The 112,957-nt window shown below is 73.9% G+C and carries 98 protein-coding genes, 1 tRNA gene and 4 pseudogenes (1 of these 103 cut by a window edge); 43 read left to right on the forward strand and 60 right to left on the reverse strand.

Features of this window, described 5'->3' with window-relative positions:
• Positions 1–168: 168 nt before the first annotated feature.
• Positions 169–1,134, reverse strand: a pseudogene (locus tag ACFV9M_RS03980) (EamA family transporter); the annotation flags it as partial.
• Positions 1,135–1,225: 91 nt separating this feature from the next.
• Here ACFV9M_RS03980 and ACFV9M_RS03985 point away from each other — a divergent pair.
• Positions 1,226–1,735 carry a MarR family winged helix-turn-helix transcriptional regulator gene (locus tag ACFV9M_RS03985; RefSeq protein ID WP_385067980.1) on the forward strand — a complete coding sequence of 170 codons (510 nt, stop codon included), beginning with the start codon at positions 1,226–1,228 and terminating at the stop codon, positions 1,733–1,735.
• Positions 1,736–1,771: 36 nt separating this feature from the next.
• Here the strand turns inward: ACFV9M_RS03985 and ACFV9M_RS03990 are convergent, their stop codons facing one another.
• From ACFV9M_RS03990 to ACFV9M_RS04010, 5 genes are all read right to left on the reverse strand, one after another.
• Positions 1,772–3,253 (reverse strand): FAD-dependent monooxygenase, encoded by a 1,482-nt coding sequence (locus tag ACFV9M_RS03990; protein WP_385067983.1) that lies wholly within the window; start codon positions 3,251–3,253, stop codon positions 1,772–1,774.
• A gap of 345 nt (positions 3,254–3,598) precedes the next feature.
• Positions 3,599–3,883 (reverse strand): hypothetical protein, encoded by a 285-nt coding sequence (locus tag ACFV9M_RS03995; protein WP_385067986.1) that lies wholly within the window; start codon positions 3,881–3,883, stop codon positions 3,599–3,601.
• A 310-nt stretch (positions 3,884–4,193) separates the two neighbouring features.
• Positions 4,194–6,299 carry a 4-alpha-glucanotransferase gene (malQ, locus tag ACFV9M_RS04000; RefSeq protein WP_385067988.1) on the reverse strand — a complete coding sequence of 702 codons (2,106 nt, stop codon included), beginning with the start codon at positions 6,297–6,299 and terminating at the stop codon, positions 4,194–4,196.
• Positions 6,300–6,512, reverse strand: a complete 213-nt coding sequence (locus ACFV9M_RS04005) for a hypothetical protein (protein WP_385067991.1) — start codon at positions 6,510–6,512, stop codon at positions 6,300–6,302.
• Between the two features lie 499 nt (positions 6,513–7,011).
• On the reverse strand, positions 7,012–7,548 hold the full coding sequence (locus ACFV9M_RS04010) for an HNH endonuclease (RefSeq protein WP_018545075.1): 537 nt from the start codon (positions 7,546–7,548) through the stop codon (positions 7,012–7,014).
• 323 nt (positions 7,549–7,871) lie between these two features.
• On the opposite strand from ACFV9M_RS04010, the gene ACFV9M_RS04015 reads away from it, so the two are divergent.
• From ACFV9M_RS04015 to ACFV9M_RS04060, 10 genes are all read left to right on the forward strand, one after another.
• Positions 7,872–8,966, forward strand: a complete 1,095-nt coding sequence (locus ACFV9M_RS04015; RefSeq protein WP_385067994.1) for a mechanosensitive ion channel family protein — start codon at positions 7,872–7,874, stop codon at positions 8,964–8,966.
• A 42-nt stretch (positions 8,967–9,008) separates the two neighbouring features.
• Positions 9,009–10,274 (forward strand): 6-phospho-beta-glucosidase, encoded by a 1,266-nt coding sequence (locus ACFV9M_RS04020; protein WP_385067996.1) that lies wholly within the window; start codon positions 9,009–9,011, stop codon positions 10,272–10,274.
• On the forward strand, positions 10,265–11,236 hold the full coding sequence (locus tag ACFV9M_RS04025; RefSeq protein WP_385067999.1) for an N-acetylglucosamine kinase: 972 nt from the start codon (positions 10,265–10,267) through the stop codon (positions 11,234–11,236). Before ACFV9M_RS04020 ends, ACFV9M_RS04025 begins: the two co-directional genes overlap by 10 nt.
• Positions 11,237–11,537: 301 nt before the next feature.
• A complete protein-coding gene (locus ACFV9M_RS04030; RefSeq protein WP_385068000.1) occupies positions 11,538–12,893 on the forward strand; it encodes a hypothetical protein in 1,356 nt (451 codons plus the stop codon).
• Between the two features lie 104 nt (positions 12,894–12,997).
• Complete coding sequence (locus ACFV9M_RS04035; protein ID WP_385068165.1) at positions 12,998–13,969, forward strand: glutamate ABC transporter substrate-binding protein; 972 nt, start codon at positions 12,998–13,000, stop codon at positions 13,967–13,969.
• 74 nt (positions 13,970–14,043) lie between these two features.
• Entirely contained in the window at positions 14,044–15,369 is a 1,326-nt protein-coding gene (locus tag ACFV9M_RS04040; protein ID WP_385068001.1) for a hypothetical protein, read from the forward strand.
• Positions 15,366–17,930 carry a tetratricopeptide repeat protein gene (locus ACFV9M_RS04045; protein ID WP_385068003.1) on the forward strand — a complete coding sequence of 855 codons (2,565 nt, stop codon included), beginning with the start codon at positions 15,366–15,368 and terminating at the stop codon, positions 17,928–17,930. Before ACFV9M_RS04040 ends, ACFV9M_RS04045 begins: the two co-directional genes overlap by 4 nt.
• A 3-nt stretch (positions 17,931–17,933) precedes the next feature.
• Complete coding sequence (locus ACFV9M_RS04050; protein ID WP_385068006.1) at positions 17,934–19,304, forward strand: PP2C family serine/threonine-protein phosphatase; 1,371 nt, start codon at positions 17,934–17,936, stop codon at positions 19,302–19,304.
• A 118-nt stretch (positions 19,305–19,422) separates the two neighbouring features.
• Positions 19,423–20,769 (forward strand): VWA domain-containing protein, encoded by a 1,347-nt coding sequence (locus tag ACFV9M_RS04055; protein ID WP_385068008.1) that lies wholly within the window; start codon positions 19,423–19,425, stop codon positions 20,767–20,769.
• A gap of 60 nt (positions 20,770–20,829) precedes the next feature.
• The gene (locus ACFV9M_RS04060) at positions 20,830–22,545 is read left to right on the forward strand and encodes an FHA domain-containing protein (protein WP_385068011.1); all 1,716 of its coding nucleotides are present in this window, start codon (positions 20,830–20,832) and stop codon (positions 22,543–22,545) included.
• Between the two features lie 30 nt (positions 22,546–22,575).
• Here the strand turns inward: ACFV9M_RS04060 and ACFV9M_RS04065 are convergent, their stop codons facing one another.
• Complete coding sequence (locus ACFV9M_RS04065) at positions 22,576–23,565, reverse strand: methyltransferase domain-containing protein (RefSeq protein WP_385068014.1); 990 nt, start codon at positions 23,563–23,565, stop codon at positions 22,576–22,578.
• A gap of 143 nt (positions 23,566–23,708) precedes the next feature.
• Between ACFV9M_RS04065 and ACFV9M_RS04070 the strand changes: the two genes are divergently transcribed.
• Positions 23,709–24,113: a globin gene (locus tag ACFV9M_RS04070; protein ID WP_385068017.1), complete on the forward strand. Its 405-nt coding sequence runs from the start codon at positions 23,709–23,711 to the stop codon at positions 24,111–24,113.
• Positions 24,114–24,173: 60 nt separating this feature from the next.
• Here the strand turns inward: ACFV9M_RS04070 and ACFV9M_RS04075 are convergent, their stop codons facing one another.
• From ACFV9M_RS04075 to ettA, 3 genes are read right to left on the reverse strand one after another with little or no spacing between them, the layout of a single operon-like run.
• Positions 24,174–24,914, reverse strand: a complete 741-nt coding sequence (locus ACFV9M_RS04075) for a hypothetical protein (RefSeq protein ID WP_385068019.1) — start codon at positions 24,912–24,914, stop codon at positions 24,174–24,176.
• Positions 24,911–25,318, reverse strand: a complete 408-nt coding sequence (locus ACFV9M_RS04080; RefSeq protein ID WP_385068022.1) for an acyl-CoA thioesterase — start codon at positions 25,316–25,318, stop codon at positions 24,911–24,913. Before ACFV9M_RS04080 ends, ACFV9M_RS04075 begins: the two co-directional genes overlap by 4 nt.
• 6 nt (positions 25,319–25,324) lie before the next feature.
• Complete coding sequence (gene ettA, locus ACFV9M_RS04085; RefSeq protein ID WP_385068024.1) at positions 25,325–26,989, reverse strand: energy-dependent translational throttle protein EttA; 1,665 nt, start codon at positions 26,987–26,989, stop codon at positions 25,325–25,327.
• Positions 26,990–27,399: 410 nt separating this feature from the next.
• On the opposite strand from ettA, the gene ACFV9M_RS04090 reads away from it, so the two are divergent.
• Complete coding sequence (locus ACFV9M_RS04090; RefSeq protein WP_385068025.1) at positions 27,400–27,723, forward strand: ArsR/SmtB family transcription factor; 324 nt, start codon at positions 27,400–27,402, stop codon at positions 27,721–27,723.
• A gap of 300 nt (positions 27,724–28,023) precedes the next feature.
• Here ACFV9M_RS04090 and ACFV9M_RS04095 read toward each other — a convergent pair whose 3' ends face one another.
• The 5 genes from ACFV9M_RS04095 to ACFV9M_RS04115 form a co-directional block, all read right to left on the reverse strand.
• Complete coding sequence (locus ACFV9M_RS04095; RefSeq protein WP_385068028.1) at positions 28,024–29,436, reverse strand: TQXA domain-containing protein; 1,413 nt, start codon at positions 29,434–29,436, stop codon at positions 28,024–28,026.
• Positions 29,437–29,735: 299 nt separating this feature from the next.
• Positions 29,736–30,215: a single-stranded DNA-binding protein gene (locus tag ACFV9M_RS04100; RefSeq protein ID WP_385068031.1), complete on the reverse strand. Its 480-nt coding sequence runs from the start codon at positions 30,213–30,215 to the stop codon at positions 29,736–29,738.
• A gap of 183 nt (positions 30,216–30,398) precedes the next feature.
• A complete protein-coding gene (locus tag ACFV9M_RS04105) occupies positions 30,399–30,602 on the reverse strand; it encodes a hypothetical protein (protein ID WP_385068034.1) in 204 nt (67 codons plus the stop codon).
• Entirely contained in the window at positions 30,599–32,884 is a 2,286-nt protein-coding gene (locus ACFV9M_RS04110; RefSeq protein WP_385068167.1) for a GTPase, read from the reverse strand. Before ACFV9M_RS04110 ends, ACFV9M_RS04105 begins: the two co-directional genes overlap by 4 nt.
• 780 nt (positions 32,885–33,664) lie before the next feature.
• Positions 33,665–35,272 (reverse strand): dynamin family protein, encoded by a 1,608-nt coding sequence (locus ACFV9M_RS04115; RefSeq protein WP_385068035.1) that lies wholly within the window; start codon positions 35,270–35,272, stop codon positions 33,665–33,667.
• Positions 35,273–35,593: 321 nt separating this feature from the next.
• Here ACFV9M_RS04115 and ACFV9M_RS04120 point away from each other — a divergent pair.
• Positions 35,594–35,666, forward strand: a tRNA-Arg gene (locus ACFV9M_RS04120).
• A gap of 861 nt (positions 35,667–36,527) precedes the next feature.
• Here ACFV9M_RS04120 and ACFV9M_RS04125 read toward each other — a convergent pair.
• A complete protein-coding gene (locus ACFV9M_RS04125) occupies positions 36,528–37,874 on the reverse strand; it encodes an MFS transporter (RefSeq protein ID WP_385068038.1) in 1,347 nt (448 codons plus the stop codon).
• A gap of 401 nt (positions 37,875–38,275) precedes the next feature.
• Here ACFV9M_RS04125 and ACFV9M_RS04130 point away from each other — a divergent pair, with 401 nt between their 5' ends.
• Positions 38,276–38,578, forward strand: coding sequence for a phosphopantetheine-binding protein (locus ACFV9M_RS04130; RefSeq protein ID WP_385068041.1), 303 nt, complete (start codon positions 38,276–38,278; stop codon positions 38,576–38,578).
• A gap of 7 nt (positions 38,579–38,585) precedes the next feature.
• Here ACFV9M_RS04130 and ACFV9M_RS04135 read toward each other — a convergent pair whose 3' ends face one another.
• From ACFV9M_RS04135 to ACFV9M_RS04210, 16 genes are all read right to left on the reverse strand, one after another.
• Entirely contained in the window at positions 38,586–39,878 is a 1,293-nt protein-coding gene (locus ACFV9M_RS04135; protein WP_385068043.1) for a condensation domain-containing protein, read from the reverse strand.
• 380 nt (positions 39,879–40,258) lie between these two features.
• Positions 40,259–41,644, reverse strand: a complete 1,386-nt coding sequence (locus tag ACFV9M_RS04140) for a condensation domain-containing protein (protein WP_385068045.1) — start codon at positions 41,642–41,644, stop codon at positions 40,259–40,261.
• Complete coding sequence (locus ACFV9M_RS04145; RefSeq protein WP_385068047.1) at positions 41,641–42,522, reverse strand: glycosyltransferase family 2 protein; 882 nt, start codon at positions 42,520–42,522, stop codon at positions 41,641–41,643. Before ACFV9M_RS04145 ends, ACFV9M_RS04140 begins: the two co-directional genes overlap by 4 nt.
• Entirely contained in the window at positions 42,519–43,433 is a 915-nt protein-coding gene (locus tag ACFV9M_RS04150; protein ID WP_385068050.1) for an ROK family protein, read from the reverse strand. Before ACFV9M_RS04150 ends, ACFV9M_RS04145 begins: the two co-directional genes overlap by 4 nt.
• Positions 43,430–45,955 carry an AMP-binding protein gene (locus ACFV9M_RS04155; RefSeq protein WP_385068053.1) on the reverse strand — a complete coding sequence of 842 codons (2,526 nt, stop codon included), beginning with the start codon at positions 45,953–45,955 and terminating at the stop codon, positions 43,430–43,432. The genes ACFV9M_RS04150 and ACFV9M_RS04155 overlap by 4 nt, the downstream gene beginning before the upstream one ends.
• Positions 45,945–46,415, reverse strand: coding sequence for a type II 3-dehydroquinate dehydratase (locus ACFV9M_RS04160; protein ID WP_385068055.1), 471 nt, complete (start codon positions 46,413–46,415; stop codon positions 45,945–45,947). The genes ACFV9M_RS04155 and ACFV9M_RS04160 overlap by 11 nt, the downstream gene beginning before the upstream one ends.
• Positions 46,412–47,260, reverse strand: coding sequence for an HAD-IA family hydrolase (locus ACFV9M_RS04165; RefSeq protein ID WP_385102328.1), 849 nt, complete (start codon positions 47,258–47,260; stop codon positions 46,412–46,414). The genes ACFV9M_RS04160 and ACFV9M_RS04165 overlap by 4 nt, the downstream gene beginning before the upstream one ends.
• Positions 47,253–48,461, reverse strand: a complete 1,209-nt coding sequence (locus tag ACFV9M_RS04170) for a DegT/DnrJ/EryC1/StrS family aminotransferase (protein WP_385068061.1) — start codon at positions 48,459–48,461, stop codon at positions 47,253–47,255. Before ACFV9M_RS04170 ends, ACFV9M_RS04165 begins: the two co-directional genes overlap by 8 nt.
• Positions 48,462–48,482: 21 nt before the next feature.
• On the reverse strand, positions 48,483–49,529 hold the full coding sequence (locus ACFV9M_RS04175; RefSeq protein ID WP_385068064.1) for a Gfo/Idh/MocA family protein: 1,047 nt from the start codon (positions 49,527–49,529) through the stop codon (positions 48,483–48,485).
• Positions 49,529–50,737: a DegT/DnrJ/EryC1/StrS family aminotransferase gene (locus ACFV9M_RS04180; protein WP_385068067.1), complete on the reverse strand. Its 1,209-nt coding sequence runs from the start codon at positions 50,735–50,737 to the stop codon at positions 49,529–49,531. Before ACFV9M_RS04180 ends, ACFV9M_RS04175 begins: the two co-directional genes overlap by 1 nt.
• A gap of 12 nt (positions 50,738–50,749) precedes the next feature.
• Positions 50,750–52,462, reverse strand: coding sequence for a carbamoyltransferase (locus ACFV9M_RS04185; RefSeq protein WP_385068069.1), 1,713 nt, complete (start codon positions 52,460–52,462; stop codon positions 50,750–50,752).
• Positions 52,463–52,503: 41 nt separating this feature from the next.
• Positions 52,504–53,250, reverse strand: coding sequence for an FkbM family methyltransferase (locus ACFV9M_RS04190; RefSeq protein WP_385068072.1), 747 nt, complete (start codon positions 53,248–53,250; stop codon positions 52,504–52,506).
• A 20-nt stretch (positions 53,251–53,270) separates the two neighbouring features.
• Positions 53,271–53,522, reverse strand: a complete 252-nt coding sequence (locus ACFV9M_RS04195; RefSeq protein WP_020129798.1) for a phosphopantetheine-binding protein — start codon at positions 53,520–53,522, stop codon at positions 53,271–53,273.
• 95 nt (positions 53,523–53,617) lie between these two features.
• A complete protein-coding gene (locus ACFV9M_RS04200) occupies positions 53,618–54,769 on the reverse strand; it encodes an aromatic ring-hydroxylating dioxygenase subunit alpha (protein WP_385068075.1) in 1,152 nt (383 codons plus the stop codon).
• Positions 54,766–55,611: a shikimate dehydrogenase family protein gene (locus tag ACFV9M_RS04205; protein ID WP_385068078.1), complete on the reverse strand. Its 846-nt coding sequence runs from the start codon at positions 55,609–55,611 to the stop codon at positions 54,766–54,768. Before ACFV9M_RS04205 ends, ACFV9M_RS04200 begins: the two co-directional genes overlap by 4 nt.
• An 8-nt stretch (positions 55,612–55,619) precedes the next feature.
• Positions 55,620–56,708, reverse strand: a complete 1,089-nt coding sequence (locus ACFV9M_RS04210; protein WP_385068081.1) for a 3-dehydroquinate synthase family protein — start codon at positions 56,706–56,708, stop codon at positions 55,620–55,622.
• Between the two features lie 214 nt (positions 56,709–56,922).
• On the opposite strand from ACFV9M_RS04210, the gene ACFV9M_RS04215 reads away from it, so the two are divergent.
• Positions 56,923–58,092, forward strand: coding sequence for a radical SAM protein (locus ACFV9M_RS04215; RefSeq protein ID WP_385068084.1), 1,170 nt, complete (start codon positions 56,923–56,925; stop codon positions 58,090–58,092).
• Here ACFV9M_RS04215 and ACFV9M_RS04220 read toward each other — a convergent pair.
• The 4 genes from ACFV9M_RS04220 to ACFV9M_RS04235 form a co-directional block, all read right to left on the reverse strand.
• On the reverse strand, positions 58,074–59,024 hold the full coding sequence (locus tag ACFV9M_RS04220) for a Gfo/Idh/MocA family protein (protein WP_385068087.1): 951 nt from the start codon (positions 59,022–59,024) through the stop codon (positions 58,074–58,076). The genes ACFV9M_RS04215 and ACFV9M_RS04220 overlap by 19 nt on opposite strands.
• Positions 59,021–60,763, reverse strand: coding sequence for a B12-binding domain-containing radical SAM protein (locus tag ACFV9M_RS04225; protein WP_385068090.1), 1,743 nt, complete (start codon positions 60,761–60,763; stop codon positions 59,021–59,023). Before ACFV9M_RS04225 ends, ACFV9M_RS04220 begins: the two co-directional genes overlap by 4 nt.
• Positions 60,764–60,842: 79 nt before the next feature.
• The gene (locus ACFV9M_RS04230; RefSeq protein WP_385068093.1) at positions 60,843–61,643 is read right to left on the reverse strand and encodes a 4'-phosphopantetheinyl transferase family protein; all 801 of its coding nucleotides are present in this window, start codon (positions 61,641–61,643) and stop codon (positions 60,843–60,845) included.
• Positions 61,640–62,278, reverse strand: a complete 639-nt coding sequence (locus tag ACFV9M_RS04235) for a hypothetical protein (protein ID WP_385068096.1) — start codon at positions 62,276–62,278, stop codon at positions 61,640–61,642. The genes ACFV9M_RS04230 and ACFV9M_RS04235 overlap by 4 nt, the downstream gene beginning before the upstream one ends.
• Before the next feature lie 92 nt (positions 62,279–62,370).
• On the opposite strand from ACFV9M_RS04235, the gene ACFV9M_RS04240 reads away from it, so the two are divergent.
• Positions 62,371–63,414 carry a PIG-L deacetylase family protein gene (locus ACFV9M_RS04240; protein WP_385068099.1) on the forward strand — a complete coding sequence of 348 codons (1,044 nt, stop codon included), beginning with the start codon at positions 62,371–62,373 and terminating at the stop codon, positions 63,412–63,414.
• A 10-nt stretch (positions 63,415–63,424) separates the two neighbouring features.
• The gene (locus ACFV9M_RS04245) at positions 63,425–64,120 is read left to right on the forward strand and encodes an alpha/beta fold hydrolase (RefSeq protein ID WP_385068102.1); all 696 of its coding nucleotides are present in this window, start codon (positions 63,425–63,427) and stop codon (positions 64,118–64,120) included.
• A 19-nt stretch (positions 64,121–64,139) separates the two neighbouring features.
• Here the strand turns inward: ACFV9M_RS04245 and ACFV9M_RS04250 are convergent, their stop codons facing one another.
• The gene (locus tag ACFV9M_RS04250; protein ID WP_385068105.1) at positions 64,140–64,520 is read right to left on the reverse strand and encodes an S-adenosylmethionine decarboxylase family protein; all 381 of its coding nucleotides are present in this window, start codon (positions 64,518–64,520) and stop codon (positions 64,140–64,142) included.
• A 252-nt stretch (positions 64,521–64,772) separates the two neighbouring features.
• On the opposite strand from ACFV9M_RS04250, the gene ACFV9M_RS04255 reads away from it, so the two are divergent.
• From ACFV9M_RS04255 to ACFV9M_RS04280, 6 genes are all read left to right on the forward strand, one after another.
• Complete coding sequence (locus tag ACFV9M_RS04255) at positions 64,773–65,753, forward strand: BtrH N-terminal domain-containing protein (RefSeq protein WP_385068169.1); 981 nt, start codon at positions 64,773–64,775, stop codon at positions 65,751–65,753.
• A gap of 244 nt (positions 65,754–65,997) precedes the next feature.
• Positions 65,998–67,932 carry a GNAT family N-acetyltransferase gene (locus ACFV9M_RS04260; RefSeq protein ID WP_385068108.1) on the forward strand — a complete coding sequence of 645 codons (1,935 nt, stop codon included), beginning with the start codon at positions 65,998–66,000 and terminating at the stop codon, positions 67,930–67,932.
• Positions 67,929–69,065 carry an HAD-IIIC family phosphatase gene (locus ACFV9M_RS04265; protein ID WP_385068111.1) on the forward strand — a complete coding sequence of 379 codons (1,137 nt, stop codon included), beginning with the start codon at positions 67,929–67,931 and terminating at the stop codon, positions 69,063–69,065. The genes ACFV9M_RS04260 and ACFV9M_RS04265 overlap by 4 nt, the downstream gene beginning before the upstream one ends.
• Positions 69,062–69,358, forward strand: a complete 297-nt coding sequence (locus tag ACFV9M_RS04270) for an acyl carrier protein (protein ID WP_385068114.1) — start codon at positions 69,062–69,064, stop codon at positions 69,356–69,358. Before ACFV9M_RS04265 ends, ACFV9M_RS04270 begins: the two co-directional genes overlap by 4 nt.
• Before the next feature lie 80 nt (positions 69,359–69,438).
• Positions 69,439–69,690, forward strand: coding sequence for an acyl carrier protein (locus tag ACFV9M_RS04275; protein ID WP_385068117.1), 252 nt, complete (start codon positions 69,439–69,441; stop codon positions 69,688–69,690).
• Positions 69,691–69,792: 102 nt separating this feature from the next.
• Entirely contained in the window at positions 69,793–70,125 is a 333-nt protein-coding gene (locus ACFV9M_RS04280; RefSeq protein ID WP_385068119.1) for a chaplin, read from the forward strand.
• Positions 70,126–70,215: 90 nt separating this feature from the next.
• Here the strand turns inward: ACFV9M_RS04280 and ACFV9M_RS04285 are convergent, their stop codons facing one another.
• From ACFV9M_RS04285 to ACFV9M_RS04315, 7 genes are all read right to left on the reverse strand, one after another.
• On the reverse strand, positions 70,216–71,082 hold the full coding sequence (locus ACFV9M_RS04285; protein WP_385068122.1) for a tyrosinase family protein: 867 nt from the start codon (positions 71,080–71,082) through the stop codon (positions 70,216–70,218).
• On the reverse strand, positions 71,066–71,545 hold the full coding sequence (locus tag ACFV9M_RS04290; RefSeq protein WP_385068171.1) for a tyrosinase family oxidase copper chaperone: 480 nt from the start codon (positions 71,543–71,545) through the stop codon (positions 71,066–71,068). The genes ACFV9M_RS04285 and ACFV9M_RS04290 overlap by 17 nt, the downstream gene beginning before the upstream one ends.
• A gap of 147 nt (positions 71,546–71,692) precedes the next feature.
• Positions 71,693–72,208 carry a hypothetical protein gene (locus ACFV9M_RS04295; protein WP_385068124.1) on the reverse strand — a complete coding sequence of 172 codons (516 nt, stop codon included), beginning with the start codon at positions 72,206–72,208 and terminating at the stop codon, positions 71,693–71,695.
• Between the two features lie 213 nt (positions 72,209–72,421).
• Positions 72,422–72,922, reverse strand: a complete 501-nt coding sequence (locus ACFV9M_RS04300) for a DUF5949 family protein (protein ID WP_385068126.1) — start codon at positions 72,920–72,922, stop codon at positions 72,422–72,424.
• A 203-nt stretch (positions 72,923–73,125) separates the two neighbouring features.
• Entirely contained in the window at positions 73,126–73,413 is a 288-nt protein-coding gene (locus ACFV9M_RS04305) for a hypothetical protein (RefSeq protein ID WP_385068129.1), read from the reverse strand.
• 208 nt (positions 73,414–73,621) lie between these two features.
• Complete coding sequence (locus ACFV9M_RS04310; RefSeq protein ID WP_385068130.1) at positions 73,622–74,584, reverse strand: hypothetical protein; 963 nt, start codon at positions 74,582–74,584, stop codon at positions 73,622–73,624.
• 256 nt (positions 74,585–74,840) lie between these two features.
• The gene (locus ACFV9M_RS04315) at positions 74,841–75,080 is read right to left on the reverse strand and encodes a chaplin (RefSeq protein ID WP_385068133.1); all 240 of its coding nucleotides are present in this window, start codon (positions 75,078–75,080) and stop codon (positions 74,841–74,843) included.
• A 526-nt stretch (positions 75,081–75,606) separates the two neighbouring features.
• Here ACFV9M_RS04315 and ACFV9M_RS04320 point away from each other — a divergent pair.
• From ACFV9M_RS04320 to ACFV9M_RS04355, 8 genes are read left to right on the forward strand one after another with little or no spacing between them, the layout of a single operon-like run.
• Positions 75,607–76,797, forward strand: a complete 1,191-nt coding sequence (locus ACFV9M_RS04320) for a glycosyltransferase (RefSeq protein WP_385068136.1) — start codon at positions 75,607–75,609, stop codon at positions 76,795–76,797.
• The gene (locus ACFV9M_RS04325; protein WP_385068139.1) at positions 76,794–78,224 is read left to right on the forward strand and encodes an exopolysaccharide biosynthesis polyprenyl glycosylphosphotransferase; all 1,431 of its coding nucleotides are present in this window, start codon (positions 76,794–76,796) and stop codon (positions 78,222–78,224) included. The genes ACFV9M_RS04320 and ACFV9M_RS04325 overlap by 4 nt, the downstream gene beginning before the upstream one ends.
• Positions 78,225–78,232: 8 nt before the next feature.
• On the forward strand, positions 78,233–79,546 hold the full coding sequence (locus ACFV9M_RS04330; RefSeq protein WP_385068141.1) for an O-antigen ligase family protein: 1,314 nt from the start codon (positions 78,233–78,235) through the stop codon (positions 79,544–79,546).
• Entirely contained in the window at positions 79,543–81,450 is a 1,908-nt protein-coding gene (gene murJ / locus ACFV9M_RS04335; RefSeq protein WP_385068144.1) for a murein biosynthesis integral membrane protein MurJ, read from the forward strand. The genes ACFV9M_RS04330 and murJ overlap by 4 nt, the downstream gene beginning before the upstream one ends.
• Positions 81,434–82,174 (forward strand): polysaccharide deacetylase family protein, encoded by a 741-nt coding sequence (locus ACFV9M_RS04340; protein WP_385068146.1) that lies wholly within the window; start codon positions 81,434–81,436, stop codon positions 82,172–82,174. Before murJ ends, ACFV9M_RS04340 begins: the two co-directional genes overlap by 17 nt.
• Positions 82,171–83,337: a glycosyltransferase gene (locus tag ACFV9M_RS04345; protein ID WP_385068149.1), complete on the forward strand. Its 1,167-nt coding sequence runs from the start codon at positions 82,171–82,173 to the stop codon at positions 83,335–83,337. Before ACFV9M_RS04340 ends, ACFV9M_RS04345 begins: the two co-directional genes overlap by 4 nt.
• Positions 83,334–83,990 carry a lipopolysaccharide biosynthesis protein gene (locus ACFV9M_RS04350; RefSeq protein WP_385068152.1) on the forward strand — a complete coding sequence of 219 codons (657 nt, stop codon included), beginning with the start codon at positions 83,334–83,336 and terminating at the stop codon, positions 83,988–83,990. Before ACFV9M_RS04345 ends, ACFV9M_RS04350 begins: the two co-directional genes overlap by 4 nt.
• The gene (locus tag ACFV9M_RS04355; protein WP_385068155.1) at positions 83,987–85,147 is read left to right on the forward strand and encodes a GNAT family N-acetyltransferase; all 1,161 of its coding nucleotides are present in this window, start codon (positions 83,987–83,989) and stop codon (positions 85,145–85,147) included. The genes ACFV9M_RS04350 and ACFV9M_RS04355 overlap by 4 nt, the downstream gene beginning before the upstream one ends.
• 31 nt (positions 85,148–85,178) lie before the next feature.
• Here the strand turns inward: ACFV9M_RS04355 and ACFV9M_RS04360 are convergent, their stop codons facing one another.
• Complete coding sequence (locus ACFV9M_RS04360; protein WP_385068159.1) at positions 85,179–86,525, reverse strand: glycoside hydrolase family 26 protein; 1,347 nt, start codon at positions 86,523–86,525, stop codon at positions 85,179–85,181.
• Between the two features lie 134 nt (positions 86,526–86,659).
• Here ACFV9M_RS04360 and ACFV9M_RS04365 point away from each other — a divergent pair, with 134 nt between their 5' ends.
• Positions 86,660–88,003 carry an ATP-grasp domain-containing protein gene (locus ACFV9M_RS04365; protein ID WP_385068161.1) on the forward strand — a complete coding sequence of 448 codons (1,344 nt, stop codon included), beginning with the start codon at positions 86,660–86,662 and terminating at the stop codon, positions 88,001–88,003.
• 58 nt (positions 88,004–88,061) lie between these two features.
• On the opposite strand, the gene ACFV9M_RS04370 is transcribed toward ACFV9M_RS04365, so the two are convergent.
• Together ACFV9M_RS04370 and ACFV9M_RS04375 are read right to left on the reverse strand one after the other, a co-directional pair.
• Entirely contained in the window at positions 88,062–88,931 is an 870-nt protein-coding gene (locus ACFV9M_RS04370; RefSeq protein WP_385068163.1) for a chaplin family protein, read from the reverse strand.
• Positions 88,932–89,105: 174 nt separating this feature from the next.
• Positions 89,106–89,519, reverse strand: a complete 414-nt coding sequence (locus tag ACFV9M_RS04375; protein WP_385102331.1) for a rodlin — start codon at positions 89,517–89,519, stop codon at positions 89,106–89,108.
• Between the two features lie 226 nt (positions 89,520–89,745).
• On the opposite strand from ACFV9M_RS04375, the gene ACFV9M_RS04380 reads away from it, so the two are divergent.
• Complete coding sequence (locus tag ACFV9M_RS04380; RefSeq protein WP_385102334.1) at positions 89,746–90,156, forward strand: rodlin; 411 nt, start codon at positions 89,746–89,748, stop codon at positions 90,154–90,156.
• A 331-nt stretch (positions 90,157–90,487) separates the two neighbouring features.
• Positions 90,488–90,895 carry a rodlin gene (locus ACFV9M_RS04385; RefSeq protein WP_385062590.1) on the forward strand — a complete coding sequence of 136 codons (408 nt, stop codon included), beginning with the start codon at positions 90,488–90,490 and terminating at the stop codon, positions 90,893–90,895.
• 63 nt (positions 90,896–90,958) lie between these two features.
• Here the strand turns inward: ACFV9M_RS04385 and ACFV9M_RS04390 are convergent, their stop codons facing one another.
• The 4 genes from ACFV9M_RS04390 to ACFV9M_RS04405 form a co-directional block, all read right to left on the reverse strand.
• Positions 90,959–92,881 (reverse strand): AMP-dependent synthetase/ligase, encoded by a 1,923-nt coding sequence (locus ACFV9M_RS04390; RefSeq protein WP_385062588.1) that lies wholly within the window; start codon positions 92,879–92,881, stop codon positions 90,959–90,961.
• A 311-nt stretch (positions 92,882–93,192) separates the two neighbouring features.
• Positions 93,193–94,056 (reverse strand): ABC transporter permease, encoded by an 864-nt coding sequence (locus ACFV9M_RS04395; protein WP_385062586.1) that lies wholly within the window; start codon positions 94,054–94,056, stop codon positions 93,193–93,195.
• Complete coding sequence (locus ACFV9M_RS04400; protein ID WP_385102337.1) at positions 94,053–96,698, reverse strand: alpha/beta fold hydrolase; 2,646 nt, start codon at positions 96,696–96,698, stop codon at positions 94,053–94,055. The genes ACFV9M_RS04395 and ACFV9M_RS04400 overlap by 4 nt, the downstream gene beginning before the upstream one ends.
• A 111-nt stretch (positions 96,699–96,809) precedes the next feature.
• The gene (locus ACFV9M_RS04405) at positions 96,810–98,207 is read right to left on the reverse strand and encodes an APC family permease (protein ID WP_385062582.1); all 1,398 of its coding nucleotides are present in this window, start codon (positions 98,205–98,207) and stop codon (positions 96,810–96,812) included.
• Positions 98,208–98,536: 329 nt separating this feature from the next.
• Between ACFV9M_RS04405 and ACFV9M_RS04410 the strand changes: the two genes are divergently transcribed.
• Positions 98,537–99,376, forward strand: a complete 840-nt coding sequence (locus ACFV9M_RS04410; RefSeq protein ID WP_385062580.1) for a hypothetical protein — start codon at positions 98,537–98,539, stop codon at positions 99,374–99,376.
• Positions 99,377–99,431: 55 nt separating this feature from the next.
• On the opposite strand, the gene mmsA is transcribed toward ACFV9M_RS04410, so the two are convergent.
• The 5 genes from mmsA to iolC are packed head-to-tail and all read right to left on the reverse strand — an operon-like array spanning position 99,432 to position 105,645.
• A complete protein-coding gene (gene mmsA / locus ACFV9M_RS04415; protein WP_385062578.1) occupies positions 99,432–100,934 on the reverse strand; it encodes a CoA-acylating methylmalonate-semialdehyde dehydrogenase in 1,503 nt (500 codons plus the stop codon).
• A 14-nt stretch (positions 100,935–100,948) separates the two neighbouring features.
• Entirely contained in the window at positions 100,949–102,826 is a 1,878-nt protein-coding gene (iolD, locus tag ACFV9M_RS04420; protein ID WP_385062576.1) for a 3D-(3,5/4)-trihydroxycyclohexane-1,2-dione acylhydrolase (decyclizing), read from the reverse strand.
• On the reverse strand, positions 102,823–103,800 hold the full coding sequence (gene iolB, locus ACFV9M_RS04425) for a 5-deoxy-glucuronate isomerase (RefSeq protein WP_385062574.1): 978 nt from the start codon (positions 103,798–103,800) through the stop codon (positions 102,823–102,825). Before iolB ends, iolD begins: the two co-directional genes overlap by 4 nt.
• Before the next feature lie 7 nt (positions 103,801–103,807).
• Positions 103,808–104,698 (reverse strand): deoxyribose-phosphate aldolase, encoded by an 891-nt coding sequence (locus tag ACFV9M_RS04430; RefSeq protein WP_385062572.1) that lies wholly within the window; start codon positions 104,696–104,698, stop codon positions 103,808–103,810.
• Complete coding sequence (gene iolC, locus ACFV9M_RS04435) at positions 104,695–105,645, reverse strand: 5-dehydro-2-deoxygluconokinase (protein ID WP_385062570.1); 951 nt, start codon at positions 105,643–105,645, stop codon at positions 104,695–104,697. The genes ACFV9M_RS04430 and iolC overlap by 4 nt, the downstream gene beginning before the upstream one ends.
• A gap of 157 nt (positions 105,646–105,802) precedes the next feature.
• On the opposite strand from iolC, the gene ACFV9M_RS04440 reads away from it, so the two are divergent.
• Together ACFV9M_RS04440 and ACFV9M_RS04445 are read left to right on the forward strand one after the other, a co-directional pair.
• A complete protein-coding gene (locus ACFV9M_RS04440) occupies positions 105,803–106,720 on the forward strand; it encodes a sugar phosphate isomerase/epimerase family protein (RefSeq protein ID WP_385062568.1) in 918 nt (305 codons plus the stop codon).
• Between the two features lie 257 nt (positions 106,721–106,977).
• Positions 106,978–107,178, forward strand: a complete 201-nt coding sequence (locus ACFV9M_RS04445; RefSeq protein ID WP_385062567.1) for a MerR family DNA-binding transcriptional regulator — start codon at positions 106,978–106,980, stop codon at positions 107,176–107,178.
• A gap of 89 nt (positions 107,179–107,267) precedes the next feature.
• Here the strand turns inward: ACFV9M_RS04445 and ACFV9M_RS04450 are convergent, their stop codons facing one another.
• Positions 107,268–108,011: a hypothetical protein gene (locus ACFV9M_RS04450; RefSeq protein WP_385062565.1), complete on the reverse strand. Its 744-nt coding sequence runs from the start codon at positions 108,009–108,011 to the stop codon at positions 107,268–107,270.
• A gap of 83 nt (positions 108,012–108,094) precedes the next feature.
• Between ACFV9M_RS04450 and ACFV9M_RS04455 the strand changes: the two are divergent.
• A pseudogene (locus tag ACFV9M_RS04455) lies at positions 108,095–108,355 on the forward strand (hypothetical protein); the annotation flags it as partial.
• A gap of 237 nt (positions 108,356–108,592) precedes the next feature.
• On the opposite strand, the gene ACFV9M_RS04460 reads toward ACFV9M_RS04455, so the two are convergent.
• A complete protein-coding gene (locus tag ACFV9M_RS04460; RefSeq protein WP_385062564.1) occupies positions 108,593–108,949 on the reverse strand; it encodes a hypothetical protein in 357 nt (118 codons plus the stop codon).
• A gap of 339 nt (positions 108,950–109,288) precedes the next feature.
• Here ACFV9M_RS04460 and ACFV9M_RS04465 point away from each other — a divergent pair, with 339 nt between their 5' ends.
• Entirely contained in the window at positions 109,289–109,852 is a 564-nt protein-coding gene (locus ACFV9M_RS04465) for a GNAT family N-acetyltransferase (RefSeq protein ID WP_385062562.1), read from the forward strand.
• Here ACFV9M_RS04465 and ACFV9M_RS04470 read toward each other — a convergent pair.
• Both ACFV9M_RS04470 and ACFV9M_RS04475 read right to left on the reverse strand, forming a co-directional pair.
• Positions 109,833–110,876 (reverse strand): zinc-dependent alcohol dehydrogenase family protein, encoded by a 1,044-nt coding sequence (locus ACFV9M_RS04470; protein ID WP_385062560.1) that lies wholly within the window; start codon positions 110,874–110,876, stop codon positions 109,833–109,835. The two genes, ACFV9M_RS04465 and ACFV9M_RS04470, sit on opposite strands and share 20 nt — an antisense overlap.
• Positions 110,877–110,962: 86 nt before the next feature.
• Positions 110,963–111,343: pseudogene (locus ACFV9M_RS04475) on the reverse strand (MMPL family transporter); the annotation flags it as partial.
• On the opposite strand from ACFV9M_RS04475, the pseudogene ACFV9M_RS04480 reads away from it, so the two are divergent.
• From ACFV9M_RS04480 to ACFV9M_RS04490, 3 genes and pseudogenes are all read left to right on the forward strand, one after another.
• Positions 111,340–111,546: pseudogene (locus ACFV9M_RS04480) on the forward strand (TetR/AcrR family transcriptional regulator); the annotation flags it as partial. The pseudogenes ACFV9M_RS04475 and ACFV9M_RS04480 sit on opposite strands and share 4 nt — an antisense overlap.
• Positions 111,547–111,619: 73 nt before the next feature.
• Positions 111,620–111,859, forward strand: coding sequence for a heavy-metal-associated domain-containing protein (locus tag ACFV9M_RS04485; RefSeq protein ID WP_385062558.1), 240 nt, complete (start codon positions 111,620–111,622; stop codon positions 111,857–111,859).
• An 82-nt stretch (positions 111,860–111,941) separates the two neighbouring features.
• Positions 111,942–112,957: the 5' portion of a heavy metal translocating P-type ATPase gene (locus ACFV9M_RS04490; RefSeq protein ID WP_385062556.1), read on the forward strand. The gene runs 1,243 nt beyond the window's last position; only the first 1,016 of its 2,259 coding nucleotides appear in the window; the start codon lies at positions 111,942–111,944; its stop codon lies beyond the right edge, outside the window.

Genomic DNA, 112,957 nt, shown 5'->3' on the forward strand with positions numbered 1-112,957 from the left:
ACCGGTGGCGCGGGCGTCGCCGGGGCCGGGCCGGGCACCGGCCGTGCGACCGGGGCGCGGACCGGCCCCGTCGGCGGACACGCCGTCGGACACGCCGGCGGACACGCCGTCGGACACTCCGGCGGACACACCGACGGACGCACCGGCGAACACGCGTTCCGCGCGGGTCGCGTCGCCGAAGCCTCCTCCTCCGGCTCCTCCGGCGGGCTGTGCGCCGTGCGGCTCGGTGCCGGCGCCCGGCCGTGGGGCGCCCCCGAGCTGTCCCGCCACGGTGGCGCCGAACGCCAGTGCCATGCCCGCCATCTGCACCGCCGTCAGCGACTGTCCGAGCGCGGCCCAGCCGACGGCCGCGGCGGTGAGCGGGGAGAGCGGGCCTAGGAAGGTGACCTGCGGGGCGGTGAGCCGGCCGATCCCGCGGAACCAGAGCCAGTACGCGACGGCGGTGTTGGCCAGGGCCAGGTAGAGGTAGCCGCCGACGGCCCGGGCGTCCAGGGCGGGCGGGGCACCCTCGACGAGAAGGGCGACGGGCGCGACGAGCAGGCCGCCGGCGATGAGCTGCCAGGCGGTGAGCGCGAGGGGGCCGGCCCCCTCCGGGCGGCCCCACTTCTTCGTCAGGACGGTGCCGGCCGACATGGAGGCGGTGGAGGCGACCGCCGCCGACACGCCGATCGCGTCGAGCCCGCCGGCCGCCTTCAGCACGACCAGGCTCACGCCGCCCGCGGCCGCGACGCCGGTCAGCAGGGTGCGGATGGTCGGACGCTGCCCCAGCAGCGGGGCCGAGAGGCCGACGACGAAGAGCGGTGCGAGCGAGCCGACGGCGGCCGCCGTGCCGCCGGGCAGCCGGTAGGCGGAGAGGAAGAGCAGCGGGAAGAACGCGCCGATGTTGAGGGCGCCGAGCACCGCCGCCTTGGCCCACCAGATGCCGCGGGGCAGGACCCGGGCGATCGCGAGCAGCAGCAGACCGGCCGGCAGCGCGCGGACCAGCGCGGTGAACAGGGGGCGGTCGGCCGGGAGGAACTCGGTGGTGACGGCGAACGTGGTGCCCCACGAGAGGGGGGCGAGGGCGGTGAGCAGGACGGTGGCGGGCCGTCTCATGGCCGGCACCCCTCTCCGAGGCGAATCGAACGTCAGCATGGTCGCTTGACAGTCATTAGCTTAGCTCTAAGCAACTTGCCGTCAAGCCACTTTCTTGCGGGCGGCCGGAATCCCGGCGGATACTCCCCCCATGAGTGCACAGCGCAGGGACGCCGTCGACGCGATCGTCGCGCAGTGGGCGGTCGAGCGGCCCGACCTCGACACCACCGCCATGGAGGTCTTCGGCCGCGTCCAACGGCTCGCGCGCGCGATCGGCGACCGCGTGGAACGCGCCTACGCGGCGCTCGGGATCTCGCGCGGCGAGTTCGACGTCCTGGCCGCCCTGCGCCGCGCCGGCGCTCCGTATACCCTCTCGCCCCGTGAGCTGTCGGCCACGCTGATGCTCACCACCGGCGGGATGACCGGCCGTCTCGACAAGCTGGAACGGGCCGGGCTGCTGCGCCGCTCCCCCGACCCGCACGACCGCCGGGGTCTTCAGGTGACGCTCACCGGGCAGGGACTGGACCTCGTCGAGGAGGCGGTCGGCACGGGGCTCGCCGTCCAGACGGAGGCGCTGTCCGCCGCCCTGGACACCGAACAGGCCGGCCATCTGGCCGGCCTGCTGCGGGAGTTGCTGCTCACGACGGACGACCACCGGTAGCCCTGGCGGGGGCTTTCCAGCCGGAGTGAGGGGCCGTCAACCGAGGTGCGCCGTCAGCGCGGCCTCGATCTGCGGCCGGTCGGCGGTGTCGGCCGCCCAGGCCACGTACCCGTCGGGCCGCACCAGCAGCGCCGTCCGCCGGTCGCTCGCCCAGTGCTCCAGGTCCAGCCGGTCCGCGCGGCGGACGTCGGCCCGGACGTCGGCCCGGACGTCGTCGGCGTCCTTGGGGGCGACGAGGACGAAACGGCCGCCGCGCAGGGCCTCGTAGAGGCGGCCGCCACCGGCGAGGGCGACGTCCGGGACGCGGGTGCCGGTGAGGCGGTGGGCGCCGGACGGGGCGGGGTAGCGGTAGCCGATGCCGGAGATCTGGGCCAGCGCCTTGCGCCGGACCGGGCCGGACAGGCCGGCGAAGACGGTGACGAGGGTGCGCGCGGTGCGCGGCAGGGGACCCCGCGCCCGCGCCAGCCGCACCAGCGCGCCGCTGCTGCGCAGTACGGCCCTGCCGACGGGGCGGCGTTCGGCCTCGTAGGTGTCCAGCAGCCCCTCGGGTGCCCAGCCGTGGACGGCGGCGGCCAGCTTCCAGCCGAGACCGGCCGCGTCCTGCAGTCCGGTGTTCATGCCCTGGCCGCCGGCCGGCGAGTGGACGTGCGCGGCGTCGCCGGCGAGGAAGACCCGCCCGACCCGGTAGCGCGGCGCCTGGCGCTCGTCGCTGTGGAAGCGGGAGAGCCAACGGGCGTCGTGCATGCCGTAGTCGGTGCCCAGGGCGCGGCGGGTGACCTCCCTGACCTCGTCGAGGCCGATCGGAACGTCGTCGGACACCTCGTTGCGACGGTTCCAGCCCATCACCCGGTACCAGCCGTCGCCGAAGGAGGCGATCATGGCGAAGGAGTCGCCCGCGCCGTTGACGGTGAGCACTTCCTCGGGCTCGTGGGCGAGCCGGACGTCGGCGAGGAACAGCGACTTGATGACGGAGACGCCGGGGAAGGGCAGCCCGAGCGCCTGACGTACGGCGCTGTGGTGGCCGTCCGTGCCGACGACGTAGGCGGCGCGCCGGGTGACGACCGTGCCGTCCGGGCCGCGCACGTCGAGGTCCACGCCGTCGTCGTCCTGCCGCAGCCCCACGACCTCGCTCTCGTGGGCGAACCCGGCCCCGGCCTCACGCGCCCTGCGCTCCAGCAGCCGTTCCACCTCGTACTGCGGTGTGATCAGCAGGAACGGGAAGCGGGACGGCAGGGTCCCCAGGTCGAGGGAGAGGCGGCGGAAGAGGCGCAGGCCGGTGATGGTTCCGCCGGTGGCCAGCAGCGGGTCGGCGAGACCGCGGGCGTCGAGCTGCTCCAGGGTGCGGGCGTGCACACCGAAGGCGCGGGAGAGGTTGCTGATGCGGTGCGGGCGCTTCTCCAGCAGGGTCACCGCGACGCCGGCGGCGGCGAGGTCCCCGGCGAGGAGAAGGCCGGTGGGGCCGGCGCCGACGACGATCACGGAGCGGAGAGCGGGGTTCGGGTGCGCGGTGCCGGTCATCGTGGCCTCCCTGTGCCCACACTTGTCGCCCCGACACTCGTCGGTCAACACTCGTCCGTCAACACTCGTCGGCCGACGCTCCCCGATCCGACCGCGTCTTCCGCGACCAGATCCTGGCGGTGGCGGCCGCGGTGTGCCCGGCCCGAGCAGGTGCCGGCCCGGTCCGCACACCGGCACCGGGCGCCGAGCACCGGCGCCCGTCACCGGCGCAACGCACGAGGGCGCCGCCCCCGTCACCGTACGGCGGAACGCGTGTACGGCGAGGGGGCGGCGCCCTCGGTGGTGAAGCGTGCGGCGGGCCCCGCGGCAGGCCTTACGGCGAGCCGTGCGGCAGGCCCGGGCCGGTCAGGCCTCGGCCTTGGCCTTCCCGCCCTTGACGGTGATGTTGGAGCTGGTCGGGTCGTGCCGGTCCTTGGACCTGTCGAGGACCCACACCAGACCGGCGATGACCGCGAACAGCGCCAGCGGGGCCACCACGTAGAGACCCAGCGTCTCGACGACGCTCAGGCCCGTGCCGGGGTCGTCGCCGTCGTCGCGGGTCAGCGCGAGCGCGGGAGACGACATGAGCAGCATCATCAGCGTCGTACCGGCGGCCAGGGCGCCGGCGCGCAGGGCGTTCTTGTTGTCCACGGTGCCCAAGTTAGCGAACGGCCGAGAGGGCCGCGCGCTCGGGGTGCCGTACAGGGTGCTGTCCGCAGTGCGGGGCGGGGTGCCGGACGGAGTGCCGGACGGGTGCCGGACGGAGTGCCGGACGGAGTGCCGGACGGGGTGCCGGACGGAGTGCCGGACGGAGTGCCGGACGGGTGGCGGACGGGGTGCCGGACGGAGTGCCGGACGGAGTGCCGGACGGAGTGCCGGACGGAGTGCCGTGCGGGGTGCCGTGCGGGGTGCCGTGCGGGGTGCCGTGCGGGGTGCCGTGCGGGGTGCCGTGCGGGGTGCCTCACCCGCCGGGGGGCCCGGCCGCACCGTCCGTCTCCCTCAGCACGTCCAGCAGCGCCCGCACCCTCGGCGAGGCCGCCAGTTCCTCCAGCGTCACCGGGCGGCCCTCCGCGTCCGCCACGGGCAGCCGCCAGTTCGGGTACTGGTCCCAGGTGCCGGGGAGGTTCTGGGGGCGGCGGTCGCCGACGCCGTCGGGGAGCCAGACGCCGATCAGGCGGGCGGGGGTGCGCAGCAGGAAGCGGTGGACGGCCTGGATCCCGGCCTCCTCCGAGGAGGCGTCGCCGCCCGCGCCGGTGTTCCGCAGGAGCCCGAGCCGGGCGAGCAGTTCCAGCCACTCCCCCGTGTCGGCGGCGGCCTCGGCGCGTTCCTCCTCCAGGGGGCGGGTGAGCAGGCCCAGCCGGTCGCGGAGTCCGACGTGCTCGCCGGTGAGGCGGGCGGCGGTGGACGGCAGGTCGTGGGTGGTGGCGGTGGCGAGGCAGTCGGCGCGCCAGCGGCCGGGCGGCAGGGGGCGGCCGTCGCCGTCCCAGTCCCGCTCGAACCAGAGCACGGACGTGCCGAGCACCCCGCGTTCCCGCAGCGTCTCCCGCACCCCCGGCTCCACGGTGCCCAGGTCCTCGCCGATCACCACCGCACCCGCCCGGGACGCCTCCAGCACCAGGACGGCGAGCATGGCCTCGGCGTCGTAGCGGACGTAGGTGCCCTCGGTGGGCGGCTCGCCCTCGGGCACCCACCACAGCCGGAACAGGCCCATGACGTGGTCGATGCGCAGGGCGCCGGCGTACCGGAACAGCGCCCGCAGCAGCCGTCGGAAGGGGGCGTAGCCCGACTCGGCCAGCCGGTCCGGGCGCCACGGCGGCAGGCTCCAGTCCTGGCCGAGCGCGGTGAAGGCGTCCGGGGGCGCGCCGATCGACATGCCGGCGGCGAAGTGGTCCTGCTGGGCCCAGGCGTCGGCGCCCCCGGGGTGCACGCCGACCGCGAGGTCGTGCACGATCCCGACCGGCATGCCGGCCTCGCGCGCGGCGCGCTGGGCGGCGGTGAGCTGGGCGTCCGTGAGCCAGGCGAGGCGCGACCAGAACTCGACCCGGTCCCTCAGCTCGTCGCGGGCCCGCAGGGTCCGGGCGGAACGGGGGTCCCGCAGCCCCTCCGGCCACCGGTGCCAGTCGGCGCCGTGCACCTCGGCGAGCGCGCACCAGGTGGCGTGGTCCTGAAGCGCCTCGCCCTCCTCGGCGAGGAAGTCGCGGTAGGCGGCCTGCCGGCCGGGCCCGAGCGGCACGGCGGCGACCAGCTCCATGGCCTCCCGCTTCAGCTCCCACACCGCGTCCCGGTCGATCAGCGCGCCCTTGTCCAGCACGGTCTCCCGCAGCCGCCCGGCCCGTTCCAGCAGCGCCCGCACCCGGTCCGGCGCGTCGACGTGGGCGAACTCGGGCACGTCCGCCACCCGCAGGTGCACCGGGTCGGGGAAGCGGCGCGAGGAGGGCCGGTACGGGGAGGGATCGGTCGGGGTGCCGGGCACGGCCGCGTGCAACGGGTTGACCTGCACGAACCCGGCCCCCGCCGTCCGTCCGGCCCAGCCGGCCAGCTCGGCGAGGTCACCGAGGTCCCCCATGCCCCAGGAACGTGCCGACAGGAGGGAGTAGAGCTGGACGAGGAGCCCGTACGTGCGGCCCTCGGGCGCCGGCAGGCGGGGCGGGGCCACGATCAGATGGGCGTGGGCGGTGCGCCCGTCGGGCGCGGTGGCGGTCAGCCGGTGGACACCCGGCGGGAGCCCCTCGGCGGACGCGCGGGTGCCGCCCCGCTCGGTCTCGACCAGCAGGCGGGTGCCGTCGGGGAGGGCGGTCAGGGCGTCCGCCGGGCGGTCGGTCCACGACACCACGGTCGGCGGCAGCAGCCGCCCGGCCAGTTCACGCTCCCGGGCGGCCAGCGCGGCCCGGACGGCCCGCGGGGTGTCCGCGTCGACGTCCAGGGCGGCCAGGGCGCGGGCGATGGCCCCGGCCGAGGCCGTGACCGTACGGCCGGGGGAGGGCTCGTAGGAGACTGCGACGCCGTGCAGGGCGGCGAGGCGGGTCAGCTCCGCGTCGGGGGGTACGGCCGGCCGGGGTGCGGTCATCTAGGGCCTCGTGACGTCGGCGTCCAGGGCGGCGAGCGGCGGCTCGCTGGTGAGGGGTTCGGCGGCGGGCAGCGGCGGCTCGCTGGTCAGCGGGGCCTCGGCGCAGGTTCCCTCCGCGCTGAACACGAACAGGCGGGTCTCCTCGAGGTCGGCGGTCGGCACCGCCGGGCGTTTGGAATGGGCCGGGAGCAGCGGAGTGGTCGATGCGGCCACGGTGGCCTCCTTGTCGCGTACGGAGTCTGACGGGTCACCGCAGCCCTACCCCGTGGGCGCGCCCGCAGACGTCCGAGGAGCCGACCACGCGCATCTCGTCCCATTTCTCACACCGACACTCACGACAAAGTGGGGCAATCATGCCATGCCGCCGCTCGGGGAGGCGGGTGTGCACCATTGGCGGCGGGCCGGCCGGCGGACAGGGCGTGGGTCCGCCGCGGCCCCTTGGGGGCGCGGCGAGGACGGCACGGACGCGGCGCCGCCGCGGGCCGTCGCCGTGCGGGCGTGGCCCGTGCGGGCGCGGCCTATGCGGGCGTGGCCCGTGCGGGCGCGGCCTATGCGGGCGCGGCCCGTGCGGGCGGGATGGCGGGCGGGCCGAGATGACGGACGGCCGAGATGGCGGGCGGGCCGGGAGGCGTACGGCCGCGGGGTGCGGTGCCCCGGAGGGCCCAGGCCCCGTGGCCGGGTGCCGGCCACGGGGATGCGAAAGCCCGGGTCGTCAGGCGGAGATGCCGTCGATCCGGGCCAGGGCGTCGTCCGCGCCGTACGGCTGCAAGTACGGCAGCCAGCGCGGGTCCCTATGGCCGGTGCCGATGATGCGCCAGGCCAGACCGGTGGGCGGGGCGGGTTTGTGGCGCAGCCGCCAGCCGAGCTCGACGAGGTGCCGGTCGGCCTTGACGTGGTTGCAGCGGCGGCAGGACGCCACCACGTTGTCCCAGACGTGCTTGCCCCCGCGGCTGCGCGGGATGACGTGGTCGACGCTGGTTGCGACGCCACCGCAGTACATGCACCGGCCCCCGTCCCGGGCGAACAGCGCCCGGCGGGTCAGAGGAACGGGCCCCCGATAGGGAACCCGGACGAATCGCTTGAGCCGGACCACGCTGGGTGCGGGGACTGTGACGGTCGCGCTGTGCAGAAAGGCGCCGGATTCCTCGAGGGAGACAGCCTTGTTCTCCAGGACGAGGACGAGCGCGCGGCGGAGCGGTACGACGCCGAGCGGCTCGTACGACGCGTTCAGGACCAGGACATGCGGCACGGATGCCTCCTCGGGCGTCGGCGGCGCGTGGCTCGCGCCGGGACGATCTGTGGTCAGTCTCCCCTCTTGGCTGGTGAACGCGCCACCATGTCCCGGTAACGGGCTGAGAGTGTTTTGGACCACATCGGAACCATGCCCGGGTTGACAACCCGTTCAAGCGCGGGTGAGCACGGTCTCTCCTTCGCGCATCCCGCCGAAACACACACGATGCCCCGTTAGTGTGGTCATCCTGCCCGTCCGGTGACCTTTTCGTGACCTTGAACACCTTGAGCACCTTGACCGCCGCGCCGTACGGAGCAGTGCCGTACGTGGAGGTACCTGCTGTGTCCTTGTCCGCCGTCCTACTGGCCGCCGGTTCGTCGCCGTCACCGACCCCCTCGGAGTCGTCGGCGGTGACGGTCCCGACGCTCCAGGACGCCCAGGAGAGCGCGACGAACGCCGCCGGCTGGGTCGAGGAGAACTGGTCGACGTGGCTCGCGATCGGTCTTCGCGTCCTGCTGATCGTGGTGATCGCCGGGGTGCTGAGAGTGGTGGTGCGCCGGGCGATCACCAAGCTCATAGACCGGATGAACCGCACCGTGCAGGCCGTGGACGGCACGGCGCTGGGCGGGCTGCTGGTCAACGCCGAGCGGCGGCGGCAGCGCTCGCAGGCGATCGGCTCGGTGCTGCGTTCGGTGGCGAGCTTCCTCATCCTCGGCACCGGCGCGCTGATGGTCCTCGGCACGTTCGAGATCAACCTGGCCCCGCTGCTGGCGTCCGCCGGTGTCGCGGGCGTGGCGATCGGTTTCGGCGCCCGGAACCTGGTCACGGACTTCCTCTCCGGCGTCTTCATGATCCTGGAGGACCAGTACGGCGTGGGCGACCAGATCGACGCGGGCGTCGCCACCGGCGAGGTCATCGAGGTCGGGCTGCGGGTGACCAAGCTGCGCGGCGACAACGGCGAGATCTGGTACGTCCGCAACGGCGAGGTCAAGCGGATCGGCAACCTCTCCCAGGGCTGGGCCACGGCCGGCGTCGACGTGACCGTGAAGGCCTCCGAGGACCTGGACAAGGTGAAGGCCACCCTCGACGAGGTCGCCGACAAGATGGGCAAGGAGGAGCCCTGGAACGAGCTCCTGTGGAGCCCCATCGAGGTGCTCGGCCTGGACAGCGTGCTGCTGGACTCGATGGTCGTGCGGGTCACCGCGAAGACGATGCCCGGCAAGTCCCTCGCGGTCGAGCGCGAACTGCGCTGGCGCGTCAAGCGGGCCTTCGACGCGGCCGACATCCGCATCGTCGGCGGCGCCACCGTTCCGCCGGAGGACGACCCGGACGTGGACCCGACGGCCGCCGTCGCGGCCCCGTCGGTGTACGCGAACACGGCGTCCCCGCAGGCCCAGGCCGCGACGCCGATCACACCGGTGGCGCCCACCAAGTAGCGGAACGGTTCCGCGCCCGGCACCACGGGGAGTTGAATCCTCATGAAACTCACCGTGGTCGGCGGAGGCTCGACCTACACGCCCGAACTCGTGGACGGCTTCGCCAGGCTGAGGGACGCCCTACCGGTGGAGGAGCTCGTCCTCGTCGACCCCTCGGCCGAACGCCTGGAGCCGGTCGGCGGCCTGGCCCGCCGCATCCTCGCCCGGCAGGGCCACCCGGGCCGGGTCGTCACCACCTCCGACCTGGAGGCGGGCGTCGACGGCGCCGACGCGGTGCTGCTGCAACTGCGCGTCGGCGGCCAGGCGGCCCGCGCGCGGGACGAGACCTGGCCGCTGGAGTGCGGCTGCGTCGGCCAGGAGACGACCGGCGCGGGCGGCCTCGCCAAGGCGTTGCGCACCGTCCCGGTCGTCCTGGACATCGCCGAACGCGTCCGGCGCACCAACCCCCGCGCCTGGATCATCGACTTCACCAACCCGGTCGGCATCGTCACCCGCGCCCTGCTGCGGGCCGGCCACCGGGCGGTCGGGCTGTGCAACGTGGCGATCGGCCTCCAGCGCACCGCCGCCCGCCTGCTGGACGTCTCCCCCCGCGAGGTCCACCTCGACCACGTGGGCCTCAACCACCTGACCTGGGAGACCGGGGTGCGCCTGAACGGCCCCCGGGGCGAGGACGTGCTGCCGCGGCTGCTCGCCGAGCACGGCGACGCCCTCGCCGCCGACCTCCGTCTGCCCCGCGCCCTGCTGGACCGCCTCCGCGTGCTCCCGTCGTACTACCTGCGCTACTACTACGCGCACGACGAGGTGGTGCAGGACCTGCGGACGAAGCCCTCACGGGCCTCGGAAGTGGCCCGCATGGAGGGGGAACTGCTGCGGATGTACGACGACCCGGCCCTGGACGAGAAACCGGCGCTGCTGGCCCGGCGCGGCGGCGCCTACTACTCGGAGGCGGCCGTCGACCTGGCGGCCGCGCTGCTCACCGGGTCCGGCAGCCCGTACCAGGTGGTGAACGCCCCCAACCGCGGCACACTGCCCTTCCTCCCGGACGACGCGGTGATCGAGGTCCAGGCGGCGGTCGGCCCGAACGGTCCGGTCCCGCTGCCGGTCCCACCGCCCGACCCGCTGTTCGCGGGCCTGATCGCGCAGGTGACGGCCTACGAGGAGCTGGCCCTGGAGGCGGCGCTGCACGGTGGCCGCGACCGCGTCTTCCGGGCCCTGCTCGCCCACCCCCTGGTCGGCCAGTACACGTACGCCGACACGCTCACCGACCTGCTGATCGCGCACAACCGGGAGCATCTCGCGTGGGCCTGACCGCGAGCGTCCTCGCCGTCGACGCGGGCAACAGCAAGACGGACGTCGCGGTCGTCGGGGCCGGCGGGGAGGTCCTCGCCACCGCCCGCGGCGGCGGCTTCCGCCCGCCCACCGTGGGCGTGGGCCCGGCGGTCGACGCCCTCGCCGACACCGTCACGCGCGCGTACGCGGCCGCCGGCGTCTCCTCGGCGGCCCTTGTCTCGGCCTGTCTCGCCAACGCCGACCTGCCGGCCGAGGAGGAGGAGCTGGCGGCCGCGCTGCACGCGCGCGCGTGGGGGGCGGCCGTCGCGGTCCGCAACGACGCCTTCGCGATCCTGCGGGCGGGCGTGGCCGAGCCCCGGGGGGTGGCCGTCGTCTGCGGCGCCGGCATCAACTGCGTCGGCATGCGCCCCGACGGCCGCACCGCCCGTTTCCCCGCGCTCGGCCGCCTCTCCGGCGACTGGGGCGGCGGCTGGGGGCTGGCCGAGGAGGCGCTGTGGCACGCGGCGCGGGCGGAGGACGGCCGCGGCGCTCCGACGGCGCTCGCCCGGACGCTGCCGGGCCACTTCGGGCTGCCCACGATGTACGCCTTGATCGAGGCCCTGCACCTGGAACACCTCCCGCCCGCCCGCCGCCACGAACTGACGCCCGTCCTGTTCGCGACGGCGGCCGGCGGGGACGGCGTGGCGCGGGCGGTCGTCGACCGTCTCGCCGAGGAGGTGGTGACGATGGCGGCGGTGGCGCTGACCCGCCTCGATCTGCTGGAGGAGGAGACGCCGGTGCTGCTGGGCGGAGGTGTCCTGACGGCCGGTCACCGGCAACTGGACGACCGGGTGCGCGAGTCGCTCGCGGCGCGGGCGCCGAGGGCGGTGGTGAGCGTGGTGCGGGAGCGGCCGGTGCTGGGGGCGGCGCTGCTGGGGCTGGACCGGGTGGGCGCGGGGCCCGAGGCGCACCGGAGGGTACGGGACTTCTTCGAGACGTGAGCGCGCAGGCACGGCGTGAGCGCGCAGGCACGGCGTGAGCGCGCGGGCCCGGCGTGAGCGCGCGGGCCCGAGGGGCGCGGGCCGCGCGCCGGCCCCCGGCCCCCCGGCCTCGGCAGCCTCGGCAGCCGTGGCGGCCGTGGCGGCCGTGGCGGCCCCGTCAGGGAACCGAACACATTCCCACCGCGTACTCATGAGCAGGGGTGACTGTGATCCGATCGAGATCCCGTGAAGGCCGGTGCGCATTCCCCCTCCCGCCAGCGATACTTGCGACGGGCCATGACCATGGGGGAGGTCAGAGAACGTGGCAGACCCGGCAACGAGCAGCACCGCACCACCGCCGACGCGCCGCACGGCGTTCGCCGAGGGCGTCGACCAGGTGCGGGCCGCCGCGACGACCGAGCCCGGCCGCCTCCGCATCATCGGCGCCCTCCTCGCCCTCCTCGTCGTCGCGTTCGGCGCCGTCACGGCCTGGCAGACGTCCGACCGGGCGGCCGCGGCCGACGACGTCCTGCACAAGAGCCAGCCGCTGACCACGGCCGCCGCCGACATCTACCGCTCCCTCGCCGACGCCAACACCGCGGCCTCCAGCGGCTTCCTGGCCGGCGGGCAGGAGACGGCCGAGTCCCGCGAGCGGTACGAGAAGGACATCGACACGGCCGCCGAGGGGCTCGTCACCGCCGCCAACAACTCCGACCAGGGCTCCCCCTCCTCGGCGGCCGTCACGAAACTGAACAAGCTACTGCCGGAGTACAAGGGCCTGGTCGAACGGGCCCGCACCTACAACCGGCAGGGCTTCCCGGTCGGCGGCGCCTACCTGCGGTACGCCAACCAGAAGATGCAGAAGGAGATGCTCCCGGCCGCCGAGGACCTCTACAAGAAGGAGAACCAGCGCCTGCGGGACGACTACGCGGACGCCACGCCCTACCCCTGGGCGGCGATCGCGCTGGGCGTCCTCGCGCTGGCCGCCCTGGCCTGGGCCCAGCACCGCACCTACCGCCGGACCCACCGGGTGCTCAACCACGGCCTGGTCGCGGCGACCGCGGCCGCCACCGTCGTCCTGCTGTGGCTGGTCGTCGGCCACACCGTGGCCCGCGCGGGCCTCGACGACTCCTACGAGCACGGCGTCCGCTCACTGGACGTCCTCCAGGACGCCCGCATCGCCTCCCTCAAGGCCCGCGGCAACGAGAACCTCACCCTGGTGGCGCGCGGCGCCGAGACCGTGAAGGTCGGCGAGGAGACGGTCGACGCCTACGACCACGACTTCACCGAGGACATGGGTGCCCTCGGCGAGGGGCTCGCCCTGGCCCGGCGGCTCGCCGACGACCAGGACGGCACGACGCCGGTCACCCGGGCCGAGAGCAACATGGCGGAGTGGAAGAAGCGCCACACCGCCGCCCGCGCCCAGGACGACAACGGCAACTACGAGCAGGCGCTGGCCCTGGTGATCGGCGGCAAGGGCGCCACGGGCGAGTGCTTCGACAGCGTGGACGCCAACCTGGCGAGCGCGCTCCAGCACGAACAGAACGAGTTCAGGCGGGCGGCCGGCGACGGCCTGGCGGCGATGGGCGGCCTGCCGGCGGGCGCGGCCGTCCTCGCCGTCCTGGGCGCCGCGGGCGCGGTCCTCGGCATCGGCCGCAGGCTGTCGGAGTACCGGTGAGAGGGGGCGGACCGGTGAAGGGTGGCGTTCCGGTGGCAGAAGGCGTGACGACACGAGCGCGACGGATACGGGCCGGCCTGAAGGGCTGGGGCGGAGTCGGTGCGATGGCGGTCGTCTGCGCCCTCGCCCTGGCCTTCGTCCTGCTGCTGCCGTGGACCCAGTCGCACGGCGACGACGCCGGCACCGGCGGCCGGGGCGTCGCCGAGGGCACCCCGGCGGCCGACTCCACGTGCCAGGACCCGGAGAAGCAGACGCTGGCGCCGTCGGCCGCGGAGGGTCCGACGATCGCCGCGATCAAGGCCCGGCAGGGCGAGAAGCGCAAGCTGATCGTCGGTGTCGACCAGAACAGCTACCGCTGGGGCTACCGCGACCCGAACACCACCGGCGCGGCCCTGGAGGGCTTCGACATCGACCTGGTGCGGCGGATCGCGCAGGACATCCTGGGCGACCCCGACGCGGTGCAGTTCAAGGCCATCCCGACCAACCAGCGCATCCCCGCGATCCAGGAGGGCCGGGTCGACATGGTGGTGCGCACGATGACCATCACCTGCGACCGCATCGAGGACGTCGCGTTCTCCGCCCCCTACTTCAGGACCGGACAGACCGTCCTCGCCCCCAAGTCCTCCACGATCACCGGCTACGACGACACGCTGGCGAAGAAGAAGGTCTGCACGGCGACCGGTTCGACCGCCAACACCCGGCTGACCGAGGACCGGAAGGCCGGCCGGCTGCCCGCCACCACCGACATCTCCACCACCGTCCCCAACCAGCTCGACTGCCTGGTCCGGTTGCAGCTCGGCGAGGCCGACGCGGTCGTCACCGACGGCGCACTGGCGGCGAGCCAGGCCGCCCAGGACCCCACCGTGGCGCTCAAGGGCGCCCCCTTCACGACCGAGTACTACGGGGTGGCGATGAAGAAGGACGCCGACGATCTGGTACGCCGGGTCAACCAGATCCTGGTGCGGTACCGGGCGAACGGCTGGCAGGCGTCGTACGACAAGTGGCTGTCGGCGACACTGGGGGCGGACGCGGCGACGTCGAGGCCGCCCGCACCGCAGTACCTGCGCACGAGTTGACGGCCCCGCCGGCGGGCAGGAACCGACAGGCAGCGGGCCGAGCGGACAACCGACACAGCAGCGAGAGGTGATCGATGGGCGTCACGGGACCCCCCCGGCCGGTGATGGACCGGGACGAGGTGGACCGTGCGCTGGCGCGGCTCGGCCAGGAGCACGAGGCGATCGAGACCTCGCTCCTCGCCCTCCAGGACCACGCCGGCCGCAGACTCCTCGAGGGGGCCCGGCTCACCGGCGTCACCGAAGAACGCTGGGCGGACACGGAGGCGTCGATCACGCTGCTGTGGGCGTACTTCGACGCGTACTCCGACGCGTTGCGCGCCGCCCGGGAGATCCGCTCGCGCCGCCGCTGGTCCAGCCGTGAGGACCTGGTGGAACTGACCGAGCTGCTGCGCGGAGCGTCGGTCACCGTGGCCGGCGCGGCCCTCGCGAACGCGCCCACCCCGCACGGCACCGGCCGGCTCAGCCAGAGCTTCTCGCTGACCGGGCTCGTCGACCGGATGAACGAGCTGTACGCCTCGTCGCTGGACATGGTCGTCGCCGCCGACGCGGTGTGGTCGGCGCTGCCCGCCCGGATCGACCTGCTGGCCGCGGAGCTCCAGCGCACCCGGCAGCTCGCGCACTCCGTGGGCGTCCGCCCGGGCGAGCACCCGGCCGGTGACGACCTGGAGCGCATCACGCACACGCTGACCCGGCTGCGCGAGCAGGTCGTCTCCGACCCGCTGGCGTTCTGGGTGCGCGCGCGGGGCAGTTCGGCGCCGGGCGGCGGGCGGCCCGACACCACGGTCTACGACCGTGAGGCGCGCGCCCTGGAGGACGTGCGCCGGGAGATCGACGCGGTACTGACGGTCCGTCAGGACGCGGAGAAGCGGCTGGTGCGGCTGCGGGACGTGCTCAGCCGCGCCGACCGCACCCTGGCCGAGGCGCGGGCCGCGCGCGGCGAGGTGCTGGCGAAGATCGCCGCGACGGAGGTGCCGGTGGTCGGCGGACCGCCGACCGTCCTTCAGGAACAGCTGGCGACCGCCGCCGAGTACCGCAGGCAGGCCCAGTGGCACCGCCTGTCCCCGCTGCTGGAGTCGCTGGAGCAGCAGGCGGAGGACGAACTGCTGCGCGCCCGCGAGTCGTTGACCGAGGTCACCGCGCCGCTCGCGGTCCGCGCGGAGCTGCGCGGCCGTCTCGACGCGTACAAGGCGAAGGTCGCCCGGCACGGCCTGGCGGAGGACCCGTTCCTCGTCGAGCGGTACGACGCGGCCCGCCGCATGCTGTGGAGCGCGCCCTGCGACCTGCGCGTCGCCGAGCAGGCCGTCCTGCGCTACCAGCGGGTGGCCGCCGAACTGCTCGCCGCCCCGCGCGCGGCGGAACGGGGCGGACCCGAGGACCACAGGGGGGAGCAGGGGTCATGAGTCAGGCAGGGCAGACATGCCAGCGGCCGGGCTGCGACGGGTCGTACGAGGACGTGGGCGGCGGTGAGCTGTACTGCGACACCTGCGGTCTCGCCCCGGTCGTCGCCGCGAACGGACTGGTCGGCTCGCCGCCCACCGGGGTGACCCCCGGCGGCGCGGGCCCGTCGGGCAGCGGCGGCTCGCGCCCCAGCGCGCGCAGCGCCCACAGCGCCCGCAGTTCGCGTACGTCCTCGCAGTCGTCGAGGTCGCGCCGCTCGGTGTCCGGACGGCTCTCGCGGTCGCTGTCCGGCAGGCCGACGGGACGCTCGGTGTCGGTGCGCAGCTCCGGTTCGGCGGCCGGCTCCTCCGGGCGGGCCCGGCTGGGCGTGGGGCTGGTGTCGGTGCCGCAGGTGCCGAGGCCCGACCCGCGCGCGATGGTCCTGGAGAACCCCGAGGTGCCCGAGCGCAAGCGGTTCTGCTCGCGCTCGGACTGCGGCGCCCCGGTGGGCCGCGCGCGCGGGGACCGGCCCGGGCGCACGGAGGGTTTCTGCACCAAGTGCGGCCACCCGTACTCGTTCGTCCCGAAGCTGAAGTCCGGGGACGTGGTGCACGGCCAGTACGAGGTCGCGGGCTGTCTGGCCCATGGCGGCCTCGGCTGGGTCTACCTGGCCGTGGACCGGGCGGTGTCGGACCGCTGGGTGGTGCTGAAGGGCCTGCTGGACACCGGCGACCAGGACGCGATGGCCGCCGCGATCTCCGAACGGCGCTTCCTCGCCGAGATCGAGCACGCCAACATCGTGCGGATCTACAACTTCGTCGAACACCTCGACCAGCGCACCGGTTCGCTCGACGGCTACATCGTCATGGAGTACGTCGGCGGCAAGTCCCTCAAGGAGATCGCCAACGCCCGCCGCACCCCGGACGGCCGGCGGGACCCGCTGCCCGTGGAGCAGGCGTGCGCCTACGGCATCGAGGCCCTGGAGGCCCTCGGGCACCTGCACAGCCGCAACCTGCTGTACTGCGACTTCAAGGTCGACAACGCGATCCAGACCGAGGACCAGCTCAAGCTGATCGACATGGGCGCGGTGCGCCGGCTGGACGACGAGGAGTCGGCCATCTACGGCACGATCGGCTACCAGGCCCCGGAGGTCGCCGACGTCGGCCCGTCGGTCGCCAGCGACCTGTACACGGTCGGCCGCACCCTCGCCGTCCTGACCTTCGACTTCCAGGGCTACACGACCGTCTTCGTCGACTCGCTGCCCGACCCCGACACCATCGAGGTCTTCCGCCGGTACGAGTCCTTCTACCGGCTGCTGGTCCGGGCCACCGACCCCGACCCGGCCCGCCGGTTCGGCTCCGCGCAGGAGATGGCGGAGCAGCTGACGGGCGTGCTGCGCGAGGTCGTCTCCCTCCAGAGCGGGCGGGCGCGGCCCGCGCTGTCGACGCTGTTCGGGCCGGAGGTCAAGGTCACCGACCGGGAGCTGTTCCCCCGGCTGGACGGGGAGGTGTCCCGGCTGGGCGCCCGGAGGGCCCCCGCACGCCGGGCGGCCACCGGCCCTGCGGCCCTCCCGGCCGCCCCCGCGCCGGGCCGTCCCACGCCGACGCTCGCCACCCTTCCCGCACAGGTTCCCGCCGCCCCCGGTCTCGTCCGGCCCGTCGACGCCCCCGCCGCCTCCCTCGCGCTGCCCGCCCCGCTCGTCGACGCGGGCGACCCCAACGCGGGGTTCCTCGCCGGTCTGTCCGCCTCCGCCCCGGCCGAGCTGCTCACGGCCCTGGCCGCCGCGCCGGCGCCGTCCGTCGAGACCCGGCTGCGCCAGGTCCGCGCCCGGCTGGAGAACGGCGATGCCGGTGCCGCCCTCAGAACCCTGACCGAGCTGGAGGACGAACGGCCCGACGACTGGCGGGTGGTGTGGTACCGGGGCCTGGCCTCGCTGGTCACCGGCGACCACGAGATCGCCGCGCTCGCCTTCGACGCGATCTACGACGCCTTCCCGGGCGAGCCCGCGCCCAAGCTGGCGCTCGGCGTGTGCGCCGAGGTGCTGGGCCAGTTGGACAACGCCGCCGAGTACTACCGGCTGGTGTGGTCGACCGACCCGAGCTATGTGAGCGCCGCGTTCGGCCTGGCCCGCGTCCGGCTCGCGGCCGGCGACCGGGCGAGCGCCGTACGGACGCTGGAGTCGGTGCCGGAGTCCTCCATCCACTACACGGCCGCCCGGGTCGCGGCCGTCCGCGCCCGGCTCCGGCAGCGGACGGCGGCCGCCGCCGACGTACCCTTCCTGGAGGACCTCACCGCCGCGGCGGCGCAGGTCGAGGCGCTGGACGCGTACGGTCTGGACCCGACGCGGCGCGAGCAGTTGTCCGCGGAGGTGCTCGGCAGTGCCCTGGACTGGATACTCTCCGGTGGCCAGGGCGCCGGCCCCGGCCACCGGCGGGTGCTGCTCGGCAGTGACCTGGACGAGCGGGGGCTCCGCTTCGGCCTGGAGCGCTCGTACCGCACGCTGGCCCGGCTGGCGACCGGCGGTGAGGAGAGGATCGACCTGGTGGAACGTGCCAATCGTTACCGCCCCCGGACGTGGGTGTAGTTGATGTCCCAGATGCCCCGGCAGGCAGCCCTGCCGACCTGCCCGAGCTGCGCGGAGCCGCTCGACGCGGGTGACCGTTTCTGCGGAGCGTGCGGATACGACCTGTCCGCCGTGCCGCCCCGCCCGGACGACAGCCCGACCCTCATGATGAACGCGCCGGAACCCGGCGGGGCATCCGACGGGGGAGCCTCTGGTGCGCCCGGTGCTTCCGGTGCTTCCGGTACTTCCGGCGCTTCCGGCGTTGTCGGTGCTGTCGGTGCTGTCGGAGCTCACGGCTCGCCCGGCGCACCGCTCCCGCCTCCCGCCGCACCTGCGGCACCCGCCGCGCCCGGGGCACCCTCCGTGCCGGGCGTGCCCGCGGCCGGTGTCCGTTTCGACCGGCCCCCGGAGCCCGAGGAGTACCCGCTCCAGGCGCCCGACCCCCGGGTGGCCGCCGAGGCCGCGGCGGTGGCCGGGAGCGGCAAGGTGTGCGTGGCCTGCCGCGCGGGCCGGGTCGACGACGACGGCTACTGCGAGAACTGCGGGCACGCCCAGCCGCGTGAACGCGACCACATGGAGCAGGAGTCGGGCCCCGTCGCCGCCGTCAGCGACCGCGGTCTGCGCCACCACCGCAACGAGGACGCGTTCGGCGTCGGCCAGACCGCGCTGCCCGACGGCACCCCCGCGTCCGTGGCGATCGTCTGCGACGGCGTGTCCTCCGCGACCCGCCCGGACGACGCCTCCCTCGCCGCGTCCCGGGCGGCGAGCCGGTCGCTGCTGACGGCCCTGCCACAGGGCACGCACCCGCAGCAGGCCATGCACGACGCGATCGTCGCCGCCTCGCACGCGGTCAACGCCCTCGCCGAGGAACCCGCCACGGCCCGCGAGCACGCCCCGCACCAGAACGCCCCCGCCTGCACCCTCGTCGGCGCGGTCGTCACCGCCGGCCTGCTGGTCGTCGGCTGGGTCGGCGACAGCCGCGTCTACTGGGTCCCGGCGGACCGCGGCGCGCCTCCGGCCCGGCTCACCGAGGACGACTCCTGGGCCGCCCAGATGGTCGCCGCGGGCCTGATGAACGAGGCGGAGGCCTACGCCGACGACCGCGCCCACGCGATCACCGGCTGGCTCGGCGCCGACGCCTACGAACTGGAGCCGCACACCGCGTCCTTCAAGCCGGACCGCCCCGGCGTGGTCGTCGTGTGCACCGACGGACTGTGGAACTACGCCGAGGCGGCCCAGGAGATGGCCGAGGCACTCCCGCCGGACGCCGCCGTACGGCCGCTGCACGCCGCCCGGGTACTCGTCGGACACGCCCTCGACGGCGGCGGGCACGACAACGTAACGGTGGCCGTACTGCCGTTCCCCGCCCCCGCGCAGGGGGCAGGATCGGCCTGAGGCCACGCACAGCGCTTCGCACACGCCGCACACGGGGAAGCAGCGGCGGACCGGAGGGGACCGGTCCGTCCACCGTCATCGCCCCACGGCCGTGGGGACTAGGGGGATGTGAGTAGGCATGGCCAATTTCTCGAAGTCGAACGTGCCGCAGTTCTCGGTCGACGTCTACCAGAACGAGTACCTGCCCGAGGGCGGCCGCGAGGTCAACGCGATCGTCACGGTCACCGCGACCGGCGGCGGCACGGTCGGCAGCGCCGTCGCGGCACCGCACCTCTACGCGCCGGGCCGGGGCCCGTCCGCCGCCGTGGCCGTCATGGTCGACTGCTCCGGCTCGATGGACTACCCGCCCACCAAGATGCGCAACGCCCGTGACGCCACGGCCGCCGCCGTCGACACCCTCCGCGACGGCGTGCACTTCGCGGTGATCGGCGGCACGCACGTGGCCACGGAGGTCTACCCGGGCGGCGGGCGCCTCGCGGTCGCCGACGCCACCACCCGCGAACAGGCCAAGCAGGCCCTGCGCCGGCTCAGCGCGAGCGGCGGCACCGCGATCGGGACCTGGCTGCGCCTGGCCGACCGGCTGCTGTCCTCGGCCGACGTCGCCATCCGGCACGGCATCCTGCTCACCGACGGCCGCAACGAACACGAGGCACCGCAGGACCTCAAGGCCACCCTTGACTCCTGCGCCGGGCGTTTCACCTGTGACGCCCGGGGCGTGGGCACCGACTGGGAAGTGAAAGAAGTCACAGGGATCGCCTCGGCCCTGCTCGGTACCGCCGACATCGTCGCCGATCCGGCCGGCCTCGCCGCCGACTTCACGCGGATGATGGAGACGGCGATGGGCAAGGAGGTCGCGGACGTCGCCCTGCGGCTGTGGACCCCGGTCGGCACCACCGTGAGGTTCGTCAAGCAAGTCGCCCCCACGGTGGAGGAGTTGACCGACCGGCGCACCGAGTCCGGCCCGCGCTCCGGCGACTACCCCACCGGCTCGTGGGGCGACGAGTCGCGCGACTACCACGTGTGCGTCGAGGTCCCCGCCGCCCACCTCGGGCAGGAGATGCTGGCCGCCCGGGTGTCGCTGGTGGTGCCCCAGCCCGACGGCACGGTGCGGAACCTGGGCGCCCAGGGCCTCGTACGGGCCGTGTGGACGGACGACGTGGCCGCCTCCACCTCGATCAACCCGCAGGTCGCGCACTACACCGGGCAGGCCGAGCTGGCACGGGTCATCCAGCAGGGGCTGGACCTTCGCAAAGCGGGCGATATGGATGGAGCAACGGCCAAACTGGGCCGGGCCGTTCAGCTCGCCAGTGTCTCGGGCAACGCGGATACCGCGAAACTGCTTGCGAAGGTGGTGGACGTCGTCGACGCCACGACAGGTACTGTGCGACTGAAGGCGAAGGTCGCCGAGGCCGACGAGATGACCCTCGAGACCCGGTCCACAAAGACTGTTCGTGTAAAGAAGTGACCCAGCAGCACCCGCCGCAGCACCCTGGTGGGACACGGAAGGAAAGGGGGACGCGCCGACATGCCGACCTGCCCGAACGGACACCAGTCGGGTTCCGACGACTGGTGCGAGGTCTGCGGTCACCGCATGGCCGGTGCCGTACCGCCGCCCCCTCCCCCGCCGCCCCCGCCGCCCCCGGCCGGTGGCGGATACGGCTTCCCGCCGCCCCCGCCGGGCGGACCCGGCGGTCCCGGCGGCCGTCCCGACGGCCGTCACCTGTCCTCCGTACCGAACGCCGAGCCGGAGCTCTGCCCGCAGTGCCGTACGCCCCGTGAGGGCGGTGCGCCGTTCTGCGAGGAGTGCCGGTGGAACTTCCTGACCAACACGGCGACCTCGTACACCCCTGCCGCCCCGCGCACGCCGGCGCCCTCGGGGCCGGGCGGGGGCCCCGGTGGTCCCGGTGGTCCGGGCGCGGGTCCCGGTGGTCCGGGCATGGGTCCCGGTGGTCCGGGCATGGGTCCGGGTGCCGGTCCGGGCGGTCCCGGTGCCGGTCCGGGCGGGCCGGGTGGGCCGGGTGGGCCGGGTGGGCCGGGTGCGCGGTTCCAGCCGCCGCCGTCGTTCGGTGGCAGCGACTCCTTCGAGTACCAGAGTTCCCGTCCGTCCCAGGTGAACCGTCCCGCCGAGCCGATCCCGCCGGGCCCGCCCTTCGGCGGCGAGCCGTCGCGGCCCGTCGGCCCGGCCGGCGGCGGCCGACAGCCGTTCGGACACGAGCCGGGCGGTCCGGGCGGTCCGGGCGGTCCCGGTGCCCCGGGCGGTCAGCAGCCGTTCGGGCGGGAACCGGGTGGTCCCGAAGGTCCCGCCGGTGGTCCGCAGGGTGCGCCCGGCGACCCCTTCGGACGCGGTCCGGCCTCCGGGCCGTCCGCGGACCCGTTCGGACGGGAGCCCTCGGGCCCGTCCGGGGACCCCTTCCGGCGCGAGCCGTCCGGACGGCACCCCGCGTCGCCCTACGGACACGAGCCCACCGGACCCGGCGGCCCGGGCGGTCCCGGTGCGCCCGCCGGACCCTCGGGCTTCGGCGGCGACCCCGCACGGCCGGTCCCGCCGCCCGGCGGACCCGGTGGCACCGCGCCCGGCGCTCCGCAGGCCTTCCAGCCGTCCGGTCCGCAGGCCCCGCCCGGATTCCCGCAGGAGACCGGCCGCCCGCAGCCGGGCGGACCCTTCGGCGGTGACGACGACTGGGTGATCTCCCCTCCGTCCCACAACGCCCCCGGCGGCCCGGGCGGTCCCGGCCCCGGCGGTCCCGGTGGCGCCCAGGGCGGTGGCTACGGCTACCCGCAGCCCGGTGGCACCCAGGCGCCGCCCCCGCCCGGACTGGCGTTCCCGCAGCAGCCGGCCACCTGGACGGCGACGATAGGGCCGGACCGCGAGTACTTCATGGCGATGATGCAGCGCTCCGGCCCCGAGGCCGCGGGGCTGAACCTGCCCGCGTACTCGCCGGAGCAGCAGCGCGCGCTCGCCGGCAACCAGATCACCATCGGCCGCCGCCGCCACTCCACCGGTGAGACCCCCGACATCGACCTGTCGGTGCCGCCGGAGGACCCCGGCGTCTCCCATCAGCACGCGGTGCTGGTGCAGCAGCCGGACGGGAACTGGGCGGTCGTCGACCAGAACTCGACGAACGGCACCACGGTCAACGGCTCGGAGGAACCGATCCAGCCCTTCGTACCCGTACCGCTCCAGGACGGCGACCGGGTCCACGTCGGCGCCTGGACGACGATCACGATCCGCCGCGGCTGACAGGACTGAGGACGGGCCGGGTGCCCGTCCTCAGTCCTGACCCGGCAGGGGCCAGGCGTACGGCCCCTCCGGGTCGTCCAGCCACGCCCACGCGTGCTCGCCGCCGACGGTGATGCCGTACCGCTCCCGTCCGGGCCTGCCCTCGCGCTCCCACAGCGCGTACGCCTCCTGCGGATCGAGGGTGGCCCGGGTCAGGGCCAGCAGGAACTGGAACAGATCGCTCCCCCTGGCCGGCTGCGGTACCCCGCCGAGCGCCACCGGCTCCGGCCGGTGCCGCTCCGCGCCGCGCAACGGCACGAAGAAGGCCGGGGTGTGCAGGAAGTTCCCCTCCGCGTATGCCGCGTCCCGCACCGTCAGCGCGACCAGCCCGGTCGCCATCGGCGTCAGGATCAGGGCGCCCGGCCGGCACTGGGCGAGCCAGGCGCGCGGGACGGAGGGCAGCTGGCAGGTGGCGATGATCCGGTCGAAGGGCGCCCGCTCCGGGACGCCCCACGCCCCGTCCGCGGTGACGACGGCCGGGTGGTAGCCGGCGGCGGCGAGATGCCGCCGGGCCGACTCGGTGATCTCCGGATCGAGGTCCACCGTGGTGACCTGCTCGTCCCCCAGCCGGTACGACAGCAGCGCCGCGTTGTAGCCGGTGCCGGCGCCGATCTCCAGCACCCGGTGCCCTTCCTCCACCCGCAGCTCGGCCAGCATCAGGGCCATCAGCGAGGGCTGGCTGCTGGAGGTGAGCAGCTCGCCGTCGCGCAGCCGGGTCGCCAGCGGGGCGTCCTCGTAGGCGCCGGTCACCCAGCGTTCCCGCACGCGCGCATCGGGGCTCTCCCCCCAGCGCCGCTCGTAGCCGCCGGCTCCGCCCGCGTAGTAGTACGGCACGAAGAGGTGGCGCGGGACGGCGGCGAAGGCCTGTTTCCACGCCGGATCGGCGACGAAGGCCCCGCTCGCCTCGATCTCCCGCACCAGCGTCGCCCGCGCCGAGGCGGCGAGCTGCTCGAGGTCCTTGTCGACTGCGCGCGTACCCATGCCTCCACTGTGCGGCGCGACACGGCCGGAGGCGAGCGCCCCCCGAGCTCCCGGGAGGGCCCCAGGGGCGGGACCCGTCCACGGTCCGGACCGGAGGTCCTAAGCCTGCGGTCCTCGGTCCGCGGGTCTGAGAGCATGGGGATGTGAAAGAGATTCGGCGCGGCACGCTTCAGGAGCAGACCTTCTACGAGCAGGTCGGCGGGGAGGAGACCTTCCGTCGGCTCGTCCACCGTTTCTACCAGGGAGTCGCCGAGGACCCGGTCCTGCGGCCCATGTACCCCGAGGAGGACCTGGGCCCGGCCGAGGAGCGCATGCTGCTCTTCATGATCCAGTACTGGGGCGGTCCGACGACGTACAGCGACCGGCGCGGCCACCCCCGGCTGCGGATGCGGCACGCCCCCTTCGTCGTGGACCGGGCGGCGCACGACGCCTGGCTGCGGCACATGCGGGACGCGGTCGACGGGCTCGGCCTCTCCGAGGAGCACGAGGAGACGCTGTGGCGGTACCTGACGTACGCGGCGGCCTCGATGGTGAACACCCCCGACTGAACCTCCCAGCGCTCCCGGCGCTCCCAGCGCTCCCGGCGCTCCCAGCGCTCCCGGCCGCTCTCAGCGGACGCTGAGGTCCAGCCCGCCGAGGCCCGACCGCCGTACGGCGACCGATCCGTACGGGGTCCGCAGCCGCAGCCACGCCCCGGAGGAGAACAGCCCGGCGTACGGAGCGGCCTGCGGGTCGGTCCGCCGTTGGACGTGCCGTTCGGCCTGCCGGTCGCTCTCCTGGGGAGCGGTGGCGGTCGGGCGCAGGAAGCCCAGGGACTGGGCGGCGTGGACGGCCCGCACGGGCAGGCCGGTGCCGCCGACCGTCCGGGACCAGATCTCCCGCCCGATGCGGTCGAGTTCGGCGCGGTTGCGCCGCTCGGGCGCCAGCTCCTCGGTACGGCGCCGGAACTCGGCGACCGCGGCACCGACCATCGTGCGCAGCTCGTCCGGTGCGGGCAGCCCCGGCTCCGGCCGCCAGCCGCCGCGCGGCGGCAGCACTCCGGCCCAGGGCGGCCCGGTGACCGCGGCGGGCACGACGGCCGTCACCGCCGTCTCGTCCACGCTCTCCAGCAGCTCACCGGCGGACACGGTCACGTCCAGCGAGACGTCCAGCCCGCTCTCGTACGGCTTGGCCAGCCGCACCGCCCGGACCGCCAGGACCTCGAAGGACGGCGGCCGTCCGAAGACGGCCAGCGCGGTACCGGCCGCCTGCAGCCGGACCGCCGCTCCACGGTCGTAGCGGAGCAGCCGGGAGAGGAAGGCCGCGAGATCCGCCGCCTCCCCCTCGTCGGCCAGGTGGAGCACCGTCATGCGGCGACGGCCTCCTTGTCGTCCCGGTACTCCTCGAGGAAGGCGCGCTCCTCGCCGGTGATCCGACGGGGCCGCTGCGCCTCGAAGTCGAACGGCACTATCACCGTCGACGCGCGGACGTAGACCTGGTCGCCGTCCTTCACCTCGTAGGCGATGGTGAAGGACGCGGCCCGTACCTCCGTGACCCACAGCTCGATGTCCACGGGCGAGTGCCGGTGGACGAGCTGCCGCTTGTAGTCGATCTCGTGGCGCGCCACCACGGACCCCTGCTGGAAGTCCTTTTCCGGGCGGAACAGGAAGTCGATGCGCGCCTCCTCCAGGTAGCGGAGGAAGACCACGTTGTTGACGTGGCCGTACGCGTCCATGTCCGCCCAGCGCAGCGGGCAGCGGTAGATGTGCCGCAAGCTCGATCAGCCCCGGGTGAGCTTCTTGTAGGTGGCGCGGTGCGGACGCGCCGCGTCCGGCCCGAGCCGCTCGATCTTGTTCTTCTCGTACGACTCGAAGTTGCCCTCGAACCAGAACCACTTGGAGTCACCCTCGTAGGCGAGGATGTGGGTCGCGACCCGGTCGAGGAACCACCGGTCGTGGGAGACGACCACGGCGCAGCCCGGGAACTCCAGCAGCGCGTTCTCCAGGCTGCTGAGGGTCTCGACGTCCAGGTCGTTGGTCGGCTCGTCGAGGAGCAGCAGGTTGCCGCCCTGCTTGAGGGTGAGCGCGAGGTTCAGCCGGTTGCGCTCACCGCCGGAGAGGATGCCGGCCGGCTTCTGCTGGTCGGGGCCCTTGAACCCGAAGGCGGAGACGTACGCCCGGGACGGCATCTCGACCTGGCCCACGTTGATGTAGTCCAGCTCGTCGCTGACGACGGCCCACAGGGTCTTCTTCGGGTCGATGTTCTCGCGGCTCTGGTCGACGTACGAGATCTTGACGGTCTCGCCGACCTTGATGTCGCCGGAGTCGGGCGTCTCCAGCCCCTGGATCATCTTGAAGAGGGTGGTCTTGCCGGCGCCGTTCGGACCGATGACGCCGACGATGCCGTTGCGCGGCAGCGTGAAGCTGAGGTCGTCGATCAGGACCTTCTCGCCGAAGGCCTTGTTGAGGGCGCTGACCTCGACGACGACGCTGCCCAGGCGCGGACCCGGCGGGATCTGGATCTCCTCGAAGTCCAGCTTCCGCATCTTCTCCGCCTCGGCGGCCATCTCCTCGTACCGGGCCAGACGCGCCTTGGACTTGGCCTGCCGCCCCTTGGCGTTCGACCGCACCCACTCGAGCTCTTCCTTGAGCCGCTTCTGGCGCTTGGCGTCCTTCTGGCCCTCGACCTTGAGACGGGTGGCCTTGGTCTCCAGGTACGTGGAGTAGTTGCCCTCGTACGGGTAGGCGCGGCCGCGGTCGAGCTCCAGGATCCACTCGGCGACGTTGTCCAGGAAGTACCGGTCGTGGGTGATCGCCACGACGGTGCCCGGGTACTTGGCGAGGTGCTGCTCCAGCCAGTTCACCGACTCCGCGTCGAGGTGGTTGGTGGGCTCGTCGAGGAGCAGCAGGTCGGGCTGCTCCAGCAGCAGCTTGCAGAGCGCGACGCGGCGCTTCTCGCCACCGGAGAGGTTGATGACGGGCCAGTCGCCGGGCGGGCAGCCCAGGGCGTCCATGGCCTGCTCCAGCTGCGCGTCGAGGTCCCACGCGTTCGCGTGGTCGAGCTCCTCCTGGAGCTTGCCCATCTCGTCGAGCAGGGCGTCGGAGTAGTCGGTGGCCATCAGCTCGGCGATCTCGTTGAACCGGTCGAGCTTGCCCTTGATCTCGGCGACACCCTCCTGGACGTTCTCCAGGACGGTCTTCTCCTCGTTGAGCGGAGGCTCCTGGAGCAGGATCCCCACGCTGTAACCGGGCGAGAGGAACGCGTCGCCGTTCGACGGCTGCTCGATCCCGGCCATGATCTTCAGAACGGTCGACTTACCGGCACCGTTCGGGCCGACCACACCGATCTTCGCGCCGGGCAGGAAGTTCAGCGAGACGTCGTCAAGGATGACCTTGTCGCCGTGTGCCTTGCGCGTCTTGCGCATGGTGTAGATGTACTCAGCCAAGAGAAACCGTCCGGCAGCTTGAAATACGGCAGTGGGCAGATACACCCCATCTTGCCGGACGGCCACCCCTGGGGGGAAACCCGTCTGGCCGGGGGGCTGCGACCTGGGGGTTCGCCGTAGACGGCTGCGGCCCGTCCGTCACTGCCGGTCGCCGCCGAGTGGCCTCGGGCGGCCCAGGGACGGCCCAGGCACCTGTCCGCCGCTGCGGCCAGGTGCCGTGCCGATCACAAGATGATGAAGGGGGAGTGCTCGGCGAGCAGGAGCTTGCGCAGTGTCGAGCGGAGACGCGACAGGACTCGGCGCCGGGACGGCACAGGTGTGGGCATGACTCCTCCACGGGTAAGGTACGGCTTTCGGCGTACCTCAACGAAAGGTACGCCACCAGGCGTACCTTGTCGAGAGGGGGAGTGATGGCGCGCGACGAGCTGCCGCACCCCGGTGTGGACGATCTGGAAATCGGGCCGATCCTGCTGGCGCTCGCCGATGACAACCGACGAAAGGTCATCGCCGAACTCGCCGCACGGCCGGAAGAGGAGCGACTCTGCTCCTCCTTCGAGCTGCCGGTCGGCAAGTCGAGCCGCACCCACCACTGGCGGGTCCTTCGCGAGGCCGGTCTGGTCTACCAGCGCGACGCGGGGAACAGGCTGTACATGCGCCTCCGCAAGGAGGACCTGGACCGCCGGTTTCCCGGCCTCATCGAGGCTGTTGTCGGTGCGGGTCGGCAGCGCCCGTGACGCTGCCGCGGAGGACGCGGTCGGCGGAACGGCTTCGCGCCGCGGAAGCGCTTGACCGACTCACGGCTCACCCACATCGAGGCCGACCTGGCCCGCGGGCAGTACATCGACCCGCGCGCGGCCCGGGGACGGCCGGAGGACGGCCGGAGGACGGCCGGAGGACGGCCGGAGGACGGCCGGAGGACGGCCGGAGGACGGCCGGAGGACGGCCGGAGGACGGCCGGGGGATGGTTCAGGGACGGCCGGGGGACGGCGGCCCGGGGACTCCCCCGGGGCCGGTCGCCCGAGGCACCGGGGTCGTCACTCGCCCACCGGGGTGTCCTTGCGGCCCAGCAGCAGGAGTACCGCTCCGCCGATGACGACCAGGCCGATCGCCGTGCCGGCGATGAGGGGGGTGGCGTGGGAGCTGCCGGTTTCGGCGAGGTTGGTGTCCGTGGGGGTGGTGCCGCCGACCGTGGCGGGGCTGGGTTCGGCGACGGTCTGGGTGGTGAGGGCGGTCTCCTCGGCCTGGGTCCTGCAGTCGAGGACGCCGGTGAAGCGGGTGGCGATGCCCTGGGGGCCGTCGATCGTGAAGTCGTAGGCCTGGTCCTCCTGGAGGGGGATGGTCACCGTCTGGGACGTGCCGGCCGGGATGCTGTGCTGGGAGCCCAGGAGGTCGAAGGTGAACGCTTCGTCGCCCTGGTTGGCGGCGGTGATGTCCACACCGTTGCGGGTGCAGTCCTCCGCCGCGGACAGGGCCGGTACGGCGCCCTTCGCCGCCCAGGTCGCGGATGCGGTCGCCGAGACGGTGGACTCGCTGGAACCGGCGAGGATCTGGGTCTGGCTGCGGCTGTCGGAGGTGAAGGCCCGGCCGACGGGGACGGTGGTCGAGGCCTGGACGGTCAGCGCGGCCGATCCGGCGGCGGCGTCGGCGGGCACGTCGAAGAACAGCTGGGTGCCGTCCGCGGCGGACGTGACGTCCTCGCCGTCCTGGCCGACGATCCGCACCCCGCTGGTGGCGGCGTCCGGCGGGGGCGTGACGGTGACCGCGGTCGCGTCGGTGCGCACCGTCACGGGGCCGAGCAGTTCACCCGGGCGTCCGGAGACCGCCGAACCGTCGAGGGTGAGCGAGGCCTCGGGTTCCGCCACGTTCCGGGCGGCCTTCTGGAGGTAGTCCGCGAGCCGCTCGGCCTGCGGGTCGACGGCGTCGACGTCGGCGCCGTCGGAGTAGCGCCAGATGGCCACCTGGGTCCCGGCCGCCGCGTCCTGCTCGGTGAGGCCGCCGTCGACGCCGGCCTTCTCGGCGAGGGTGGCGAGGTCGTTGACCTGCGGGTATGAGTTCTGCAGGATCCAGCGGATCCGGCCCGCGTCCTCGTTGACGCCCAGCGAGGTCCCGCTCCAGGGCGTCTCGTGGTACTGGGCGTCCTTCTGCGTGGGGTTGTAGAGGTCGACGCAGTAGGTCTGCAGGGTGCCGCCGCCGTCGACGGACATCTCGAACAGGCCCGCGGAGACCTCCTGGTCCCCGCCGTCGTCGTGGATCACGGCCGCGCCGTACGTCTTGAGGCCCCCTATGGTCGCCGTTGCTCCGCTTCGGCTCTGCGCCGTCTCCTCGGCGACGGCCGTGCCCGCTGCGGCGACGACGGCGGTGACGACGAGTCCGGACACCAGCGTCCCGGCGGCGAGGCGGACCGCGCCCCGCCCGCGCGTGAACGGCGCGGAGAACGAAGAAATCACGTAATTCCCCTTCGAGCGGGACCCATTGACGTGGGGGGTACGGTCCCACCTGCAGAATCAGAAGCCCCGAGAGCCACGTGCGGCATCCTAGAGACGCGACGCAGCCCCCTTCCCGGTGAGGTCGGCGGAGGGGCGATCCGAATCGGAATCGTTATCCCCAAGATCGTTCACAGGCCGGGCTTATCGACAAATCCACTGGATCTTTCCGGTGGATCCGCCGATAAGCCGCCATCACCTCACCAGAGGACTTCGCCTGACATCACGTCACCGGAGGTCAGCGGCTTTGACGTCACCGGCCGTCAACCCACCGCCACCGGTTCCCGTCGCTGCGAGGTCTCCCGCTCCGGGGTGTCGCCGGCCGGTGCCGGTGTCTCCCAGGCGGGTTCGGGTTGCGGTGGCGAGCCGGCCGCCGCCGGCTCGGCGCGGCCCGTGCGGCGGAAGGCCGATGTGCCCCGCGCGAGATCGTGGCCGATCGCCACGGCGTCGATGTCGGCCGAGGTCCAGCTCTGCCCCTCGCGCGTCTCGGTGCGCACCTTCAGCCGGCCCTGCACCATCACCGGGTCGCCCACGTTCAGGGACGCCATCGCGTTCGCGGCGAGCTGGCGGTTGGCCCACACCGTGAAGAAGTTGGTGTGTCCGTCGGTCCAGGTGCTCTTCTCGCGGTCCCAGTAGCGCGCGGTCACCGCCAGCCGGAACCTCACCGACCCGCCCGCCGACAGCTCCCGGTAGACCGGCTGCGTCGCCACGTTCCCCACCGCGCACACCATCGTCTCGTTCATCGTCGCGAACCCCTCCCTCGCCCGGACGCTCACCCGGGCGGATACGCGTACGGGCCCGTCCCGTACGGCTGCGTCTGGCACGGCGGCCGCCGCGTCCGCCGCGATCGCCGTGCCATCAGACTGCCGCCGCCGGGCCGGGCCCGCCGAGCGCTGTGGACCACCCCGGGGTTGTGGAGAACCCCATCACCCGGACGAGGGATCACCTCTCCGGGATCCGGGGGTCTCCTCCGCTCCCCCGTCTTCCTCGCTTTCCTCGCTTTCCTCGCTTTCCTCGGCTTCCTCGCTTTCCTCGCTTTCCTCGGCTTCCTCGGCTTCCTCGCTTTCCTCGGCCTCCTCGGCCTGCTCGGCTTCCTCGGCCTGCTCGGCTCCGGCGGGGCGCCGCATCACCTCGCCACGGCCTCCACCCCCGTGACCCGCCCGTACTGCTCCCGCACCTCCCGGTACCGCAACAGCTCCGCGGCCACGGGATCCAGGACCCGTGCCCGGCCGCACCCGGCGGCCGTCTCCCGCAGGCGCCGTTCCGCGTCCTGTCCGTACCGGCGGGCCGGGCCGCGGGCCGCCATCCGGCAGCCCCACTCGACGAGCGGGCCGCCGACGATGCCGGCCACCATGAGCAGCACCGGCACGCCCAGGTTCGGTGACACGAGGCCGGCGATCTGGCAGACCAGCCACAGACCGCCGACCACCTGGAGGATCGTCATCGCGGCCTGCGTCAGAACGGCCATCGGCCACCAGCCCGGGCGCGGCGGCCGCCCCGGGGGCAGCCCGGCCCGCAGGGCCAGTTCGTCCAGCGCCTCGGGCAGCCCCTGGGCGCCCCGTACGGCCGCCTCCTTCACGGCCTGGGCCCAGGGTGCGGGCAGCCCCACCGAGGCCCGCTCGGACACCGTGCGCACCGCCTGCTCGACGCGCTGGCGGGCCGTGACCTCCTCGTCGGCCTGCGCACGGGCCGGCAGCGGGCCGGTGGCAGGGTCGCTCCGGCCCTGGCACCACCGCCACAGCCGCAGCCACGGCGTCCCGCACGCGCGGTTGGCGTTGCGCAGCCAGGCGCGTTCGGCGGCCTCCCCCGCGGCGGTGGCGCCCACCGCGTCCGCGAGCCGGGCGGCGAACTCCTCGCGCGCCTCCTCGCTCAGCCCCGTGCGCCGTCCCGTGGCGTAGACGGGCCGCAGCCGCCGCGCGGCGGCGTCCACGTCGGCCGAGATGCGCCGCGCCGGAGCGCCTCGTTCCGCGACGAACTGCCCGAGGAGCTCCCTGAGTTCCCCGACGCCGTCCCCGGTGAGCGCGGACAGCGCGAGCACGGTCGCGCCCGGTTCGCCGTACTCGCCGAGGGCGATGCCGTCCTCGTCGAGCAGCCGCCGCAGGTCGTCGAGGACCATCTCGGCGGCCTCACCGGGCAGCCGGTCGACCTGGTTGAGGACGATGAACATGATCTCGGCGTGGCCCGCCAGCGGACGCAGGTACCGCTCGTGCAGGACGGCGTCGGCGTACTTCTCCGGGTCGACGACCCAGATGACGGCGTCGACGAGGGCCAGGACGCGGTCGACCTGCTCGCGGTGCTGCACGGCCGCCGAGTCGTGGTCGGGCAGGTCGATCAGGACGAGCCCGCGCAGCTGGGCCTCCGCGTCCGCGCTCTGCACCGGGCGCCGGCGCAGCCGGCCGGGGATGCCCAGCCGGTCGATGAGACTGCCCGCGCCGTCGCTCCAGCTGCACGCGATCGGCGCGGCCGTCGTCGGCCGGCGGACGCCGGTGTCCGAGATGGTCACCCCGGCGAGGGCGTTGAACAGCTGGGACTTGCCGCTGCCGGTGGCGCCCGCGATGGCGACGACGGTGTGCTGCCCGGAGAGCCTGCGCCGCGCCTGCGCCTCGTCCAGGACGCGGCCGGCCTCGGCGAGCGTGCGGTTGTCGAGCCGGGCCCGGGAGAGCCCCACGAGTTCGCGCAGCGCGTCGAGGCGGGAGCGCAGGGGGCCGTCGTAGGCGAGCGGGGGGACGGTCTGGGAGCCGCCGGTGCGGATCTCCATGGCGGGGGGCTGTTCGGCGGTCTCGTTCACGCGGCGGGCGATGAGACCGTCGTCCCAGGGGCCGGTGTCGGCGGGGTCCGGGGCTGCGGCGGGAGCGTGGCCGTTGTTGTCGTCCCGTCCACGAGGACGGCGGTCGTCCTCACGCCCACGCGCGTGACCGTCCTTCCTCCCCCCACGCGCACGCCGCTCGCCCTCACGTGCGCGCACGGGGGCGTCGTCCGGTCGGGGACGGAGGGGGGCGCGGGCGGGGGCACGGTCGGCGGCCCTGTCGGCGGTGCGGTCGGGGGTGCGGTCGCCGGCACGGTCGGCGGTGCGGGCGGGGGCACGGTCGGCGGCCCGGTCGCCGGCACGGTCGGCGGCACAGTCGGGGGCGCGGTCCGGGGCCCGGTCGCCGGCACGGTCGGCGGCGCGGTCCGGGGCACGGCCGTCACCGTCCTGCCCGCGTGCCCGGTCGTCGTCCTGTCGTCCGCGTGCTCGGACCTCGTCCCGCTGTCCGCGGGTCCGGGCGTCGCCGAGCGGTCCGCGCGTGCGGTTGTCGCCGAGCGGTCCGTTCGCGCGGTTGTCGCCGAGCGGTCCGTTCGCGCGGTCCTCGTCCTTCCGTACGCGGCCCTCGTCCTTCCGCGCGTCCGTGTGCTCCTTCTCGCCCAGCGGCACGCGCGCGTGCGGCGCTTCCCCGCGGCCTGGGGCGCGCTCGGCCTTCCAGCGCGCGGGGGGATGCTCAGCCTCCCCGCTTCCCGGGGCGCGCTCAGCCTCTCCGCGCCCGCGGGCACGCTCGGCCTCCACTCGCCCGACGGCGCGTTCGACGTCCGCCGCGTCCCCGACGTCCTTGGCGCCTCCGGCGTCCCCGGCATCCCCGCCGTTCCCTCCGTTCCCGCCCTCCTCGGCTCGCTCGGCGCGCGGTACCCCGGCCTCCCCTGCCACCCCGGTCACCTCGACGCCCGCCTCGCCTGCGTCCGCCTCGCCCGCGTCCCCCTTAGCCGCATCCGCCCTGCCCGCGTCCCCCTTGTCCACGTCCCTCATGGCCCCGTTCACCCCGTCCGTGTCCGCCGCCTTCTCCGCGCCCGCGCGGCGCGCTTCCCCGGCGTCCGGCCCGGTCCCGGTGTGCTCCGCCGGGCGTCTGTCCGCGGCGTTCCCACCGGTGCTGCCGTCTCTTTCCTCCCGGGCGCCCGCCTGGGACGGCGCCTCGTCGGCGACGGCCGGACCACCGGTGTGGCTGGAGGGGAGGGAGGGACCGCAGAGCTGGCCCGCGAGACCGGCACGGCCGGCATGGCCCGCGTGAGGTGGACGCGGATCCGAGTGGTCGGAGGAATCGGAGTGATCGGGGTGATCGGCGTGGCCCGAGTGATCCGAGTGATCCGAGTGATGAGGGTATTCAGGGTGATCGGGGTGATCGGGGTGATCCGTGTGGTCGTGATCCGTGACGGCCGTCACCGGTCACCTCTCCTTCTGCAGTACGGACAGCGCGGCAATGAGCTCGGCCTGGGGTTCGGCATGGACGTCGAGCCCGTCGAGCGGGGCGAGCCGGCGCTCGCGTTCGGCGTGCACCACCCGGTCCAGGTGCTCGGCGAGCAGCCGCCCGCCCCGGTCGCGCAGCCGCAGCGCGCCGTGGGCTCCGAGGCGTTCGGCGAGCTGCTCGCCCGCCGAGCGCGCCCTGCGGCCGCCCAGCAGGGCGGTGGCGACGAGGGCGGCGACCAGTTCGGGGTCGGGCGCGGTCCCGCGCTCCAGCTCGCGCACCTCGTCCTCGGCGTACTCCTCCAACTCGCGCCGCCAGCGCCGTACGGCCATGCCGATGCGGTGTTCGGCGGTGTCCGGGGAGGGATCGCGGTCCAGGAGGTCGGGTGCGTCCGCGGCGGGTTCGAGGCGCCAGGCCTCGTCGATGCGTTCGTCGGCCGCGGTGACCGCGCACAGCAGGAGCGCGGCCAGGCTCCCCACCAAGGCGTCGAGGAGTTCCCGCGCGGTGCAGTCGAGCGGGAAGGCCCGCCAGCGCTTCAGGGCGTCCCCGGCGAGCACGGCGCCGCTCTGCAACCGTCCGCGCACGCGCGCGTACTCGCTGTCGTACGCCGCGTCGACGGCGGAGGTGAGCCGCAGTGCGGCCGCGTACTGCGCGGCGGCGGCGCCGGCCAGTTCGGGCATGCGGGACTTCAGGGAGTCCAGGACGCCGTGGACCGTGCGGGCCATCGCCTGCCTGCGGGCGGCGGGGTCCTCCGCGTGCTGGACCAGCCAGGCCCGCAGCGGGGCCACGGCGGTCGCCGGGAGCAGTCCTCCGCCCCAGGCGGACTCGGGCAGTTCGGGCACGGTGAAACGCGGTACGTCGCCCAGCCCCGCCTTGGTGAGCAGGGCGCCGTACTGCCGGGACACCTCGGAGACGACCTGGTGGGGCACGCGGTCCAGGACGGTGACGAGGGTCGCCCGGTACTCCTTGGCGGTGCGCAGGAGGTGCCAGGGGACGGCGTCGGCGTACCGCGCGGCCGTGGTGACCATCACCCAGATGTCGGCGGCGCAGATCAGTTCGGCGGCGAGGAAGCGGTTGTCGGCGACGAGGGAGTCGACGTCGGGGGCGTCGAGGAGGGCGAGGCCGGGCGGGAGGGTCTCGGCGGTCTCGATGCGCAGCACGCGTCTGCCGTCCCCGCCGGGCAGCAACAGTTCGTCCGTCGTCTCCCGGTGGGGGACCCACACGCGCGCGAGGTCGGGCAGCACCCGCATGCCGCTGAACCAGTGATGGTCCTCCGGGTGGCACACCAGCACCGGGGTGCGTGTCGTCGGCCGCAGCACGCCCGCCTCACTGACGCGCCGTCCCACGAGGGAGTTGACGAGCGTCGACTTCCCGGCGCCGGTGGAACCGCCCACCACGGCCAGCAGGGGCGCTTCGGGCTGCCTGAGCCGGGGCACCAGGTAGTCGTCGAGCTGGGCGAGCAGTTCGTCGCGGTTGGCACGCGCGCGTGGAGCCCCCGCCAGGGGCAGCGGGAAGCGTGCGGCGGCGACACGGTCGCGCAGGGCGGAGAGTGCGTCGAGCAGCTGAGGCCGTACGTCCAAGGTCACCACATGCGAAGAATGCCCAATTTCGGGGGATTTATGAAGCATATGAGCATGCCTGCGCGCCGATAGGACACAAGGGACGGAAGGGGCGACCGGGACACAGGCACAGCCCAGGCATAACGAGTGCACAACACCCGGGGCCCGAGACGCCAAAAGCGGTGCACGATTCGCACCTGCCTGCGATTATCAGGACCGCTTCACTGAACCTCCACATCGAGCCACGGAGGCGAAGCGCTCGGGACAAGGAACCGGGAGCCCTATCCTTGTCCCCGGCAACGTCGAGGGTCCGCCCGCACCCCGGGCACCAGGTACGAGGCCACCACACCGGCCCCCGTAGCTCAGTGGATAGAGCAGGCGCCTTCTAAGCGCTTGGCCGCAGGTTCGAGTCCTGCCGGGGGCGCAAGTCTCCGCCCTCCCTCTGGGAGGGCTTTTTGCTGGTCAGGGCCACGTTCCGCCGGGTACTGCGATGCCCCGGACACTCCCCCGGCGATCAAGGGAAGGCTCCGGGAGCGTCCGGCCGGCACCGGGTTCTCGCGGGTGGCCGTGCCGTGTCGCATACATGTCGGCTACATGTCGGCGTTCCGGCCGGGACGGTCAGCCGACGTGCGGCGGCGGGACCGCCTTGCGCGCACCGGGCACACCTCACCGTCCGAACCATCGCGCAAATCATCCGATAATCGGACTATCGGGCACGCTTTGAAGGTCACGCTTACGGGCCGTTACTCCGCTGCGCGCTGAGGGGAGACCCGCATCACAGTGTCCCAACGCGAACCCCACCGATCGCCGCGCAGGCTTACCGGCAAGAGCAGCGAGCAAGAGCAGCGAGGGTGGGCGAGCACCTAGGAGGTACTGCTATGAGTGTGACCCTGCCGAACCCGCCTTCAATCCCCCGACTGCGAAACTGGACAACCGTCCTCGTCGTCATCCTGGTCGTCTACGGCCCCGTCGCACAGCTCCAGGACGTTCTGACCAGCTTGATCGCACTGTCAGCGGTCCTGGTCTGCGGCTCTGCCGTGAACGCGGTGTCAGCCCGACGGCCACAGACGTCCGCGTGACCGCCGACTAGATCCGACGAGCCCCCTCCCCCGGCCTCGCCTCCCCAGGAAGCCGGGAGAGGGCAGCCCGTGTCTTCCCGATCAACCGTCAGCAGTAAGGCCGCTGACGCCCTGTCGAACGCCTGCCGAAGGCCGGTCGGCGGTACGCCGAGCAGAGGGAGAGAAGCGGTCGGCGGGGGTGTGGGGCTTGATCCGTCAGGCGCCTGCTAAGCGCTTGGCCGCAGGTCCGAGTCCTGCCGGGGGCGCACGTCTGCGCCCTCCCCCTGGGAGGGCTCTTCCGTGGCCGCCGCGTTCCGGCCGCCGCGCGGCTCCCGCCCCGCCCCGATCGCCGAGTGGCGGATCTGCGGGACGGCGAGCATGACGGCCGCGCTCGCCACGGTCCAGACCACGCCGAACCACAGCAGGGGCGCGGTGCCGACCCGGGCGGCGGCCGGGGCGGCCCACCAGTAGCCGACGGTCATGGACAGGACGGTCGCCACGCCGTCGTAGGCGCTGACGCGGGACAGGACCTCGGAGGGGACGTCCGCCTGGAGGCTGCTCGTCCACAGGATGTGCAGGAGGGCGAAGCCCGCGCCGGACAGCAGCGAGCCGGCGACGAGGACGTGGACGGGGGCCTCGAGGGCGAGGAGGGCGGCGAACAGACCCAGGCCGAAGGTGCAGAAGACGGAGGCGAGCAGGGGCCTGCGGAACGTCAGGCGCATGCCGAGGACGCCTCCGAGCAGGGCGCCGAAGCCCTCGGCGGCGAGGACGGTGCCCCACTGGGCGGCGCCGTGCTCCTTGCCGCCGACGGAGGTGATGCCGAGGACCATCACCGGGCAGAGGACGAAGGTGCAGGCCAGGGAGGTGTAGGCGAGGAGGGACCACAGCCAGGTCCGCGAACGGAACTCCCGCCAGCCCTCCTTGAGCTGCCGCAGGAAGCTCTCGTCCGCGCGGTCGGCACGTACTGCCGGCGTCGTCCGTACGCCGACCAGGAGCAGCGCGCTGGCCAGGAAGGTCGCCGCGTCGATGGCGATCACCCAGGCCGGCTCGGTCCAGGCGACGAGCACACCGCCGACAGCCGGGCCGACCAGGGAGCCGATCGAATGGAGTGTGGACCCCAGGGCGTTGGCCTCCTGGAGCCGCTTCTCCGGGACCACCTCGGGGACCAGCCCGTGGAAGGCGGGGTGGAAGAAGGCCGCGGCGACGGAGAGCACCGCCGCGAACACCACGAACCCGGCCGTCGACAGCCCCGTCGTCAGCAGGACGACGACCATGGCGATCTCGACGGCCGCTCGCACCAGGTCGCTGCCGATCATCGTGACCCGGCGTCCCCACCGGTCCGCCAGCACCCCGCCCGCCAGCAGGAACACCATCAGGGGCGCGGTCTGCGCGCCCAGCACCAGACCCACTCCGCTCGCCCCGCCGCCGTTGTCCAGCACGGCGAAGGACAGCGCGATGGGCATCATGCTGCTGCCCAGCACGGAGGCGGCGTGAGCGGCGAACAGCCGCCGCAGGGTGCGCTCGCGCAGGAGGTCCAGGGGGAATCGGGCGGCCAGTCGGCCGGCGGCCGTCATCGGGCGGCCCCTCCCGTCATCGTCCGCGCTCGTGTTCCCGTACGCGCTCGTGTTCCCGTACGCGCTCGTGCTTCCGTACGCGCTCGTGCTTCCGTACGCGCTCGTGTTCCCGTACGCGTCCTCGTCCCCGTACGCGTCCTCGTCCCCGTTCGTGCTCTCGTCCCCGTTCGTGCTCTCGTTCCCGTCGGCATCCGCATCCCCGTCTGCGCCCTTGGTCCCGTCTGCGTCCTCGGTCCCGTCTGCATCCGCGTCCCCGTCAGCATCCCCGTCCGCTCCGTCACCGCGCCACCCACGTGATCCATCCGGCATCCCCCGAAGCATCCGGCCGTTCCCGCCCCTGCGGGCATTGCCGCACAGGGTAGGGGAGTTCGGCGTGCCGGCGGCTGCGTTATGTTCCTGCCATGGCGCATGCGGCAACTCCGAGAACACCGAGGGATCCCGTCGGCCCGGACGTGCTCGCCACGGCCCTCGCGGCGGCTTGGCAGGGCGTCCTGGGCACGCCCGCCGAGGAGGACACGGACTTCTACGAGGCCGGCGGCACGTCGCTGCACGCGGCCCGGATCGCCGCCGAGGCGGCCGAGTGCGCCCCGGACGTCGAGGACCTGGACGTCTGCCTGATGACCGCGCTGCTCGACGAGGCCCGCTTCGGCGACGTACGGCGGCTGGGCCAGGAACTCATCGACTCGACACACGACGCCGCCTGAGCCGTGCTCAGGTCCGCAGGTCGGCCAGGAGGCCGGCCGCGAACCGCGCGCACCAGTCGGGGCCGAAGCACGCGCGGTCGTAGGTGACGACCAGCTCCGGCCGGGTGTCGGACAGGTTCAGCTCCACGTCCAGCTGGGACGGGCGCACCACCGGCGCGGCCGGGGCCGTGTCGTCGTCCTCCTCCAGGTCGAACGGGGTGAAGGTGAGACCGGCCACGGAGGTCCGCCAGGAGTCCTCGGTCACGGTGACGCTCAGCGGGGCCAGGTCGTCGCGGGCCACGCCCTTCTCGTCCGTGAGCAGTTCGACGATCTCCTCGAACTCCACCCCCTGGTGCGCCATCCCCTCCCGCATGCCCCGCCTGACCTGGGCCAGGACGCCTTCCTCGCCGGACGGTGCGCGGGACCCGACGCGGACGAGGACGGCCTGGGCGAGTGGGCCCACGGCGTCGGAATTCATGCGGTTGGCGGACATGGTGCCGAGGACGAGGTCGTCGGCTCCGGCGTGTTCCAGGACCCGGCGGGCGGCCGCGGCGACGACGAGGACGGTGGGAGTGCAGCGGGCCGCCCGGGCGCCGGCCCGGAGCGCGGCGGGCAGGTCCGCGGGGAGGGGGAGGCGCAGTTCGGCGCCGGCCGGGAGCCAGCCCGGCTCCGGTCGCCGCTCGCCGATCCACGGCGTGGGGAAGTCGGCCAGTTCGCCCCGCCAGAACTCCCAGTCGCGGGACCGGCGGTTCTCCCGGGCGGCCAGGAGGGCGGAGTAGCGGTCGGCACGGGCGGCGGGCGGCCCGTCGGCGGCGTAGGCCTCCTGGAGGTCCGCCACCACCTGGTGCAGGGAGAAGAGGTCCATCACGAGGCGGTGGAAGGTCAGGACGAGGACGGCACGGGCGTCACGGTCGCCTTGGCCGTCTCGACGGTCGTCGCCGTCACGATCATCGGGGCTGTAGCCGTGACCGTCGCCTTCGCCTTCGCCTTCGCCGAGGATCAGCAGGTCCGCTCGGGCCGGCGCCTCCCCGGTGAGGGGGAAGGTCTCCGTCTGGGCCCCGGCCGCCCACCGGCGGATCTCCGCGAGGTGCCCGGCGTCGTCGGGACGCAGGTCGGGGCGGTACCGGACACGGGTCTCGTGGGGGGCCGCGGGGCCGAGGGTCAGGGTCTCGCCGTCCGCGTGGAATCCGGTGGCGAGCAGTTCATGACGGCCGAAGACGGAGGCCACGGCCCGGGTGAGCCGTTTCTCGTCCAGTTCGCCGTCGAGTCTCAGCGCAATGCCCGTATGCAGCAGTGCACTTCCCCGGACCGCGCATTCCACTTGCCACAACCGCAGCTGGTGCCGACTCAATTCCGTCGCGTGAAAAACCGTTTCTGTCCCGCTCGCCTGTCGCATGCGCCCCGCTTCCCGGAAAGGTGCGGCGAGTGCCACCCGGTGCCCGAGGCCGCCGGGTGGCACCCGCCGAGGGTTCTACTTGGCCGCGGCCTGGCGACGCAGCTGCTTGACATCGATCAGGGCGAGGCTCACCGAGTTGACCTTGACCATTTCGACTCCTATCGTCGCTGTTCCGTCTGCCACCGAACGGTGGCAGGGAAATGCTTCCAGCCTGGATGATCCGCCGTCAACAAGGTCTTTGGAAAAGGGCGTCCGGTTTTCGGAGTCTCCGGGAGAGGCAATCGGCGTCCTCGGGGCCCGGAAATTCATACGCCGTCCGACAACCGGCCCATGAAGTCGTGATAATTCTCGGCCACACGTGCGATTCGCTCGCCGTCGTGATAGCCCCGCTCGAACCAGAGTTCGCCGATGAGGGATCCGTCCTTCAGCCGCACGTCGGTGAAGAGGGTGGCGGCACACGCCAACGCCCGCTCCAGGCCGTTGAAGACGGGCACCGGGTGGTCGGCGGTGATGATCTGCGGGATCACCTCCACCTCCGGTGCCAGCGCCGTCGACCGGTACTGGTCCACCGGCAGCGGGCCGGTCACCCCGGTCAGCCTCAGCTCCAGGTGGGCCAGCGCGCTGCGGCAGTACGCACCGCCGTCCGACGGACGGTCCAGGATGCGGGAGGCGACCTCCGTGAACGGCAGGTCGGCGGTGTCCGAGGCCCGTCGTACGCCCTCGTGGACGGACCGGACGTACTCGGGCAGCGGCCCGCCGGCCGTCTCCAGCGGCACCGACACGACGTTGCTGAACAGGCCGAGCGTCTCGTGGGCGGCCGGTGAGGTCCGCCCGTGCGTGTACACCGAGCACACCAGCCGGTCCCGGTCGTACTCCGTGGCCACGGCCCGGGCGAGGGCCGCCAGCAGGACCGTGTGCGGGGTGACCCGCTCGGCGCGCGACCGCCGCAGCAGCCGTCGCGTCCGGTCCGCCGTCAGATCGAGGGACACGGACGCGAACCGCGTGTCGGCGACGACCGCACCTGCGTCGCCGGGCAGCGGCTCCCTGGTGCCGTGCGCGCGCAGTTCCGCGGCGAGCGCGGCCGCCCGCTCCCGCACCCGGGACCGCGCCCCGGGTTCCCGCTCACGCCGGATCAGCCCGGTGTAGCTCTCCGGCTCGGTTCGGCGCTTGCCGGGCGTGGCGCTCCGGCCGGGTGCGACACGCCGGGTGTAGCCCTCGGCGAGCAGTTCGCGGAAGAGGTGGTGGCAGGAGCCGTCGAAGATCAGGTGGTGCAGTTGCACGACGAGGAGGTGCTCCCGCTCGCCCGCCCGCAGCAGCGTCGCGCGCACCATGCGGTCGGTCAGGTCGAGGGGTCGGCCGAGTATTCGTTTCGCCTCCGCCGTCAGTTCCTCCGGCCGCACCCGGACGGTGGTCAGCCGCCCCGGGTCGGGCCGGAGCGTCTGGCCGGGCCAGGCGGCCGACGGGTCGGGGCCGGGCAGGGCCGTCAGACGCAGGCGCAGCGCGTCGTGCCGGGTCTCGATCTCGGCGAGCGCGTCCCGCAGCGCGCCCACGTCGAGCGGGCCCCGCAGCAGCAGCGTCTCGGTCGACTCTATCGGCGCCGAGTCGACGGGGTAGCTGCGCATCCACTGCCAGCACCAGTCCTGGCGGGAGTACAGGGGCAGCGGGTCCGCACTCGCGGAGGTGGGCGTCATGAGCGGTCGCTCTCTTCCTGGGTCCCGTCCAGGGAGCGGACGGCCGTGACGTAGCGCCGGGCGTTGCCCGAGGGGCCGAGAAGCTCCGGCAGGGCCCGCACGGCGGGGATCGGGTGCTTGGCGGTGAAGCGGGTGAGGTTGACCGTGTGCTGCTCCCAGCGGTCCGCGCGTTCGTGGGTGAGGTGGATGCCCGGTGCGGCGGGCGCCAGCCGCATCCGCGCCCCCGACCGCCAGAGCCGGAGTCCGAGTTCGAGGTCCTCGCAGCCCCACGTGGTCCCGAACGCCTCGTCGTAGCCGCCGGCCGCCTCCCACAGTCCGTACGGCATGGAGGTGTTGGCCCCGACGCACGTCAGCCACGGCGACACGGGCGGCAGCCCGCCGTCGGCCATGCCGTGGACCAGGCGCTCCAGGGCGGTCGACACGGTACGTCCGAAGCGGCCGCCGGCCGCCGTCCCGTACGGGTCGTCGAGCGCCTCGTCCGCCGACGCCAGCAGCCGCCGGGCGCCGGGCAGCTCGCGGAGCGGTCCGTGGACGCAGGCGGGCCCGGGGCGGGCGTGCTCGGCGATGTGGGCCGCCAGCGCGGCGGGCGGGAGCAGGATGTCGTCGTCGAGGAAGAGCAGGAGCGTCCCGCGCGCGGCCCGCGCGCCGGCGTTGCGGGCCGCGGCGCGGCCCGCCTCCGGCCCGGGCACGGTCCGCAGCGGCAGCCGGCCCGCGGCGTCCGCCACGACCTGGGGGGTACCGTCGGTGCACCCGTCGTCGACCACCACGGTCTCCCACGGGCCGGTCCCCGTCTGCCGGGCCAGACAGGCCAGCACGAGCCGCAGCCCGGCCGCCTTGTCGCGGGTGGGGATCACCACGCTGAGCACCGGGCGGGTCATGCCACGCTCTCCTCACCGAGCAGGGCCGCCCCCCGGGCGGCGAGCAGGGCCGCTCCGGCGAGCGAGGCGTGGGCCCCGTGCACGGCGGGCCGGACCTCCGGCACCGGACGCCCCGCCCGTACCGTCGCGGCCAGCCGCGGCGCCACCCGCTCCGGCAGGGCCGGGAACGCGGAGCCGAGGCCGCCGCCGATGTGGACGCGGGCCGGCTGCACGAGCTCCGTGAGGACGGCCAGGGCACGGGCGGTCAGGTCGGCCGCGTGATCGAGGGTGTGCTCCGCCCAGTCCTCGGCGTCCGCCACGCCCGCCACCAGCTCCGCGGTCGTGGTGGTACGGCCGCGCAGCGCGGCGGCGTGGGCGGCCAGGGCGGGGCCCGACACGCCGGCCTGGAGGCAGCCGCGCCGACCGCACCGGCAGAGCGGACCGGCCGGGTCGACCACCAGGTGGCCGACCTCGCCCGCCGTCCCCCACGCCCCCGTCAGCAGCCGTCCACCGCAGACCAGGCCGCCGCCGACGCCCGTGCCGAGGCCCAGGTAGACCAGGTCGCGGCAGCCGGTGGCGTGGGCCTCGGCCAGTGCGGCGAGCGTCGCGTCGTCGCCGAACAGCACCTCGGCACCGGTGCGCGCGAACGGCACGCGCAGGGAACGTCCGGTCCAGCCCGGCCGGTTGGGCCAGCCGACGACACGCCCGTCCCCGTCGACGTTGGGCGCCGCCGCCACGCCGATCCGCACCGGCGCGGTCCCGAGCGCCCCGGCCGCCTCGGACACGGACTCCCCGAGCAGGTCCAGGTCGGCGTCCGGGTCGGCGTCGTCGCGCCAGCGGAGGGTGCGCTCGTGCACGGTGACGCCGTCGGCCAGGGCGCGGACGGCGAGTTTGGTGCCGCCGATGTCCACGGCGAGGACCGCGCCGGTCATGCCGGCTTCCGCGCGATCACGACCGACCAGGCGCCCGCTCCCACGGCCCGGCTCTCCTCCACCCGCAGCCCCACGGACTCCAGCCCGGCCTGGAGCTCCGGCACCGTCCACCAGTACGGGCGTCCCCCGGCCAGCCATCGGACGGCCGCCGCGCGGCTCGCCCCGTCGGGCAGGACCCGCGCGTCGGCCACGAAGGCGTCGGCCAGCACCAGCAGGCCCTTGGGCTTCAGCAGCGCCGCGAGGGCACCGAGCCGGGGCACGGGGTCGTGCACCCCGCCGACGACGACGCACACGCCGTACCCGCCGGACCCGCCGGACCCGCCGTACTCGCCGGACCCCCCGGACCCGCCGTACTCGCCGTACCCCGCACCGGCGGACGGCGGGAGGCCGCCCGCGCCCAGTTCCAGCAGCGGGCCGTCCACGGCGGCACGCGCGAGGAAGTCGTCGATGGTGGCGCGCGCGGAGGACTCGTCGCCGGGCCCGCCCACGGCGGTGGCGGGGAGCGGGGGGCCGTCGCCCGGCGGGTACGCGGCGCCGTGCCGCACCCGGTCCGCGAGCATCCGCCCGGCCGCCGCCACCGCCGTCGCCGTGGCCTCCGTGGCCGTGGCCGTCACCGCCGTCGCCGTGGCCTCCCTGGCCGTCACCGCCGTCGCCGTGGCTGTCACGGCCGTGGCTGTCACCGCCGTCCCCTCTGCCGCCGTCTCGTCCGTCGCCTTGGTCTCGTCGGTCACCACCGTCTCGTGCGTCACTGCCGTCTCGTCGGTCGCCGCCGTCTCGTCGGTCGCCGCCGTCTCGTCCGTCGCAACCGTCTCGGTCCGCGTCGGCCGTTCCCAGGCCTCGGCCGGCACCGCGGGGCCCGCGTCCGTCGCCAGCAGGCCCAGCGCCCACGCCGTGTCCAGCAGGAGGACGAGCACCTCCGCGCGCAGCCCGTCCGTCCGGGCCAGGTCGGCGGCCGTGGCACCCGTCGCCAGTCGCGGCGGCAGGCCGAGGTCGGTGAGGGCGGCCGCGAGGACCCGCTCGGCGGTGTCGCCGGCGGGCCGGGCGAGGCGGTACACGGGAGCCGCCTGCGCCTTGCCCACGGCGGAGCGGCGCAGCCGGTACCGCGGCAGGAAGGCGTCCGGGACCTTGTAGGCGGCCAGTTCGGCGCGGGCGTACGCCTGGAGGCGCTCCGGCGCGGCGAGGCCGGCGTCGGCGGGCACGTACTCGACGGTGAGGCCCTGGTCGTCGGAGTCGTCCGGACCGGTCGCCGTGACCGAGACGTCGGCGACCCCCGGGGCGGCGCGCAGCACCGACTCGACCTCCAGGGTGGACACCCAGCGCGCCCCCCGGCGCACCACTCCGCGGCGGGCCCGGCCCAGGATGCGGTGGACGCCGTGCGCATCGCGCTCGGCGAGGTCGTGCATACGGTGGGTCGAGCCGTCCTCCAGGACGACCGCCAGCTCTCCCTGGCCCGGGCCCGGCAGCGGCTCGCCGTCTGGTCCCAGCAGGTCGACGCGGACTCCGGGCATCGGGTGGCCCACGGCTCCCGAGGGCAGCCCGGGGTCGCCCCACAGCACGGCGCCCGTCTCGCTGGAGCCGAAGTTGCGGGAGACGCCGATGCCGAGGGCGCGGGTCCACAGGGCGTCCAGTTCGGCGTCCACATAGCCCGCGCCGGCCATCACGCGGCGCAGGGCCGGATAGGGCGCGTCCTCGGCGAGCGCCCGGCGCCGGGCCAGGACGCGGGCCAGGCCGGGCACGGTGACCAGGACGGTCGCCCCCTGCCGCAGCCGGGCGTGCACGGCGCCGACGGCGCGGGGCGGCACGGGGTCGGCGTGCGCCCCGGCGACCAGCACACCGGCCAGCCAGCCGAGCGCGTAGGCGTGGCTCAACGGCAGCGGCAGCAGCACGGAGTCGTCGGGCAGGGCCAGGCCGGCGCGGTGGTAGCGGACGCCCTCGTCGATCACCGAACCCGGGGTGCGGGGCACCGCTTTCGGCGCACCGGTCGAGCCGGAGGACGCCAGGAGGAGGGTGCCAGGCTCATGACAGGCGTGTCCGCCCAGGCCGTCTCCGCCCACCGGACCGCCCCCCGCGTCCCCGCCCTCCTCGATCCGTGTCCCCCCGTCCGTCAGCAGCCGCCGTGCCGCCCCGACGGCCCGGGACAGCCGTCGTACCTCCGCCGGAGGCGCGTCGGCCGGCAGCAGCAGCGGGCACGCTCCGGCCGCGGTCAGGGCGAGGAGTCCGACGACCCACTCCGGCTGGTTGGGGCCGTGCAGGCCGACGGGCTCGCCCGGGCGTACGCCCGCCGCGCGCAGCCGCTCCGCCAGCTCCTCCACCCGGGCGACGGCTTCCCGCCGGGTCAGCTCGCCCAGCGCGGGCGCGTCCGGATCGAGGCCCGGCCGGGAGAACGCCTCCCACAGACCACGTGTCCGCAGATCACGTGTCCGCGGATCACGTGTCCGCGGATCACGTGTCCGCGGATCACGTGTCCGCAGATCACATGTACGCGGATCACGTGTCCGCGGTTGTGACCGCTCAGCGCTCATCGCCGCCCGCCTCCGCCAGCCGCCGCAGCAGCGCGTCCGCCGCCAGCTCGTACCCGTGGGTGCCGAAGCCGGCGATGACGCCGACGGCGAGCGGGGAGATGACGGAGTTGTGCCGGAAGGACTCGCGGGCCCAGACGTTGGAGATGTGCACCTCCGCCCAGGGCGCCGGGTAGTCGGCGAGGGCGTCGCGCAGGCTCCAGCCGGCGATCATCAGCGCGCCGGGGTTGACGATCGCGGCGACGGTGTCGCGGTGCTTGTGCAGGGCGCGGATCACCTCGCCCTCGCCGTCGTGCTGTTCGCTGCGCAGCCCGTACCCGGCGGCGGCCAGCCTGGCGGCGACCGCCTCCTCCACCTCGGCGAGGGTGGTGGTGCCGTAGATCCCGGGTTCGCGGGTGCCCAGGGTGCCCAGGTTGGGTCCGTTGAGCAGCAGGACGTCACGGGAGGTCGGGGCGGTGGTCACGCGGGGGTCCCTTCACGGTGGTGCAGGAGGACGGCGAGTTCGGCGCAGGACGCGGCGACGAGGTCGGGCCGGTGGGCGAGGAGTTCCTCGCGGTCGCCCTGGCCCCACAGGCAGGCGGCGGTTCGGGTGCCGGCGGCGCGGCCGGCCCGCAGGTCGAGGGCGGAGTCGCCGACCATGACGGCGCTCTCGGCGGCGGCGCCGATCTTGTCGAGGGCGAGCAGGACGATGTCCGGGGCGGGTTTGCCGTGCGCGACCTCGTCGCTGCCGCAGACCGCGTCCACCAGGTCGAGCAGTCCGGTGGCGGAGAGCGCCTCGACGGCCCGCCCGTGGGTCTTGCCGGTGGCGACGGCGAGCGAGAGGCCGGCCTCGCGCAGGCCGGTGAGCAGCCCGGCGGCGCCGGGGCAGGGCTCGATCTCGTGCACGAGCTTGCGGCTCTCGATGACGAACGGCTCGTACATCGTGACGGGCAGGCCCATGATCCGAAGCGTGTCGGGCATGTGCCGGCCCAGGTGGGCGAGGTACTCCTCGAAGGGCGCCTCGCCGTCGCCGACGGTGAGGGCGTACGCGCGCTGGAAGGCCCGGCGCATCACGTGGATGCTGTCGATGAGGACGCCGTCGAGGTCCAGGACGACGGCCCGCAGCGGCGGTTCGCCCACCGGCCCCTGCGACGGCAGGCCACCCACCGGCCGCCGCGACGGCAGGCCACCCACCGGCCCCTGCGACGACGGTTCGCCCACCGGCCCCTGCGACGGCAGGCCACCCACCGGCCGCTCCACCGAAACGCCTTCCACCCCCCGCTCCACCGGACCGCCCCCCGCCCCCCGCTCCACCGGAACCTCACTCACCGGTCGCTCCCCCGGCGGCCGTCCGCAGGCTGCTCACCAGGTGGGCGACGTCGTCGTCGGTCATGGTCGCGCCGAGCCCGACGGTGACCGACCGGCCGAGGATCGCCTCGCTGGCGCGGAGCCGGCCGAGGGCGTCCCAGGCAGTGCCCCAGGCGGTGCGGCCGGCCCGGACGGCGGGGTTCTGGTGGACCAGGCGGCCCTGGTAGAGGGTGCCGGCGGGGATGCCCGCCGCGGTGAGCTTGGTGACGAAGCGGCGGGCGGCCATCCGGTCGGCCAGCAGCAGGGTGAGGTCGCCGCCGCTGCCCTCCTCGTCCGGCAGCCGCCGCCATTCCAGGTCCAGGTCGGCGAGTTCGGCGCGGACGGTGCGGGCGGTGTCGCGCAGCCGCCGCAGCATCGGCGTGAGCCGCTCCAGCTGGACGGAGAGGACGGCGCCCGCGATCTCGGTCATCCGCAGGTTGGCGCCGAGGAAGGCCTCGCCCGCCGTGCCGCCGCGGTCCCCGCCGCGGGAGGTGGTGAACTGCCCGCCCTGGTCCTGGTAGCGCACGACGCGGTCGTGGACGTCCGCGTCACGGGTGACGACGGCGCCGCCCTCGCCCGCGGTGATGTTCTTCTCCAGCTGGAAGCTGAACGCCCCCGCGTCCCCGATCGCCCCGACGGGCCGCCCCCGGTAGCTCACTCCGCAGGCCTGGGCGGCGTCCTCCAGCACCCGCAGGCCGTGCCGCGCGGCGACGTCGAGGATCGGGTCCAGGTCGGCGGCGGCGTTGTTGAGGTGGACCGGCATGACGGCGAAGGTCCGCTCGGTGACGAGTTCCTCCCAGGCCGTCGGGTCCAGGGTGAGCGACTCGTCGATGTCGGCGAAGACCGGGACGCCGCGCGCGGCGACGACGGCGTTGACGCAGCCGATGAAGGTGGCGGACGGCACGATCACCTCGCCGCCCTCGGGGATCCCCATACCGATGAGGGCGCAGGTCAGGGCGGCGGTGCCGGAGGACACGCCCACCGCGTGGGGCGCGTGGTGGAGGGCGGCGAAACGTTCCTCGAAGGTGTCGACGCGACGCTGGAGGGCGGGCCCGTAGTAGCGGAAGAGGGAGCGGCTCTCCAGCACCTCCAGCGCGGCCGCCTTCTCCTCCTCGCCCCACAGGGCCAGTCCGCGCAGCGGTTCGTAGCGCAGGGCGGTGGGCTCGGACAGGGATGTGGTCATGGCATTCGTCTCCGGTGCTGTCTAGAGGGCAGCCGTGGCGCGGTAGCAGGTGCCGACGACGGCCAGGGCGTCGCGGGCCTCCCGCAGGGCGCGCTCCGTGGCGTCGGCGCGCGCCGCCTCGTCCCGCAGCGCGTCCAGGTGCAGGTCGTACTCGTCCCCGATGCCGGCCGGGGGCAGCGGTACGCGCCGCTCCCCGTCCTTGTCCCGCAGGGTCAGGGCCGGTTCGGTCACCCGGCGGGTGCTGAAGCCGAAGGTGGTGGTCAGCTCGGCGGTGCCCTCGGTGCCGTGCAGCACCAGCCGGGTGACGTCGACGGTCTCGTACGACGCCCAGGCGCACCGCAGGTGCAGGCCGTAGCGTTCGGTGGCCACCAGGGCGGTCAGCTGGTCCTCGACGTCGGCCGTCGGGCGGGCGGCGGCGCCGGCGTGCCACTCGGCGCCCCAGCCCTCGCGGGTGAGGAAGTCGCTGGAGGCGAGGGCGGTGGCGCCGCGCACGGCGGAGGCGCCCCACAGGTGGTGCAGGACGTCGACGAGGTGCCAGCCCAGGTCGACCAGGACGCCGCCGCCGGCGCTCTCGCGGCGGGCGAACCAGTCGCTGCCGGGGATGCCCCGGGAACGCACCCAGCTCAGTTCGGCGAGCCGGGGTGTGCCGAGCGCCCCGGTGGCGACGACGCGGGCCAGTTCCCCGACGTCGGCGCGGTGGCGGGCGGCGGTGGACAGCAGCAGCCGGCCGCCGCCCTCGCGGGCCGCGTCCTCCAGCAGCCGCAGCTGGCCCGGTGTGGTGCCGGTGGGCTTTTCCAGGAAGACGTCGAGGCCCCGGCGCAGGAAGCCGCTCGCGAGGGCGCCGTGGGTGTGGTTCGGGGTGAGGACGAAGACCAGGTCGGCGTCGTCGCGCCCGATCTCCCCGGGTCCGCCGCACAGCCGGGCCCCGGCGATCAGCTCCCCGGCCCGCTCGACGGCCTCGGGCCGCGGTTCCACCGCGGCGACGACCTCGAACGCGGGGTGCTTGACCAGCCGGGGCAGCCACACCTCGCGGGCCACCCAGCCCAGTCCCACGACGGCGACCCTCATCAAGCGGGACGCTTCTTCCCCGCCGGCGCGGACAGCACCTTGGCCAGTGCCTCGGCGACGTCGGCGCAGTCGGCGTCGGTGCCGAGCAGCACCCGGTGGTGCAGCCAGAAGCCCCGGGCGCCGAGGTGCTCGCTGACCGGGTTGCGCTCGGCGAGCTCCGCGACGCCGGGCAGGCCGTTGCCGATCAGGGCGGCGTGGGCCTCGGTGCGGTAGACGGGCGGGTAGTCGACGAAGGCGGGGATGCCCTCGGCGACCAGGGCCCGCACCAGGTGGTCGCGGTCGACGTCGGCGTGGACCTCGGGGTCGAGGGCGGCCATGGCCATGTAGTGCGGGTTGAGGTCGCAGCGCGGGTCGCGGCCCTGCGGGAGCACGCCGGGTATCTCGCGCAGCGCGGCCGACAGGGTCTTCCAGCGGCTCTCCCGGCGCTCGTTCTGCTCCGCGAGCCGGCCGAGCTGGACGCGCAGCACCGCGCCGGCGAACTCGGTCATGCGGTAGTTGGAGGACGGGCTGCGGTGCTCGTAGCGCGTGTCGCCGATCGGCCGGCCGCAACTGTGCCGGGCGAACGCCTCGTCGAACCGGTCCGCCGACGGCAGCAGCAGCGCGCCGCCCTCGCCCGCCGTCATCAGCTTGCCGTTCTGGAAGCTGAACGCGGCGAGCGTGCCGAAGTCGCCGACGCGCCGCCCGGAGCGGACGGCGCCGTGGGCGTGCGCCGCGTCCTGGAAGACGACGACGCCGTGCCGGTCCGCCCAGGCGCCGATGGCGTCCATGTCGGCGATGTGCCCGGCCATGTGCACGGGGATGACCACCCGGGTCCGCTCGGTGCGCGCGGCCTCCAGCGCGGCCGGGTCGAGGCAGTACGTCTCGGGGTCGACGTCCACCGGGACCGGGACGCCGCCGGCGCGCTGCACGGCGATGGAGGTGGAGATGAAGGTGAACGCGGGGACGATCACCTCGTCGCCCGGTTCCAGGCCGAGCAGTTCCAGGCCGAGTTCCAGGGCGTGCGTGCCGTTGGTGACGGCGAGCGCGGTGCCGCCGTGGTACGCGCCGAACTCCGCCTCGAACGAGGTGACCTCGCTGCCGCCGACCCGCCACCACTGCCCCTGGTCGACGGCGCGGACGAGCGCCTCGCGTTCGGCGTCGTCGTGGTACGGCCAGGCCGGGAAGTCGTGGCGGCGGACCGGAGTCCCGCCGTCGAGTGCCAGAACCACTGTGCGTCCCTCTCAGTCGGTGGCGCGGTCGCCGGCCGGCGGCAACGCGTCCAGGTCGTCGGCGGAGTGCCCGACCACGTAGTCCTCGATGACCAGCAGGTCCAGCCGGCTGGAGGCGTAGAACTCCAGGGCCTGCCCGGGGGTCTCGACGATCGGCTGGCCGTTGTCGTTGAACGACGTGTTCAGCACCACCGGCACTCCGGTCAGCCGGTGGAAGTGCGCGATGAGCTCGTGGTAGGCGCCGTTGTCGGCGGCCGTCACGGTCTGCACCCGCGCCGTGCCGTCGACGTGCACGATCGCCGGCACGTGCGCCTGCTTCTCGGGCCGCACCGGCGCCACGATGAGCATGTACGGCGACTCGATGTCGAGGTCGAACCAGTCGGCGGCGTGCTCGCGCAGCACCGCCGGGGCGAACGGCCTGAACGCCTCGCGGTGCTTGACCCGGGCGTTGATGACGTCCTTCGTCTCGGCGTGCCGCGGGTCGGCGAGGATGCTGCGGTGGCCGAGCGCCCGCGGCCCGAACTCGGAGCCGCCGGTGAACCAGCCCAGCAGTTTGCCGTCGGCGAGCAGTGCGGCGGCGGTGCGGGCGGGCTCGGCGACCTTGCGGTAGGGCAGGCCGGAGGCGTCGAGGGCGGCCCGTACCTCGCTGTCGTCGTAGGTGCGGCCGAGGTAGGCGTGGCGCTGGGCGGTGCGGGCGGGCTCCTTGCGGGGCTGCCCGGCGATGACGTGGTAGCCCCAGTAGGCGGTGCCGACGGCGCAGCCGCCGTCGCCCGCGGCGGGCTGGACGAAGACGTTCTCGAACGGCGTCTCGCGCAGCAGCCGTCCGTTGGCCACGCAGTTCAGCGCGACGCCGCCGGCCAGGCACAGGTCGGTCAGGCCGGTGTCGGCGTGCAGCCGCCGGGCGACGTGCAGGAGGGTCTTCTCCAGGGTGTCCTGGGCCGCCCAGGCGAGGTCGGCGGCGCGGGCGAAGCGCTCGTCGCCCTCGTAGCCGTCGAGTGCGTGTTCGATGAAGTCGAGGAGGCCGCCGTTCTTCAGGTGCAGTTCGTAGCGGCCGTCGGGCAGGAGCGTGAGGTACTCGGCGAACTTCTTGCGATAGCGGGGGGTTCCGTAGGGGGCGAGGCCCATGGTCTTGCCGTCCTCGGACAGGTACCAGTGCCGGCCCTCGTACTCGTCCTCGTAGAGCACGAAGCCGATGGCCCGGCTGACCGCCTTGTACAGGTAGCCGAGGGAATGGTCGCTGTCGCCGGCCTGGTAGACGCGCAGGGCGCTGAGGCCGTCGGTGGACCAGTTGGTGCCGAGCACCTTGGTCAGCTCGGTGATGGTGGTGCCGTCGCCGACGGCGGTGGTGAGGGTCTCCACGCCCCGGTCGTCGATGAGGCTGCCCGCGCCGTCGACGACGAGGATGGCGGCCCGCTCGAAGGGCGAGGGGAAGAAGGTGCTGGCCGCGTGCGCCATGTGGTGCTTTATCAGGTGGATGCGCTTGCGGAACGGGAACCAGGCGGGGGCCAGCAGGGTGTCGTCGGCGACGACGACGTCGACGTCGGCGAGGCGCGCCCCGGCCATGTCGAGGCAGTACCGCCAGGACTGGTTGAACAGCGAGTTGACCCCGACCGAGTACTTGACCCGGCGGACCCGTTCCTCCTCGATGCCGGCGGCGATGGTGCCGTCGGAGACGAGACAGGCCGCGAAGTCGTGGTTGGAGCCGCCGAGGCCGAGCGTCAGCATCCCCTGATTTCCCCTCTTCGAGCTCTGCGCGTGTGCCGTGGTCACGGGCGCACGGCGTGGATCAGGCAGTTCAGTCCGTCGTCGCCGGCCGCCGCCGGAGGTGTGTGCACGGTCGGGTCCAGCCCCATCCGCGTCAGGTACGCGCAGAGTTCGGCGACCCGGCCGCGCACGTCCTGGGCGTCGATGACGACGGTGCGCACCAGGGGGAGCTGCCGCTCGTCGATCCCCCGCAGGATGTCCAGCTCGGAGCCCACCGCGTCGATCTTCAGCAGGTCGACGGGACGCTCGGTGCCGAGGTACCGGGAGAGGCGGTCGACGCGGACGGTCGTCTGCCGCCCCTGGAACATCCGCTCCACGACCCGCGGCGGGAAGCTCCGGCCGAGCAGCTCCTTCAGCTGTCCCTGGTCCTGCGGGTACCGCGTCGAACTGCTGGGCAGCAGCGGGTAGTAGCGGAAGGATACGCCGTCGGACGCCTCGGCGCCGAGGGCGACGTCGTGCGCCTCGACGCCGTCCAGGCCGAAGCGGGCCGCGTTGGCGCGCAGGGCGGCGACGAGTTCGGGCAGCGGCTCGAAGGCCAGTACGCGCGCCCGGGGGCGCCGCTGCTTCACGAAGAGCGTGAACAGCCCGATGTTCGCCCCGACGTCGACGACGAACGGATCGTCGGGCAGGGAAATGCCCGCATAGGTGCCGCCCTGGAATATCTCCCCGTACAGAAAGCGCGCGTCGAGCGCGCTGACGGCGTGCACGGAGATCCCGTCCGCCACTTCCGTCAGCTTCGGCGGCGTCATTTCCGGTGCTCTCCCGGGACTCAGCCGAGACGCTCGACGACGTAGTCGGCGAGGCGGTCCTCGGACGTCAGGGTGTCCTCGGTCAGATCCTCGTCCTCGAACGTGACGCCGAAGCGTTCTTCGAGAAGGAGCAGGAACTCCAGTGCGTCCAGTGAAGTGAAGCCGTATGCCTCGAGGAAGTTGCTGCTGTTCTCATTCACCGTACGACCACTGGAGGCGGCGAACTCCTTGGCGATTTGGTGTATCTCCTGAAGCACTTCGTCGCGGTTCACACGCAGCCTTTCATTCGATCGGTCGGGTGACAATCTAGTGGGCGGGAACCATGGCTGTCCATGCTGAATGTCCATCAGAAAGGCGACTTGACACGTTACTTGGCTTCCGCAAGCAGGCGTTCGAGCCATCTCCGCTGATGTTGCAGCGCGATCTCGTTGCGACCGAAGACGAAGTGCGTATTCGCCCCCGAGGACAAGGCCGCCTGTACGTCGAATCCGGTGCGGTAGTCCTCTTCGAGCACACCGCGTTCCACGAGTTCGCTGAACTCCGCCGTGTACTTCTTGTCCTCGTCGGTGACCGGCGGGACGCGGGTCACGATGGTCTGCACGGTGCGGCTGCGGTCGGGGGTGGGTCCGGGCATGATCCGGGAGACGACCCCGTGGCCCTCCCAGGTGCCGGCGACCGACACATTGGGGAAGACGGTGTAGACGGTGCCGCAGTGCGGGGCGGGGTCCCACTCCTCGACCGGCAGGTCACGCAGGGTCCGGATCGACTTGGCGGGGTACAGGATCCGCTGGTGCGGGCCGAAGGCGTCCACCACCATCAGGTTGGAGGTCGAGGTCGGGGCGAACGTCGTCCGGTGCAGCGCCTGGATGTGGTAGCTCTCCAGATAACCATCGTAGGCGACCTTCCAGCCGGGGCCGTCCAGTTCCCGTTGCTCGTACACGTGCCACTGGTCGAGTTCGAGCCGTTCCAGTTCCCGCGCGTAGTCGCCGAGCCAGGAGTCGAGGTCGATCGGCCGGTTGGGGGTGAGGGAGACCCACACGAACCCGTACGCCTCGGCGGCGGGCAGCGGCCGCAGCCCCAGGGCGTCGGTGTCGACGTCGCCGAAGGTGCCGGGCTTGTGGACGGCGACGAGGGAGCCGTGGTCGTCGTAGACCCAGGCGTGGTACGGGCAGCGGAAGCGGTGGCGGGTGCCGGTGCCGACGGGGCAGAGCTGGGCGCCGCGGTGGCGGCAGACGTTGAGGAAGGCCCGTACGATGCCGTCCCGGCCGCGGCTGAGGAGGACCGGGGTGCCCAGCGCGTCGAGGGCCTTGTAGGTGCCGGGGGCGGGCAGTTCGGCGGAGAGCGCGAGGGCGAGCGGGACGCGCCGGAACACGGTGTCGAGCTCGCGCCGCCAGCGCTCGGGGTCGAGGTACTCCTCGACGGGGACCCGCATCACGTCGTCGGCCTGATCGGTCGTGCCGGCCTCCAGGTGGACCAGGGCCCGCTGTGCGAGGGCCACGGCCCGGGCGTGGTCGATCACCGCTCCAACCTCCCGTTTCCTCGGTGCCCCTCTCCGCCCGGCAGTCCGAAGAACTCCTGGTAGAGCAGGACCTGGCTGTCCAGCATGGAGCGGCCCGGCACGATGGGCCGGCCGCTGTCCGCGGCGGCCCGGAGCAGGGCGGTCTCGGCGGGTTTCATCACGATGTCGGCGACCGTGCAGTCCGCGCGCAGGCGGGCGGGGTCGAACGGCAGGGGGTCGTCGGGGCGCATGCCGAGCGGGGTGGCGTTCACCGCGAGGCCGGCGGTCGCGAGGTCGCCGTCGGTGCCCGCCCGCGCCCAGCCCGGCCGGTGCGCCTCGAGCCGGTCGAGGAGGTCCGTACAGCGCCCCGGGTCGGGTTCGAACACCAGCAGCCGTGCCGCGCCGGAGGTGAGCAGGGCCGCGGCGAGGGCCCGCCCGGCTCCCCCGGCGCCGAACAGGGCGACCCGCTTCCCGGCGGGGTCGTGGCCGTGTCCGCGCAGCCCGTGGACGAAGCCCGCGCCGTCGAAGTTGTCGGCCCGCCAGGTGCCGTCCGCGTTGCGGCGCAGGGCGTTGGCGCTGCCCGCGAGCTCGGCGGCCGGTCCCAGCTCGTCGGCGTACCGGCACACGGCGATCTTGTGCGGGACGGTGACGAGGATGCCGTCGAGGTTGCGGGTGCGGCGCAGTCCGCGCATCACCTCGTCGAGGCCGTCGGGGCCGACGTGGACGGGGACGAGCACGGCGTCCGTCGCGGTGCGGGCGAACAGGTCGTTGAGCAGGCCGGGGGCGCGCACCTGGGCCACCGGGTCGCCCAGGACGACGTAGAGGCGGGTGGTGCCGGACACGGCGGGCCGGGGGTCGGTCATGGCGCTCCTCAGGCGGCGGCGGGGACGGGGCCCGTGGGCAGGTCCGCCAGGACGGAGGCGACCAGCCGCTCGTCGACACCGGTGACCAGTTCCGCGCCGTCCGGCCCGTCGAGGACGAAGGTGAGCCCGGTGTCGGTGTCCCGTCCCTTCTTGTCCCGCCGCATGAGTTCCACCAGGGCCGGCACGGGGACGTCCGCGGGCCGCCAGGTGGGCAGGCCGAAGCTCTCGACCATCTCCCGGTGCAGGGTCACCCGGTCGGTGCCGATCCGCCCGAGCCGGCCCGCGAGCAGTCCCGCGAACACGGTTCCGGCGGCCACCGCCTCGCCGTGCCGCCAGGTGTAGCCGGTGGCCCGCTCGACGGCGTGGGCGAGGGTGTGCCCGTAGTTGAGGAGGTGCCGGACGCCCTGGTCGCGTTCGTCCCGCGCGACGACGGACGCCTTGAGCCGGACGCTCGCCACGATCTGCTCCCGCAGGCCGAGGCCGCGCAGGTCTCCGGCGCCGATGAAGGCGCAGCGGGCGATCTCGCCGTAGCCGCTGAGGAGTTCGCGCCGGGGCAGGCCGTGCAGGAAGTCGGTGTCGCACAGCACCGCGCTCGGCTGCCAGTAGGCGCCGACGAGGTTCTTGCCCTCGGGGAGGTTGACGGCGGTCTTCCCGCCGACACTGGCGTCGACCTGCGCGAGCAGCGTGGTCGGCAGGTGCACGACCTTGATCCCGCGGTGGTAGAGGGCGGCGGCCAGTCCGACGGTGTCCGTGGTGGTCCCGCCGCCGCAGGCGACGACCGCGTCGGCCCGGGTGAGCCCGGCCGCGACGAACGCCCGGCAGTACGTCTCGACCGTGGCCAGCGTCTTGTGGTGCTCCCCGTCGGCGGCCGGGACGACCGTGAACGGCACGCCGGGGTCGGGGAGCCGTGGTTCCCGGACGGCGGTGACGACGGCGACGCGGCCGACACCGAGTTCCTCCAGCACGGCGGGCAGCAGCCGTCGGGCGCCGGGGCCGACATGGACGGCGTAGTCATGGTCCCTCGTGGTGACGTCGACGCGGCTGAGGCCGGTTTCCGCGCCCCCGCCGCCCTCCGCCCGTGAACGGATTGCGCTCATGCCTTCAGTGCCCCCGTGGCTGTCCGGCCTTCACCGACGGGCATGCTAGCGCACAGGTACTGATCATGGTCACCCCCCAAGAGAGTGGTTTCCTCAATTTTCGTTGCACGCAGGGAGTTTCACGATCGTGGGACAACAACATGCGCTCTGGCCGGGGACTTGACGAGCCGTTAGGGTGCCCGCAGGAAGCCGACGGCCGAATACGGGGACTTTCATGCGCCTTAAGGAAAAGTTTCGTGCCGCCCTCACCGCCTCGGCGGCCGAGGGCGGCCGGCTCCCGTTCCTGATGAACGACATGGTCATCGAGGAACAGCTTTGCCAAATGCGGTGCTCCTACTGCCTCACCGAGGAGTACAACCTCCTCATGAACGTGCCCGACGCCCGGCTGCGGCTGACCACCGACCGCCGGCAGGACTGGCACGAGATACTCGATCTGTATCACGCGCACGTCGACGCCCCCATTCTCCGGCTGTCCGGCGGGGAGTTCTTCTGGCTGAAAGGCTCCACCGAGTTCGTCGAGGAGGCGAGCCGCCGCTACGAGACCGTCCAGGTCATCACCAACGGCGTCTTCCTCAACGAACGGCGCATCGAGGCACTGGCCGCGCTGGGAAACGTGCAGCTGAACATTTCCCTCGACGGACACACACTCGAACTGAACCGGCACCGGCTCCCCCCGAAACAGGCCCGGCTGCACGACGTCATCATGCGCGCCCTGCACGCGGCGGCCGAGGCGGGCCTGCGCCTCGACATCCAGTCGGTGCTCACCGACGCCAACTACGCCGGGCAGCTGGAGTTCGCCGAGTACCTGCGCGACCGGGTCGACGGCAGCACGACCCTGTACTTCTTCCCGGTGCGGGGCGAGACCGCCGAGCGGATGGGCCCGCCGCCCGGCGACCACCTGATGCCGCTCGTGGAGCGCTACGACGAGTTCGCCGGCGTCCTGCCGCCGCGCGCCTACGTCGAGCACATGGCCGGGCAGCTGCAGACGAACGTCCGCACGCTCGGCTGCTTCGTCACCGCGACCATGGCGCAGCTCTTCGGCCAGGGCGACGTCTCGGCCTGCCCGCACGCCTGGGTCAAGCCGATGGGCAACCTGGCGGAGAACCGCACCCTGCTGCTCGACCAGTACGGCAGCCACCAGCACTACGACCTGTTCATGCACGACCGGCCGCGGTTCGGCTTCTGCAAGACGTGCGCCACGCCGTCCGACGTCATCAACCTGTACTTCCTCGACCGGATCTCCGAGGAGGAGATCGGCGCGACGCACCTGTACTCGGGCGAGCGGTCACGGGCCCGGCTGCGGGAGCTGAAGGAGAGGTTCCGGCCGGTCCTCTCCGCCGCTCCCGCGTCCCGCCCGGACACGGTTCAGAGCGTCAGCCCCTGATCGGTCTCGGCGCGGGCGTACAGGGCGGAGACGATCTCCTGCACCTGAAGCGCCTGCGCCGGGGCCACCGTCCGGCCGGTCACCCGGCCGGCGACCGTGTCGAGGAAGCCGCGGATCGCCGCCAGCTCGGGCCGGCGGTCCTCGGCGACGACCGTGCCGTCGCGGCCGCGGACCTCGCCGCGGCGCAGGTCGAGCACGGCGCTCTCGCCGTTCGCCGCCGTGGCCTCGAGGGTCAGGCCCATGACCCGGCTGCGGCGGTCGATGCGCAGCCGGCCCGGTCCGGCCGGGAACTCCAGGTCGGCGACGACCCGCTCCTCCACGCCCGCCGCGTCGACGCGGCAGCCGGCCGGGCGGGGCGTGCCGAAGACGGTGATCATCAGGTCCAGGGCGTGCGCCCCGAGGTCGACCAGCGCACCGCCGCCGGCCCGGGCCGCGTCGCCGTACCAGTTCGTCACCGGCCGCCACAGGCGCTGACCGGCGGTGGTGAAGGTCAGCGTGATCTCGCAGGGCCCGTCGGGCAGCGCCTTGCGGAACGCGGGGACCAGTTCGTGGAAGCGGTAGGGCAGGTTGACCGCGAGCCGGTCGGCGGCGCCCGGCGCCCGCGCCAGCAGGCGGGCCTCGGCGACGTCGGCGGCCAGCGGCTTCTCGCACAGGACGTGGGCGCCGGCCGCGAGCGCGGCCAGGACGGGCTCGGTGTGCGCGTCGTTCGGCGTGCACACCGCCACCACGTCCGGCCGCCCGACGGTGAGGAACTCCTCCAGGCTGGTGGTGACCAGCACGCCCTCCGCCGCCGCGCCGAGCACCGTGCGGGCGCTGTCGGCGTCGGTGTCGCAGGCGGCGACGAGCGTGTGGTCCGGGTGTTCCGTGACGACGGGCAGGTGGTAGCGCTGGAAGACGCGGCCGCACCCGACCACTCCGTACCGCAGGGTCATCGGCCCGCTCCCGCCGCCGCCAGGGCCTCGGCGCCGCACATGCGCTCCACCCGCTCGCCGAAGTCGTCGAAGGACTCGCCGAGGTGCTCGGCGTCGTAGTCGGCGACCAGGTCCCGCAGGTCGGCGGTGAGCCGGGCGGCGAGGTCGGGCGGGCCGCTCTCGGCGAGGACGAGGCCGTAGTTCATGAACGCGAGGAACAGCTCCGGCAGGCCGTTGCGCCAGGCGCGCAGTCTGCTGAGCAGGGCGCGCGGGTTGTGCTCGGTGCCGCGCAGCCGGCGGGCGCCCAGGGCGATCTTCTGCGCGACGAACGGCAGGACGTTCTCCTTGCGGTCGCTGATCTCCTCGCCGACCTCGCTCCAGGCGGCCCAGAGCGCCTCGACGCGCGGGTCCGGCACCCGGTAGTCGCGGCGGGCGGTGCGCAGGATCTCATAGGCGTCGCCCTCCAGGCCGTCGATGTCGGCCAGCGGCAGCGGTTCCTCGATCTTGTCGTACATCTCGGTGCCGCGCAGCGCGATGGCGCGGTTGATGAGGAAGAACGGGTTGTCGGCCTCGTGGATGCGGGCGGCGACGATGAACTCCAGGTTCTCCCAGAGCTCGGCCACCGAGGTCTTCGGCTCGATCATGATCCAGCCCGGGTCGAGGCCGAGGCCCTTGCGTTTGAACATGCGGGCCGCGTCCAGGTTGTACGCGACGGTGGTGCCCTTCTTGAACCGGCGCAGCATGCCGGGCGAGCCGGACTCGATGCCGAGCAGGGCGGAGGAGAGTCCGGCGCGGTGCAGCAGGTCGAGGGCCTCGTGGTCGATCAGCCCGGAGTCGACGCGGAACTCGCAGTGGAACTGGAACTTCAGGCCGCGCCGCAGGACGGTCTCGGCGAACTCGACGGCGTGCGCGAAGCCGTCGCCGAAGGCGCCGCCGAAGTTGTCGTCGTTGAACCAGATGAAGCGGGTGCCGAACTCCCGCTGGAGGTACTCGATCTCGTCGACGACGTCCGCGGGGGGCCGCATCCGCCAGAACCCGTCGACCACTCCGGGCTGGCGGGGCGCGTAGCAGAAGGTGCACTTGGCGTGGCAGCCGCGGCTGGTGAACGTGGACGCCACGGGTGTCGCGATACCGGCCGCGCGGTGGTACTCCAGCACGTCACGGGCGGGCCAGACGAGGTTGCCGAGGTCGGGCAGGACGGGCATGCCGCTGCCGCGCACCCGGTCGCCGTCCCGGTAGAACAGTCCGGGCGTCTGACGCCAGTCGGTCCCCGAGGTCAGCCGGTCCATGATCCCGACGACGGTCAGCTCGCCCTCGCCGAAGGTGACGCAGTCGGCCTCGGGCACCCGCTCCGCGATGAGCTTGGCGTTGTACGTGCAGAACGCGCCGCCGATCGCGATGAACACGTCCGGGTCGGCGGCGCGGGCGCACCGGATGAGCCGGATGGCGTCGATGATGTGCAGGTCGTACATGATGCTGATGCCCACGAAGCGGGGGCGCTCGCGGCGGATGAGGTCGATGATCGCCTCGTCGCCGGGGTTGCGGCCGTGCAGGTTGAGCGAGGTGACGGAGTATCCGGCGTCGCGGAGGTAGCCGGTGATGCAGGCGAGCCCCAGGTTCTCCCGGACCTTCTCGTAGAAGATCCGCAGCGCGGGGTCGAGTTGGACGTACTCCTCGTCGGTGACGGTCACGTTCTGGTTGTTGAGGCTGGTCGCCCCGGTGGTGATCTCCCGCGGAGTCAACAGCACGACGTCCGACATCTGGCTCTGCCTTTCCCCGTTGTGCGCAACACGTCGAATCAAGTCGGCGGCGGATGTGCGGGGTTGCGGTGTGGTCCGGTCACCGCCATGCCCCGAGGATCGCCGACGCCCGGTGCTGGACGAGGGTCACCTCCGTAGTGCCTGCCACCGAGACGGACGCGGGGTGCGTCATGTCGACCACCGTATCGGCCATGCGCAGTTCCCGGCAGGTGGTGATCTGTTCCGGCAGGCTCACTACGGCGGGCGGCAGCGCGGGATCGGTCACTTCGAGCCGTCGCAGCGGCACGCGCAGCCCGACGCCGAGTGCCTTGAGGACGGACTCCTTGCGCGTCCAGTAGCGCAGGAACGCGGCGGGCCGTTCGGCGGGCGGGCGGGCGCGCAGGGCGGCGAGTTCGGTGCCGGTGAGGGCGCGGGGTGCCACCTTGTCCACGTCGGCGGCGGTGGCCGCGTCCTCGACGTCGAGGCCGACGTCGGCGCCGCGGCAGACGGCGAGCCCGACGACGTCGCCGCTGTGCGAGACGTTGAAGCGGACGTCGGTGGCCGTGGTGGTGGCCGTGGCGGTGGCGGTGGCGGTGGCGGTGGCGGTGGCGGTGGCGGTGGCGAGCGTGACCTTGCCGTGCGGTCCGCCGCAGCGGGGGCACACCCGCCGCAGCGGCACCTCGGCGGGCGCCAGGCCGAGCAGTTCACCGAGGACGACGCGGCTCAGGGCGCACCCCACCAGGAAGTGCGCCGCGTTGACGGGGTCGGCGGTCGCGTCGTACCGGCCGCGCTCCACGGGGTCGAGCAGGGCGGCGAGGCGGGGGGACGCGTCGTCCGGGCGGGCCCACCAGACGTCGACCGTGCGTCCCGGCGCGGCCTCGGGGGCCGCCGCGTCCGTCACGCGGTCGCCTTCAGCCGCACTTCCCCGACGAGCCGGAAGCCCATGTGGGGCACCTTGAGGATCTGGGCACCCGAGCCGACCTCCCGGAACCGGGCGCGCAGGGATTCGACGACGTCCCGCGGGTCCTCGCCGGTCAGCCGCATCAGGTCGGGCCGTCCGACGATGGTGGCCCGGCGGTCGGCGAGCGCGCGCAGCGCACGCGCCTCGGCCTCGGACAGCCGCACGGAGCCGGAGGGCGTGGCCAGCACGTCGGCCTCGTCCAGGTCGAGGACCTGGGCCGCGGCGGGAGCGGCGACGTCGCGCAGGTAGGTCAGGAACGGCACCAGCCGGTCCACGTCGAGCGGCGCGGCCATGACGAAGCCGGCGCCGGAGCGCACCGCCGCCAGTGTCGTCCGCGCGGTCGGCGCCCGCTGCACGAGGACCGCGTAGGCGCCGCCGTGGGTGAGGTCGCGCAGGTCGAGGGGGGCGATGCCGTCGTCGGCGGCGGCCACGAAGGCCACGAGGAGGTCGGCGGCGACGTGCTCGGCGACATCGTCCCCGTCGGGGACGGGCCTGAGCGGGAGCGCGGTGCGTTCGCAGGCCTCCCTCAGGTTCTCGGTCTCCGTCGCGGCAAGTCCCCGGGCGAGTACGTACATGCTGTTCGAGCCTTCCATCGCGTGCCGATCACAGCTCTGTCACGTGCTCGTCCCATCGTTCCATGATTGCCCCTTGCCCTACACTCCTGCGCATGTCCGAGCGCCCCTCACCCGGCCCGCTCGTGCGGCGGACGCCGAGAGCACTCACGGCGGACGACCGGCCGGTACGGCTGCCGCACGCCGAGTTCGACGGTCCCGAGGCGCGCTTCCTCGGCGAGCCGGTCGCCCGCGACCTGCTGCCGCCGGAAGCGGCCGAGGTGTGGGAGGCCTGCGACGGCACCCGGCCGTACCGCTGCTGGCCGTCCCCGCAGCGGGAGTTGATCGGCCGCTGGCACGCGGCGGGCCTGGTGGTCGGGGCGCCGCCGCCGCGTACGGCGCCGTCCCGGGCGCCGGTCGTGCTCTCGCCGCACCCGGACGACGCCCAACTGGCCCTGGGCGGGCTGCTCGCCCGGTGCGGCGGCCGGGTGGTGGACGTCTTCTCGCACGAGACCTGGACCCGCCGCCCCTACTACCAGAGCCGTCCCGCGCTCTCCTCGCGGCTGCTGCTGGCGGAGGAGCGGGTGGCGTGCGGTGTGCTCGGCGTGGGCCTGACCGTGCTCGGCCACACCGACGCCGCCGACCGGGCGGCCTGGCGGGAGGGCTTCTTCCTGGAGCCGGACGCCGAGGACGCGGCCGCGGCCGGCGAGCCGGAGCTGTTCGGCCGGGTCACGGCGGATCTGGCGGCCGAGGTGTCCGGCGCGGACCTCGTCCTCGTGCCGCTCGGCGTGGGCGGTCATGTCGATCACGTCCTGACCCGGCGGGCGGCCATGGAACTGCTCGTCCGGGGCGAGCTGGAGCCGGGGCGGGTCGCGTTCTACGAGGACATGCCGTACTCGCTCTTCGCGGACGCCCGGGCCGCGGCCGGCCGGCTGCCCGCAGGTCTGCGCCCGGTGGTGGTGCCCGGCTCGGAGGAGGCGGCGCTGACGAAGCAGGAGGCGCTGTGGCCGTACCGGCTCCAGGTGCTGGAGGCGGTCACGCGGCGGATCGTCCGGTACGGGCGGGGGCTGGGCACGGCGGGGTTCGCGGAGCGGCTGTGGGCGCTGCCGGAATCGGCCGCGGCCGTGGCGGAACTGGCGTCCGCCGGTCCGGCCCGCTGAGGTGGGCCGCATGCGACTGCACACCCGGGAGTGGGGCTCGGGCGACCGCCTCGCCGTCCTCGTCCACGGCCTGATGTCCGATCACCGCACCTGGCGGGAGCTGGTGCCGGCCCTGACGTGCCGCGGCTACCGCGTCGTCGCCGTCGATCTGCGCGGCCACGGCGCCAGCGGCCGGGGCACGTACGCCCCGCACCTGTTCGCGGAGGATCTGCTGGAGACGCTGCCCCGCCGCCCCGAACTGGCGCTGGGCCACTCGCTGGGGGCGCTGGCCCTGGCGCTGGCGGTGGAGGAGCTCCAGCCGGTGCGTGCCGTCTACTCCGAGCCCGCGTGGCGGCTCGGCGGCCCGCACGGCACCCTCGACCCGGCGTCGTTCGCCCTGTTCAAACGGGCGCCCCGGCTGCTGATCAGGGGTCTGCGGCCGGACTGGGGGGAGAGGCGGGTCGCGGCGGAGGTGGCGGCGCTGCGCGCCTGGGACGAGCGCTCGGCGCTCGCCCTCTCCGCGTACCGGACGGTCGACCACACCCCCGAGAAGCCCCTGGTCCCCTCGCTCGTCCAGGCGGCGGAACCGAGTTCGCTGGTGAGCGGGGAGATGCGGACGGACCTGGTCCGGCGGGGCTTCGAGGTGCGGACGGTGCCGGGTGCGACGCACGCCATCCACCGGGACGGCTTCGACGCGTTCCTCACGTCGCTGGCGGGATGGCTGTGATCGCCGTCCGCGGCGCGGCTCAGTGCACCGCGCGCAGCATGCGGGTGACGTTGATCTTCGTCGGGGAGAGGCCCAGCTCGACGCTCTGCATCATCCGCTCGCCGTTCAGCCGGCCGTAGGCGAGCAGGTCGACGTTGGCGAGGCTGAATTCCGGCCAGGTGTGGATGCTCAGGTGCGAGGCGGAGAGCAGGAGAATTGCGGTGACGGCACCGTTGGGGAAGACGTGCGACGCTTCACCGAGGACCGTCGCGTTTCCCTTTTCCGCGGCCGTGCGAAGAACCTGGAGAAGGCGCTGTTCGTCGGTCAGGATGCTGTGGTCGCTCACCCATACGTCGACGGCGTACGAGCACAAATCGTCGACGTTTATGCCCTCGGTGGCGAGCTCGGAGGAGTTGGTCATGGGGAACCGGGGGACGCGAACCGCTGCCCCCGTCTCCTTTCATAGATCTGTGCTGGTCTGCGCGGCAGAAGCGGAAGGTCGACGAGGCCGGTCACTGGCGCTCGGTGGTGCCCAGCGTAGCATCCGGGGCGCCCTAGGGCTCGCGCGCGCCCTGCGTCAAGGGGGTTTTCGAAGGTCACATGGGATTGTCCGGAAAGCGGCAGCTCCGGCGGGGACAGCGAGGGAGCGGGGTTCTTGGAAAAGCGGGGCACGATGGACGCGGAATTCTCGGCACTGGACTGCATTTCGGCGACCTACGGCATCACGACGGCCTGGCTCGGCCACGACCCGAGCGTACTGGGCTGCGAGTGGGGCTATCACCCAAGGGCGGACACGGTCGAGACCGAATGGCCGGTGGAACACCTGGGAATTCACCGGAGCACACCGGAGGAAATCCTCCACGCATGGCATGGTACGACCGCCGAACTGCGTCGGCACGGAACTCCGGAGAAAGCCGGGGAATACATTCACGCGCAGGTGCGTGACGGAATTCCGGTGATCGCCTGGGTGGACACCTTCCATGTCCCGCACAGCGCCTTCCACGGCCAGCAGCACCACGCGCACCGGATCGTGATCCGCTCCCGCGCCGAGAGCGAGGGCGAGGACGCCGGCACCGTGTTCCGGGTCGTCGACCGCTACCAGGGCTCCCTCTACGACGGCCCCCTCGACGCCCGCGCGCTGTCGGCCGCGATGTCCTCGGACGCTCTGGGCGAGGCCCGCAGGGGCGATCCCGACTGGCGCAACCGCACCCTCGTCGTACGGGCCGGAAGCCGCCCCGGGAAGCCGGACGGGGAGCGCCACCGCGCCGCGCTCGCCCGCAACGTCCGGGAGTCCGGCGGCATCGCCCTGCTCGCCGACTGCGCGGACGAACTGCGCGCCGCCCCGGACGCGTTCGCGGCCCTGAGCCCCGTGGGCATGATCGAGGTCAGCGCCTGGTTCGGGGAGCTGGCCAGCCAGCGCGCCCTCAACGCACGCTTCCTGCGGGCGGCGGCCGAGGCCTGCGCCCTCCCCGCGCTGCACGAGCGGGCGGCCGACGCCGACGCCCTGTCCCGGCGCTGGGAGATGACCCGCAACACCTTCTTCCTGCGGTTCCGCAAGGGCGCCGCCACGGTCGTCCGCATCGCCGACCTCATGACGCGGACGGCGGCCCTGGAGAAGGAGTGGAACGAGAGGGTGGGGGAGGCGAACGGCTGACCGGGTCGATCGACCGGCCCACGTCACCGGCCCACGTCACCGGCCCGTGTGATCCGCGCGGGCTCCTGGGCGGGCCGTCGATGCCCCCCTCGGCAGCCCCTGGGCCGGCCTTCGACGACCCCTCGGCGGGCCGGAGCCCGGACCCCCCGAGCCTATACTGGAGGGTCCTGCTCACCTCGGTCCCGCCCGGAGCTCCCTTGTGAAGAACGCGCCTCGACACCGTCGGAGTACCCACGCCGATCACGTGCTCACGGAAGTCGCGGACGCCGTCAGGCTCCAGGAGGGCCCGCCCGGAGTGCGGTCCGTCCTCCGCGCCCTGCGCCGCCTGGCCCCCGCCTCCACCAAGGACCTCAGCCGCGCGACCGGCCTGCCCGTCCCCATCGTGGCCGCCGTGGGCAACGAGCTGCGCCGCCGGGACCTCGTCACCAAGGAGCGCCCCTCCCGGCTGACCCCGGCCGGCCTCGACGTCGTCGCCCGGCTCGGCATGGACCTCACCCTCGACGCCACCTGCACCACGTGCGACGGCCGTGAGCTGGTCATCCCCTCGGTGCTCGACGAGGCCGTGGAGCGGCTGCGCGCCGTCATGGAGACGGGCCCGGCCGCCGACATGGCGATCGACCAGTCCCACTGCACGGCCGAGACCAAGGTGCGCCGGGTCCTCGCGCTGCTCACCGCGGGCGCCCTGCCGGGCGGCTCGCTGCTGCTGATCGGCGACGACGACCTCGTCTCGCTGGCCGTCGCGGTCGTCGGCGACGTCCTCGGGGCGCCGATCGTCGAGCGGGTGACCGTCGTCGACATCTCCCCCGAGATCCTCGCCCACATCAGGAAGGTGTCGGCCGGCCTCGGCACCCGCGTCGAGACCGTCGAGCACGACCTGCGCCGTCCGCTGCCCGCCGAGCTGCACGACGGCTTCGACGTCGCGATGACCGACCCGCCCTACACCCCGGAGGGCGCCCGGCTGTTCCTGTCGCGCGCCGTGGAGGGCCTGCGCCCCGGACCCGCGCACAGCGTCTTCTTCTCCTTCGGCGGCAAGAGCCCCGACGAGATGCTGGAGGTCCAGCGCGAGATCCAGGCCCTCGGCCTGGTCACCAACGGCTACGTCCGCAACTTCAACGAGTACGAGGGCAGCGGCATCCTCGGCGGCGTCGGCTTCTTCCAGCACCTGCTCACCACCACCTCGACCACCTCGCGGCAGGGCGAGTACGGCGGCCCCCTCTACACCGGCGACAAGCGCACCCGGCAGCGCGAGTACGAGTGCGTGGCCTGCGGCACCCGGGTCCGCGTCGGCCCCGGCGCCCGCTGGGCCTCGGTCGCCGCCCTGCGCGACGAGGGCTGCCCGAAGTGCGGGCAGGGCCCCTTCCGCCCGGGCCGCCTGGTCGCGGCGGAGGAGACACCGGCGCAGACACCGGCCAAGACCCCGGCCCCGGCGCAGACACCGGACGCGGCACCTGCCCCGGCTCAGGCACCGGACGCGGCACCTGCCCCCGCACCTGCAGCTGCACCTGCTTCGGCACCGGCACCGGCACCGGCCCAGACGTCGGCTCCGGCTTCCGTCTCGGCTCAGACGCCGGTCCCGGCACAGGCGGCGGCCCCCACCGGGGTGTCCGCCCCCACCGGGGCACCCGCGCCCGCCGGGCTGCCGCAGACCCGGCGGTCCGGCTGGGACGCCCCGAGCGCCGACGACCGCGCGGCGCTGGAGCGGCGGGCGGCGCCCTTCGTCGTCCGCCCGGCGCAGGAGAGCGACCTGCCGGCCATCGGCGAGTTCGAGGCCGAGATCGCCCGTGTCTCCTTCGGCGAGGACGCCATCGACGACCCCGCCCGCTGGGCGTCCCGGCTGGGCCGCGCCATGGAGAAGTCCAGGGAGGGCATGCTCGTCGCAGGCCGTCCGGGCGGGGAGCCCGTCGGCTGGCTGTGGGTGAGCGTCAACCAGAACGCGATGACCGGCGACCGCTACGCCAACTTCCGCTCCCTCGCCGTCGCCCCGCTGGACAACCGCGGCGACGTCGCCGAACTGCTCCTCACCGCGGGCCTGGAGTTCTGCCTGGAGCAGGGCATCACGGAGGTCGTCGGACGCGTCCACGTCGGCAACGTCCCGATGCGCACGGTCTACCGCAAGTTCGGCTTCGACCCCGCCACCCTGACCATGAAGCTGCGGCTCCCGCGACAGGACGCCCGATGACCGGGGCGGCCGGAACGACCGGGCCGGACCGGACCGGCGGGTACGACCCCGACCGGATCAAGTGCGTCGTCTGGGACCTGGACGGCACCCTGTGGGACGAGATCGCGGTGGAGGCGCCCACCGACGACCTCCCCGTCCCCCGCCCCGAGATGCTCGCCGCGATCGACGCGCTGGCGGCCCGCGGTGTGCTGAGCAGCCTCGCCAGCCGCAGCGCGCCCGCGGTCCTCGAACGGATGGACGCCGTACCGCGGCTGCGGAGCCGTTTCCTCGCCCCGCAGGTGTCCTGGCAGGACAAGAGCGAGTCGCTGCGCCGGATCGCCAAGGACCTCGGGATCGCCGTGGAGGCACTCGTCCTGATCGACGACTCGGCGTACGAGCGCGCCGAGGTGGAGGCCCTGCTGCCCGGCGTGCGCACGCTCGGCCCGGAGGAGGTGCCCGCGCTGCTGGCGGCGTTCGAGGGCCGGGACGTCACCCCCGAGTCGCGGGAGCGGGTGCGCCGCTACCGCACCGAGGAGACCCGCCGCGCCGAGGGCGAGCGCTTCCAGGGCACGCGGGAGGAGTTCCTGCACTGGTGCGGGATGCGGCTCACCGTCGGCGAGGCCGTGGCGGAGGAGGTTCCGCGCGCGCTCGAACTGGCCGCCCGGACCCACCGTTTGAACTCCTCCGGCCTGACCCCCGAGCGGCTGCGCGACCTGGCCGCCGCCGAGGGGCACGCGCTGTACACCGCCCGGATGGCCGACCGCTTCGGCGAGTACGGCATCATCGGGGCCGCGCTGGTCGACCGGAGCACACCGGGCGTCCGGTCGGTCCCGCTGCTGGCACTCTCCTGCCGGGTCGCCGGCCGGGGGGCCGCCGCCGCCTTCCTGTTCTGGCTGATGGAACAGGCCCGGGAGGCCGACGCGGACGAGTTCCGGGTGACCCTTCGCCCGACCGACGCCAACCTCGAGATGCGGATCCTGCTGCGCCAGGCGGGACTTCGCCGCGCCCTGCCCGCGGACAGCGCCCCGGACACCGCCCCGGACACCACCGGGACCGCCGCCGAGCCGGCCGTTCTGGCGCGCACCCTGCACGGCGACCTGCCGGCACCTCCCGCCTGGCTGCACGTCTCCACCCGAAAGGACCCCGAAGCGTGACGGACCCCCGCACCCCCTCCCATGACGACGACCGGGCGGCGGTGGAACGGGAGCTGCGGTCGATGATCGCCGAGGCCGCCCGTCTGGACGCCGCCGTGATGGCGGAACTCCCCGCCGGCACCGAGCTGTTCGGCCCGCGGATCGGCCTCACCTCGCTCGCGGGCGTGACGCTCCTGGGCACGATCGACGAGCGCTACGGAGTCGACGTGGCCGCCCTGGACCTGAGCCTGGACAGCCTGGAGTCCATCGCCACGCTCACCGACTTCGTCTCCGCGCACCGGCAGCGCCCCTGACCGGTGATCGTCCACGCATTACTGTGACCCGTACGGAGCACACCCGTCACCCGAAGGCCGCACAGCATCGAGGAGCAGGCGTGAACGACCTTTCCTACCGCGACTTCGAATCCGTCCTGCGGCAGACGCTCCCCTTCCTCGACGCGGACTCACCCGTCGACGCGGACGCCAGCCTCACCGAACTCGGCCTGGATTCCCTGACGTTGCTGGGACTGGTCGCGGAGCTGGAGGACCGGTTGGCGGTGGAACTGCCGGACGAACTGCTGGTGATGGAGACCTTCGCGACGCCGTCGACGCTGTGGAGCCGGCTGGCGGAGCTGCGGAAAGGGTGATCCGCCCGAACGTGCCGTGACCGGCCCCGCGCCCCGGCGTTGAACGGGGAGTGCGGCGGCGCCTCCTGCCGTCGCGCGAACCGAGTCACTAAGGAGAACGTGATGTCTCGCATCGCGAAGGCGACGGCCGTCGCACTGGGCGCGGGTGCCGTGGTGGTCGGCGGGGCCGGTCTGGCCACGGCGGACGCGGGGGCGCAGGGCGCGGCCGTGGGCTCGCCGGGCGTCCTGTCCGGCAACGTCGTCCAGGTTCCGGTGCACGTGCCGGTCAACGTCTGCGGCAACACGGTCAATGTCATCGCTCTGCTGAACCCGGCCTTCGGGAACACCTGCGCCAACGTCGACGGCGACCACGGCGACTACGGCCACCACGGCGAGGACGGCAAGAACGGCGAGCACGCGGACGGCGGCCACTCGGGCGGCAGCTACGGCGACTGACGCCGTCCCGCGCACACCACCCCATGGCAGAGCCCCGGCACCTCGAGCGCCGGGGCTCTGCCCATGTGCGGCCCGCCACGCACGGGAGGCTCACGCGTAGCGGTAGATCCGCCCCGCGTCCTCCAGCTGGTCCGGTGTCACGTCCCACGGCGGCAGCTTCTCGTGCCGGGCGACGATCCGGCGGTACTGCCCGCTGCCCGCCGCCGGCGGTTCGGCCGGCAGGTAGCTGTGGTCGTGGTGACGCCGCTGCCAGCGGGTCCACAGCAGGTCGAGGTAGGCGTGGTGCAGCCAGAACACGGGGTCGTTGACGGAGGCGCCGCCGACCATGTCCCCGCCGACCCACCGGTGCACCCGGTTGTGGTTGCGCCAGGCGGCGCTGCCCCGGCCGGTCCCCCAGCCCTCCAGCTTGTTGCGGAAGCCCCGCGGCGAGGTGGAGTCCCAGGGCGGGACGTCGTAGACGGGGTCCTCCAGCGCCCACTCCACGTCGCTCCCGAGGGGCAGCTCGATCGGGTCGCGGGCGCGGCCGAGGTCGCGGGTGAGGAACTCGGAGTCGGTCACGCCCTCCTTGAGCGTCCAGTTCCCGGTGGCGTAGGCGAACGGCCCGGTCGTCACCTGGCGGTCGGAGCCGCGTCCGTCGCCGCCGAGGAGGTCCTCGGTCCAGGGCACGGACGCCTTGCCGCGGTCGCGGGTCCAGTCCCAGTACGGCAGGGTGACCGACGGGTCGACCCGGCGCAGCGCCGTCTCCAGGTCCAGCAGGAACCGGCGGTGCCAGGGCAGGAAGGAGGGCGCCATGTGGGCCGTCCGCAGGCCGCCCTCGCCGTCGGAGACGTAGTAGTCGATGTGCACGCGCACGAACTCGTCGTACTCGCCGCGCCGTTTGACCTCCAGCAGGGCCGACACGAAGCGGCGCCGCTCGGTGGCGGTGAGCGTGCTGACGTCCTTACGGGTGTAGACCACGGTGATCCCCCGACCCTGTGTGCCCCTCGTGCGCGCGGCCGCCGGCCGAGCCGGTGTCGCGCAGCGCCTCCCCCGGGCCCAGCTCGTCCACCGCGGCACGGGTCGCCTCCAGCGGTGTGGCGTACGACTGGTAGTGGTCGACCATGCTCAGCCAGGTGCCGTCGGCCCGGCGCATGAGGTGCAGGGGGCGGCCGTCGACCGTGACCCGCCAGCGCTCGCCGCCGGTGGCGCGGGTCGCGGGGAGCGGGACGCCCCGCAGGCGCCTGCCGCGGTAGGTCTCGTCGAAGCCGGTGTCCGGCGGGCCGTCCTGGCGGCGCCCGGGCCGGGAGGCGGCGACGACCGGGGCGAGCGCCAGCGCGGCGGTCGCGCCGAGCAGCCCGCGCAGCACGTCCCGCCGCATTCCGCGTCCTGCCGCGGGCACCGGTACCGCGTTCACTGCTGTTCTGTCGGTGCTGACGACCATGGTGTGCTCCTCGTCCGGTTCGTGGAGTCCGGTCCTCAGTCCGGTCCGGATCTCCACAGCCGTAACCGTCCGGCGGCCCTCCTGGTCACGACCTGACGACGGGCCCGGACGGTCGTCCGGGCCCGTGGCCGTCTCCTGGGCCCGCTCCTACCGGCCCTGGCCCGGCCCGGGGTCCCCGGCCCGCACCGTCTCGAGGACCGGGGCGACCACGCCGGCCCGCGGCAGCCGCAGGCCCGGCAGGCCGGAGCCGTCGGGAGCGGTGAGCGGGACGTCCAGGGCCGGTCCGGAGCTGGGAGTGCGCAGGTGGGAGGCGGGCGCCTCGACGTCGAAGAGGTGGAAGTCGTCCCCGAGGGCCGGCACGGGCGCGCGCAGGTCCGCGCCGGGCAGCCCGGCGCGGACCGGGACGTGCGGCAGGGCCCGCTCGGGGACGAGCCGGCCCTCGACGTAGCGCGGGCCGTCCGGCGTGCCCGTGGAGGGCAGCGGGATCTCGCCGGCGGCCTCCGGCATCTCCAGGTGGAGGGAGTTCTCGACGCCGTTCAGCGGTACGGGGACGGGGACCGTGCCGATCGCGGCGGCGGGGGTCGCGGCGGCGGCGCCGGCCGCGGCGGCCACACAGGTGAGCACGGCGGCGAGGGTTCCTCGGGCGGTCGACTTCGTCTTCATCTCGGTGCGGCCCTTTCGGAGTTCGGGGAGGGGGCGGTGCGTGCGTACCGAGTAACGAGCCGGAAAACGCCGTCAGAGCGCATCGCCGCGCAAATCGCCCGGGTGCAGCAGTAGTGCGACGGATGAAGGTCGGTTCGTCCGCACATCCCACCGGCGGGTCGGGACCGGATGCCGGTCGCTCCCGGGTGCGGACGACCCGGGAGGCCGGCGGGGTCAGCCGCGCAGGCTGCGGGCGGGCAGGACGATGTGCGCGGCGGCTTCGAGGGTCTCGTCGGCGCCGGCGAACGCGGCCAGCGCCTCGGCCCCGACCGGCCGGCCGGGGGTGGCCTCGGGCCAGGGGCGGGTGGTGAAGACGAGGTAGGCGTAGCCGCGTTCGCCGACGGCGGCGATCCACTCGGGTGGCGGCACGCACTGGGCGGTGAGGCCCGGCAGGGTCAGGACGGCGGCGCCGGACTCGACGAGCAGGCCGACCGGCAGGCCGGGCCGCTCGGTGCCGTCGACGAGGTCGCCCCCGACGGGCAGGCCGTTGTCGTTCAGCAGGCGCTCGATGGCGGCGGCCGAGGCCTCGGGGCCGGCCGCGGCGTCGCCGAGGGAGTACGCGAGGAGGTAGGGCATGTCGCCGCCGTCGGGGGCCTCGCCGCTCCACGGCATCACGACGAGCGTGCCCGGTTCGGCCGCGCCGGAGGGGTGGGTGGTGCTTGGGGTTGAGGTCACCGCGCGACCTTATCGGCGTACCGGAGGCCGTCCGGGCGGCTTCTCACCCGGGAGGAGGACGCCACGCGGGTGCTCCACACGAACGAGGGACGCGCCGGGGACGGCCACCTCGAACAGTGCCGGGAACGGCGCTTCGGACAGCGCCGAGGGCCGGTCCCGTGCGGTAGCGGGACCGGCCCTCCGGAAAGGCCCCGAACGGGGCGTCAGCCCCGCAGGGGCAGCCCGCCGAGGAGCGGGGCGTGGGTGTCGTTGAGGGCCTCGGTCGCGTCCTTCACGGTGTTGAGCGGGGAGTTCTGGTTCTCGGTGTCGAGGGCGTCGGACTGCTGCTGGAGCGGCATCACGTCGAGGGCGGGCCCCCGGGTGAGCGTGTCGACGGCGCCGTTGAGGCTGGTGGGGGTGAGGTCGGCGGGGGTGTGGGCGAACGCGGGTGCGGCGGCACCGGCGAGCACCATGGATCCGGCGACGACGGCGGCGGCCTTCAGGGACTTCATCGGATTCCTTTCTTCGGCGACTGGGGCGGCTCGGCGGCTCGGCCGCGCGGCTGGCTCAGGTCACCCGGGACTGTCTGACGCCGTGCCTAACGATCCCCGCCGGATGCGGAAACCCCGTGGGCGCAAAATGTCCGCACCCCGGCGCGGAGCACCCGGCCGGGGCCGGGGGCTGTGCGTGCGCCGGGGTGCGGAGGGGGAGGGCCGCCCGTCAGGGAGCGGGAAGCAGCGCGCCGGTGCGGGCCGGCGGCGTGATGGCCGACAGGGCGGGGGGCGCCGGGGCGGCGGGCGTCGCCGGCAGGGCGGGCGTCGCCGGGGTGGAGGACGTCGCCGGGGCGGCGGCCGGCTGCGGCAGGCCGGCCAGGGTCGGGGCGGGCAGGTCGCCGCCCAGCAGCGTCGCCGCGACCAGGTCGACCAGGTCGTTGACCACGGCCGTGGTCGCCGGGAGGACCTGGCCGACGTCGCCGGAGGTGACGGCCGCGAGCAGCGTGTCGAGCGCCTGCTGAAGTGCGGTGAGCGCGTCCTTCCGGAGGTCGGCGGCCGCGGTCCGCGCCTTCGCCTCGGCGGCGCTCCGGGTGAGCAGGGGCAGGGTGCTGGTCGTGGCCGGGTCCGTGATGACCGTGGTCGTCGGCGCCGTGCCCGTGGCGCCCGCGGGGGTCGTGGTCGTCGGCGCCGTGCCCGTGGCGGTCGTCGCGGCCGTGTCCGTGGCGGTCGTCGCGGCCGTGTCCGTGCCGGTCGTCGCGGCCGTGTCCGTGGTCGTGGCGGCCGTGTCCGTCGCGGCGGCCGTGTCCGTCGTGGCGGCCGTGTCCGGCGTGGTCGTGGCCGGCGGGGTCGCCGGAGTCGCCGGGATCACGGTCGTGATGGTGGCGACCGCCTGCTTGACGGCGTCGCCGAACTGCTTCGCCTGGTCGGCGGTCAGCTGGCCGTTGTCGGCCTTCATGGCGGTGTCGAGGAGCTCGGTGACCGGGGTGAGGACGATGCCGAGTGCGCTGAGGAGCTCGAGCTGGGAGGTGACCGTGTCCGCACCGGGGACGGGCGCTCGGGACGCCGCAAGGGTGCGCTCACGGGCAGCCGTGTCACCCTCTGCCGCGAGGGCGATGGGGGCGGCGATGCCGAGGACGAGAGTGGCGCAGAGTGCGGTGGAAGCGATACGCCGGACGGGCAGACCACGCATGGGGGTTCCTTTCGAAGTGCGTCGGGTCGCACCACCACCGTGGGAGTGCCCGCCACCCCCCGCAACAGAGGGAGCACTTCGCGTCACCCCCTCGTCGGGGGTGTCCGCTGATGGGAAGCCCGTCCGGCCGTGCCGGCGGGACCCTCGGCCCTGCCCCGTCCGGGGCAACACGAACGGCCGCCCTCCGGCGGGAGGACGGCCGTTCGACGGCGTACCGGCGTCGCGACGGCGGTCGCGTGACGTCGGTCGCGCGACGTCAGGCGTTGACGCAGGTGTTGCCGAACGCCGGGTTCAGCAGGCCGACCACGTTGACGGTGTTGCCGCAGACGTTGATCGGGATGTGAAGGGGAATCTGCACGACGTTGCCCGACAGCACGCCCGGGGAGTGCTCGGCGATGCCGTTCGCGCCGCTGTCGGCGGCGGCGATGCCGGAGGCGCCGGCGACGGCCGCGGCGGCAACGGAGGTCAGGACCAGGCCCTTCGCGATACGCGACATGGAGAGGTGCTCCTTGGGGTTTTGACACGAACACCCGGGCGGGGATGCCCGGCGCTGTGTCAACGCGTGACACCGCCGGGGGTTGTGCCGCCAATGGGGTGACACACCCCCGGGTTCACATCACCACGTCATATGACTGCGAGCGCTCACTCCGGGCCGTCGGCGACGCTCCGTGACCGTCGTGCTGTTCGGATGATCAGCTTGTTATCGCTCACCCCTTCGATGGACCCCCGAGGCCGTCTCCGCGCCCTTTGGCGCCCCTCCCGCGACGGGACGGGACACGAAACGCCGAGATCAACGCGCCGGGGCGGCTCCGGCGGCGCGTGTCCCGGCGTACGCGCGCACCGCCGGCGGCCTCTCCCGCTTGTTCGATCGCGGCGCGGTTTTTCGGCTCGGCGGTGACCCGCCGGGCTTTCGGCTCGTTTCCCAGCGGGACGCCACGCGGGCCGGCGCGCTTCGTCGCCGTCGGCCGGAAGCACCGCGTTCCCGCCCGTCCGAGCGACACCGTGAGCGAGGAAACCGCGCGATGCACCAGCCAGAACCCGACACCGGATCCCGGGTCCTGCACCTCACCCAGCCCGTGGACGGCGGGGTCGCCCGCGTCGTGACGGATCTGGCGCGGGCTCAGCTCGCCGCCGGACTGCGCGTCACCGTGGCCTGTCCCCAGAGCGCCCTCGCCGCGGACCTGCGTTCCCTGGGCGCGGACGTACGGCGGTGGGAGGCCTCGCGGGCGCCGGGACCCTCGCTCCCGGGCGAGGTGCGACGGCTCGCGCGGGTCCTGGCGCGGGTGCGCCCCGACCTCGTGCACGCGCACAGCGCGAAGGCCGGACTCGCGGGCCGGCTCGCCGTACGGGGACGGATCCCCACCGTCTTCCAGCCGCACGCCTGGTCGTTCGAGGCGGTCGGCGGGACCACCGCGGAGCTGGCCCTCACCTGGGAGCGGTTCGCCGCCCGCTGGGCCGACCGGCTGGTGTGCGTGAGCGAGGCCGAGCGCGCCACCGGCGAACGGGCCGGCATCGCCGGACGATGGAGCGTCGTCCCCAACGGCATCGACACCGAGCGTTTCCACCCGGCCCCCGCGGCGGCCGTACGCGCCGCGCTCCTGCCGGACGCCGACCCAGCCGCCCCGCTGGTGGTGTGCGTGGGGCGGCTGTGTCGACAGAAGGGACAGGACGTGCTGCTGCGGGCGTGGGAGGCGGTCGCCGGCCAGGTGCCCGGCGCCCGGCTCGCGCTGGTCGGGGACGGTCCCGACCACGCCCGGCTGCGCTCCCGCGCCCCGGCGTCCGTGCTGTTCGCCGGTGCGGTCGCCGACGTCGTCCCCTGGTACCGGGCCGCCGATCTGGTGGTGCTGCCCTCGCGCTGGGAGGGCATGGCCCTCGCCCCGCTGGAGGCGCTGGCCTGCGAACGGCCCGTGCTGGTGACCGACGTGGACGGCGCCCGGGAGAGCCTGCCGGCCGCGCTCGCGTCCCGCTGCCTGGTGCCCCCCGAGGACCCGGCGGCGCTGGCCGCGGCCGTCGCCGGGCTGCTGCTCGACCCGCCGCTGCGCGCCTCGCTCGGCCGGCAGGGGCGCCGCCACGTCCTGTCCACGCACGACGTGCGGCGCACGGCCGGGGACATCGCGGCCCTGTACCGCGAACTGCTCGGCGGCCGGTCCCCCGGAGCCGAGGCGAAGGCACCCGTCGTACCCACCGAGTGCAGGGAGTCCATCCACTCGTGACTGCGGAAAGCACCGTCCCCTCCCCCGGAGTCCAGCCCGTACACCCACCACCGGTCACGGTGATGCCGCGGCGCGAGAGCGCGGCGGGGTTCCGTTTCCCGGCCCGGCGGCCCACGGCCCGGCCCGCCTCCTCGCTGCCGCTGCTGCTCGCCGACTGCCTCGCCGTCCTCGTGGGCGCGCTCGCGCTCACCGGGGCGCCAAGCCGCCCACTGCTGGTCGCCCTGCTGCTGGTGGCCACGGCGCTGCTGCGCCCGCGCCGGGCCCGGCCGGCGCACGGGGCGCACGGCGTGCTGGACGAACTGCCCGCCGTCTGCGGCCGGACCGCGGTGGCCTGGGTGTCGCTGGGGGCGCTCGTCGCGGCGCACACCCCGGCCCACGCCCTCTCCGCGCGCACCCTGCTCCTGGGGTGGGCGGCACAGACCGTGGCCGCCTGCTCCGGCCGCGCGGTCGTCCACCTGCGGCGGCGCCGGCTGCTGCTGCGCCACCCGCGCGCCGCGCTCGTCATCGGCCCGGCGGCGACCGCGCAGCGCGTGGCCGCCGCCGTCCTGCGCCACCCCCGCTACGGGGTGCGGCCGGTCGGTGTCGTCGCCGCGCAGCCGGACGGCTCCGAGGGACTGCTGCCCGTGCTCACCACCGGTGAGGAGGTGCAGCGGGCGATCGTCCAGAACGGCGTCCTGGACGTGCTGTGCGTCCACTCCTCGGTGCGCACCGCGCAGGGTCCGCTGCTGCGGGCGCTCGCCGAGTCGGGGTGCGCGGTGTGGGAGGTCGACGCCGACAGCCCGTCGTACGCGAGCCGTGAGCAGCTCGCCGGGTTCGCCTGCCGGCGCCTGGACCTGGGGCTGTGGCGCCCCGGCAGCCTCGGCAAGCGGCTGCTGGACCTCACGGTCTCCGGGACGCTGCTGGTGCTGCTGGGCCCGCTGCTGCTGGTGTGCGCCGCGGTGCTGCGGCGGAGCACCGGGCCGGGCGTGGTGTTCCGGCAGGAGCGCGTCGGCAAGGACGGGCGGCCGTTCACGCTGCTGAAGTTCCGCACCTACCGCCCGGTCGACGAGCACGAGTCCGCGACCCGGTGGAGCGTGGCCGGCGAGCCGCGGATGAGCCGCTTCGGCCGCTTCCTGCGGCGGAGCTCGCTCGACGAGCTGCTCCAGCTGTGGAACGTCTTCCGGGGCGACATGAGCCTGGTCGGCCCGCGCCCCGAACGCCCCTACTTCGTAGGCGAGTTCAGCAAGACGTACCCCGGTTACGCGGCCCGGCACCGGATGCGGACCGGAGTCACGGGACTCGCCCAGGTGCACGGACTGCGCGGTGACACCTCCATCGAGGACCGGGCCCGCTTCGACAACGCGTACATCGACAACTGGTCGCTCTGGCAGGACGTCTGCATCCTGCTGCGCACCGCGGCCGCCCTCGTGCGACCGACCGGGAGCTGAACCGTCCGATGAGCCTCGCCCTGTCCCTGCCCCCCGCCCGGACGCTGTCGCCGGTGCTGCCCGTCGTCGCCGTGGTGGCCCTGCTCGCGCTGCCGGTCTCCCCCGGCGGCGAGGGCGGCGCCGGTCCGGCCGACGCGCTGTCCGCGCTGGTGGTGCTGTACTGCGCGGTCCGGCTGCTGCGGCAGCGGCGGCGCCCCCTGTCCCGTACCGCGGCCGTGGTCCTCGGACTCCCCGTCGTCGGGCTCGCGCTCGCGGCGGCGGGCGCGTCCTCGCCGGGGGCCGGGATCACCGGCCTGGGCCGCTACGTCCAGATCTTCGTCCTGGTCCCCGCGGCCGTGCTGCTGCTGATCCGCGACCGGTCCGACTTCCGGCTGCTGGCCTGGTCGTTCGTGGGGCTCGCGGGGTGGCAGGGCGCGGTCGGGGTCCACCAGTTCGCCACCGGGACCGGCGCCTCCTACCAGGGCGAGACGATCCGGGCGGTCGGCACCTTCGGGCCGCAGGACGTGATGGGCATGGCGACGGTCGTGTCCTTCGGCCTGGTCTGCGCGGTGGGGCTGGCGCTCGGCCGGGCCCCCGTACGGCAGCGGGCGATCGCCACCGCCTGCGCCCTCGCCCTGCTGCCGCCGCTCGCGCTGTCCTTCAGCCGGGGCGCGTGGATCGCGACGGCGGTGGCCTGTTCGGCGCAGCTCGCGCTGGCCGGGGTGCGGCGGGCGCTGACGGTGGGCGCGGTCGCCGTCGCCGCCGGGATCGTCCTGGTGGGCGGCTTCGGCGTGGGCTCGGCGATGCTCCAGGAACGCGTCGGCAGCATCACCCGGGTCGCGGACGCCCCCGACCAGTCGGTCACCGACCGGTACACCATGTGGGCGGCCGCGGCCGGCATGTGGCGCGACCAGCCGCTCACCGGCGTCGGCCTGAAGGGCTTCCCCGAGCACCGGGACGCGCACGCCTCGGTGGCCCTGTCCGCGGGCAGTGACACCGACGGCGCCGGCGCCGGCTTCCGCAGGCAGCCGCTGCTCTCCCCGCACAACATGTACCTGCTGATCCTCGGGGAGCAGGGGCTCGTCGGGCTGCTCGGGCTGGTGGGCGGCTGGCTGGCCCTGCTGGTGTGCGCGGTGCGCGGCTGGGCGCGGGTGCGCCGGGCCGGGGCCCCCGGCCCCGACTGCGCCCTCGTCGCCTGCGGTCTGCTGCTCTGGCAGCTCACCGACTTCCTGTACGCCGACATCGGCGGGCCCTCGACCGTGCTGACCGCCGTGTGCCTGGGGCTCGCGGCCTGGTGGGCACTGGTCGGCGGCGACGGGCGCGAGGAGGCGCTCGCCCGATGACGGTGACGCCTTCCCGGGCCCCTCGCGCGGACGGTGACGCACAGGACCCCGTACACGCGGACGGCGTCCCGCGGGGAGCCGCACCCACGGACGGCGTCCCGCACCACGACACGGCGGACGGCGGGACGCATCACGGCACGGCGGACGGCGGGACGCATCGCGGCACGGCGGACGGCGGGACGCATCGCGGCACGGCGGACGGCGGGACGCATCGCGGCACGGCGGACGGCGGCACGACGGACGGCGGGGTGGTGGACGGCGGGGTGGTGGACGGCGGGGCCGTCGTGCCGGGGCGAGTCGTCGCGCGGTCCGGGGCCGGGGAGGGGGCCGCCGAACTGCCCGCCCCCTCCCGGCGGTTCCTCGCCAAGGCCGCCCTCGTCACCGCCGTGCTGTCGGTCGCCGGGTCGCTGCTCGGGCTGGTGCGCGACCAGGCGCTGGCCCGGCTGTTCGGGGCGGGCAGCGACACGGACGCCTTCCTCGTGGCGTGGACCGTGCCCGAGTTCGCGGCGACGCTGCTCATCGAGGACGGGCTGGCGTTCGCCCTGATCCCGGCGTTCAGCGTGGCCCTGGCCCGGCGCGCCCAGGGGGTTCCCGGCGATCCGGTCCGCGCCCTGGTCGCCGGGACGCTCCCGCGCCTGTCGGCGGCGTTCGTCGCGGTCGGTGTCCTCGTCGTGCTCCTCGCCCCCCAGCTGGTCGAGGTCCTCGCGCCCGGCCTGCCCGACCCCCGGCTCGCCGTCGACTGCACCCGGCTCACCGCCACCTGCGTGGTGAGCTTCGGGCTCGCCGGGTACTGCAGCGCGGCCCTGCGCGCGCACCGGCGGTTCGCGGCGCCGGCCGCGATCTACGTGGCGTACAACGTCGGCATCGTGACGGGGATGTTCGTCCTCGCCGGGCGGTGGGGGGTGCGGTCGGCGGCGGTCGGGGTCGCGGTCGGCGGGTGCCTGATGGTCGTCGTACAGCTGCCGTCGCTGGTGCGGCAGTTGGGGAGGCGTCCGGCCGGGGTGGCGGAGGCGGGCGGTGAGGAGCCGCGGCCGCTCGGGACGGCCGTCGTCGCGACGGTGCTGCTGTTCGCGCTCTGCCGGCAGTCGCAGGTCCTCGTCGAGCGGTTCCTCGCCTCGCACCTGCCGTCCGGGGCGATCTCGCACCTGAACTACGCGCAGAAGGTCGCGCAGATGCCGATGATCCTCTCGCTGATGCTGTGCACGGTGACGTTCCCGGTGGTGGCGCGGGCGCTCGCCGAGGGCGACACCGAGCGGGCCCGGGACCGAGTGGAGCGCGACGTGGCGCTCGCCGCGTGCGTGGTGCTGCTCGGCACGGCCACGGTCGTCGCCTGCGCGCCGCAGATCATCGAACTGCTCTTCCAGCGCGGCGCGTTCACCGCCCGGGACACGGCGGCGACGGCCGGGGTGATGCGGGTGTACGCGCTGGGGCTGCTCGGCCAGACCCTGGTCGGCGCACTGGCCCGCTCGTACTTCTCGGGCGCCCGCCCGTCCTGGTACCCCTTCGGCGCGATGGCCGTCGGGATCGTCGTCACCTGCGTCCTGGGCGCGTCGGCCGTGCGGCCCTTCGGCGTGTACGGGATCGCCGCCGCCAACGCGGCCGGCATCACCGTCACCGCGCTGGTGCTGCTGGCCGGGACGGGCCCGCGCACGGTGCCGATCCGCGTCCGGCTCGTGCTGCGCGACCTGAGCCGGCCGCTGCGGGCGGCCGTGGCCGCGACCCTCGCCGGGACGCTGGTGGCGGACCGGTTCACCGCCCCCGTTCCCGGCCTCGGCGCCGGAACGCTCACCGCGGCCGCCGTCTTCGTCCTGATCGGCTGGGCCCTGGGCGACCGGGGCATCGCCACCGCTTCGAGTTCCGTCCGTTCCGCGATCCGAAGGCTGCCGTATGTCCGTTCCCGTTGACGCCGCCCCCGGTCCCGTTCCCTGGGTGGCGATGTACCACTCCGTGGGCGACTGCTCCGACGACCCGTACCGCATCACGGTCACCCCCGAGCGGCTGGAGCGGCAGCTGCTCTGGCTGTCGCGGCGCGGCCTGCGGGGCGTGTCCGTGGCCGAGCTGCTCGCCGCGCGTGCCCGGGGCGGGGGCCGCGACCTGGTCGGCCTCACCTTCGACGACGGGTACGCCGACTTCCTCACCGGCGCCCTTCCCGTGCTGCGCCGCCACGGCTGCACCGCCACCCTGTTCGTGCTGCCCGGCCGGCTCGGCGGCGACAACGCCTGGGACCCGCTGGGCCGGCGCAGACCGCTGCTGACCGCCGACGGCGTCCGGCAGGCGGCCGCCGAGGGCGTCGAGATCGGCTCGCACGGCCTGACCCACGTCGACCTGACCCGGGCCGACGACCTCACCCTGAAGGCGGAGACCGTCGGCAGCCGGACCGTGCTCGCCGAGCTGCTCGGCACGGAACCCGACGGCTTCTGCTACCCGTACGGGACCGTCGACCGGCGGGCCGTGGACGCCGTACGCGACGCCGGATACGCGTACGCCTGCGCGATCGACCCCGGCCCGCTGAACGGCCCGCTCACCCTCCCCCGCGTCCACGTCGGACAGAACGACACCGCGCCGCGCCTGTTCCTGAAGTACCGGCTGCACCGGCTGCGCCGGCGGCCCGTGGAGGGGCTGCGGTGAGGGCGCTGCACATCATCACGGGGCTCGGCACGGGCGGCGCCGAGCAGCAACTGCGGCTGCTGCTGCGGCACCTGCCGGCCGACTGCGACGTCGTGACGCTCACCAACCCGGGGGCGGTGGCCGAGGGGCTGACCGCGGACGGGGTGCGCGTGGTCCACCTCGGCATGGCCGGCAACCGCGACCTGGCCGCCCTGCCCCGCCTGGTCCGCCTGATCCGCTCCGGCGGCTACGACCTCGTCCACACCCACCTGTACCGGGCCTGCCTGTACGGCCGTCTCGCCGCCCGGCTCGCGGGCGTGCGCGCGATCGTCGCCACCGAGCACTCCCTGAACGAGTCACGGCTGGAGGGCCGCCGGCTCACCGCGGGCGTCCGCGCCCTCTACCTCGCCGGCGAGCGCCTGGGCCGGGCCACCGTCGCCGTCTCCCCCACGGTCGCCGGCCGCCTCGTGCGCTGGGGCGTGCCCGCCGACCGCGTCCAGGTCGTCCCCAACGGCATCGACCTGGACGCCTTCCGCTTCGACCCGGCCCGGCGCCACCGCGTCCGCCGCCTGCTCGGCCTGCCGGACCACGCCCACGTCGTCGGCGCGGTCGGCCGCCTGCACCCCGGCAAACGCCTCGACGTCGCCGTCAACGCCCTGGCCGCGCTGCCCGCCGACCACCGGCTGCTGCTGGTCGGGAGCGGCCCCGAGGAGGACGCGCTGCGCCGCACCGCCCAGGAGGCCGGGGTCGCCCACCGTGTCCTGTTCACGGGTGAACGCCCCTACCTCCCCGACGGCGGCCCCGGCCCCGACCTACCCTCCCTCGCCTGCGCGATGGACGTGCTCGTCTCGCCGTCCCCGGAGGAGTCGTTCGGCCTGGCGGTCGTGGAGGCGCTCGCCTGCGGTCTGCCCGTGGTGTACGCCTCCTGCCCCGCGATCGAGGACCTGCCCGCGCACGCCGCGCCCGGCGCACGCCGCGTGACCGGCGGCGCGGAGGCGTTCGCGCGGGCGCTGGCCGAGACGCGCACGCGGGGGCCGCGCCCGCGCACCGCGCCCGAGGCCGCCCACCACTACGACATCGCCCGCAGTGCCGCCCGGCTCATGGACGTGTACGCGGCCATCCTCTCCCGGCAACCCCTGCCGGCCCCGTCGTCCCCCTCACCTCAGGGAGTCACTTCGTCATGACCGAGACCTCCGTCCGGACGCACCGGCTGTCCGGCCCCCCGCACCGCGTCCGAACGCTCCCGCCGTGGTCCCTGGTCGCCGCCGGCGCCCTCGCCGGCGGCCTCCTCGGCGGCGCGTACGGCATCCTCCAGCCGCCCGTCTACTCGGCCACGGCCTACGTCGTCGCCGTGCCGACGGAGAAGTCCGACACGGCGTCCGCCCTGGGCTTCGCGCAGGCCTACGGCCGGGTCGCCACCCAGCTCGCGGTGCTCGGGGACGCACAGGTGTGGGCGGACGTGCCGGTGGGGACGCTGCAGAGCGGCGTCCGGACGGCGACCTCGCCGGACGCCCCGATGGTCGCGATCACCGGGACGTCCTCGCGCGCCGACACGGCCGCCGACATGGCCAACGCGGTCTCCCGCGCCCTGACCCGGCACGCCAAGGACTCCCAGGCCACCACCCACGTCGAACTCCAGCAGTTCGCCCGGGCGGTCGAGCCGGCCGAGCCGTCGTCGGCGTCCCCCGCGGTGACCGGACTGGTCGGCGCGAGCGCGGGCGGACTGCTCGGCGCACTGGCCCTGCTCGTGCGGCCCCGGGGCGACCGGGAGGAGTCGGGCCGTACGGCCGCCGTGCCCGGACCGTCCGTCGCCGCCGACGCCCGCCAAGCGCTGTGAAGCCGGCGTACACCACCGAACTCGTCACCGACGAGGAGGAGTTCGCCGCCCTGGCACCGGTCTGGGGGCGGCTGTACCGGCGGTGCGGGACGGCCACCCCGTTCCAGAGCCACGCCTGGCTGCACTCGTGGTGGCTGTCGTACGGCAGGCGCGGCCGGCTGCGGCTGCTGCTGGTGCGCGCCGGCGGCGAGCTCGTCGCGGCCGCCCCGCTGATGGCCGTCCGCGGACCGCTGCCCGCGCTGGTGCCGCTCGGCGGTGCGATCTCCGACTACGGGGACGTGCTGGTCGACGACGAGCACGGGGAGCGGGCCGTCGCCGCGCTCACCGAGGGTCTCGAGGCCGCCGCCCGCACCGCGCTGATCGACTTCCGCGAGGTCCGGCCGGGCGGCGCGGCGGAGCGGGTGTACGAGCGCTGGCACGGACCGCGCCGACGGGTGAGCGACTCGACGTGCCTGGAACTGCCGGCCGTCCCGATGGACGAACTGGTGGCCCGGCTGCCCTCGGCGAAGGCCCAGCGGGTGCGGGCCAAGCTGCGCAAGCTGACCGCGCTCGGCGTCGAACGCCAGGTCGTCCGCGGCGACGAGGTGGACCCGGCGCTGCGGCGCCTGCTCGACCTGCACCGGCTCCAGTGGCAGGGCCGGAAGGTGACGGGCGAACACCTCGAGGCCCGGTTCTCCGAGCACCTGGTGCGCTCCGTCGGACCGATGGTGCGCTCCGGGGACGCGGTGGTCACCGAGTTCCGGCTCGACGACGACGTGGTCGCCGTCGACCTGACCCTGCTCTCCCACCGCCTGGCGGGCGGCTACCTGTACGGCGCCCATCCGCGGCTGCGGGAGCGCAAGGCGGACGTGGCGGTGATGCTGCTCGACGCGTGCTGCGAGCACAACCGCGGCGGCGGGCGCGGCACGCTGAGCCTGCTGCGCGGCAACGAGCCGTACAAGCATCACTGGCGTCCCGAGCCGGTCGTCAACCAGCGGCTGCTGCTCGCCCGCCGGCCCACGGCCCCGCTGATGTCGGCCGTGGTGTGCGACGTGGCCGCGCGCCGGCGGGGCAAGGAGCTGCTGCGCCGCTGGGAGGAGCGCAAGGACGCCGAAGCGGACCGGGGGCACACGGCGCCCCAGGGGGGTGAACGGCGTGCCGGTGGCGGCGGGACCTGACGCGGGCCCGCCACCGCCGCGGGCGGGCCGGTCAGCGGACCCGCGACCACCGGTCGGGGCGGACGCAGAGCCCGCCGCCGATCCAGTGCCCGATCCACCCGTCGAGGCCCGGCGGCGAACACCTCCCCGAGTGCTGCGGTGCCGTCGGCCCGGCCGGCCCGCCGGTGCGGCCGAAGAGCACCGAGCGGTAGACCCGCGACGCCTCGGGGTTGCGCCCGCACTGCCACACACCGTGCGGGCAGTAGTCGGTCAGCGTGTTGTACAGCGGCCGGTGCCGGTCCATCCAGTCGAGCATCCGCCGCATGTACGCGGGGTTGTCGCCGTTGCGGAACAGTCCCCACTCGGGGTAGGAGAGGGCTTTGCCGTGGCTCTTCGCGAAGTCGACGTGGTACTGGAGTCCGTACGGTTCCGTCACCTGCTCGTCGAACGAGCGGCCGGCCGGCTGGTCGTAGGAGTCCATGCCGACGATGTCGACCGTGGCGTCCCCCGGGTAGCACCGGGTCCACGGGACGGCGTCCCGCCCGCGGCTCGGCGTGAAGTCGAACCTGAACCGCTGCCCGGGCACGGCCCGCATGGTGGTGACGATCCGCCGCCAGTACGCCCTCCACGCCGCCGGGTCGGGTCCGCAGCGATGGGTGTACGTGACGCCGTTCATCTCCCAGCCGAGCACGATCACCGTGTCCGGCACCCGCAGCGCGACCAGCCGTTCGGCCAGCGCGCGGAAGTGGTGGTCGAACCGCCCGGCCGCGCCCTGCCGCAGCAGCCCCCGCACCTCGGCGTCGGGCACGCGCGCCTCGTTGCGCTCCAGCATGGGGACGTTGAGGACGAGCATCCGGTCGGTGCGCTCGCGCCGCCAGTCGGCCCACACGCCGAGGAACCCGGAGCGGCCCTCGATGTTGCTCCACCGGTCGCCCGGCAGGTAGGTGTGGCCGACCCGCAGCTCGGCGCCGCCCAGCCACCGGCTGAGCAGCGCCATCCGGGCCACGCCCCGGGCGCCGTAGTCGAGGTAGGCGCCGAAGGCGGGGCCCGGGTCGGCAGGACGCGTGACGGCGACGGGACGCCTACCGGCGACGGGTACCACGGCAGGCGTGCCCGGGACGGACGCGACGGGACGCGTTCCGATGACGGGCACGACGGGCACGACGGGCACGACGGGTCGCGTGACGGCTGCGGGCGCGGGCATCTCCCCGACAGCCGGGACGGCCGGGACGGCCGGCAGGCGGACGGGAGGTCCGGCGGTCCGCACCGCCCCCGCCCCCGCGCCTGCGCCCGCGCCCGCGGCGAATCCAGGACCGGCCGCGAGCGCCGCGGACACCGCGACGGCCGCCGCCACGACGGCCGGCCGCCGCGAACGGACGCGTCGGTGCTGTGTGCTCATGCCTGCTCCTTCCGCCACGCGTGGCCGACACACAGTCATATGAGAGTCACACGCGAGGGAACCACGCCACCGCCGTTACGGCGTTCGAGTCCCCTGATCGTCCGCACCGGTGAACCGAACCGAAGGAAGAGCCCGTGTCGCTGCTCGACACCCGCGTCCCCGCCGTACTGCTGCGGATCGACCGGAACCCCTTTCACCACGGAACCCTGGGGGCCGTGCGCTCGCTCGGCAGAGCCGGGGTCGACGTCCACGTCGTCGCCGATGTGACGGGCAGTCCCCTGCGCACCTCCCGGTTCGCACGCCGGCTGCATCCCCCGCCGCCGCCCGGCGCCTCCCCCGCCGACGTCGCCGCCGTACTGCTGGGGGTGGCCGCCCGCATCCAGCGGCCCGCCGTGCTGATCGCGATGGACGACGCGGGCGCGGTCGCGGTGAGCCGGCTGCGCGCGGAACTGGCGCCCGCCTATCTGCTGCCGCAGCAGCCCGGCACGCTGCCCGAGCGGGTCGCCGACAAGGCGGAACTGGCCGGGCTGTGCGCGGCGGCCGACCTGCCGCACCCGGACACGGTGGTCCCGGAGAGCGCCGCGCAGGCCGCCTCGGCCGCCTGGCGGCTCGGCCTGCCGGTGGTGGCGAAGTGGAGCAGGCCCTGGCTGCTGCCGGCCGGTTCGGGCCTGCGCAGCACCGTCGTGGTGCGTTCCCCCCAGGAGGCGCGCGACCTGTACGCGCGCTCCGAGGAGGCCGGCAGCCGGCTGCTGCTCCAGGAGTTCCTGCCGCCCGGCCCCGACCGCGACTGGTTCTTCCACGGGTACGCCGACCGCTCGGGGGCGGTGCGCGGCGGCGGCCCGGGGCGCAAGCTGTGCTCCTGGCCGCGCGGAGCGGGTCTGACGGCGGTGGGCGAGTGGACCACGAACCACCAGGTCCAGGCGCAGTCGGAGCGGCTCGCCGCCGCGCTGGGGTACCGCGGCATCTTCGACCTCGACTTCCGCCGGTGCGGTGCGAGCGGCCGCTACCACCTGCTCGACTTCAACCCGCGCCCCGGCGCCCAGTTCCGCCTCTTCGCCGACACCGCGGGACTGGACGTCGTACGCGCCCAGCACCTGGACCTGACCCACCGTCCGCTGCCGGAGGGGTCGCCGCGGCCGGGGCGGTCGTTCGTGGTGGAGAACTACGCGCTGCCGGCCGTCCTGCGTCCGGCGCCGCACGGCCGCGAACTCGCCTGGTACGCCGCCGACGACACCGCTCCCGGCCTGGCGATGTGGGGCCTGTGGACCGCCCACGTCACCCGCCGGCTGCTGGGCCGGTTCGTCCCGGCCGACGCCCCCGCCGCATCCGCCCGGGTCGTCCGCCAGGCACCACCGCACCCGCCGTCCGGTGCCGGCCTGCCCGGTGCCCCGGACCCGGCCGACCCGGCCGACCCGGCCGGGCCGGGCGACGGCCAGGCTCTGACGTACGGTCCTCCCCCGCCGCCCCCGTCCTCCTGACGGCGTGCGCGGGTGAGGGACACCGGTGCCGGGCGCGGGGCGTCCGGCACCGGCGGGTTCACCGACGGGACGCGATCCTGCCCCGCCGGTACAGGACGGCGCCGGCGGTGATCAGCGTGACACCGACCCCCGAGGCGGCGAACAGGCCCTCGCTGCCGGTGTGGGGCAGCTGGGGCGGAGTGGTGTGCCCGTCACCGTCCGGGGGCGGGGTGTGGCGACCTCCGCCGTCCGGGAGCGGGATGGTGTGACCGCCGTCCCCCGGAGGCGGAGTCGTGTGACCGCCGTCGCCGGGAGGCGGAGTCGTGTGACCGCCGTCGCCGGGAGGCGGAGTCGTGTGGCCCCCGTCCCCCGGAGGCGGCGTGGTGTGGCCCCCGTCCCCCGGAGGGGGAGTCGTGTGACCCCCGTCGCCGGGAGGCGGAGTCGTGTGACCGCCGTCCCCCGGAGGCGGAGTGTGGTCCCCACCCCCAGGGGGCGGCGTGGATCCGTACCCCGAGTCGTCGTTCCCGTAGCCGGAGTCGTCGTCCCCGTAGCCCGAGTCGCCGTGACCCCGGTCGCCGTAGCCGGAGGAGTCGTAGCCCGAGTCGCCATAGCCGGCGGAGTCGCCATAGCCGGCGGAGTCGTCGTAGCCGGAGGAGTCGTCGTCGTGGGGTGCGCCGGGCGTGGCGGGGTCCCTCTCGGCGTCGGAGGTGGTGGCGCAGACGTTGCCGAAGGCCGGGTTCAGCGCGGCGACGACGTCGACCGAGTTGCCGCAGGCGTTCACCGGGACGGTCACCGGGACCTGGATGTCATTGCCCGAGGCGACGCCGGGCGAGTTCCTCGCGGTCCCGTCCCCGTGCGTGTCGGCGAGTGCGGAACCGCCGCCGCACAGGGACAGGATGCTCGTCGCGGCGGCGGCCGCGACCACTCCCTTGCTCAGGGTCTGTCGCAATCTCGTGGTCTTCCTGCTTGAAGAAGTGGGAAAGGCCGGCCTCGGGACGCGGAACGGTGGTCCAAGGCCGGCCAGGGTCCGGCCGTACGGCCGGGAGGGACACGCCGTCAGATGCACGCGTGTCACCGGAAACAGGGAGAAGAAGGCCGCCGGACGAGCCGGGAGCCGCGGGCGTCAGCCGTTGTCCGTGCCGTTGCCCGAGAGGGCCGAGATGTCGTCCAGGATGTGCGACAGCGGCTCGTCGCCCTTGGCCTGGGTGCTGTTCTCGACGCACTGCTGGTTCTGCGGGGCCGACAGGACCGGGACGTCCTGGACGCCGATGTTGGCGAGGCCGGCTGCCAGGGACTGGAGGTTGACCTTCGCGGGCAGGCCGACGCAGAGCTTGTTCAGCGAACCCTGCACCAGCGAGAGCTGGGGGCTCTTGTCGCCGAACGTGGCCGAGTTGCCGAACGCCTGGGAGGCGCCGTTGCCGCTGGCGGAGGTGGTGTTGCTGTCGTTGCCGATGGCAAGCGCCTGGGGGGCGGCCGCCGCCGACGCACCGACGACGGAAACGGCGACCGCCGCCGCGGCCATTGCCTTCTTCAGCATTTCGCTCTTCCTTTCCCCGTCCCGGCTCCGACGCCGGGACCATGTGCCTGCCCCGACTCAACCCGGCACTCCGGGAATGGTTGCGGCGCTTCACCCGATAGGAGCCGCCCTGTGCCCGCCGACCGTTTCCACTGGGCCATCGGAGTGAACGGGGGGAACCAAACACGGCGGGGGGAGTTGACCAGGGCGCTCCGGTGGACGGGGTTTCTCCAGAAGGGACTAGCAAGTGATCAAGAAGGTACTGGCCACCGCCGCGGTCGCCGCCGCCGCAGTCGGCGTCTCCGCCGCCACCGCTGCTCCGGCACTCGCCATCGGCAACGACAGCGGCACCACGTCCGCCAGCGGCAACGGCGCCTCCCAGGCGTTCGGCAACTCGGCCACGTACGGCAACATGAGCCCGCAGATGGCGCTCATCCAGGGCTCTCTCAACAAGCCCTGCATCGGTCTGCCGGCCAAGGTCAACGCGCAGTCCCTGGTCGGCCTCCTCAACATCGGTGTCCAGGACGTCCCGATCCTTTCGGCCCCGCAGAACCAGCAGTGCGTCGAGAACAGCACCCAGGCCAAGGGCGACGAGCCGCTGTCGCACATCCTGGACGACATCTCGGCCCTGTCCGGCAACGGCACGGGCAACGGCTGAGCCAGGACGAGGTGAACGGGGTCGTTCCGTTCCCTGATCCCTCGGGACGGCCCCATCCCCTCGGCGGGCCGCCGGACCACCGGCGGCCCGCCGTTCCGCTGTGTGCGCACCGACGGAGGAGAAACGTCTCTGCTCGCCGCACCCGTCGGCGGGAGCGCGTACGCGTACCGGTGAGGAGCGGGGCGTGCGCGTACCGGCGAAGGGGGGCGTGCGGCCGTCGGCCCCGTGCGCTGCGCCGATCGGGGTACGGTCCGCAACCCCCGTACGGCGCGGACCGTTGACGATCACGCAACTCCTCGTCCGGAGTGCGCTTTTCGAAGGGAACGAAAACATGAAGAAGCTGTGGGCAACCGCGGCCGTCGCCGCATCCATGGCCGGTCTCGCGGTCGCGTCCGCGTCGCCGGCCCTGGCCATCGGCGACGACAGCGGCACCACGTCCGCCAGCGGCAACGGCGCCTCCCAGGCGTTCGGCAACTCGGCCACGTTCGGCGACATGAGCCCGCAGCTCTCGCTGGTGCAGGGTTCGCTGAACAAGCCGTGCGTCGGCCTGCCGGCCAAGGTCAACGCGCAGTCCCTGGTCGGCCTCGTCAACGTCGGGGTCCAGGACATCCCGATCCTGTCGGCCCCGCAGAACCAGCAGTGCGTCGAGAACAGCACCCAGGCCAAGGGCGACGAGCCGCTGTCGCACATCCTTGACGACATCTCGGCCCTGTCCGGCAACGGCACGGGCAACGGCTGATCCTCGGCCTGACGTACCGCCGCGGCGGGTCACCGGTTCCTCCGGTGGCCCGCCGTCGTGCTGTCAGGTGCGGTACAGCTCGTCGATCTCCGCGTGGTAACGGGCCGCCACCGTGTGGCGCTTGACCTTCAGGGAGGGCGTGAGCATGTCGTTTTCCTCGGTGAACTCGCCCTCGACCAGGGTGAAGGCGCGGATCGACTCGGCGCGGGAGACGGCCTCGTTGGCGTAGTCGACCGCCTTCTGGACGTCGGCGCGCAGCCGGGGGTCGCGGATCACCTCGGCGAGCGGGGTGTCGGCGGGGCGTCCGCGCACGGCGAGCCAGTGGGCGACCGCGTCGGGGTCCAGGGTGATCAGGGCGGCGACGAAGGGGCGGTTGTCGCCGACGACCATGCACTGGCCGACCGGGGTGCGGCTGCGCAGCCGGTCCTCGAGGACGGCCGGGGAGACGTTCTTGCCGCCGGAGGTGACGATGAGGTCCTTCTTGCGGCCGGTGATGGTGAGGTAGCCGTCCTCGTCGAGGGAGCCGAGGTCGCCGGTGGCGAACCAGCCGTCGGTGAGGACGGCGTCCGTGGCGTCGGGGGCGTTCCAGTAGGCGCCGAAGACCACACCGCCGCTGATGAGGACCTCGCCGTCGTCGGCGATGCGGACGGACGTGCCGGGGACCGGCCGGCCGACCGTGCCCGGGCGGGGCCCCAGCGGGGGTACGACGGTGGCGGCGGCGGTGGTCTCGGTGAGGCCGTAGCCCTCGTAGATCATGATGCCGGCGGCGTAGAAGAAGAGGTTGAGGGAGCGGTCGAGGGGGGAGCCGCCACTGATGGCGTAGCGCAGGCGGCCGCCGAGCTCCTTGCGGATGCGGCGGTAGACCAGCAGATCGTACAGGGCCCACGCGGCCCGGAGGCCGGGGCCGGGGCCCTTGCCGGTGCCGAGGAACCCGCGCAGGTGGGCCTCGCCGAAGCGGACGGCGACGCGTTCGGCGCGGTCGAAGGAGGCGGCGCGGCCGATCTTCTCGGCGGTGGCGCGGCCCGTGTCGTGGATGCGCTCGAAGAGGTAGGGCACGCCGACGACGAAGGTGGGGCGGAACTCCTTGAGGGCGGGGCGGAGTTCGTCGGGCCTGACGCTCGGGAAGTGGCCGGTCTCGATGCGGGCCGTCAGACAGGCTATCTGGAGGGTGCGGCCGAGGATGTGGGCCAGGGGGAGGAAGAGGAGGGTGGAGGCGGTCTGGCCGGTGACCTCGTTGAAGACGGGGTGGAGGAGTTCGAGGGTGTTGGCGGCCTCGGCGTGCAGGTTGGCGTGGGTGAGGACGCAGCCCTTGGGGCGGCCGGTCGTGCCGGAGGTGTAGCAGAGGGTCGCGGGGGTGTCGGGGGTGAGGGCGGCGCGGCGTTTGGCGACCTCCTCGTCGGGGACGTCGCGGCCGAGGGCGGTGAGACCGGTGATCGCGTCCGCGTCCAGTTCCCAGACGCGGGGCCGGTCGGGGTGGCCGGCCGTGGCCGCGGTGACCGTGGCGGTGTTGGCCGCGGTCTCGGTGACGACGAAGCGGGCGCCGGAGTCGCGGACGATCCACTCCACCTGGTGGGCGGCGGAGGTGGCGTAGACGGGGACGGTCTGGCCGCCGGCCGCCCAGATCGCGAAGTCCAGGACGGTCCACTCGTAGCGGGTGCGGGACATCAACGCGACGCGGCCGCCCGGTTCCAGGCCGGCGGCGATCAGCCCCTTGGCGACGGCGGTGACCTCGCGGGCGAAGGCGGCCGCCGTCACCGGCCGCCAGTCGCCGTCCGGGTCCCTGCGGCGCAGGACGACGGCGTCGGGGGCCTCGGCCGCGTTGGTGAAGGGCAGGTCGGCGGTGCTGCCGCCGGTGAGGGGCGGGACGAGGGGGGCGGTGCGGGCCTCCCGCACGGTGCCGGTCCCGTCCCTGACGAGGTCCACGTGGGTGCGGGCGGCCAGATCGGTACGGCGTGCGGCCCGTTTCAGGTCCTTGCGCATGCCCATGGCGGCTCCTGGGGGGAAGAGGGGGCTGGCAGGCGGTGGACGGCACCTTACTCACGAGTAAGAAGTTGCACCAGGGGTGCCGCGGCAACACGGCGAAGCGCCGTGCCCGAGGTCGTGTCGTCACGGACCGGGGTGGTCCGGACGAACGAGCGGGCACGGCGCGTGTGCGTCGGGGCGGTGGGGCGGTGGGGCCGTGGGCGGTGGGGCCGTGGGGCCGTGGGGCCGTGGGGCGGTGGGGCCGTGGGGCCGTGGGGCGGTGGGGCCGTGGGGCCGTGGGGCCGTGGGGCGAGCCTCCCCCTTGACGACAGGGCCTACGACACCACGTCCTTGCGGGCGAACCCCCGGAAGGCCAGGGCGAACAGCACGAGGGCGTAGGTCACCGACACGGAGACGCCCTGGATCATGTCGGTCCACTGGAGCGTCGGCTGGACGGCGTCGAGCCAGGCGTACTGCCAGTGCGAGGGCAGGAGTTCGCGCCAGTCGCCGAGGGCGGTGACCTCGTCGAGGACGTTGCCGACGATGGTCAGGCCCACCGCGCCGCCGACCGCGCCGAGCGGGGCGTCGGTGCGGGTGGAGAGCCAGAACGCCAGGGCGGCGGTGACCAGTTGGGACATGAAGAGGTACGCGACGGTGATCAGCAGGCGCTGGGCGGCGGTGCCCGCGGGCAGCAGACCGCCGGTGGGCAGCTCCAGCGGCCCCCAGCCGTACGCGGCCGTACCGACGGCGAGGGCGACGACCGGCAGCAGCACCATCGCGGCCAGGCTGAGGCCGAGTCCGACGACGAGCTTGGACCACAGCAGGCGGGCGCGGGGCACGGGCGCGGCCAGGAGGTAGCGCAGGGAGGACCAGCCGGCCTCCGACGCCACGGTGTCGCCGCAGAACAGGGCCACGGGGATGACCAGCAGGAAGCCCGCGGAGGCGAAGAGGTTCACCGCGGCGAAGTTCGCGCCGGACAGCGTGGCCGTGTCCATCAGGTTCACCCGGTTGTTGCCCGCGCCCGGACCGCCGCCCACCTGGAAGGCGACGAGCAGCACGAACGGCAGGGCGAACAGAATGCCGCCCATGACCAGCGTGCGGCGCCGCTTCAGCTGCCGGACCAGCTCGACCCGGACGGGCAGCGTACGGCCGGCGCGGTAGCCGTCGGCGGCCTCCGCGCGGTCGGTGAGCGTGCTCATGCGGAGTCTCCGATCAGGGTGAGGAAGGCGTCTTCGAGGCGGCGGTGCGGGCCGACCGACTCCACGGGGACCTCCAGGCGGACCAGTTCGGCGACCAGGCGGGCCGCGCTGCCGTCGGGGTCGAGGCGGACCAGCAGACCGTCGTCGGTGCGGGTGGCCGAGGCCACGCCGGGCAGCACGGCGACCTTCTCGACGACGGGCTCGTCCACCGGCGCGGAGGTGCCGACGAGCAGGGTGTCGCCGGAGCCGACGATCTCCCGCACCGGGCCCGCCTGGACGAGCTGCCCGTGGTCCATCACCACGAGGTGGGTGCAGGACTGCTCGACCTCGGACAGCAGATGGCTGGAGACGATCACCGTACGGCCGGCCGCCGCGTAGCGGATCATCACCTCGCGCATCTCGCGGATCTGGGGCGGGTCGAGGCCGTTGGTCGGCTCGTCGAGGATGAGCAGGTCGGGCAGGCCGAGCATGGCCTGGGCGAGGGCGAGACGCTGGCGCATGCCCTGCGAGTACGTGCGGACCGCGCGGGCGAGCGCGTCGCCCAGGCCCGCGATCTCCAGGGCCTCGTCCAGGTGGGCGTCCTGCGGCGGGCGGCCGGTGGCCCGCCAGTACAGCTCCAGGTTCTCCCGGCCGGACAGGTGCGGGAGGAAGCCCGCGCCCTCGACGAAGGCGCCGACGCGGGACAGCACCGGGGCGCCGGGCGCGATGGCGTGGCCGAAGACGCGGATCTCGCCGCCGTCCGGTGTGATCAGGCCCATCAGCATGCGCAGGGTCGTCGTCTTGCCCGCGCCGTTGGGGCCGAGCAGGCCGAGCACCTGGCCCTTCTCGACGCGGAAGGACAGGTCCTTGACCGCGTACCGGTCGGCGGACTTCGCGTACCGCTTGCTCAGGTCGGTGATCTGCAGGGGGACGTCGGCGAGGGCCGGGTCGGGGGCGGCGGGCGCCTTCGTGCGGCGGCGGGCGGTCAGCAGCAGGGCCGCGGCGAGGGCGGCGCCGGCGAGCGGGAGCCACCACACGCGGGCGGGCAGCGGGGCCGCCGCGTCCGTGCCGCTCAGGGCCGTCGGCACGTTCAGGTCGCCCTTCACGGAGACGGTGTACGTCGCCGGGGTCACCGGGGAGGCGTAGCCGAGGTCCGTGGAGGCGAGGACCAGGCGCAGCCGGTGGCCGTCCTCCACCTCGTAGTCGATGGCGGGCAGGGTGATCGTGACGTCCTTGCCGGCCTTGGCGCCCTCCACCCGGACGGGCTGGACCAGCTGGGACGGCAGCACCTGCTGGGCACCGCCGCCGGGGCCGACGTCGTACACCTTGGCGAAGAGGACGGCGTCGTCGGTCGTGGACTTCACGTGCACGGTGACCGTGGGCGAGCCGGTGATCCGCAGGTCCTCGCGGACGGGAACGGTCTGGAAGGCCGCGTACTGGCCGGGGAAGTCGAGGGAGACGCCGACGCCGAGACTCGACAGCTGGGAGAGGCCGGAGCCGCCGAGGCCGGGCAGGGCGGACACGGCGGGCGGGGTGGCGCCGGCCGGGTTGTCGACGCTCTGCTCACGGCCGCTGAGGGCGAGGGAGCGGCCGGCGCTCTCCAAGCCGGGGTAGGTGTCGGCGCTCGCTCCGCTCAGGCGGGGTTCGCCGTCGCCGGTGCCGGTGCCGAGGGTGCGGGTGACGCGGAAGGCCGGGCCGGTGTCGGCGGCCTCGTCGTCCTTGAGGTAGCGGTCGAACCAGGAGGTCACGCGGGCCCGGACCCGGTCGGTCTCCAGGTCGCCGCCGTCATGGCCGCCCGCGATCCAGTCGACGTCGACGGGGGCGCCGTTGGCGCTGATCGCCTTCTCGGCCGCGTCGGCCTGGGCGAGCGTGAAGAGGGAGTCGGTCTGCCCCTGGACCAGGAGGGTGGGGACGTCGATGCGGTCGGCGACGGCGGACGGCGAACGCGCCTGGAGCACCTCGCGGGCGGCGGCGTCGGGCGTGCCGGACTCGGCGACCCGCTGGTACATCGCGCACAGCGCGGGCTCGAACGCGGCGCAGCCGCCTCCGGTGTTGAAGAAGATGCCGGTCCACAGCTTCTTGAAGACGCCGTCGGGGAACAGCGCGTCGGCGAGGTTCCAGTACGTGATCGCCGGGGCGATGGCGTCGACCCGGTCGTCGTACCCGGCGCCCAGCAGGGAGATCGCGCCGCCGTAGGAGGCGCCGGTCATGCCCACGCGCGGGTCGCCGGCCTTGTCGAGCTGGACCTCGGGGCGCTTCGCCAGCCAGTCGATCAGCTTCGAGACGTCGGCGACCTCGCCCTGCGGGTCGTTCAGCCCGATCTTCCCGGTGGACTTGCCGAAGCCGCGCGCCGACCAGGTCAGCACGGCGTATCCGGCGCGGGCCAGCTCCTGCGCCTGCTGCCGGACGTCGTCCTTGCTGCCGCCGAAGCCGTGTCCCAGGAGGACGGCGGGGCGGCGGCCGGTGCCGGACGTGAAGTACGAGGTGTCCAGGCGCACCCCGTCCACGGCCAGCACGCGGTCACTGCGCTTGACGGGCGGCGGGTCGTCGGAGGCGACGGCCGTCCATGTCCCGGCGCCCGCGAGGACGACGACGGCGGCCGCGGCGGCCACCAGCCGCCGCGACCGCCGCAGTCCCCGCAGCCGGGGCAATCGAAGATCCATGCTGTAACGGTACGGGGTGAAACTGTCGGGGAGATGTCGACCGGAGGCGGAACCGACCGGCCTACCTCCGGCGTACGGCGGCCGGGTCGCGTACCGCGTCCGCGGTACGTGTCAGGCCCCCGCGTCCTCCGGGATCGACACCAGCCAGCGGGTGTCGCGGCGGGGGCGGAGGTAGAGGGCCCAGTAGAGGGTGGCGGCGGCGGTGATGCCGCCGGTCCACAGGAGGTAGGTGGTCTCCTGCTGGACGAGGACGTAGGCGAGGACCACGATCAGCAGGGCCGGTACGGCCGGCCAGAGCGGCATGCGCCAGGCCGGGGTGTGGCGGTGGGCGCCGCGGCGGGCGAGCAGGGCGGCGATCGCGACGAGCAGGTACATGCCGGTAACGGAGACGCCCGTCACGCCGTACAGGGTGTCGAGGTCGACGAAGCACAGGGCCGCGCCGGGGACGCCGACGGCGAGGGTGGCGACCCAGGGGGAGCCGAAGCGGCCGAGCCGGGCGAAGGCGTCGTTGACCGGCTGGGGCCAGGCCTTGTCGCGGGCCGAGGCGAACAGGACGCGGGAGTTCTGGATGACCATGACGATGCCGGCGTTGATGATCGCGAGGGCCACGCAGAGGCTGACGAAGGTGCCGACGGCGGAGTTGGACCAGGCGGTGACCATGGAGCCGATGTCGCCGCCGGTCAGCTCGGCGAGGTCGGAGGCGCCCAGGGTGATCGCGGCGACCGGGACCAGGATGATCACGGTGGAGATGGCGAGGGTGGCGAGGACCGTGCGGGCGACGGTGCGGCGGGGGTTCTCCAGTTCCTCGGAGAGGTAGACGGCGGTGGAGAAGCCCTGGGTGACGAAGAGGGCGATGGCGAGACCGGAGACGACCAGCAGGGCGGTGACGGTGTCCGGCAGGCCGTCGGCGCCGGCGACCTCCATCGACACCAGGCTGCCCGGGCCGCGCTCGGCGTGGGCGAAGCCCAGCACCGCCACGACGGCCGCCGCGATGACCTCCAGGACCAGGAAGACGCCGGTGATCCAGGCGTTGGCGCGCAGGTCGAGCAGGCCGGCGAGGGTGGCCAGCAGCATGACGCCGGCGCCGGCGAGCGACGGGTCGAGGTGGACGACCGGGGCCAGGTAGTCGGCCGTGCCCATGGCGATCACCGGCGGGACGATCATCACGACCAGGAGCGACAGGACGAAGACGAGCCAGCCCGCGAGCCGTCCGGCCAGCGTCGACACCATGGCGTACTCGCCGCCCGCGCTGGGGATGAGGGTGCCCAGCTCCGAGTAGCAGAACGCCACCGCGATACAGAGGAGCGAGCCGATCGCGATCGTGAGGGCGGTCGCGGTGCCGAGCGAGCCGAACAGGTCGGGGACGACCACGAAGAGGGTGGAGGCGGGCGTCACGCACGAGAGGGTGAGGAGGGTGCCGCCGACGACACCGATGGAGCGCTTCAGCTTCTGGGGACTGTCCGGCGCCTGCGGGAGGGCGGTTACGACAGGGCGGAGCGTGTCGGTCATGCGGCGGTTCCGATCGACTCGTGCGGCAGAGGGTGGGGTCGGGAGCGCTATCGCCTCCGGCGGATCGCTGTACGTTCTTCTGGTCGCTCCCGGCGGTGCATCGAACCCCGACGAAAAGCAGTGCGTCAATAGGTGTTTGAGTACGGAATCCGTAGCCGAGAAGGGCTCAAGATGGCGTTTACCGCAGTTTCCTCAAGCCGTTCGGCCGTCTTGGGGAGTGCGGGAACCGCAGGGCGCGCCGGAAAGACGTGCGGCCGACCGGCACGTGGAGCTGTCGGTGGGGGGCGCTAGGGTCGAGGCCACAGACGGTTCACAGCGAGGGGTGGGGAATGAGGCTGAGGTACACCGCTGCCTGGATGGGGTGCACGGCCGCGGCGATGCTCACCGTGTCGGCGTGCGGCACGGAGACCGTGAAGCAGGCGGCCGACGTGGCCGAGAAGGTCGACCGGACCGACACGATCATGGCGGCGCTGGCCCGCGCCACCGACCGCACGGAAGAGGTCGGTTCGGCCGAGGTGCGGATGAGCACCGACCTGGGGACGGGCGAACCGGTCACCATGGACGGCACGTACTCCTGGGGCGACGGCTACGCCTTCGACGTCGAGATGGACACGGCGGCCGCGCAGATGCAGCAGCTCCAGGACGCCCCGACGATGCGCATGCTCTTCGTCGACGGCACCTACTACTACGACATCGACCCGCAGGCCGCCGGTCCGCTCGCGGGCAAGGAGTGGATGAAGGTCGACGGCTCGGCGATCTTCGGCGAGCAGGGCGCGCAGGCACTCGGCGGCGGCAACGGCAGCCCGTCGGCGTCCATGAAGGGCCTGAAGTACGCCGACGACGTCCAGGACCTCGGCACCGAGACGGTCAACGGCCAGAGCACCACCCACTACCGCGCGGTGGTCGGCCAGGACCAGCTGGGCAAGCTCGGCGAGGCCCTCGGCGACGACAGCGGCCTCCTGGGCTCGATGACCGGCGGCGTGACGTCGTTCGCCATGGACGTCTGGGTCGGCGCCGAGGACCTTCCCGTGCGCCTGGTCCAGGAGATCGGCGCCATGAAGGTCACCACGGACTTCGCGAAGTTCGGTGAGACGGCCGAGGTGAAGGCGCCGCCGGCCGCGCAGACCGGCGACATGACCGAGGCCCTGGAGGAAGCCGCCGCGCAGTGACGCGTCGGTGCCCTGCCCCCGTGGAGAGGCAGGGCACCGACGGACCCGGTGGTCCTCAGTGGTTGCGCGGGAAGCCCAGGTCCACGCCCGCCAGGGCCTCGGAGGGGTCCGGCCAGCGGGTGGTGACGACCTTGCCGCGGGTGTAGAAGTGCGTGCCGTCGTTGCCGTAGATGTGGTGGTCGCCGAAGAGGGAGTCCTTCCAGCCGCCGAAGCTGTGGTAGCCGACGGGGACCGGGATCGGGACGTTCACACCGACCATGCCGGCCTCGACCTCCAGCTGGAAGCGGCGGGCGGCGCCGCCGTCCCGGGTGAAGATCGCGGTGCCGTTGCCGAAGGGGGAGGCGTTGATGAGCGCCACGCCCTCCTCGTAGGTGTCCGCGCGCAGCACGCACAGCACCGGGCCGAAGATCTCGTCCTGGTAGGCCTTGGCCGACGTGGGCACCTTGTCCAGCAGCGAGATGCCGATCCAGTGGCCGTCCTCGAAGCCGTCGACCGTGTAGCCGGTGCCGTCGAGGACCACCTCGGCGCCCTCGGCCGCCGCGCCCGTGACGTAGGAGGCGACCTTGTCGCGGTGGGCGGCGGTGATCAGCGGGCCCATCTCGGAGGCCGGGTCGTTGCCGGGACCGATCTTGATCTTCTCGGCGCGCTCGCGGATCTTCTCCACCAGTTCGTCGCCGATCGAACCGACCGCGACCACGGCCGAGATGGCCATGCAGCGCTCGCCCGCCGAGCCGTAGGCGGCGGACACGGCGGCGTCCGCGGCCGCGTCCAGGTCGGCGTCCGGGAGGACCAGCATGTGGTTCTTGGCGCCGCCCAGCGCCTGGACCCGCTTGCCGTGCGCGGAGGCGGTGGTGTGGATGTGGCGGGCGATCGGGGTGGAGCCGACGAACGAGACGGCCTTGACGTCCGGGTGCTCCAGGAGGCGGTCGACGGCCACCCTGTCGCCGTGGACGACGTTGAGGACGCCGTCGGGCAGACCGGCCTCGGCCAGCAGCTCGGCGAGCCGCACCGACGCCGACGGGTCCTTCTCGGACGGCTTCAGCACGAAGGTGTTGCCGGTCGCGATGGCGATCGGGAACATCCACATCGGGACCATCGCCGGGAAGTTGAACGGCGTGATGCCCGCGACGACACCGAGCGGCTGGCGGATCGACGCCACGTCCACGCGGCTCGCGACCTGCGTGGACAGCTCGCCCTTCAGCTGCACGCTGATGCCGCACGCCAGGTCGACGATCTCCAGGCCGCGGGCGACCTCACCGAGCGCGTCGGAGTGCACCTTGCCGTGCTCGGCGGTGATCAGCTCGGCGATGTCGTCGCGGTGGGCGTCGAGCAGCGCGCGGAACCGGAACAGGATCGAGGTGCGCTGGGCCAGCGAGGACTGGCCCCAGGTCGCGAAGGCGTCCTTGGCGGCCGCGACCGCCGCGTCGACCTCGTCGACCGTCGCGAACGCGACCTTCGTGGTGACCGCGCCGGTCGCCGGGTCGGTGACCGGCCCGAACGTGCCCGACGCGCCCTCGACGGCCTTGCCGCCGATCCAGTGGTTGACGATCTTCGTCATGCCCAGTTGCTCCTTCACAGATGGCGGCGTCGGGTGGAGACGTGCCGTTCGTACAGCTCACGGGCCTTCACCGCCGACGGTCGGGTCGCGGTCTCGGCCACGGGTACATCCCACCAGGCCTGTGCCTCGGGCGCGCCCGACACTGTGTCTGCCGTTCGGGTCTCGACGTAGACACATGTGGGGGTGTCGGCGGCCCGGGCCTCGGCGAGGGCCGCGCGCAGACCGCGTATGTCCCGTGCGCGCAGCACGCGCATCCCGAGGCTGGCGGCGTTGGCGGCCAGGTCGACGGGGAGGGGGGCGCCCGTGAAGGTGCCGTCGTCGGCCCGGTGGCGGTAGGCGGTGCCGTAGCGTTCGCCGCCGGTCTCCTCCGACAGCCCGCCGATGGAGGCGTACCCGTGGTTCTGCACGAGGACGATCTTGATCGCGATGCCCTCCTGCACGGCCGTGACGATCTCCGTCGGCATCATCAGGTACGTGCCGTCGCCGACCAGCGCCCACACCGGCCGGTCGGGCGCCGCCAGCTTCACCCCGAGCGCGGCCGGGATCTCGTAGCCCATGCAGGAGTAGCCGTACTCCAGGTGGTACTGGTCCCGCGAGCGCGCCCGCCACAGTTTGTGCAGGTCGCCGGGGAGCGAGCCGGCCGCGTTGACGATGACGTCCGTCTCGTCGACGATCGCGTCCAGCGCGCCCAGCACCTGCGGCTGGGTGGGGGGCAGGTCGGGCTCGTCGGCCTCGTAGCAGGCGTCGACGCGCCGCTCCCAGCGCTCCTTGCCGCCCGTGTACTCGGCGACGTAGGCGTCCGCGACGCGGTGGGCGTGGAGGGCGAGGGCCTCGGTCAGCTCCGTCAGGCCGCTGCGGGCGTCCGCGACGAGCGGGAGGCCGGCGAGCTTGTGGCCGTCGTGGGCGGCGATGTTGAGGTTGAGGAAACGGACGCCCTCGCCGGCGAACAGGGTGTGGGAGGCGGTGGTGAAGTCGGTGTACCGCGTGCCCACGCCGATCACCAGGTCGGCGGTGCGGGCCAGATCGTCGGCGGTCGCGGTGCCGGTGTGGCCGACGCCGCCGACGTCCTGGGGGTGGTCGTGGCGCAGGGAGCCCTTGCCGGCCTGGGTGGAGGCGACCGGGATGCCGGTGGTCTCGGCGAACTCGGCGAGGGCCGCCTCGGCGCGGCTGTGGTGGACGCCGCCGCCCGCGACGACCAGGGGGCGCCCGGCCGCCCGGATCGCCCGCACCGCCTCGGCGAGCTCGGCCGGGTCGGCGCCCGGGCGGCGGACGGCCCAGGTGCGCTCGGCGAAGAACTCCTCGGGCCAGCCGTACGCCTCGGCCTGCACGTCCTGCGGCAGCGCCAGTGTCACCGCGCCCGTCTCCACGGGGTCCGTCAGCACGCGCATCGCCCGGAGCGCGGCCGGGACGAGTGCCTCGGGGCGGGTGACGCGGTCGAAGTACCTCGAGACCGGGCGCAGGGTGTCGTTGACGGACACGTCACCGGCGTGGGGGACCTCCAGCTGCTGGAGGACCGGGTCGGCCGGGCGGGTGGCGAAGACATCGCCGGGCAGGAGGAGGACCGGGAGGTGGTTGATGGTGGCGAGGGCCGCGCCGGTGACCAGGTTCGTCGCGCCGGGGCCGATCGACGTCGTCACCGCGTGGGTGGACAGGCGGTTCGACTGGCGGGCGTAGCCGACGGCCGCGTGCACCATCGACTGCTCGTTGCGGCCCTGGTGGTACGGCATGACGTCGGCGTACTCGACGAGCGCCTGGCCGAGGCCGGCGACGTTGCCGTGGCCGAAGATGCCCCAGGTCGCGCCGATCAGCCGCTGCCGTACGCCGTCGCGTTCGGTGTACTGGGCGGCGAGGAAGCGCACCAGCGCCTGGGCCACGGTGAGCCTGATGGTCATCGGTAACCCCCTGTGCCTTCTACGTGGTCCGGGTGGAAGCGGATCCGCCACTCCCGTGTCCCGCCGGGCCCGGCCATGACGTTCAGGTAGTACATGGCGTGGCCGGGCTGGGCGATCGACGGGCCGTGCCAGCCGTCGGGGACGAGGACGGCGTCGCCGGAGCGGACCTCGGCGAGGACGTCGGATCCGCCCTCACGGGAGGGGGACACGCGCTGGTAGCCGAAACCGTTCGGTCCGTCGATCTCGAAGTAGTAGATCTCCTCGAGCTCCGACTCCTCGCCGGGCCGGTGCTCGTCGTGCTTGTGCGGCGGGTACGAGGACCAGTTCCCGCCGGGGGTGACGACCTCGACGGCGATCAGCTTGTCGCAGTCGAAGGCGTCGGCGGCGGCGAAGTTGCGCACCAGGCGGGCGCAGGTGCCGCTGCCGCGTTCCTCGACGGGTACCTCCGGCGCGGGGCCGTAGCGGGCGGGGAGTCGTCGCTCGCACTTCGCTCCTGCCAGGGCGAAGCGGCCTCCCGCGCCGGAGGCGATCTGTGCCCGGGCGTCCCGGGGAACGTACGCGAAGTCGGTGACCGCCGCGAAAACGCTCTCCCTGCCCAGGAGTTGGAACTCTTCATCCGCTGTTCGCACGGTACATCCGCCCTCCAGCGGAAGCACGATCCACTCGCTGTCCCCGGCGGTGAGGGTGTGCGTGCCGCCGGGCGCCAACTCGACGACGCGCAGACTGCTGCGGGCCCAGCCGGCCCGCTCCGGGCCGATGTCGAGGACGTGGTGCGCGTCGGCGGTGGTGCCGCGCGGGACGTACAGGTCACGGCCCGCCGGACGCCGCGGCTCGGTGCGCGACGACGGGCGATACGGCTCCGTCCGCGACGACGGGCGATACGGCTCCGTCCGCGACGGGGGATGCGGCTCGGTCCGCGACGGGCGGTGCGGCTCGGTGCGCGTCGGGCGGTGGTGCGGCTCGGTGTGCGTCATGCGGCCCTCACAGCAGTCCTACGGCGGTGTCGACGGCGGCGGCCACGTCCCCGTCCGCCGGGTACAACAGTGAACGGCCGACTACCAGGCCGCGGACGGTGGGCAGGCGCAGCGCGCCCCGCCACTTCTCGTACGCGCCGGCCTGGTCCTCGGCGGAGCCGCCGACCTCGCCGCCCAGCAGGACCGCCGGCAGGGTGGAGGTCTCCATGACCTCGGCCATGTCGTCGGGGTCGTCGGTGACCGGCACCTTGAGCCAGGTGTAGGCGGAGGTGCCGCCGAGTCCGGAGGCGATGGCGATGGACCGGGTGACGGCCTCGGCGGACAGGTCGTTGCGGAGCCCGCCGTCGGGGGCGCGGCGGGAGATGAACGGCTCGACGAAGACGGGGAGCCGGCGTGCGGCCATGTCGTCGATCGCGCGGGCGGTGGACTCCAGGGTGGTGAGGGAGCCGGTGTCGTCGTAGTCGATGCGCAGGAGCAGTTTGCCCGCGTCGAAGCCGAGCCGCTCGATGTCCTCGGCGCGGTGGCCGGTGAAGCGGTCGTCGAGTTCGAAGCGGGCGCCCTGCAGGCCGCCGCGGTTCATCGAGCCCATGACGACCTTGCCGTCGAGGGCGCCGAGCAGGAGCAGGTCGTCGAGGATGTCGGCGGTGGCGAGGACGCCGTCGACACCGGGCCGGGACAGGGCCAGGCAGAGGCGTGCGAGCAGGTCGGCGCGGTTGGCCATGGCCAGGGAGCGGCCGCCGGCGCCGAGCGCGCCCCGGGCGGGGTGGTCGGCGGCGACGATCATCAAGCGATCGCTCGCGCCGAGCAGGGGCCGTCGGGCGCGGCGGGCGGCGGCCTCGGCGATCGCCTCGGGGTGGTGGGTGCGGGTGTGCACGAGCTCCGCGACGTCGACGCTCACCGCACGGCTCCGGCCGTGAGCGCCGCCTCGATCTCGTCGGGGGTCGGCATGGCCGAGGAGCACTCCAGGCGGGAGGCGACGATGGCACCGGCGGCGTTGGCGTACCGCATGACCGTCTCCAGGTCGCGGCCCGCGAGCAGGCCGTGGCAGAGGGAGCCGCCGAAGGCGTCCCCGGCGCCGAGGCCGTTGAGGACGGTCACCGGGAGCGGGGGGACCTCGGCGTACTCGCCCGCGCGGCTGACGGCCAGGACGCCCTTGGGTCCTTGCTTGACGACGGCGATGTCGACGCCCGCGTCGAGGAGGGCGCGGGCGGCGGCGTGCGGTTCGCGCACGCCGGTGGCGACCTCCACCTCGTCGAGGTTGCCGACGGCGACGGTGGCGTGTTTCAGGGCCTCGGCGTAGAGGGGGCGGGCGGCGTCCGGGTCGGTCCAGAACATGGGCCGCCAGTCGAGGTCGAAGACCGTGGTGCCGGCCTTGGCGCGGTGGGCGAGGGCCGCCAGTGTCGCCGTGCGGCTCGGTTCCTGGCTCAGGCCGGTGCCCGTCATCCAGAAGACGCGGGCGTCGCGGACGGCGTCGAGGTCGAGGTCGTGGGCGTCGATCTCCAGGTCGGGCGCCTTGGGCTGCCGGTAGAAGTACAGCGGGAAGTCGTCCGGCGGGAAGACCTCGCAGAAGGTGACCGGGGTCGGCAGGCCGGGGACGGGGGTGACCCAGCGGTCGTCGACGCCGAAGTCGCGCAGGGCCTGGTGCAGATAGGTGCCGAACGGGTCGTCACCGGTGCGGGTGATCACCGCGGTGCGCCGGCCGAGGCGGGCGGCGGCGACGGCGACGTTGGTCGCGGATCCGCCGAGGAACTTCCCGAAGGACGTGACCTGCGGCAGCGGCACCCCCGTCTGGAGCGGATAGAGGTCCACTCCGATCCGCCCCATGGTGATCAGGTCGTACGCCATCGAGATCCCTTCGTGTCGGCCTGCCCGCCTGCCCGGCACGCCGCCGTAACGGCTCCTCACGGCTTTGTAGTCCTCCGCGGTGGACCCTGTCAATGTTTTGTCCGGACATTCGGACCAGTCCTTGACACCCTTTCGGGGAGACCGCACCCTGACGCCCATGACGTCGTTGTCACCTCAGCCCCCACTGTCCCGCATCCGGATCGGCTCGGCCCCCGACAGCTGGGGCGTCTGGTTCCCGGACGACCCGCGGCAGGTGCCCTGGCAGCGCTTCCTCGACGAGGTGGCGCTCTCCGGCTACGAGTGGATCGAGCTGGGCCCCTACGGGTACCTGCCGACCGACCCGGCCGTGCTCGCCGAGGAGACGGCCGGGCGCGGCCTGAAGGTGTCCGCGGGCACGGTCTTCACCGGGCTGCACCACGGCGCGGCGGTCTGGGACCGGACCTGGGCGCACGTCGCCGACAACGCGGCCCTGGCCCAGGCGGCGGGCGCCTCCCACCTGGTGGTCATCCCCTCCTTCTGGCGGGACGACAAGACCGGCGAGGTGCTGGAGCCGGACACGCTCACGCCCGAGCAGTGGCGCGACCTCACCTCGCTCACCGAGCGGCTGGGGCGGGAGGTGCGCGAGCGGTACGGCCTGAGGATCGTCGTCCATCCGCACGCCGACACCCACATCGACAGCGAGGAGAACGTCGCCCGCTTCCTGGACGGCACGGACTCCGGCGCGGTGTCGCTCTGCCTCGACACCGGGCACTACGCGTACTGCGGCGGCGACAGCGTCAAGCTGATCGAGACCTACGGGGAGCGCATCGGCTACCTGCACCTCAAGCAGGTGGACCCGGAGATCCTGGCGGAGGTGCGGGCCAAGGGGACCCCGTTCGGGCCCGCGGTCGCCCAGGGCGTGATGTGCGAACCGCCGTCCGGGGTGCCGGAGCTGGGCCCGGTGCTGGCGGCCGCGCAGCAGCTGGGCGTCGACCTGTTCGCGATCGTCGAGCAGGACATGTACCCGTGCGAGCCGGACCGCCCCCTGCCGATCGCGCAGCGGACCCGGGCCTTCCTGCGGTCCTGCGGGGCGTAGGCCTGCAGGTCCTCCCGGACCTGGGGGCGCAGGCCTCCCGGCCACCGGAGGGGGCGCCACCGTCCGCCTCTCACCGACACACACCCGTCACGGATGTCGCAAGGACGCGGGCCCGACGTCACAGTCCGTCGACAATCACATCCGGAAGGTCACGTGCCGGTCCTCGACCGGGCAAGGGCCCGGTGATCACCAGCGTGACGCCGGGCTCCCCCGGGCGGCCTCCCGGCCGCCGTCCGGCCGCGCGGGGAGGTGCACTCATGACCGACCGACGGCTCTGGTCCTACAAGGAGATCGCGGCGCACATCAACGTGCAGCCGGACACCGTGCGCTCCTACCGCAAGCACGGGCTGCTGCCCCCGCCCGACCGCATCGAGGGCGGCAGACGCTACTGGTACGTCGACACCGTCCTCGCCTGGGTCGCCTCCCGGCCCGGCAACCGCGGCCGCCGTACGGACTGATCCCGGCCGGGCCGGCGGCGCCCACGGTTCTTCCACGACCGGACCACCCGGAATGCCGTCCAGGCTGACGGGTGGTCCGGTCTCGTGCGTTATTTCGTGGTGACCCCTCTGTGGTCGCTCCACGCCCGACACGCGTCGACCATGGCCTTCAGCCAGTCCGCATCGGGCTTCCGTCCGACAGCGGCCCGGTACATACGCAGGTTGGCGGCAGCGAAAGCATCGATCGCCTGCGGGGCCGCCTTGCGCCACGCGGGCAACCGATCCGCCCACTTCTGGGCACGGTCCGGGGAGTGCCCGGCGGCGATGAGCTGGAGAACCAGCACAGCGGGGGCGATGAACCCCGCGCCTCGCGTCGGCCATGCCCAGTCCACGGCCCACACTCGCCGCTCGACCACGAGGAAGTTGCTCGCTTTGATGTCCGTGTAGAGAAGCGAGTCCCCCCGGAACAGCTCAGCCTCCGAGCTGTCCGAGGCGAACCGGTCCCATCGCGTCTCGGTCCATTCCTGGGCGATCCGCGGGAGGGACAACCGGCCGATCCCGCCGATCGCGTCGACCACCAGGGAAAGGTCCGGCGAGCCGGGCGCGAAGTCGGCCGACCTGCCGTCGACCGCTTCGAAGCCCAGGACCAACCAGTCTTCGGCTTCCACGTCCCACAACAGGGGCGGCGACACGGGCCCGACGTACGCGCTGATCCGCCTCTCCCTGACGAGGGACTCCCGTCGGCCGCCCGGCCGATTGCGCATCGCCTTGACGAAGAAAGGCCCTCGGGCGCGTTCGACAACGGCCGTCAGGTCCGAGCTGAAGCCCCGCTCGGTCCGGCGGATCCGGTCCACATGGCCCGTGTGTTCCTGGATCAGGGGGAGAACCGCGGATTCGTGGGGATCAGGGTCCTGGTCCGTTCAGTTCCTCGGGGTGCACTCACTTCGTCCTGTCGATGCTGTCCATGCGCGAAGCCTTCGCCCATGCCACTCTCGGCACCCGGGCGTCGACTCACCGGGCGCTCGCCGAGGCACACCGCCAGTTCGAGCAGATCCGGGCGAGCGACCCGGACCCGGCATGGGTGACCTACTTCGACGAGCCGAAGCTGATCGTGGACACGGGCATTGCCCACGGCCGACTGGGCGAGGCGGCGACGGCCGAACCCCTGATCGCGGACGCGCTACGTCGGGAAGACCGCATCAGCAGCGGCTCCCTCGTCGGCCTTCTCTACCTGCTCATGGATGAAGCGATCCGCTGACCGGTGGTAGGACTGCGGACGAGGGGCATGTTCGGATCTATTCGCGTCACTTTGACGAGATACCTTGCGCGTTGATCACGGCGTGTATGCCTGAGCGCGGTACCCGGTCACATTGGCCAGGCACCGCGCTCACGTCGGCCGGTCTTCCCCCCAGGAGGGGATGGATCCTGGGACCGCCTACCTGACTTCGAGCAGCCAACCGACGGGGGAGTTGTCCACGAAGTCGCCGGCCGTCTTCTTCTCCCGTCCGATGCTGATCTTCTGCGCGCCAGGAGGAAGCTGCTGGGCGATCCGGCCGTCCGCCGGTTTCACGTCGATGTGCTTGACCCAGACCCACGTCGATCCGTCGTGGACGGCCACCCGCAGCCGTGCCTCCGCCCAGTCCGAGCCGAAGCTGATCCAGGAGTCCCCCCACACGCCGCTCTGGTTGGCCGCCGGGGTCGCGAGCAGGATGACGTGCTTGTAGTGGATGAGGTTGCCGTCCTCGTTGTACGCGAACCCGTGCGGGACGTCACCGAGTTGGAACGTGGCCATGAGAGCTCCCTGGCTGGTCGGGCCTGGACATGGACGACCGTAGGGGGTGCACAGTGGCTCCGAGTCGGGCCCGGCGGTAAACCCCACCTACGAAGTCCAGGGGGTCACAAACCCGCGCACGGTGACACTACCCATGTGCAAGCGGGGCCCGGCTCCGGGGCGGAAGCGGGCCAGTGGACCCCGTGTGGACCACGGACCCCGCGCAGTGCGTGAGGCGGGCGCGCTGAACCCGCTCCGCCCCAGGTGGGCGGCAGGGCAGTCGGGTTGCCCGAGCGGCCGAAGGGAACGGTCTCGAAAACCGTTCCGTGCCCCACCGCCGCGTGAGGCACAGTGCCCTGCATGGACTTCTCCGTCAAACCCGTGCTGACCGGCGAGAAAACGGTGCTGCGCCCCTTCACGGCGGCCGATGCCGAGGGCATGTGGGAGATCATCGGCGATCCCGAGGTCATCCGCTTCACGTTCCCTGCGAACGGTGAGCTCACCCTGGAGCACCTGCGCTCGTGGTACGCCACCCGCTCCGGCTCGCCCGACCGGCTCGACCTCGCCGTCACCGACCGCGCCACCGGTGAACTCGTCGGCGAGGTCGTCCTGTACGAGTGGGACCCGCAGGCGCGCGGCTGTACCTTCCGCACCCTGATCGGGCCCCGGGGCCGCGGTCGGGGGATCGGCACCGAGGCGACGCGCCTTGTCGTCGGCCATGGCTTCGAACGGCTGGGCCTGCACCGCGTCCAGCTGGAGGTGTACGGCGACAACACCCGGGCCCGGCGCGTCTACGAGAAGGTCGGCTTCGTGGTGGAGGGCGTGCGCCGGGAGGCCGCGCTGCGGGGCGGGGTGTGGGTGGACGAGGTGCTCATGGCCCTCCTGGACCGCGAGTGGGCCGCCCTCACCGCCACGGCTCGATGACGGTCACCCCCGCCCCGGGCGCGGTCCCCATCGCCGCCAGCGCCTCCGGTGCGGCGTCCAGCCCGATCGTTGACGTCACCAGCAGGTCGGGGCGGAGCACGCCCGCCCGGACCAGTTCCAGCATCCCGGGGTAGGCGTGGGCGGCCATGCCGTGGCTGCCGAGGAGTTCCAGCTCCAGGGCGACGGCGCGGGCCAGCGGGACGGCGGTCGTGCCCTCGGCCGAGGGCAGCAGGCCGACCTGGACGTGCCGGCCGCGGCGGCGCAGGCCGTTCACGGAGGCGGCGCAGGTGGCGGGTGAGCCGAGGGCGTCGAGGGAGAGGTGCGCCCCGCCGCCGGTCACCTCGCGCACCGCCGCCGCCGTGTCCGGGGTGTCCCGCGCGTCCACGCAGTGCGCCGCGCCGAACGTGCGCGCCAGCTCCAGGGCGCGCGGCGACACGTCCACGGCGACGACCCGCGCTCCCGAGGCGGCCGCGATCATCACCGCCGACAGGCCCACCCCGCCGCAGCCGTGGACCGCCACCCACTCCCCCGCCGCGACCCGGCCCTGCCGCACGACCGCGCGGAACGCGGTGGCGAAGCGGCAGCCGAGGGAGGCGGCGGTGCCGTAGGAGAGGCCGTCGGGGACCGGCACCAGGTTCACGTCGGCGTGGTCCAGTGCCACGTACTGGGCGAAGGAGCCCCAGTGGGTGAAGCCCGGCTGGGTCTGCCGCTCGCACACCTGGTGGTCGCCCGCCGCGCAGGACGGACAGCTGCCGCACCCGCACACGAAGGGCACGGTCACCCGGTCGCCGGGCCGGAAGCGGGTGACCCGGGCGCCGGTCTCCTCGACGACTCCGGCGAGTTCGTGACCGGGGACGTGCGGCAGGGTGATGTCCGGGTCGTGGCCCATCCAGCCGTGCCAGTCGCTGCGGCACAGTCCGGTGGCCTCGACGCGCACCACCACCCCGTGCTCCGCCGGCCGCGGGTCCGCGACCTCCCGCACCGCGGCCGGTTCCCCGTACCGTTCGAACACCACAGCCCGCATGTGTCGTCGCCCTCGTCTCTCGTCCGGCCGGTCCCGGGACGGCCGTCCCGGGGTCCGGGCGAACGTTATCCGCGCGCCCTCACCGGGTCCCGCCGGAGGTCCGCGGCCACGCAGAACATCAGGACCGGGAGGGTCGTCTCGATGGAGCCGGGGCTGGTGAAGCCGAGCAGGCCGGAGAGGTGGCCGTCCTGGAAGACCCAGACGACCGCGCCGAACATCGCCGTCAGGCTGAGCGCGTTGAGCAGCACCGCCTGGAGGGGTATCAGCACGCTCCCGGTCAGGAGGAAGACCAGGAACAGGGTGACGATCACGATGAAGGCCGCCGCCTCGGGGAGCTGTTCGGCTAGCGCGTGCCGGGCGTCGACCAGGACGGCCGCCGTGCCGGTCACCTCGGTGTCGAACGGGGCCTCGGTGGCCCGCAGGTCGGCCACCAGGCGCTGGGCGGAGTCGCCGACGGCCTCGCCCCGACACACCGCCCGCCGCCCTCACCCGCACCGCCCACATGTGCCTGGGCCTGTACAAGGCGGGCCTGGAGCTGATCCTGGCCCACGAGGGCGCCGAGCGGGACGCGTACGTCCAGGAGCTGAAGAACGCCCTCGTCCGTTACCTGGAGCCCCTGGCGGGCGATCCCCTCGACCCGGGCGCGGCTTCTTTGAGAAATACCCCCTAGGGGTATAGTCTGGGTGGTGTGGAGGCCCCCTCGGACCCCCTCTGCCCCGCCTGCCTCGACGAGGAGTAACGACATGACCGCCCACACCGACACCCCGGGTTCCGTCACCACCGCCTACAAGGTGAGCGGCATGAGCTGCGGCCACTGCGAGGGCGCGGTCTCCGGAGAGCTCACCGAACTGCCCGGCGTCACGTCGGTGAAGGCCGTCGCCGCCACCGGCGAGGTCACCGTCGTCTCCACCACCGCCCTCGACGACGAGGCCGTACGCGCCGCCGTCGACGAGGCCGGCTTCGAACTGGTCGGACGCGCCTGAGACACGCCCCCTCGGCATCGGGCCGCGCCGACCGGTCGACAGCCGGTCCGGTGCGGCCCGTTTCGCTCCCTGGAGTACGGACATGCCCAGTACCACCGCCACGGCACCGACGACCGAGACCTCCGCCGCCTCCGGCACCGCCGAGGTCGAGCTGCTCATCGGCGGCATGACCTGCGCGTCCTGCGCGGCCCGCGTGGAGAAGAAGCTCAACCGCATGGACGGTGTCACCGCGACCGTCAACTACGCGACCGAGAAGGCACGGGTCACCTACCCCGCCGGGACCGGGGTCGCCGACCTGATCGCCACCGTCGTGAAGACCGGCTACACCGCCGAGGAGCCCGCGCGTCCGGAGCCGGAGGAGACCCCCGCCGGCACCGGCCCGGAGCTGTCGGCGCTGCGGGACCGCCTGCTCGTCTCCGGCCTGCTCGCGGCGCCCGTGGTGCTGCTGGCGATGGTGCCGGCACTCCAGTTCGACAACTGGCAGTGGCTGTCGCTGACCCTCGCCGCGCCCGTCGTCGTCTGGGGCGCCCTGCCCTTCCACCGGTCGGCCTGGACGAACCTGCGGCACGGCGCCTCCACCATGGACACGCTCGTCTCGGTGGGCACGCTCGCCGCGTTCGGCTGGTCGCTGTGGGCGCTCTTCTTCGGTCACGCGGGCATGCCGGGGATGCGGCACCCCTTCGAGCTCACCGTCTCCCGCACCGACGGCGCCTCCACGATCTACCTGGAGGTCGCCGCGGGCGTCACCGCGTTCCTCCTGCTCGGCCGCTACCTGGAGGCCCGCTCCAAGCGGCGCGCGGGCGCGGCCCTGCGGGCGCTGATGGAGCTGGGCGCCAAGGACGTGGCCGTACTCCGCGACGGGCGCGAGGTGCGCGTCCCGGCCGACCGGCTGGCGGTCGGCGACCGGTTCGCCGTCCGGCCGGGTGAGAAGATCGCCACCGACGGGACCGTCGTCGAGGGCGTCTCCGCCGTGGACGTCTCGATGCTGACCGGCGAGTCGGTGCCGGTGGACGTCGCACCGGGCGACGCCGTCACCGGCGCGACGGTGAACCGCGGCGGCCGGCTCGTCGTCGAGGCGACCCGGGTCGGCGCCGACAC

The organism is Streptomyces sp. NPDC059895 (assembly GCF_042731035.1).
In the GTDB taxonomy this organism is placed as follows: Bacteria; Actinomycetota; Actinomycetes; order Streptomycetales; family Streptomycetaceae; genus Streptomyces.

What these genes read in the sequence shown, in the direction of transcription:
- ACFV9M_RS03985 (WP_385067980.1), top strand. Translation starts at nt 1,226, where the DNA reads ATGAGTGCACAGCGCAGGGACGCCGTCGACGCGATCGTCGCGCAGTGG.
- ACFV9M_RS04255 (WP_385068169.1), top strand. Translation starts at nt 64,773, where the DNA reads ATGGACGCGGAATTCTCGGCACTGGACTGCATTTCGGCGACCTACGGC.
- ACFV9M_RS04400 (WP_385102337.1), bottom strand. Translation starts at nt 96,698, where the DNA reads ATGGATCTTCGATTGCCCCGGCTGCGGGGACTGCGGCGGTCGCGGCGG.
- ACFV9M_RS04050 (WP_385068006.1), top strand. Translation starts at nt 17,934, where the DNA reads ATGTCCCAGATGCCCCGGCAGGCAGCCCTGCCGACCTGCCCGAGCTGC.
- ACFV9M_RS04240 (WP_385068099.1), top strand. Translation starts at nt 62,371, where the DNA reads ATGTCCGAGCGCCCCTCACCCGGCCCGCTCGTGCGGCGGACGCCGAGA.
- ACFV9M_RS04440 (WP_385062568.1), top strand. Translation starts at nt 105,803, where the DNA reads ATGACGTCGTTGTCACCTCAGCCCCCACTGTCCCGCATCCGGATCGGC.
- ACFV9M_RS04055 (WP_385068008.1), top strand. Translation starts at nt 19,423, where the DNA reads ATGGCCAATTTCTCGAAGTCGAACGTGCCGCAGTTCTCGGTCGACGTC.
- ACFV9M_RS04320 (WP_385068136.1), top strand. Translation starts at nt 75,607, where the DNA reads ATGCACCAGCCAGAACCCGACACCGGATCCCGGGTCCTGCACCTCACC.
- ACFV9M_RS04340 (WP_385068146.1), top strand. Translation starts at nt 81,434, where the DNA reads ATGTCCGTTCCCGTTGACGCCGCCCCCGGTCCCGTTCCCTGGGTGGCG.
- ACFV9M_RS04235 (WP_385068096.1), bottom strand. Translation starts at nt 62,278, where the DNA reads ATGTACGTACTCGCCCGGGGACTTGCCGCGACGGAGACCGAGAACCTG.
- iolD (WP_385062576.1), bottom strand. Translation starts at nt 102,826, where the DNA reads ATGACCATCAGGCTCACCGTGGCCCAGGCGCTGGTGCGCTTCCTCGCC.
- ACFV9M_RS03990 (WP_385067983.1), bottom strand. Translation starts at nt 3,253, where the DNA reads ATGACCGGCACCGCGCACCCGAACCCCGCTCTCCGCTCCGTGATCGTC.
- ACFV9M_RS04185 (WP_385068069.1), bottom strand. Translation starts at nt 52,462, where the DNA reads ATGCTGACGCTCGGCCTCGGCGGCTCCAACCACGACTTCGCGGCCTGT.
- ACFV9M_RS04205 (WP_385068078.1), bottom strand. Translation starts at nt 55,611, where the DNA reads ATGACCGACCCCCGGCCCGCCGTGTCCGGCACCACCCGCCTCTACGTC.
- ACFV9M_RS04065 (WP_385068014.1), bottom strand. Translation starts at nt 23,565, where the DNA reads ATGGGTACGCGCGCAGTCGACAAGGACCTCGAGCAGCTCGCCGCCTCG.
- ACFV9M_RS04090 (WP_385068025.1), top strand. Translation starts at nt 27,400, where the DNA reads ATGGCGCGCGACGAGCTGCCGCACCCCGGTGTGGACGATCTGGAAATC.
- ACFV9M_RS04375 (WP_385102331.1), bottom strand. Translation starts at nt 89,519, where the DNA reads ATGCTGAAGAAGGCAATGGCCGCGGCGGCGGTCGCCGTTTCCGTCGTC.
- ACFV9M_RS04250 (WP_385068105.1), bottom strand. Translation starts at nt 64,520, where the DNA reads ATGACCAACTCCTCCGAGCTCGCCACCGAGGGCATAAACGTCGACGAT.
- ACFV9M_RS04045 (WP_385068003.1), top strand. Translation starts at nt 15,366, where the DNA reads ATGAGTCAGGCAGGGCAGACATGCCAGCGGCCGGGCTGCGACGGGTCG.
- ACFV9M_RS04485 (WP_385062558.1), top strand. Translation starts at nt 111,620, where the DNA reads ATGACCGCCCACACCGACACCCCGGGTTCCGTCACCACCGCCTACAAG.
- ACFV9M_RS04175 (WP_385068064.1), bottom strand. Translation starts at nt 49,529, where the DNA reads ATGAGGGTCGCCGTCGTGGGACTGGGCTGGGTGGCCCGCGAGGTGTGG.
- ACFV9M_RS04280 (WP_385068119.1), top strand. Translation starts at nt 69,793, where the DNA reads ATGTCTCGCATCGCGAAGGCGACGGCCGTCGCACTGGGCGCGGGTGCC.
- ACFV9M_RS04215 (WP_385068084.1), top strand. Translation starts at nt 56,923, where the DNA reads ATGCGCCTTAAGGAAAAGTTTCGTGCCGCCCTCACCGCCTCGGCGGCC.
- ACFV9M_RS04305 (WP_385068129.1), bottom strand. Translation starts at nt 73,413, where the DNA reads ATGAAGTCCCTGAAGGCCGCCGCCGTCGTCGCCGGATCCATGGTGCTC.
- ACFV9M_RS04265 (WP_385068111.1), top strand. Translation starts at nt 67,929, where the DNA reads ATGACCGGGGCGGCCGGAACGACCGGGCCGGACCGGACCGGCGGGTAC.
- iolC (WP_385062570.1), bottom strand. Translation starts at nt 105,645, where the DNA reads ATGGCGTACGACCTGATCACCATGGGGCGGATCGGAGTGGACCTCTAT.
- ACFV9M_RS04465 (WP_385062562.1), top strand. Translation starts at nt 109,289, where the DNA reads ATGGACTTCTCCGTCAAACCCGTGCTGACCGGCGAGAAAACGGTGCTG.
- ACFV9M_RS04035 (WP_385068165.1), top strand. Translation starts at nt 12,998, where the DNA reads ATGGCGGTCGTCTGCGCCCTCGCCCTGGCCTTCGTCCTGCTGCTGCCG.
- ACFV9M_RS04310 (WP_385068130.1), bottom strand. Translation starts at nt 74,584, where the DNA reads ATGCGTGGTCTGCCCGTCCGGCGTATCGCTTCCACCGCACTCTGCGCC.
- ACFV9M_RS04315 (WP_385068133.1), bottom strand. Translation starts at nt 75,080, where the DNA reads ATGTCGCGTATCGCGAAGGGCCTGGTCCTGACCTCCGTTGCCGCCGCG.
- ACFV9M_RS04140 (WP_385068045.1), bottom strand. Translation starts at nt 41,644, where the DNA reads ATGACGCCCACCTCCGCGAGTGCGGACCCGCTGCCCCTGTACTCCCGC.
- ACFV9M_RS04445 (WP_385062567.1), top strand. Translation starts at nt 106,978, where the DNA reads ATGACCGACCGACGGCTCTGGTCCTACAAGGAGATCGCGGCGCACATC.
- ACFV9M_RS04210 (WP_385068081.1), bottom strand. Translation starts at nt 56,708, where the DNA reads ATGAGCGCAATCCGTTCACGGGCGGAGGGCGGCGGGGGCGCGGAAACC.
- ACFV9M_RS04290 (WP_385068171.1), bottom strand. Translation starts at nt 71,545, where the DNA reads ATGGTCGTCAGCACCGACAGAACAGCAGTGAACGCGGTACCGGTGCCC.
- malQ (WP_385067988.1), bottom strand. Translation starts at nt 6,299, where the DNA reads ATGACCGCACCCCGGCCGGCCGTACCCCCCGACGCGGAGCTGACCCGC.
- ACFV9M_RS04145 (WP_385068047.1), bottom strand. Translation starts at nt 42,522, where the DNA reads ATGACCCGCCCGGTGCTCAGCGTGGTGATCCCCACCCGCGACAAGGCG.
- ACFV9M_RS04040 (WP_385068001.1), top strand. Translation starts at nt 14,044, where the DNA reads ATGGGCGTCACGGGACCCCCCCGGCCGGTGATGGACCGGGACGAGGTG.
- ACFV9M_RS04225 (WP_385068090.1), bottom strand. Translation starts at nt 60,763, where the DNA reads ATGTCGGACGTCGTGCTGTTGACTCCGCGGGAGATCACCACCGGGGCG.
- ACFV9M_RS04390 (WP_385062588.1), bottom strand. Translation starts at nt 92,881, where the DNA reads ATGGGCATGCGCAAGGACCTGAAACGGGCCGCACGCCGTACCGATCTG.
- mmsA (WP_385062578.1), bottom strand. Translation starts at nt 100,934, where the DNA reads ATGACGAAGATCGTCAACCACTGGATCGGCGGCAAGGCCGTCGAGGGC.
- ACFV9M_RS04130 (WP_385068041.1), top strand. Translation starts at nt 38,276, where the DNA reads ATGGCGCATGCGGCAACTCCGAGAACACCGAGGGATCCCGTCGGCCCG.
- ACFV9M_RS04075 (WP_385068019.1), bottom strand. Translation starts at nt 24,914, where the DNA reads ATGACGGTGCTCCACCTGGCCGACGAGGGGGAGGCGGCGGATCTCGCG.
- ACFV9M_RS04245 (WP_385068102.1), top strand. Translation starts at nt 63,425, where the DNA reads ATGCGACTGCACACCCGGGAGTGGGGCTCGGGCGACCGCCTCGCCGTC.
- iolB (WP_385062574.1), bottom strand. Translation starts at nt 103,800, where the DNA reads ATGACGCACACCGAGCCGCACCACCGCCCGACGCGCACCGAGCCGCAC.
- ACFV9M_RS04125 (WP_385068038.1), bottom strand. Translation starts at nt 37,874, where the DNA reads ATGACGGCCGCCGGCCGACTGGCCGCCCGATTCCCCCTGGACCTCCTG.
- ACFV9M_RS04100 (WP_385068031.1), bottom strand. Translation starts at nt 30,215, where the DNA reads ATGAACGAGACGATGGTGTGCGCGGTGGGGAACGTGGCGACGCAGCCG.
- ACFV9M_RS04385 (WP_385062590.1), top strand. Translation starts at nt 90,488, where the DNA reads ATGAAGAAGCTGTGGGCAACCGCGGCCGTCGCCGCATCCATGGCCGGT.
- ACFV9M_RS04405 (WP_385062582.1), bottom strand. Translation starts at nt 98,207, where the DNA reads ATGACCGACACGCTCCGCCCTGTCGTAACCGCCCTCCCGCAGGCGCCG.
- ACFV9M_RS04350 (WP_385068152.1), top strand. Translation starts at nt 83,334, where the DNA reads ATGACCGAGACCTCCGTCCGGACGCACCGGCTGTCCGGCCCCCCGCAC.
- ACFV9M_RS04330 (WP_385068141.1), top strand. Translation starts at nt 78,233, where the DNA reads ATGAGCCTCGCCCTGTCCCTGCCCCCCGCCCGGACGCTGTCGCCGGTG.
- ACFV9M_RS04295 (WP_385068124.1), bottom strand. Translation starts at nt 72,208, where the DNA reads ATGAAGACGAAGTCGACCGCCCGAGGAACCCTCGCCGCCGTGCTCACC.
- ACFV9M_RS04020 (WP_385067996.1), top strand. Translation starts at nt 9,009, where the DNA reads ATGAAACTCACCGTGGTCGGCGGAGGCTCGACCTACACGCCCGAACTC.
- ACFV9M_RS04060 (WP_385068011.1), top strand. Translation starts at nt 20,830, where the DNA reads ATGCCGACCTGCCCGAACGGACACCAGTCGGGTTCCGACGACTGGTGC.
- ACFV9M_RS04470 (WP_385062560.1), bottom strand. Translation starts at nt 110,876, where the DNA reads ATGCGGGCTGTGGTGTTCGAACGGTACGGGGAACCGGCCGCGGTGCGG.
- ACFV9M_RS04360 (WP_385068159.1), bottom strand. Translation starts at nt 86,525, where the DNA reads ATGAGCACACAGCACCGACGCGTCCGTTCGCGGCGGCCGGCCGTCGTG.
- ACFV9M_RS04220 (WP_385068087.1), bottom strand. Translation starts at nt 59,024, where the DNA reads ATGACCCTGCGGTACGGAGTGGTCGGGTGCGGCCGCGTCTTCCAGCGC.
- ACFV9M_RS04460 (WP_385062564.1), bottom strand. Translation starts at nt 108,949, where the DNA reads ATGGCCACGTTCCAACTCGGTGACGTCCCGCACGGGTTCGCGTACAAC.
- murJ (WP_385068144.1), top strand. Translation starts at nt 79,543, where the DNA reads ATGACGGTGACGCCTTCCCGGGCCCCTCGCGCGGACGGTGACGCACAG.
- ACFV9M_RS04155 (WP_385068053.1), bottom strand. Translation starts at nt 45,955, where the DNA reads ATGAGCGCTGAGCGGTCACAACCGCGGACACGTGATCCGCGTACATGT.
- ACFV9M_RS04410 (WP_385062580.1), top strand. Translation starts at nt 98,537, where the DNA reads ATGAGGCTGAGGTACACCGCTGCCTGGATGGGGTGCACGGCCGCGGCG.
- ACFV9M_RS04150 (WP_385068050.1), bottom strand. Translation starts at nt 43,433, where the DNA reads ATGACCGGCGCGGTCCTCGCCGTGGACATCGGCGGCACCAAACTCGCC.
- ACFV9M_RS04395 (WP_385062586.1), bottom strand. Translation starts at nt 94,056, where the DNA reads ATGAGCACGCTCACCGACCGCGCGGAGGCCGCCGACGGCTACCGCGCC.
- ACFV9M_RS04170 (WP_385068061.1), bottom strand. Translation starts at nt 48,461, where the DNA reads ATGACCACATCCCTGTCCGAGCCCACCGCCCTGCGCTACGAACCGCTG.
- ACFV9M_RS04190 (WP_385068072.1), bottom strand. Translation starts at nt 53,250, where the DNA reads ATGACGCCGCCGAAGCTGACGGAAGTGGCGGACGGGATCTCCGTGCAC.